Origin of the sequence: Microcoleus sp. PH2017_12_PCY_D_A (genome assembly GCF_020738565.1) — a bacterium.
Lineage (GTDB): Bacteria > Cyanobacteriota > Cyanobacteriia > Cyanobacteriales > Microcoleaceae > Microcoleus.
On sequence record NZ_JAEQCI010000012.1, the window covers coordinates 26263 to 127271 of the forward strand.

Sequence of the window (101009 nt, forward strand, 5' to 3'; positions counted from 1 at the left end):
TTTGTAGTCGGGACTTCAGTCCTTTGTTTTCTTACTTAGGAAGAAGGACTAAAGTCCTCACTACGAACAGGTTTTTTCGTAAAAGTAAGGGCGATCGCACTTTTAATTTACACGATCGCCCTTTGCTCAACTAACAAGGTTATTTAAAGCTTGTAAAGATTAATTCCAGCTTCCTTAGCCATAATTTCCAAACCCTTGTGCTCCAAGGTTTTAATCGCCTTCGTAGAAAGGTGTAACTTTACCCAACGCTTCTCCTGGGGCCACCAAATCCGTTTCCACTGCAAATTAGCGCCTTGCAACTTATGAGTGCGGTGGTGCGAGTGAGAAACCGCAAAACCGTTGTTCGCCTTCTTGCCCGTTAGCTGACATTTCCGTGACATATTGCCCTCCAGACTACTTGTTTTTGATGCAGCCTTTCATTATAGCTGAAGGAAGAAGGAAGAAGGAAGAAGGAAGAAGGAAGAGGGCTTGAGTTATTAGTCCAGGACGCAGAAACTGGGTTTTTTGGAAAAACCCGGTTTCTAAAACCCGGAAATCAACTCTGACTCCCCCCCTGGTTCAAGGGGGGGTTGGGGGGGGGTTCTTACATTGCACGCTCAGTCAATTTTGTCAAGACGTGGTTCGATCGCTCAACAAAATCCTTCATCCCTTCAGCATCGAAACCCTTCTGGGCCATCAAAGCCAAGTCATAAACGTGATGACAAATCATGCTGGCCAACTGCGCCGACGGAGACTCGCCACCGCCTTGAATAATCGCACCCTGACTCAAACTCGCCAGATTTTGAATCAGCGGGTGAGACGTATTCACCAGCAAAACGTGTTCTTCGGGGAATTCGGCCGCTTGCTGTTGCAATAGCGCCGTCATATCGCGCATCCGGCGCAAAGCTTCGGGTAACAGGACGATCGCAGGTGGCGCCCCCTCCGCAGAGTCAGATTTCAACGCTTCAGTGCGGATATTTACTTTCGGCTTATTGAGAGCAGTTTGGAACATTTCTTTAACTTGTTCGCTGCGAGTTTTGTTCGTCGCCGGATCGACAATTTCCGCTTCTTTTTCTTTGTCAATTAGCGTGTCGTCGATGTCGGAATCCACCCGCGAGAATTTGACATCTGAATATTCGCGTTCCAAGAAACTGATAAAGTGCGTGTCGATGAAAGAATCCATAAACAGCACTTCTAAACCCTGGCTTTTGTGCAGGGCGACATAAGTTGCTTGCGACGCTGGTTCAGTGCAGTAAAACACCCGATTTTCGTGGCGTTTTTGGTTGCGTTCCAAATACTCTTTCAGCGTCGTGTAAGGTTGCGTCGAAGTAGAACTGTCCGATTTCGGAGTTACATCTTGCCACAAATCTCCGTCCTCAGTTTGCACTTGCACTTCGGGCGTTGCACTTTCTGGCTTTTCTGCTGTTGGTTCGTAGGTGCTGCGGTAGATTAAGATATCTTCGACTTGCTTTTTGAACTTGTCATCGTTGAGAGTTCCAAACTTGACAAAAGTGCCGATATCTTGCCAGCAGCGGATGTACTCGTTGCGGTCATCGCGGTAGAGTTCTTTCAGGCGATCGCCCACTTTTTTCGCAATATAATCAGCGATTCTCCGCACGGTCCGATTGCTTTGCAAAGAACTGCGAGAAACGTTCAGCGGAATATCGGTACTGTCAATGACTCCCCGCAGCGGCATCAAGAATTTCGGGATGATTTCTTCGCAGTGATCGCTGACAAAAACCTGATTGCAGAACAGCTTAATATTGCCTTGGGTGACATCGACATCCGGCCGCAGTTTGGGAAAGAAAAGAATGCCGTTGACAATAAAAGGATAATCTGTATTCAGGTGTACCCACAGCAGCGGCTCATCTTGGAACGGGTAAAGATAGCGGTACAGTTCTAAGTAATCTTCTTTTTGCAAATTGCTGGCTGATTCCCGCCAAATTGCTTTGTGCTTGTTGAGTTGCTCTCCCTCAAATTTGATGGGAACCGGCATGAAATCGCAGTAGGTTTTAATTAACTGCTTGATGCGGCTGGGTTCTACATATTCCTGTTCTTCATCTTGAAGTGTCAGAGTAATTGTAGTTCCGCGTTCAGTCCGAGCGGATTCTGATAGTTCAAAAGCGGGGGAACCGTCGCAAGACCAATGTACTGCTTGGGAACCTTCTTTGTAAGAAAGGGTTTCAATATCTACTTGCTTTGCTACCATGAAAGATGAGTAGAAACCGAGACCGAAGTGACCGATAATTGCGTCGTCGCCGCTGCCTTGATATTTTTGAATAAATTCTTCGGCGCTGGAGAAAGCGACTTGGTTGATGTATTTTTTTACCTCGTCGGCGGTCATGCCGATGCCGTTATCGGAAATTGAGAGGGTTTTGTTTTCTTTGTCGATCGCAATGTTGATTTGGGGTTCGCCCATATCGCCGCTGTATTCGCCGGAACGGGAAACCATTTTGAGTTTGGCAATGGCATCGACGGCGTTAGAAATTAGTTCCCGCAAGAAAACTTCGTGGTCGGTGTATAGCGACTTCTTGATAATCGGGAAAATATTCTCGGTATGGATTGAGATTGTTCCCTGTTCTAAAACTGTCATAATTCTTCGGTGATAATTGTGAGAAATTAACTGTCAACTGTCAACTAAGAGGGCGGGCACGGGGGCACCGCCCCTACAATTGTCAACGGTCAACTGTCAACTGACTATTTAATGATTTTGGGCGATCGCGCTATCTTCTGCAAAAGGGATTACCCTAAAAAGACGATTCGGTTTCCCTCACATAGTAGCTCACAAAGGCAACCGCAGGAGAAATGTGCTACCAGAACCCAATTCGCTGCGGGCGCTGAGGCTGCCGCGGTGCGCCGTGGCGATCGCGCGGGCGATCGCCAATCCGAGTCCCGAACCGCCTGTATGGCGCGATCGATCGCTGTTGACTCGGTAAAATCGATCGAATATGCGCGCTAAATCAGCCGCCGCTATCCCAATCCCGGTATCTTGTACCTGAATTATCGCCTCTTGGTGAGTGCAATCTAAGATTACTGTGACTTTTCCAACCGCCGGAGTGTATTGAATGGCGTTGACAATTAAGTTAGTAACGAGGCGGTAAAGTCGATCGGCATCTCCGACAACATTCAATGGCTGCTGTACGCGGATTTCGGATGTTAGCGCTACCTGGGAGGCGATCGCCAAAGCCGCCAATTCCTCGACTAAATCGCCCACCAAGTCGTTCAAACAACAAAGCTGAGGGCGATCCTCTTCGAGGGCTTCGCTAACGGATTTTGCTTGATAGTCCATCCGCGCCAAGAGTAACAAATCAGTCACTAACTGAGTCAATCGTCGGTTTTGGCGATCGACAGTCCGCAAAATTTCCCGCGCTTCTTTCTCATCCAATTGTGGCATCAACAGCGCCGATTCTACAGTTGCTTGGGATGCCGCTAAAGGAGTCCGCAATTCGTGGGCAGCATCCGCTGTAAACTGTTGGATTTGTCGGTAAGAAGAATAAATCGGTTTCATCGCCAATCCTGCCAGCCACCAACTAGAAAAACCAACCAAAATTAATGCTGTCGGCAATCCCAATTTCAAAATTAATCTCACTGTACTGAGATAATTATTGAAGTCTTGCAAACTCCGCCCTACTTGAAAATATCCCCAATCTTCCAGGGTGTTAGTGTGCAGAGATACAGAGATTTGATGATAAATATTGCCTTTGCTGTCAGCGATTGTTTGCCAGTATTGAGAGTTAAATTTTGGAGGCAATGTTTCGGGATAAGCGCCTGCTGTTGCAATCAATTTCCCTGAATTGTTAAATAAACTAATATAGTAATAGCTTTGGTTGAGCGCGCTTAAACTATGGCGATCGGCTAACTGTTCTTTAACGCCGTTAACTCCAATTACGCGGAGGTTTGGCAAAAGTTCATTGACGATTGGTTCTAGGCGTCCGGGCTGCTGTAGCTTGATTTCGAGGCTATCGTGGAGTGTCCCCGCTACCGATTCTAGTTCGCGATCGATGGCGATCCAGTGCGCGTGGGCGATCGCCTTATATACTCCAAATCCCAGCAAGCTTAAAATCAAACCCATTACGGCCGCATAGGAAAGGGCTAATTGCCAGCGAGTTCGGTTAAATAGTTTATTTTGATTCATTTAAACTTACATTTTATCTAATTATCAAAAACAGGCAAGATGCCTGTTCCACAAAACTTTAACTTATTTATAGACAGAGTTTAAGAACCAGTCAAAGAACCAGTTAACTGGTTATTTCTTAGTCCGCGGAGGCGGACATTGTTTGTGTAGCGGTTTCAACCGCCGAGTCTAAAAGGAATTTTGAACGCAGAATTTAACTTCTCATCCGGTATCCGACGCCGTGGACAGTTTCAATTAAATTCGCGCAGCCAACGGATTCGAGTTTGCGCCGCAGCAAGCGCACTTGAGCGGCGACTACATTGCTAAAGGTATCTGCGCTGGCTTCCCATATCTGATTCCGAATTTGGTCGGTGGTGACAATTTGGTTCGGATGTTTCATCAAATATTCTAACAGTTGAAATTCTTTGTTAGTCAGCGAAATTGTTTGGTTTGTGCCGCTTTGATTGAGATGATAAGCCGTGCGACTACCGCAATCTAAGGCGAGATTGCGGATTTGTAGCTGTTGGGGCTGTATTTGGGGCGATCGCCTTTGCAACGCCCGCAACCTTGCTAACAGTTCCGCCATCCCGAAGGGCTTGACTAAATAATCGTCAGCCCCTGCATCCAATCCCGCCACTTTATCTTCCATCCTGTCTTTGGCTGTCAGCATCAAAACTGGCAAAAAACTGTGTTTGGCGCGCAATCTTCGCAGCAATTCTATTCCCGACAATCCTGGAAGCAACCAGTCAAAAATGGCTAGGGTGTATTGCGTCCAATGACTATCTAGATATTCCCAAGCTTCATTTCCGTCCTGGGCCCAGTCAACTATGTACTTTTCTTGCTTCAAAGTGCGATCGATCGCCTTTCCCAAATCTGGCTCATCTTCAACTAGCAAAATTCTCATAAAAAGTAACCTTATGCCGCGCTAGGTATGTAGTTGCGCTGTCTTCGCTCAAGCGCAACTACGTACCTTTTGAAAAGTACCAATTGCTCAGTAAGTTTGAATCCCAACTCTACCGAGGGGAATCTCTGCGTTTATTCCCACCATTTTACCAGATATTGCATAGGCCCAGTTGTACCTGTAACCGCGTGTCTGAATGCCGCGCATATAAATTGAGATTGTGGTGTCAGGCGCGACTGGTTGAGCAAAAACTACGGTGGCTTTCTGGTTGTTGAGAGATACTTGAGTCTCTATTTTTTGATTGGATTGATTTTTTACCTCGATTCCTCCACGGATGCTCAGAGCGTCTGGAAGGGCGATCGCAATTTCCGAAAGCGCTCTTCCCTCAACCTGAATATCAAAACGATGGGTAGCACCCTGAAAACCCGCTCTATTAGGAGTTGCAGCGCTACCAAGCAGGTGAGGAACATTAGCTTTTTGCATGGCTCCTCCCGCAATAGTAGCAGGGGCATTAGATGCAAGGATGAGGGTAAATGCAGCAGCATAAATTAACTTTTTCATCGCGGTAATCCCTGACAACTTAACTAATTGGTGTTCTTATTTATTAGTTTTGCTGTCAAAAATGAAATATAGATGAAATTCTAGATACTTAAAAGTTAATTATCAATACTTCGGACAGTTTTTTAACGGCCCTGTAAGCCTTGCGGAGGAAGCCCTGCCACTTTTTACGCATTTTTTGAAACGAGTGCGCGCTTGCTCAAACGAAAGAAAAAATAGTCCAGCATATAGCCAGTAAGGGTTTCGGAGACTTAACTATATCTAAAACTGTCCGAAGTATTGATTATTGGATTATAACTTAACAAGATTTAAGCAGGGGTGGCTAGAAACCCGGTTTCTACGAAAATCTTGCGTTTAGTAACGATAAATTTACGAAGAAACCGGGTTTCTGAGATCGTTGTGCGTCCAGGACTATTAACAAAAACCCGATGGAACAAACCGAGTATCCACAAATAAATTTAACTCAAATTACTGAGTGAATGTAAAACGACCGTCCACTTTTTCTCCGTTAATATCCGCATTCATTTTCACAGGATATTGTCCGGCCTCTTTAACTGGAAATACAACAGTATAATGTTTGCCTTCAGGATCGTATTTGAGAGCTAGGGTTTGCTGCTTTCCATTCGGCAACTGCACTTGAGCAGAAACTTTTGCGTTAGGGACTGGTGCGTGTGCGTCGCCTTTTTGCAGATAAAAATCTAAGTGAGTTCCAGTAGATTCTTTCTCAGCTACAAACTCTAAATGGTAAGCTCCAGACTCGACAACTTGACCCCCTTTACTTGCTTGAGGATGAGCCGTTTTATCAGTTGCACCAGGAGCAGCGGCGGGAGCGGAAGAGGCAGGTTTTGAAGCAGCAGGAGGGGGTGTTGAAGTGATTTTTGTATCGCTTGCTTCGTCGCCTTTACCGCAAGCTCCTAAAAACAGCAATCCGACACTGGCTAGAATAATTAAACTTGATTTTAGCGGTTTCATGTGGTTTATTATTTGCGAACAATGATTTGTAAATTATGGCACTTTTAGACAGCAAGTCAAGGAAAATCATCAGAAAATTATTCATAGATTAGCCAGAATCGTTGCTAAAAAGCAGTGAGACCAGCTTTTTCATCTTCAACAGGTTCAGGTTCTTGAGGTCGTAAAAATCTCCCAAATTGAGCATACAAAGCTGGCAAAACTAGCAGAGTTAACGCCGTAGAAGTAAACAATCCTCCTAAAACTACGATCGACAAAGGTTGCAAAATTTCTTTTCCGGGCCCGCCCTCTAAGACTAAAGGTGCTAAACCCAAAGCAGAAGTTGAAGCGGTCATCAGGATGGCGTTGAGCCGTTCCATCGAGCCTTTGACGATAGCTTCTTTAAACGGCATTCCTTCAGCAAATTTAGAGTTATAGTTGTCTACTAACAGCAAGCCGTTGCGGGTAGCTACGCCGAATAATGTGACGAAGCCAACCAGGGAAGCGACGGAAATTATACCGCCAGTCAAAGCTACAGCAATTACTCCTCCGACTAATCCGAGCGGTAAATTAATCATAATCATCGCAGTTGAAGGAATTGACTTAACAGAAATGTACATTAATACTGTAATTACCAAAAAGGCGATCGCACTAAACACCATAATATTCTGTGAAGCCCTTTCTTCCGCCTCAAATTGACCGCCGTACTGGATAAAATAGCCAAAAGGTAACTGCACCTCCCGTTTGACTTTAGCTTGAATTTCATTCACAACCGATCGCAAATCCCTACCTTTGGCATTAGCCGCCGCCACAATCAACCGAGAAACATTCTCGCGATTAATCGTATTTGGGCCCGTACCGTACTTAACAGTCGCAACTTGCGCCAGGGGAATTTTATTACCGCTGGGAGTATCAACCAACAAATTCTGAATAGTTGCGAGGTTGTTTCTGGCTGACGGCTGCAACCAAACAACTAAATCAAAAGTTTGCTGTAGTTCCAAAACTTGCGATACAACTTGGCCATTTAAAGCAGTCTCAATTAGTTCTGAAAGCTCACCAATTTTCAAACCGTATCTCCCCGCAGCTTGGCGGTTAAACTTAATTTGAATTTGTGGCACGGGTACCTGCGGTTCGAGTTGCAAATCCACAATTCCCTGAACAGTTTTCATTTGCGCTTCAACTTGAGCACCGATAGTGCGAAGTTGATCCAAATCCGGGCCGAAAATTTTGACAGCAATTTGACTCCTGACACCGGACAAAACCTCATCCATGCGGTGAGAAATAAAACCGCCGATATTTGGTGCAACTCCCGGTAATTTCCCAAATTCCTGCCGCAAAGACTCCAAAGTTTTCGACCGATTTTTCATTCCTTCTTCGCTCAAACCGATATCAATGTGAGCTAAATTCACACCCGCAGCATCAGCATCGCCCGGAGCTCTGCCCGATCGCACTTGCACGTATTCAAATCTGCGATCGTCCTTAAGTGCATCTTCCAAAGCAAAAGCCGCGCTATCCGTTGTCTCCAAAGACACCCCCGGATAAAGCTGAATAGTATTGACCAAAGTTTGCTCCTGAAACTCCGGCAAAAATACCCGCCCAAAGGAAGGCAAAATAACTAATGCAGCCACCATACTAGCAGCAGCAAAAGCTAAAATAATTGCCGAATAGCGCATTGACAATTCAATAAAAAAGTGATATATTTTCTTGCAAAATCTTGGCAGCCAAGGTTCTTTGGCACTCATCCGTTTGGTCGGCAACAAAATAGCACAAAGAGCCGGAGAAATGAACAGCGATTCTAGACTAGAAATCACTACAACTATCAAATAACTAATTCCCATCGGCGTAAAAATCCGACCTTCAATACCGGGCAAACTAAAAATTGGCGAAAACACCACAATCCCAATTACCGTCGCTCCAATTAACGAATCGCGCACTTCTTGACTGCCGTCAAAAATCACATCCATCACCGGGCGCGGATGTACAGAAGCCGTGTTTTCTCGCAAATTGCGGTAGGTATTTTCGGCATAGACGATCGCATCGTCGATCGCAGTTCCGATCGCCACCGACAACCCACCCAAAGTCATCGTATTCAATCCCAATCCCAGCCAATACATCGCCAGCAGCCCGAAGAGCCAAGTTAGGAAGAAATCGAGCAAAACCACCGTCAGAGTGCGCCAATTCATCAAAAATGGGATGAGAATGATGGTGACAATGATACTGCCTTCCACTAAAGCCGATCGCACATTCTCCACCGAAGAATTGATATACTCTCCCTGCCGGAAAGTCACAGTAACTTTAATATCCTTGGGCAGAGCTTGCTGTACCTCAGCCATTGCCGCCTCAATCGCTTTCGTTACCGTCGGAGTATCAGCAATCGGCTGTCTGTTTACCAACACAATCACAGCTTTTTTACCGTTAAAACTGCCGTCGCCCCGCTTGATTGCAGCCCCAATCTTGACATCGGCGACATCACCAATTCTGACGGGCGTTCCTTGGCGAGAGGCGATCGCAGATTGCTGCAAATCTGCCACAGACTCAATCCGCCCCACGCCCCGAATTAACGTTTCGCGATCGGGCGTAATTAAATAGCCTCCCGGCGCGTTAACATTCGCAGCCTTCGCCGCTTCTGCCACTTGCTGCAAGGACACATTAAAAGCTTTCAACTTTGCAGGTTCTACTAATACTTGATACTGCCTTTGTTCGCCGCCGTAAGCCACGACTTGAGCAACGCCGGTAACTGCTAAAAGGCGATTTGTGACTTGCCAATCAACCAGACGGCGCACTTCCATCAGCGGAGTAGTTTCTGATGTAAAAGCATAGGTAATTACCAGCCCAACCGGAGAAGTAGTCGGAGAAATTTGTGGTGTTTTTACGCCAGCCGGGAGTTTGCTTTGAGCTTGCTGCAACCTTTCGGTTATTAACTGGCGCGCTTTATAAATTTCCGTTTCCCAATCGAAGATAACTTTAACAGCAGAAATGCCTACAGCCGAAGCCGATCGCACTGCTGTTACTCCGGGAGTTCCGTTAATTGCACTTTCGATCGGGAGTGTTACTAAAGACTCGATTTCTTCAGGTGCGAGGCCCGGTGCTTCCGTCTGAATTTCGACTTGCGGGGGTGCAAAAGGCGGGAAGACATCAAGGGACATTTTGGGGATGATATATAATGTCCAAAGACTAATAATAATGGTGGCGAGAACGACTAGCCAGCGGCGGTTGATTACCCATCTCAGAATTGTGCTGAACATTTTATTAGCCTAGAGTTTAGATATTTTTTAAGCAACCGCAAATAAAGATAAAAATTCGGTTTGTAGTGAGGACTTCAGTCCTCTAATAAAGGTTTTAGGGAATAAGGACTAAAGTCCTTACTACAAACCTGATTATGGTAATTAACCAGAAAAAACTCAAGCTCTTATTACAAATCTGATTGTGGGTAATTAACTACATCCGATATTGTTGCGATATCCAAGCATTTTTTTACTTCAAACTCTTGACTTCTGCCTCCTGAGTTTTAACGTGATGGTTGTCATTATGTAACAGCAATTTATCGTTCAACACTGGTTCAGATGTGGAAAAACCATTATTTGCAGAATCTGCTGTTATTGCTGGCAATTTGCGCCGTTTTCCCCAAAATACCCCTGCTGCAAAAAAAGTCACGGAGGCGATCGCAATTCCTCCCCCAATTCCCGCCCACAAAGACACGGGCAAATTATTCAAATTCACCTCTGTTACCTTGGGAGTTGCCTCTTTCTTTTCCTCGCTTGTTGATTGTTTGCTACCGCCCCGCAGAGATTGGGCGTAAAGTTGAGGCGCGCGCTGGGTTACAATCAAATCTCCATCGAATAAACCGCTCTTAACTTCAACTAAATCCCCAGCAGTTTGACCGACTTCAATGTCAACAGCTTGATAAGCATCGCCATTTTGGACGTAAACAGTCTTTTTACCGCTAACATCCACTACCGCCGCACTCGGAATTGCTAAAACATTTGTGGCAGTTTTGTCGGTTAAAATTTCCAACTCAGCAAACAGTCCGGGCTTTAATTCGCCGTTACTATTATCTAGTTCTGCTTTCACCGGTACAACTCGCGTTTCTCCTTCGACGGATGAGCCAATTAAGGTGATTTTTCCTTTGAAAATCCGATCGCCCAAATGAGCAACTTTTACCCTAACTTCCTGGCCTTGTTTTACCTGATTCAAGTCTTTTTCGTAGATGTTAGCGGTGGCAAAAACGCGGCTGTCATTTAAGAGGCTCATCAACGGTTTTTCAGCGCTTACAGACTCTCCTGGAGTGATGGCGCGATCGGCTACCGTGCCAGAAATCGGAGCAATTACGGTGACAAGTCCTCGATCGTTCGCAACAGTCCCTAATTGTTGCAGCCGCGCTTGATAGGCTGCGTCGGCTAAGCGAATGCGCGATCGAGCGACTTGCACGGCAGTTTTGCCGCGTTTGACCTGATTCTGGGCTTCCAACACTTCCCGGCGGCTCTGAGCCTTGGTGAGTTGAGCTTTTGCCTCTGCCACCTTGCCTTGGGAATCGCGCAATTCCCGCATCGGGAGGTCTACTTCAGCTTGTTTAATTTCGGTTTCGGCTCTGATAACTTCGGGACGGCTTTTTGCCTTCGCAACACTGGCTTTGGCTTCGGCGAAGCGGGCTTGCGACTCTAGCATTGTACGCCGCGCGATCGCACCTGATGCAACTAACTCTCGATCGCGATCGAACTGTTCTTTAGCCACAGTCAGTTCAGTTTCCGCCCGCGCTATTTCTGCTTGCGCTATTGCAACTTGACGCTGATAATTTTCCTTAGCAACTTTCACAACAGAGCGCTTATTTACTAATTCTTTCTCTCGCTGGTACTGTTGAGTTGTTGCTGCTAATTGAGTTCGGGCTTGTATTATTTCTGCTGCTGATATTTGCAATTGGCGATCGTAATTTTCGGTAGCTAGTTTCAAATCGCCTTGTGCTTGCTGCAAATCTGCCTCAGCTTCCGCTCGTTTCGAGAGAGATTCAACCCGCCACTGTCCTAATTCAGAACTCGACAAAACTGCAACGGATTGACCTTTTGATACTCGATCCCCAGGCTTAACTAACAACTCTACCACTTTACCAGCCACCGGAGCCGTCACTTCCACTTTTTGGTTGGGCAAAGTTTCAATTTGTCCTGTGGTTTTGATGCCGATATCTAATTGCTGGCGGGTAGCCGGGGAGACTTTAATTCCCAACCGTTTTGCTGTTTCGGCACCGACAGAAATAGCCGCCGGAGTTTGAGTTGTTTCGCCGCTTTGGTGAAATTCATTGCCGTGTCCCGCGTGGGCGAAAACTGCCACAGGAGAACTCAATAAAATTAGGCTAATAAAAGTTACCGAAAAGCTGCTAATAATTGCCGGAAATTGAGAATATTTGTGAAATATCATCCTTGGCATTTTCCTGGAAATGAGGTTGAGTGCCACAGGCTTAGCGGTTGGTATTTTGCCCAAATAAGTAAGTTAACCGAATTAACCGCAGTTACTTATGAGCATTTTTCAAGAAACGACTGCTAAGCAATGACCAAGAGCTAAAATTTATCTCCTCAACCTAGTCTTTCACTGCCAAATGAAATTAGGATGAAATTTCGGCTCAGCAGCCCAGATGCCCTCCGGCTTCTAAAATACGAATATAAGTTCTGCCTAATGCCAAGGGATTGCCCTGTAGATTTTTTGCTCGTTTCGCGAGTTCTTTCGCTTCAATTTCCTTTGTCAAAACGCTCACTAGCTCGTCCCGGGCTACATTTGATTGATAAGTTGTGTTTGATTCCAAGCTGTTCAACATCATTGACTACCCCTGTATCTAGCTGTGTTGTGATTCTCCTACTTTAGAGGTAGTGCTTCTAATTTGTCTACAGTATTTTTACGTAAAAACTGAAATGATGTGAATTCAGACAACTGCTGATAGCCGTGTTCGAGCTGGATGACTGTTATACCAAGGTTTTTGCCACTCTTTTATTAGCAGCAATATTTCTAGCTTGTGTGAAGCAAGTATTTCCTGAATAAGTGACACTCTGTGATTAATATCACTCATTTTGTGCCTTTGTGTCACAGCTTGCTTTGTAGAGCTAATACCATTTAGATAAAAGATTGCTAGACAATCCATCATGTTGTGTTTGTTGATAAAACCATTGCCATCGGGTGCGGATCTGTTAAATTGTCGATATGGAATGACAATTAAATAACTTACAATTTTAATTATTGTGGGATGGGCGTCTCGCCCGTCCTTTATAGACGGGCGGGACGCCCATCCCACAAGCTTGTGTAAATTATTTACAGGAGCGATCCTATGTATCTAGGGATTGTTGGTAGCGACACACCCTACGACTACTACCAATTACTAATTGCCAAACACACATCATCTTTTTGACGAAGGCTATAATTTTTTTATTTCCTGCTGTTTCGACTTTTGAAAAGTATCTTCAGCCATCACTAAAGTTCGTTCGTGCTGGGGAATTATCGCACTATTTCAAGATACAAGGGGCGGGTTAAGCAAGTCAACTTCCAGACAACAGATAATTCCTGTACAAAACCCGCCTTCCTAAATTAGCCTCCCCAAACTTTCTTCAAAACCTCTTGCGGAGAAATGTCAGCCATTTTACCAGTAGGAGATTTAATTCCCAAAAAGCGATCGCTCTTTGGAAGCAATTTTGCAGGTTCAGTCGGGCCGAACAAAGCTATTGTATAAGTTTGAACCGCTACAGCCAAGTGCATCGGCGCGCTGTCGGTACACATCATCAAATTAGCAGCAGCAATGGTGGCCGCCAACTTGCCTACATCATCGGGCGAGATAACTTTTACACTCGGACAGAGTTCGACTAACTTTTTCACGAAGGCTCCATCTTCGGGCCCTTTCACCACCACAACGGGTAAATTCGGCTGCCGCTGCTGGCAGTCTTGGATGATTTGCTGCCAGTTGTCTATCGGGTAAATTTTGTCAATACCTTTAGACAGCGCTAGCTGACTCGAACCGCCGTGAATTAGAATGTAACCGCTTTCTTTGATTCCCAACCGCTGCTGTTCGGCTTCCGCCCACTGAATGTCCTGTTTTGGTACACTAATTGCGATCGCAGGACTTGGATTGTTAATGTTGAATCCTTGCAGCAAATCGTGGTACATTGAAGCCGCGTACTGGTCTGTTTTCAGAGGTACCGAATCGGTGAGAAATCGAGCGCCGTTGGTTCCAGAATACCCAACTCTCTGGGGAATGCCGGTCAGCCACAGCAGAAGTCCTACAGTCCAGCGCTGGCCTAGGGAAACAACTGCTTCGTATTCGCGATCGCGAATTACGCCCAGTAAATTTCCCAAATCAGCCATCGCATTGCGGTCTTTGAAATTGTACGTCAAGACTTCTTTGACGGACTTGCAGACTCGGTAAGCGCCCTTCGCCCTCGGTTCCACGATGACATCAATTTGAGCCTCTGGATAAGACTGCTTGAGGTCATCAAGGGTAGGGAAAAATAAAATTTGGTCGCCAATCCCGCCTGGGACAAGTGCTAGTATTCGCATCATAAACGATCGGGCTATTATCTATCGAGGTAGCTCTCAGCGATCGGCATTCAGATATCAGCTTATAGTATTTTTAGACATTAAAAGCTACGGGCTGACAGCTAAACAACTGACTGAAAAGTACAGAACGCTTTTAATATATACCTAGTTGGGTGAAGAAGGGTTAGTGAATGCACTTATTAATTCCTGCGGCGGGTTCGGGGCGACGGATGGGTAGTCAGCGGAACAAACTGCTGCTGACTTTGCTCTCAAAACCTTTGCTGAGTTGGACTTTGGCCGCCGCTGAAGCTTCGCAGCAGATTAGCTGGATCGGCATTATGGGCCAGCCTGAAGATTTTCCTGATTTTAAGGCAATTATCAGCGATTTAGCTTTGGTCAAGCCCGTGGAACTGATTCAAGGAGGCGCTACCAGGCAAGAGTCAGTTTACAACGGTTTGCAGGCTTTACCGCCAAATGCCGATCGAGTGTTGATTCACGACGGCGCCAGGTGTTTGGCAACTCCTGAATTGTTCGATCGATCTTCAGCAGCTCTCTTAAGCTGTCCGGGCTTGATTGTCGCCGTCCCGGTCAAGGATACGATTAAGGTGGTGGACGAGTCTAGAATCGTGCGAGACACGCCGGACAGAAGCAATTTATGGGCAGCCCAGACTCCCCAAGGATTTGAAGTGAAATTGTTAAAGCAGTGTCACCAACAAGGGCGGGAGAAAGGTTGGGAAGTTACAGACGATGCAGCTTTGTTTGAAAAATGCGGTTTACCAGTGCAAATTGTGGAGGGAGAAGAAACGAATTTGAAAGTTACAACGCCCGTTGATTTGAGTGTAGCTGAATTCATTTTGCGGCAGAGAACAGATAAGAGCAAATAGAATTTGTTGACTCTTTTTAAGAACGGCAAGATCCCCGTTCCACCATCAATAATTTGTTAGTTGTGGAACAGGCATCTTGCCTGTTCCTTATGTTATCTTAGAAATATCATAGCTGGAAGTAAAAAATATGATTTCTGTTGCGCCGATCGCACCACCGTTACTCATAGGCGAAAAGCGAGTAGTGTTGAGAAATATTACTTGGCAGGGCTACCAACAACTGCTCCAGATTTTGGGCGATAAACGAGCGGCTACATTGATATTCGATCGAGGGACTTTAGAAATTACCATGCCTTTAGAAGAACACGAATTTTCAGCACGCTTAATCGAGCTTTTGATTCGGATTTTTGCTGTAGAGCTAGGTTTGAAGATTAAAACAATGGGTTCGACAACCCTCGATCGATCGGACTTAGAGCGCGGTGCAGAACCAGATAATGCCTATTACATCCAAAATCAGCCCCTCGTAGCCGGTCGTACAGTAGATTTAGCCACAGATCCACCACCCGATTTAGTCGTAGAAATAGATATCACCCATACCGATATTAACAAGCCTGCTCTCTATGCCAGTATGGGAGTACCGGAGTTTTGGCGTTACAATGGTAGAGAATGGCGAATTTATAAGCTAGAGAATGATGAATATTTGGAAGTATCTGTCAGCCCCACTTTTTCGATACTACCAAAGTCCAAGCTCTACGAATTTTTGGCAGCAGCACAGCTAGATGAGGTAGAAGCGGAGGTAAATTTACGGAACTGGGTGAGAGAGAATACTGACCGTTGATTGATATTATTAGTTCTTCGTAATTATGGAGCGAGATTTTTTGAAACCGCAGATATCAGCGGTTGCCAAAATCGTACTCTAACCAATAACCAATAGACATCTCCCATAATTTTTGTGGAACAGGCATCCTGTCTGTTCAAAATCTGCTTTTTAGGAGATATCTAATAACAACTGACTTAGGTTTCTCAAGAAGGATTAATCGGAAACTCGCCGTCACTATCAATCTCTGTCGCAGTTTTAACTAAATCCAAAAACGCAAACACGGCCGGAATTAACAGCGCATCCCTCAAAACAGCCACCCCAATTACCCTCTCAAAATCTGCGGGTAAACTGCAAACTTTCACCTCAGCAGGTATCGGTTCCGCCGCCAAACGCGGCATAATTGCTGCACCCAAACCTTGCATTACCATACTGACAATAGTTGAATCTTCGCTGAGTTCGTAAGCGATATTTAAGGGAAAATCCGAAGTTGCTAAATATTTACGTAGCGGTATAGAACAAGCTGTTTCCGGCGGCTGCAAAATCAGCGGATGATTTGCTAACTCTTCCCAGGTAATCTTAGCACTTGATAATTTGGCAGTTGGCGGCAACAACACAACGTATTTATCTCGCAAAATTTCTCTAGTTTCAAATTCGTCGGAGATGGGAAGAGAGACAAAGCCGATATCTGCTTTGCCCGATCGCAAAGCTTCCTCCACAGCCTGGGTATAATACACTTCGGTAATGCTGACGGCAATCTTGGGAAAGCGATCGCGAAATTGAGCAATAATACCCGGTAGGATATGGGTTGCGACACTGCGAAAACTCACTATCCGCACCTGGCCTCCCTGCAAACCCTTGTCTAAATCAGCTTCTTTGACCATCATTTCTAACGATCGCACAATTTGACGCCCGTGAAGCACCACTCTTTCCCCCACCGGCGTCAGTTGAGCACCGTGTCGCCCCCGGTGGAACAATTGCACGCCCAATTCTGCTTCTAAAGAGGCGATGGCGTGGCTGACTGCGGATTGCGACAGTTCCATTTGTAAAGCCGCTTCGCTAAAGTTTGCATACTCTGCTACTGCTATCAAAGCCTGAATCTGAGAGAGTTTCATCCGCCGCGTGTTGATGAAGTTCATAGAAGAAGGAAGAAGGAAGAAGGAAGAAGGAAGAGGGAAGAGGGAAGAATGGAGAGGGAAGAGGGAAGAGGGAAGAAGGAATCCAACGCAATGGTTTCAGCAATTAATAACATCCTACTAACTGTTGGGTGCGGTTGGTATATTTATCTATCGATTTTATTCATACAACCTATGCAAGTAATGACTTGATTGTTGTTTTGCCCAGAGTTAGGGTTGATTTATCAGGTAACAGATTTAGTTTTACAGGAATTGCAGAGACATCAAAAGTGCTGTAATTGCGAGCAAGTTATTGCTTCCTTTTAGTTGCGATTTTTGATTGTGCAATTTGTGTTTAATTGAGGATTTGAAGGTGTTTGTTATGTCTACTTACGAAAATCGGCGGTATCCCGAAAAAACAAGCGTTGTTTCGATGGGCGATCGAGCTAAATATACCAAAAAGCCAAAAAGGCGATCGCTCTTTTCAGCTATGAATCAACTTTGGCAAGGTTTGCTCGCCGCCGCTGCTGGCGAAAACGAGGTCAGAATTTGGCAAACGCGCGATCGCAATGGTAACACTTGCTGGCACGGTTGCGATCGGGCGACAGGTCGCTCTATCAGCGCGGCGACGGATGACGAAATGCGCGCGATTATCGATCGGCGTTATTGTCAATAGTAAATTGTTGGTTGTGTGGGGGCGGGTTTTTAGAGATTATTTGAGGTTTCCAAAGATTTTTGGTTAACCCGCCCCTAGGATATTTGGGGACAATTTGTGGATTTTTGATTCTTAATTTCCAAGGAGATGCTATGCTTCAAAGATATTCCGAATGTGCAGCGCCCGAACGCATAATTATCATGAAAAATGAGGTGTACAAATTGCCTCAAACTAATCGAGAAATTCAAGTTTTGTCAGGAATTGCTTGGATTACGCTTGACAAACAGGACATCATCTTGCACAGCCCAGAAAAAGCATCGCTTTCACCCAGCAAAAACTTTGCAGTCATATCCGCTCTCAGCAATATGCCGCTGATTGTGGCAGTCTGGTAAGACAAAAGCGCGCGCCAGAACCTAGCAATTAAAAAAAATCGGCAGGAACACCCCAAAGAGCTCTATCTTAATAGTTATAACTTGGCTCTTGGAGGACTCGATCGGTGTACTGCCGCTCTTACCACTTTAGCTATCTCGCAGCTATAAGTATTTTGTTATCGCCCGCACTCAGCTTGCTAGCAATTTCAGATGCTCGGGCATTTGCCCCTATGATAAATGCCAGAACGGCCCGATCGAGCGATCGCGCCCAAGCAACAGATCCCAAAACCGAAGCAGACAAACTCTTTGAAACAGGAGTCAAACAGCACCGCGAGGGTTTGTTTCGAGAAGCAATCCAGACTTTCGAGCAAGTTTTGGCAATTCGCAAGCAACTAGGCGACAAACAGGGAATCGGAGAAACACTCAACAATATCGGGGAAGTTTACGCCGAAATGGGTTCGCGGCCCAAAGCTTTGGAAGTTTTGCGGCAAGCTTTAGCCATTCACCGAGAAATCGGCGAAGGGCCCCGCATCGCGCGCACTCTCAATCTCATCGGTTTCGTCAACCGGCTTGCGGACAATTTTGACGAAGCGATGAAACTGCACCAAGAAGCTTTGGAACTTGCCAAAACTGCCAACGACCAAATTGAAATAGCAGAATCTTTTCACAACATCGCGGCAGTGTACGCAGAACAGGTAAATTACGCAAAGGCGATCGAATTTTACCAACAAGCGCGGACGATTCGCACCACAGAGGGCGATCGGCGCGATTTAGGCCGTACCCTCAATAACATGGGCGGCGTCTATTACAACATCGGCGACTTTAACAGAGCGATGGAATTTTACCATCAAGCCTTAGCAATTCGCCGGGAAATCGGAGACAGAGCTGGCGTCGCCCGCCTCCTCAACAACATGGCACTTACCTGTCGCAAACAAGGCAAAGATACTCAAGCGCTGATCTATTTTCAGCAAGCAATACCGATGTTTGAAGCCATCGGCGACAATACAAGCATCGGACGCTTGTTCAATAATATGGGCGCGATTTATGAAAGTCTCCGTCAATATCCTAAAGCTCTCAATTCCTACGAGCGAGCTTTAAAAATTGCCCGCGAGGGCAGCGATAAAGCTGGAGAAACTACGGCGATGGAAGGCATTAAACGATTGTCATCCGGTCAGTCTTTGCCACAATAATCGCTGGATATAATTATCACAGCTATAAGCTGTTGAGCATTTAAATTGTATATTCGGGACGCTGCTGGGAGCAACATCCCACTCATTGTTTAATTGATTGTTGACACACAAGTTAAATGCCGCAACAGCTTATCTCAATACAGTTCAGTTAGCGCTGTTTATTCCCCGGAGATCCTGGCAGCATATCCCCGATAGCCGGAGGACTTTGAGAATACTCTTGTCCCCCCCTTTTTAAGGGGGGTTAGGGGGGATCTAGCTTAACAATCGCCTATTGAATTATAACCTAACCAACCAGCCCGATCGCCCTTTTCGTCAAAGCATCAGCAGTCAACCCATTAAACGCCATCAACTCACCAGCACTAGCAGTCGTTTCCCCCCGCTTCCAAGCAAAAGTATCGCGCGGGCAATTGCTGCGGAGCATCACCGGCTCCAACATCCCAGAAGCACCGCCTGTCACGCCAATCAAGGCATCACCACCAAACATTTCGGCAAATTTCTCATCGCTCAAAAAGCCGCCGTCAGCTTCCGAACAAGTATTCCAAGCGACATCGCTGGAACGGTACAAACGTCGGGGATTGACAATAGAAACAATCCGCACTCCCAAGCCTGCTTTTTCCAAAGATGCCGCCGCTTCAAACACCGGCATTAAAGTCATATCGCCCACAATAGCAAACACAACTTTCTTACTTCCCGTTGTTTCGTGCAGCACAATTCCACCATCTTCTAAACCTTGGCGAGTCTGTGCAAAAGTAGTGCGAATTGGCAGCGGCGACTTGCTCGCAGTAATCACAACTCCCTTATTTCTGGCATTCAAAGCCCACTCGTAACAAGCTTGAATGCTGTTAGCATCCGGTGGAAACAAAGGAAACACATTGCCGTTACGCATCATCGCCGCAAAATAAGCCTCAATTTCCGGCCGCTGGTGCGTCCAACCGTTGCGGCCTTGCTCCAATGCACCCGCTGTAAATAAGGTGACAGTTGCCGGAGTTGCACGGCGCAATTCTGCCATTGCTTGCGTTACAGTTTGCCAAATTGGTAAACCGTTGATGGCAAAAGATTCGTAGGAACACCACAAACTCCGCGCTCCAAATAGCGACAATCCTACTGCCAAACCCGCGCAAGCATCTTCGCTCAAAGGTTCGTAAACTTGACCGTTGGGCGATTGATTGTACAAGTCATCCGTCGTCGGGTGAATGATTTTCAGAGCTTGGTTGATATTGGCAATTGCTGATGCTTCGTTGCCGTCTGCATTGGTGACAAGAAAAGTGCGATCGCGCTCGCCGACACTTCCCACCATACGTCCCATTGCAGTTGTCGAAATCTTCGCTTCTCCACCAACCGCAAATTCTTCTAAAGGCAACTCGCCCAAATCTGCCAGCGGCAATGTAAACTCAGTAACAACGGTTTTTGCCGCAGGCCCGCCGCCCGCGCGCTCGCAATTTGTCCGCACCAACTGCCAAGCCTCAGCAGTCAAAGCGCGTTCTTTTAAAGCGCTAACAATGTGCGGAGCATCGAGGGTATCTTTGGGATAAAGGTTGTGAGATTTTGCGCCGCGCGCGTGGACGCCCGCACCTTTCAACTGTTTGATAATAAACGCAGTTAATTTGCCGCCGAGAGCAGATTTTGCCGCTTTGTCAACTCCTTGTAAAACAGCTTTGGTAAATGCCATCCGCTGTTCGAGGGAAAAAGCCGTGCTGTCAACATAAGCTTCCGGTTGATTTTTGTCGTCAAATTCCTTAGCGTCAACTAAAATGACTTCTTCAAAACCGTTTCCTTGCCAATAAGCAATCATTTCAGCATTAGTTTTAGTCGAAACCATACTGTGATGTTCTTGGGAATATCCGTTCCAAACTAACACGGGTAAAAAGTTAGTAGCCTTCGGATAAGCAGTATGGAAATGCGCCATGCTGCTCATCGGATAGGGTTCGCCCATCCCACCGTCGCCCATGGTGAAAGGAAACAGTTTGTCGGGGTGCAAAAGCGCGCCCGCCATTGCGAAATGCTGTCCTTGTCCGAGGGGGCCTGCTGGTGCTAAAAGCCCGGGAATGAAGCCGGAAAGATGTCCTAATAAACCGTCTTTTTCGCGGAATTTATCGCGCGCTTCCTGCACTTTGGTAATTCCCATGTCTTCCAAAGATCGATCGAGAAACATGGCACTATAAAATCCTGGCGCGTGGTGCCCGACTTCGGTAACAATGTTCTTGTGTCCCAACATCACCAACGCAGCGTAGGCCTCAGCTTGGCTGGCAAAACCCCCCGGATGTCCCGATGCCTTGCTGGCTGTGATTTGCAGCGTCAGGTAGCGCAGGGCGTCTGCTCCGAGCATCGTTTGAAAGACGGCGGCTGGATCTGCTGGATCGGCGATCGAATTGCTTCCTTGGGCGATCGCAGGTGTTTTCCCGTAAGTCTCAAAACCCGGCACATTCTCCGAGAAATACTGGATTCCTTCACAAAAACTAGGAATTGCTGACGTTGCCTTCGGCGTAGTTGCAGTCATGCTTCTTTATACCTGAAAAATTTGACTTGGATTAAGTAACAGTAATTTTATAGCTTTTGTGTTGCAAAAAATCATCACTTCTGCTAAGTCGAATCATAAATCAGTCAAATCTTTCAAATTTTTATAGGAATCCCCAAAGCGGTGACAACATTGTTGATTGCTGAAACCATTAATTTTATTCCCTCTTCCTTCTTCCGTCTTCCTTCTTTTTACCTTAAGCGAAGCCGAAAGGCCCTCTTCTTTTTTTCCCCTGAGCGTAACCTTTTATATCATGTCCGATCGATTGACCCCAATAAGTAAGGTTTGTAGTGCGGACTTCAGTCCGCAGCATAAAGCGGACTGAAGTCCGCACTACAAACTGTTTCTTTAGGGCTCGGCAATATCTACATCTAGTCGTTCCCCAAGATTAATATAAATCGGAGCGCCACTTTCAAAAAGAGACGGTCTAGCCTTTTGATTCGCCAGCCAAACAAAGAAAGTGCTAAGTGCAGGAGCCGGATCTTGATCGCGGCGCAACGTGTAGATCAAACCTTCGCACGGCCCGTTAATCCGGCTGGTCGTGCAAATCGCTTTTTGATTGTTTACCAGACCGACAGTGACATAATTAAGCTGTTTGTTGCGGTTATAATTATCGAGGCGTTGAGTCACTTGTTGACAGCGAGTCAGAGGATCGTAGCCAGCACTAGAAAAGAAATTAGAATTCCAGCGAATCCAAGGTTCCCTAAACCCTTGGGGATTTTGATATACAGTCACTGGTTCTCCCGTGGAGGTATCGCACACAAATCCCCCCCGCTGGAGATTCGGTTGGCTTGGGCGAGAGCTGCGGCTGATGGCAATATTGCTGAGAATATCAAACCCGTTAGGTAAGGTTTGCGATCGCAACGCCGTAAAAGAGTCGATCGGGATTGCCGCATTCAACCCGGTTTTAATCTCCTCAGTCTGACCGTTCCACTGGCTCTGCACCGTACCAACAGTATCACCCTGGCCGTGAATTCCCACAACCCTGCCATCAGCATCAAATACAGGCCCGCCACTCATCCCGCGCCTTGTCACAGCTTGATAGCGCAATCCGTACCCGGATGATGCGCGACCGACGCGAGAAGAGATAATACCAGCAGTAAATTCGAGTTTTCTTTCAGATCCAGAGGCGACTGGTAGCGGATAGCCAGCAACGTAAATAGTAGAACCGACAACAGCACGTTGCGATTCGCCGATCGGTGCTACTGGATACCGATCTCGGCTCTGAAACTGGATCAAAGCTAAGTCTATATCGCGATCGTTCTTCGGGAGTCGCTGTATTCTGATTGCTGTATAGCTTTTTTCCAAATGAGTGCGAATGCTGTATTCTTGGGCGAGACTTGCCACTACGTGATTCGCCGTCAGAACAGTGTAAATATTTCCCTGTTTTGCAATAATTACTCCTGAGCCACCAGCCGCCAAACCCAGCGTGTTGTTCACTTCTACAGTTGTGAACATCGCTAGCTCGGCAATTTCTTGGGCTGTTTTAGCACAAGCAGCATATTGTGGACCGACAATTGCTGCCGCCGTTACTGCACCGGTCAAGATGACGGTCAACACATCAAACCGCAAACCCCACGAATTCATCGCTAACTCCCTGGATGAGACGAGACGAACTGCAAATATGTACTGATAGGAATTCCCCAACTAGATTTAACCATCTTTTCCAATAATTCCGGCGTCGGTTCACTTCCATCTTCAAAAGCATAGACGCCAAAACCGGGATCTCGATACTTACCTCGACCGTTAATTCCCACCAAGAAACCTTTGGCATTAAAAATCGGGCCACCGCTCATGCCAATTTTAACCTCATTGGTATAGCCCAAGCTATAGCCTTGAGGTAAAGATTTTGGCAGCAACAATTCTACGAACCCCTGGGCTACGGCCAACGCCCCAGTCTCCGCAGGGAATCCGGCAGCCAGCAGCGGCTCTCCCACCGCTGGCTGCTGCGCGCCAATCGGCGCTACTTTATACTCGATCGCGCTGCGAAATTTGGCGATCGCCAGATCCGCATCGCCCAGCCGCTGCGGAACTCCCAACAGTTGGTGGATCAGGCCGTCACTCGTAACGATGGTGCGATCGCCCTTGTCGAAAGCCACAACGTGCCAGCTAGTCAGCACTGTATAGGTTTGTCCCTGGCGCTGGACGATCGCCCCAGAACCAGAGGATTTCGAGGTTTTGATGCGTATCGTCGCCTGTCGCGCCAAGTTTTCCACGTCACCCCCGGGAATTGGCAATGAGATTGGCAATTTTCCAGTCTTTACGGCAGTTCCGAGGGCCGAGAAAAAGGGGGCAGTTGCGCTCGATCGCCCATCTTTGCCCCTGGTTTTTCCCCTAGCTTTTCACTCACATCAATGTAAGGAATTTGGCTGCTTTCCTCCGTAGAGGGCATCCCCACCTGTCCTTGACGCCAAGCTAACAAATTATACAAAGAGCCGATCGGGTCTTGGCCGGGTCTGAGGGTATAAATCAAATTTTGACAGATGCCATTGACTTGATTCGCCGTGCAGATGACGTTCTGCCCGTTCATCTGGCCAACGGTAATGTACCTGAGCATTCGGTTGCGGCGATAGCTTTCGAGGCGCTTGCTGACCAATTGACAGCGAGTTGCCGGATCGTAGCCCGAACCGGAAAAATAATCAGAAGTCCACTCAATCCAAGGCTCTACGGCACCTTGAGGGTTTTGATACAACGTCACCGGCGCACCTGTCGAGGTGCTGCACCAAAATCCGCTTTCCCCGACGTTTGGCCGGGCATAACTGGGCGCAGAAGCCACCGTCAGAGCGCATAGGGCGATCGCGGTTGTTGCCAAAACTTTCGTTAATTGCTGTTCGATCATGTTTTTGCTCGATTTTTAGTAGATTTGTTACAAAAAGCACCTAATTCTGCGATAATACTCTTGATACGCAAGTTAATTAGAGATCCGGATCACAGCAAATTTCAGCTCGATCGACTGCACACCAGAAACTCGGAATCATGACCGAATCTCACAGGTGCAGCCCTAGGGAAACCAGTTTTTTTTGTACTTCAGTTTGCTGAAATCTTCTGTATGTTGTTCGCTACTTGCATATTCCTTATCGCGGTGCTTTCGGCGCGGTTGTTAAACCATGCCGCAATACGTGCCCAAGTCTAAATTCAGTCGTCATTACTACTATCAAACTCAAGCTTTCGCAACCGGAAAGAGGCTGTTACCTCAGACCTTGGAATAGCTAAATTTGCATGGGGTACATCACACCACTGACAAGGTATTTGATCTAACTTGCGATTTAAATCGCAAGGTTTATCTGCGGAGATACGGAAACGGCAGGGTTGCACCAGTGAGGGGAGACACCCCTCTTATGTTATTTAACACTAAAACACAGGTATTAGCAAGCAACATTTCGGACTTTTTTGATAGCTCACCGTAGAATCAGGGTTTCATGGCGATCCTCTGCGAGGGCTATGCTAACGAGGCACGCGATATGCTTTCGGGTAAATCAAGGGTTTCAGGCTGCGATCCAAAAATAGTCCGGACGATTAAACAATAACTCTGAACTTATTTTCGTCTTCGTAATGCGGAAATATTTCTAAGTGAGTGTAATTAGGGATTAAGTGCTTGCTACCACCAAAATTCTGCCCGACCTACACTGACGTTTAGTTGAGTATTAAAAAGTTATGAACCTTATCTGCAAACAGTTCGGGTATTTAGCGACTGGATTAATTTTGATCGGGAGTAGCAGTTGTTCTAGCTACGATGCAGCAGCTAAATCAGCCGAAAACCAGAGCCAACCCTCAGCAAGCACCCATCAGTTCCCACACCTACAGCTAACCGGCAATCAACTTGATAGTCGATCGGCTCCAGCACCGCAGCCCTCTAACTCTGGGAACTCAGTTTTAGCGAGTACCAAAGTACCAAACAGTACAGCGAAAGTGACGGTTTATGAGGTAGACAATCTTTGTCAAAGTCTCAAGCCGGCAACAGTTACAGGCCCAGACAACCAGTTAATGCCATCGGCCGTTAATGAAGTATTAAAGCAGGAGATTTTCGCTAGTCTGGGTTTAGTTGGTTATCGGGTTACGATCGATCGCGAACTCGGAATCGCTACCGTAGATTTACGGGCCTCGGGGAATTCGCGCCAGAAATTGCAAAATCTGTCAAGTTGTCAGATGTTAGGTTTGTTTGGGGGCGTGCGCCAAACCTTAACCAGTTATGCTCCTTGGCAAATTAAAACTGTGCGTTTTACAGAGCTCGGACAGGACATTGTGAGTACCGTTCGAGAATAAGGTCTTAAAATTATGGGAGAGCGTACAACCAGTTTCTGCGTAATTCCTATGGATGTTGCCCGAGTCCTGTAACACCAACACAATTTTTATGACCCTACCTGACGGCCCCAAAACCCCCCGCTTCTTGCAGCTAATTCAATGGATTGGCGATCCGCTGACATACATGGACGCCAACGCCAAAAAGTACGGGGAGATTTTCACGACTCGATGGGGCAATCTTGAACCCTTCGTGATGATCCACAACCCGCAAGCGATCCAGGAAATGCTCAACAGCAAGGCGCTTGATGCTCCAGGGGATATCAACGGTATTCTCAAACCACTCCTGGGCGAACAATCAATGATTGTAATCTCCGGAGAAAAACACAAACGGCAGCGTCAATTATTGATGCCACCCTTTCACGGGGAACGGATGCGGAATTACGGCCAACAAATTTGCGATATTACCCAAGATATTGCTAGCAAGTGGAATGTCGATCGACCTTTTGTCGCCCGCACCGCCATGCAGGAAATCACCATGCGAGTAATTTTGCAAGTAGTCTTCGGATTGAATGAAGGGCCGCGGTTGCAGCAACTTTCCCCCCTGCTGGCTTCAATTATCGATATGACAGGTTCTCCGCTGCGATCGAGCATTTTATTTCTGCCCTGGTTGCAGCAAGATTGGGGCCATTGGAGTCCTTGGGGACGCATGAAACAGCAGCGCCAAAAAATTCAGGAACTGATGGACGCGGAAATAGCCGATCGCAAACAGCAACCAGACGCCGATCGCACCGACATTCTCAGCTTAATGATGGCCGCCCGCGACGAAAACGGCGAACCAATGAGCAATGAAGAATTGCGCGACGAATTAATGACGCTGTTGTTTGCCGGCCACGAAACCACAGCAACAGCCCTAGCTTGGGCTTGTTACTGGATTCACAGTTTGCCCTCGGTACGCCAGAAACTGCTGCAAGAATTGGACAGTCTGGGCGAAAATCCAGACCCCATGGAGATTTCCCGCTTGCCTTACCTGAGTGCAGTTTGTCAAGAGACACTGCGAATTTACCCAGTGGGAATGCTGACATTTCCGCGAGTAGTGCGGGAACCCCTGGAACTAATGGGGCATCAACTCGAACCGGGTACGGTGGTTTTCGGCTCAATTTATTTAACCCACCGCCGGGAAGATTTGTATCCAGAACCGCTGCAATTTAAGCCAGAACGGTTTTTGGAGAGACAATTCTCGCCTTACGAGTATTTGCCCTTTGGGGGCGGTAGTCGCCGCTGTATCGGCTTAGCGCTGGCGCAGTTAGAAATGAAGCTGGTGCTGGCAACCATTTTGCGCGATTTCGACTTAACCTTGGCCGAGAAAGGGCCCGTACAAGCGAAACGCCGAGGGGTGACTTTAGGGCCAGCGGGCGGTGTGCGGATGGCCTTGGTGGGGCGGCGGATGCGGCAGCAGATGCCTGAAGCGGTTGCTAGTGGGGTTTGATGTTGTAGCACCCAGGCCGTAGGCCGGGGCCGGGGCGCAGCCATCGCACTTTTGCCCTTTGAATGCAAACAATTTAGGCAGGATGCGCGATCGACCCGCCCCATTTTTGGTAGCACAGGCTACAGAAAAATAGCTAGAATCCTTCACCTGCAACCATCACCCGCCCTCAAATTTCAAAATTCCAGTCTAAAATAGTAGAAGCCTTGCAAACATACCCAAAAAGCAAAAGTGGGTGATTGCAATAGTCCTCTTGATATTTAGAAGACTTGCCTGCCATACTTTAAAAACATATGCATACCCTGTTATTCAGCAAAGGTCGGAAGCGTGTTGGCAATCCCAGCAATCTTTCGGCCTCTTTATTTTTTGGGGTAGTCAAAACCTTCGGCACAACACGCACAAGGCAAGTCAAAAGTATAAATTCTCGCTATCTTCTCATCTGGCATCTCCTCAATTAGAGTGGTTTTGCCTCCAATTGAAAAAGCATCAGGCAGCAAGTTTAAGGAATTACTGTGGGTGATTGCAATAGTCCTCTTGATATTTAGAAGACTTGCCTGCCATACTTTAGAAACATATGCATACCCTGTTATTCAGCAAAGGTCGGAAGCGTGTTGGCAATCCCAGCAATCTTCCGGCCTCTTTATTTTTTGGGGTACTCAAAACCTTCGGCTACAGATGCACAAGGCAAGGCAAAAGTATAAATTCTCCCCCTCTCCTCAATTAGAGTGATTTTGCCTCCAATTGAAAAAGCATCCGGCAGCAAGTTTAAGGAATTACTAAGGAATGATTAATAACTTGTTAAACAATCTCCTTCTGCACCCGATCTCAATCTTCTGTCTTCAGAAATTCCGATACCGAGACAGACTTGGGGAGGCTCTCGATATCTTGAATTTCGCTTTCGTGGGCAAAAAACTCGACTTCTTTGTCGTCAATCTGGATCTGATAGCTAGCGGTAGCAGTCACAATCCGCCGCTTTTTTTTATCCTCTATTAAAACCCAACACACCACAGGTCTTACCCACCTCTCAACGTGCTGGCTTTGCTTCGTACTCCCAAAGGCATACCAGCCTTTAGCTTCAATAATTTGAAGCACCTTAAAATCGTTATTTGCCATAAATATCTCGATCGCGTTAACTTGACTATTATTCTGAGATCGAAGGGCACACTTCCTAAGCGGAGCAAAGCTTTGGACATTATAAGCTGGACTGGACAACCAGATTTTTCGTCGGGAATCAGCCAGTTAGCAGAGCATAGTCTGCCTTGTTACTCGCTAAAGTTAGTTCGATATTTTGCTACTCTCCCGCAATTACGGGGAAGTATGGATATCGCATCCTTAAAAATTAGTCTTGTCGTCAGCTCAACACCAGCCAACTCAATCTTCGCTAGCTACATTTAAGTGAATGCCAACTGCTTATAACGCCTGGTTGGTGAGACCGCTCGGCATACAAGGCTGTTCGGATTTTATGCTGCAATCAACTCTCATGTTTACTAGATAGGGTAAAACTTAACTAAAGATTGCCGCTTTCAATTCTAAGCCTCGGCGCGCGCAATTCTCAATTAATTGTATGGTGTAGTTGATAATTGCCAAACTGTCGATCGCACAAAACAGCCGTGTCTAACTCTTCGATTACCATCACCGTTAAACTATTCGCCGCCTTCAGTGAAGCCTACGGCGTTTCGGAACTTACACTAGAACTTCCTCCCGAAACCCCAGTATCTGAAGTGCTAGAAAGATCGATCGCCCAATACCCTCAATTAGAACAGTGGCGCGATCGTACCCGCTTCGGCGTCAACCTAGAATTCGTCTCCCCCGACACCATCCTCACTGACGGCGACGAAGTTGTACTCATCCCTCCCGTCAGCGGTGGATAATACGATTTTGGATTTGCGATTGCAGAATTGAAAAATTGGGAACGATCGCGCCCAAGGTGAGTTCAGAAACCGGGTTTCTTGCTATATTCTGGTGAATCAACCCAAAATCTCCTAGAAACCCGGTTTCTCGCCCCCAAGGTGAGATTCAGAAACCGGGTTTCTTGCTATATTCTGGTGAATCAACCCAAAATCTCCTAGAAACCCGGTTTCTCGCCCCCAAGGTGAGTTCAGAAACCGGGTTTCTTGCTATATTCTCGCGAATCCACCCAAAATCTCGTAGAAACCCGGTTTCTCGCCCCCTGTGTCAACCCTGTAGTTTTGACTGTTGAGTTACCCAGCAAAAAAAATTTTATAAAGTTTTGAAATTAGTTTTGCCACCAAATGATTCTTGAGTTCGGTTGATCGAGATAATTTTCCTCTCAACCAGCATTCTCTGACAGAGATTGAAACCCATTCTGAGAAAGAGATTGAGGGCGATCGAGCTACCGCCGGTTTTTGGCCAGATCTTGCCCCACAATCAATCCCGACTAAAAAAATCGGGTATGGTTGACGGGGTAGATCGAGCGTGCTAATCTTGCACAAGAATTAGAAAACATCGCAAAACTAGAGAGTTGAGCTATGACCCAGGCAACCAGAACACAATCCACAGCAGCAACCTTCACAGCCCTCAAGTGTAAAGAATGCGGCGAAGAGTACGAACTCCAAGCCAAGCACGTCTGCGATTGCTGTTTTGGCCCGCTAGAAGTCAAGTACGACTACGAAGCTATCCGCCGCCGCGTCACTCGCCAAACCATCCAAGCCGGCCCCAACTCAATCTGGCGCTACCGCGAATTTTTACCAGTCGCTACAGAAAACGTCATCGATGTCGGCACGGGGATGACTCCTTTAGTAAAATCCCACCGCTTGGCGCGCCGCCTCGGTCTCAAAAATCTTTATATTAAAAACGATGCCGTCAATATGCCCACTCTGAGCTTTAAGGACAGAGTGGTGTCAGTCGCCCTCAGCCGAGCGAGAGAATTGGGTTTCACCACGGTATCCTGTGCCAGCACTGGCAACTTAGCTAACTCCACCGCTGCGATCGCAGCCCACGCCGGACTCGACTGCGTAGTCTTCATCCCTTCAGACTTAGAAGCTGGCAAAGTCCTCGGCACTCTGATTTACAATCCAACTGTCATGGCAGTTCACGGCAACTACGACCAAGTTAACCGCCTCTGCTGCGAAGTCGCCAATACACACGGCTGGGGATTTGTCAACATCAACTTGCGCCCCTACTACTCCGAAGGCTCGAAAACCCTCGGCTACGAAGTTGCCGAACAGCTAGGCTGGCAATTGCCCGATCATATCGTCGCCCCGCTTGCCTCCGGCTCTCTGTTCACAAAAATCTACAAAGGATTTAATGAATTCATCGAAGTCGGTTTAGTTGATGAGAAGAAAGTTCGATTCAGCGGCGCTCAAGCTGACGGTTGTTCCCCGATCGCCAGCGCATACCGCGAAGGCCGCGATTTCGTGACACCGGTCAAACCGAATACCATTGCTAAGTCGATCGCGATCGGCAATCCAGCAGACGGTATGTACGCCTTAGAAATCGCCCGCAAAACCAACGGAAACATCGAATCCGTCAGCGATACCGAAATCATCGAAGGCATGAAACTGCTAGCAGAAACTGAAGGCATCTTCACCGAAACCGCAGGCGGCACGACGATCGCAGTCTTGAAGAAACTCGTAGAAGCAGGTAAAATCAATCCCGACGAAACCACCGTCGCCTACATCACCGGCAACGGCTTGAAAACACAGGAAGCAGTTCAAGGCTACATCGGCGAACCCATCACCCTCGAACCAAAACTGGAAGCCTTCGAGCGTGCCCTCGAACGCGCCCGCACCCTCGAACGCTTAGAATGGCAACAAGCTTCGGTTTAATAGTTATTCGTCATCAGTCATTAGTTGTTAATCTATTGACTAATGACTGCTGACTAATGACTGCTGACCAATGACTGCTGACCAATGACTGCTGACTAATGACTGCTGACTAATGACTAAGGACTAAAAAAATGACCGTCAAAGTTTTAATTCCCACTCCGCTGCAAAAATTCACCAAAAATCAAGCAACGATCGAATGCGGCGGCGCCAATATTTCCGAACTGATTGAATCCCTAGAAACAAATTGTCCCGGCATTAAAAAAAGCCTGTGCGACGACAAAGGAGAACCCCGCAGATTTCTCAACTTCTACGTCAACAGCGAAGACATCCGCTTTTTGGATGGTACAGGAACAGTCCTCAACGATGGTGATGAAGTTAGCATTGTTCCAGCAGTTGCTGGCGGCTGATGAGAGCAACCGCAGATGGTGGCAGATAAACACAGACAAACGCAGATAGAATTAATTACTATCTGCGTTTATTGGCGTTTTGCGGTCGATCGACTTTATTCTACGAAACGACGGAAGCAACTTTGGCTGCTGTCCGGGGGCGACGACGACCTGTTACTTTATTAGCAGGAACGGGTGCTGGTGTTGGAGCCGGTGTGGATGATTGGCCGCCTAATAGCTTAGGTGCTTCCAGGGAACCAGGAGTCACTGCTGGTGTTTCCCATTTCACAAATGATGCTCCTTCGGGAATTTGCATCAGGAATACTAGCATGGGATTGCTTTGAAGTTCCCGGCGCAGCACCCGCCCAATTGCTCGTTCTATCTGGGTTTGTACTCCTACCCAGTCTACGTCAACTCCTGATTCGGAAGTTGAAGAAGGTCTGACAAACTCCGACCAACGATCGCTCAACACGGTGTCAATTGTTTGAGCGATCGATTGTTGTAACAGCGCGCGATCGGCTGATGTTACCACACCTTTCAAGTGAATTTGCGGCGCAGCAACCAATTTGCCTTCTGCATTCAACGCCGCAGCTACTGTCACCGCGCCGTCTCCAGCTAACTGCTGGCGTTCTTTGAGGACGTTTGCTTTGACAACGCCCGATCGAGAAGCATCTACTAATTCAATTCCTGAAGGTACTTTAGTACCGAGTCGCATCGAATTTTCCGTCAATTCTACGACATCGCCGTTGTCAATAATTACCATATTGCTCGCGGGAATGCCCATGCTTTGAGCCGTCTTGGAGTGCTGAACCAGCATTCGGTGTTCCCCGTGTACGGGTAAGAAGAACTTGGGACGAGTCATGTTAATCATTAACTTTTGGTCTTCCTGACAGCCGTGCCCGGAAACGTGAATGCCTTTATCGCGGCCGTAAACCACGTTTGCTCCCAACATCATCAGTTTATCGATCGTATTTACCACTGCGATCGTATTTCCAGGAATCGGATTAGCCGAGAAAATGACTGTATCGCCGTTTCTAATTTTCACTTCGTGATGTTCGCCGTTAGCAATGCGAGTCATCGCCGCCATCGGTTCGCCTTGGGAACCCGTAGTTAAAATCAAAACCTTGTCATCTGCCAAATTGCGGATTTCTTTGAGCGGTTTGAAAAGACTGTCTTCGCATTTAATGTAGCCGAGATTGCGACAGTGAGCGATGACGTTCAGCATTGAGCGGCCCACCACTCCGACATACCGATTGTTTTTCTTAGCCAACTCCAAAACAATTTGCAATCGGTGTACCGACGAAGCAAAAGTCGTCACCATCACTCTTCCCGTTGCTTGAGCGATAATTCTGTCTAAATTCGGAGCGACAGAACGTTCTGAAGCGGTAAAACCGGGAACTTCCGAGTTAGTAGAATCGCTGATCAAGCACAGCACGCCTCTTTCGCCGTACTCCGCCAGCTTTTGCAAATCAAAATGCTCGCCGTCTACGGGAGTGTGGTCAATTTTAAAGTCTCCAGTGTGAATAATAATTCCAACGGGAGTGTGAATTGCCACAGTGAAACTGTCGGCCATCGAGTGAGTGTTGCGAATGTATTCGACTAAGAAATTCTTGCCAATTCTTACCGTATCCCGGGGGCGAACAGTTCTCAATTCAGTGCGGTGAGACACTCCGGCTTCTTCCAATTTTCCGGCGAGCAAAGCCATCGCCAAACGCGGGCCGTAGATGACGGGAATTTCAAATTGTTTGAGGTGATAGGGGATGCCACCGATGTGATCTTCGTGACCGTGAGTTACGATCATACCTTTAATTTTGTGGCTGTTTTCCCGCAGGTAAGTCATGTCTGGGAGGACAATATTTACACCGTGCATTCCATCTGTGGGGAAAGCTAAACCTGCATCTAAAAGAATTATTTCGTCGCCGTACTCGAACACGCAAGTGTTTTTACCGATTTCGTGCAGCCCGCCGAGGGGAATAACTTTTAGAGCTGATGCAGTTGTATTTTTGATCATGCGTATCCTTTGTTAGTTATTTTGTTATGAGTCTGTTGACTGTTGTCTGTTGACTGTTGTCTGTTGACTGTTGTCTGTTGACTGTTGACTGTCGCCTACTGTCTACTGTCTACTGTCTACTGTCTGTTGTTCGTTGATGGGGGCGATTTTTTCCAAGATATTTGTGGAAAAATCCCCTACGGGGTTTTACTCTCCCGTACAGTCAGTTGTCTCCAATCCTCAAGCAGCAATTCTTAATTATCAGCTAATAACTCATAGCTCATAACTAATGACTGATGACTGATGATTGATGACAACCAATATTCAGTTGTCTGAAAACTCGTTCTCGCCTATCTAGCTAGCAGATACTGCGGCTAGCTGACTCAGTACGTCCTTTAACTTTTGAGTTACCTCAACGGGCGGAGCGCACAGGGGCCCACGGGTGGAACCTACATCCCAGCCTTGAAGATTAAGAGCTGCCTTAACGGGAATGGGATTTGTGGTGAGAAAAAGAGCTTTAAACAGGTCAAAAAGTTGCAAGTGAATCTGGGTAGCGACTTGAACTTGACCGGCCTCGAAAGCTTTAATCATCTGTTGCAGTTGCTCTCCTACCAGATGGCTGGCTACGCTAACTACGCCAGATCCTCCTACCGCCAACATTGGCAAAGTTAGGGAATCATCTCCAGAATAGATCGCAAATTCCGGTGATGTCAAGCACCGAATTTGACTTGCTTGATCTAGGTTGCCGCTTGCTTCTTTGACTGCCACAATGTTGGGGATTTCTGCCAATCGAGCTACTGTTTCGGGCAACATATTTTGGCCTGTGCGACCGGGGATGTTATATAACATTATAGGCAATTCTGGAGTAGATTGCGCGATCGCCCGAAAATGATTGTACAAACCTTCTTGCGGCGGCTTGTTGTAATAAGGAACCACCTGCAAACAGCCGTCTAACCCGAGTTTAGCTGCTTTTTGCGTAGCTTCGATGGCTTCTGAAGTTGAATTCGATCCGGCTCCTGCGAGTACCAAAGCTTTACCGGCTACTGCCTTTTGTACCACCTGAAATAATTGGTACTCTTCATCCCAGCTCATAGTAGGAGATTCGCCCGTAGTTCCGCACAATACTAAGCTATCTGTGCCGCGATCGGCTAAATGAATTGCCAATTGTTCTGCTACCGCATAGTTAACGCTGCCGTCTTCCTTAAACGGCGTAATCATTGCAGTCAGAACCCGTCCAAACTTTACCACACTTTCTCCGATTTTAGACTGTTGATTTTTGATTTTAAATTTTTGATTTCAGATGAAAGGTTTATCTAAAATCTTCATTTTCCTTACTGACTTGCCAACTTCAGTCGATTTTAGATTGCAGAATTTTAGATTTGAGATTTACTCCACAGATGCAATCTGGGATTTGGAACTCTTCGTCTAAAATTTTGGGTTCTCCACTCCTGGCGTTGGGGACTTGTCTCCGTTTTTTGGGTAGAGTCACCCCTAAATAGAAGCAGCCGCTGCTGGGACTCGCAGCAAATCTTTATCGGCGAGCAACTCGGCTATTTGCACCGCATTTAAAGCAGCCCCTTTGCGAATTTGATCGCCGCTCAGCCACATCTCCAACCCGCAGGGGTGAGAAATATCTTGGCGAATCCTGCCGACTAGCACTTCATCCTTACCGCTGGCCTCGACGGGCATCGGGAAATAATTAGCTTGCCAGTCTTCTACTAGCTTAACGCCGATCGCCTCCTTTAAGATTTCCCTAGCGTCGATCGGGCTAAAAGGCTCTGCAAACTCCAGATTAATCGCCTCCGAATGGGCGCGGAGTACGGGAACCCGGACGCAAGTCGCACTAATTCTAATCTCGTCAGTACCAAAAATCTTCCGAGTTTCGTTGACCATTTTCATCTCTTCCTCACAATACCCTAAATCGTTAATTGGTGTATTGTGCGGAAACAAGTTAAAAGCCAAGGGGTAGGGAAAAATATCGGTTTTGGGAATTTCCCCTGCCAAAATTGCTCTGGCTTGATCTTTCATTTCCTCCATTGCCCTGGCGCCCGCGCCGCTGGCAGACTGGTAAGTCGCTACAACTATGCGCTTGACTGGTTTAACTTTGTGCAGCGGCCAAACGGCAACTGCCATCAAAATCGTGGTGCAGTTGGGATTAGCAATGATACCTCGGTGAGTTGCCGCAGCTTGGGGATTGACTTCGGGAACAACTAGAGGTGCCGTCGCATCCATACGGAAAGCGCTGGAATTGTCGATTACCACGGCTCCGGCTGCCACTGCTTTCGGAGCCCACAGTTTAGAGATAGAACCGCCGGCGGAGGCGAGCACTAGATCTACATTATCGAACGATCGCTCGGATACAGCTTCGACCGCCAACATCTCGCCGCCAAAGGACAAAGTTGTGCCGGCTGAACGTTCCGAAGCCAGCAGCTTCAAGTCTGAAATGGGAAAACTCCGGCTGTGCAGGAGTTCTAGTAACTCGGCACCGACTGCGCCGGTGGCTCCTAAAATGGCAACTCGATAGGATTGAGACAAATTAGTTTCCTCCACAAATTAGAGTCTAAACGATCGAAATCTAAAATTTTAATAACTGCAATACTGAACAAGCTTTTGTGCGTCTAGCTAGATTGTTTATAGTGATTGAGGGGGAGAGGGGGGAGAGGATTTTTGAGCCGCCTGGGAAATATACAATTTATTAAATGCACAATAGCCGATCGAACTCAATTAATTTTATGCGACATCAGGGCGCGAGCAGATGACAAGGGTGCAAGTAACCGAGGTGGTCGATCTTACTCAATCTTAGTTTAGCATCTTTTGCCATCTGCTCGCGCCCAATCCACATCAAGTTGGTTTTGGGATACCTGCATTTGAGCAAACGCATCCATTCAATCCGATCGCCCGCTCATGCCGGTCGGATTGACATCCGAGGGCGATATATGCTATGGTGCATCGGCTATTAGCTCGACAGACGGAAATCCCCACAGTATAGTAATACTCCACTTACTGTGGGATGAAAGGCGAGCGAGATGACGATTCCACCCGCCTGCCAACAAGCGCAGGTCTTGGGAGTGGGCGGGTGAATCAGGAGACGAGCAAATAGAACCAAAACTTTCCCCAGTAAGGGTTTGAGTGCTACGATTGTAGTTATTGGGCAGCCGAAAATGCTACCAATATACTGAACCTTGACAACTGAAGATAGGGGGTTTCGTAGGGAAGTGACACATTTAATTGTGGCGGCCTCCTGCGAGTAAAATTTTCAAGGCACGAAGGTGCTTGGAATTTCATTTTTGAAACCAAGAGTGGGGCGGGACGTGTTCCTCACTATAAAATGCCGTAGAGGGAAACAATAGGAGTACCTTGAAGGAAGATCTGGATATCCTTAACAGGACTCAGATGCCTACACCATAACGCTTGCAATTGGTGTAGGAGCGTCACTGGACTTAACCTCCACATTCCTAGCAGCAAAACCTAGTATCCTCAAACCAAAACTATTTGGCAAGAGCGAAAAAAGTAGCCGGAAACGACTTACAGTCTCATCCGGTAGAGGTGTTGGTAGTTATGTCGCTACAAGTCAAAGCGTACAAACTTAAAATGCAAGCAAAGTCAGATTTGTATGTATTTTATCAAAATTGTTAAATATCACAAAAGCCGATGAAAGTAACCCAGGAAAAACTTCCAGCCAGTCAAATTGGTTTGGAAATCGAAGTGCCATCAGAAAAATCAAAACAAGCTTACGAGCAGGTAATTAAACAATTCGCTCGCGAGGTCAATATTCCTGGGTTCCGCAAAGGCAAAGTTCCCCGCCAAGTTTTGCTACAGCGCCTGGGCCAGACTCGCTTGAAAGCTACAGCTTTGGAAAATTTGATTAATGATTCACTGCAAAAAGCTCTCGAACAAGAAAAAATTCCGGCAATTGGCAGTTTTGAACTCCGCACTGAGTTTGAAGAATTGCTAGGAAAGTTCGATCCAGAACAGCCTCTGACTTTTTCGGCTAAGGTTGATGTAGAACCCGAAGTAAAAATGGGTCAGTACACCGGCTTGCAGCTTCAAGCAGAAGAAGTTAAGTATGATGAGGCTCAGGTAGATGAGGTACTGGCAAAATATCGATCGGACAAAGCGACTTTAATCCCCGTAGAAGGCCGGCCAGCTCAATTGGGAGACATGGCTTTGGTTGATTTCGCAGGTAGATTTGCCGAAGCAGCCGAAGGTGAAACTCCCGCAGAAATTCCAGGTGGCGATGCCGAAGACTTTCAAGTAGAATTGTCGGAAAATCAGTTTGTACCGGGCTTTATCCAAGGCATGATCGGGATGAACCCGGGAGAAACTAGAGAAGTTTCCGTCCAGTTCCCTGATGAATATAGCAGTGAAGAATTGGCGGGAAAACCAGCAGTATTTACGATTACTCTGAAAGAACTGAAGGAAAAGGAATTGCCGGAGTTGGACGACGACTTTGCCCAAGAAGTTAGCGAGTTTGAAACTTTAGCACAACTGCGCGAATCCCTCGAAACTCGGTTTAAAACAGAGCAAGAAAACAAGTTATTAGTTAATAAGGAAAAAGCCATATCAGCAGCACTGGTTCAGCTCATAGATGTGGAAATTCCCGCAACAATGGTCGATCGCGAAATCGATTATTTGCTCAACCAACAAGCCATGCAGTTGAAAAATTATGGCATAGATATCAACCAACTGTTTACCGAACAAAATATCGGCCCGATGCGGGAACGCTCTCGTCCGGAAGCAGTAGAAAGGCTCAAACAAACTCTAGCTCTGGCAGAAGTAGCCAAGCTGGAATCCTTATCTGTTGAACCAGCAGAAGTATTAGCAGAAGTAGCAAAAGTCAGAAAGCAGTTTCCCAAAGGGAATTTTGACCCTGAAAAGTTGCGGGAATTTGTAGCAGAAGACTTGCTCAAACAAAAAACCTTGAAATGGTTGGAAGAAAAAGGGACAATTGAACTCGTACCTGAAGGCTCTCTCAATCCCATAGAAGAATCAGACGCTGAAGAGTCTGGGGAAGCAGCCACGAGCGCGATCGACGTGGAAGTCGTAGGCGAAGAGTAAAAGCTTCTAGTTGGGCTTCGAGAAACTACAAGTAGAAGGGTGCGCGGTGTGCACCCTTCTGCTTGCTAAAACAGAACTGAATGCACGGGGGCTAGAAACCCGGTTTCTATTTAGATGTCTCGCGGCCCAACCAAGATTTTGCGAGGAAACCGGGTTTCTGTTGCTAAGCTCTGTACAAGCTTGGCGCGCGGACTAGAAACAGCGTTGATTTGTAACTAGGTGTTTTAACTCATTCACCCTCCGAGCGTTGCGAGTCAAGCCAGCTTTGCGCCAAAAAAGCAATTTGAAGACTCAAAACTCCCCATTCCCCACATCAGGGTTCATTCGAGGCATAATAGTTAAAAGCTGGCGGCTTAATTTCAAGCTTTCATCAGCAGCAAATTGTCTAGAATCCTTGACTGGTGTCTTATGGTGGTATCTCAATCTTCCAATTACCTAATTACAAGCTATAACGATTTTGATGTCAGCTCTAGCCCCAGCAATGTAGTACCGATGGTACTAGAACAGTCGGGGATGGGCGAGCGGGCATTTGACATTTACTCGCGCTTGCTGCGGGAGCGCATTGTGTTTTTAGGAACTCCCGTAACCGACGAAGTGGCTGACTCGATCGTAGCTCAGCTATTGTATCTAGATGCCGAAGATCCAGAAAAAGATGTTCAAATGTACATCAATTCCCCCGGCGGCTCGGTAACGGCGGGTATGGCAATTTATGACACAATGCAGCAAATTCGCCCGGATGTGGTGACGATTTGTTACGGTTTGGCTGCGAGTATGGGCGCATTTCTGCTGACAGCGGGAGCCCACGGGAAACGGATGTCTCTTCCGAGTTCCCGGATTATGATCCACCAGCCATTGGGAGGCGCTCAAGGTCAAGCAGTAGATATTGAGATTCAAGCTAAAGAAATCCTCTATCATAAGCGTAAGCTGAATCAACTGCTAGCACATCACACGGGTCAACCGATCGACAAATTAGAGGCAGATACAGAACGCGACTTTTTTATGTCAGCCGATGAAGCCAAAGATTACGGATTGGTCGATCGAGTGATCGAAAAAGAAAACCTTCCGGCTGCGGGAGAAAACGTCACTGCACTGAATTAAGAGGCTGTTATGTCTAAGTACGACTCCCATCTAAAATGTTCGTTTTGCGGCAAGTCTCAAGAGCAAGTGCGAAAGTTAATCGCAGGCCCCGGGGTTTATATCTGCGATGAATGCGTTGATTTGTGCAATGAAATTTTAGATGAGGAGTTGTTTGATTCGAGTGCTGTGCCCGCAGCAGCAGCGGTTCCGAAGCAGGAAACAACGCAAAAACGGCGCGCTACCTCGGGCAAAAGTATGTCGATGAGCCAAATTCCCAAGCCGAGGGAAATTAAAAATTATCTCGACGAAAATGCGATCGGTCAAGAGGAGGCGAAAAAAGTCCTCTCGGTGGCAGTTTACAACCACTACAAGCGCCTCAGCTTTATCCATGCCAAAAATAGCGGCAAGCACCCCCCGGAAGAAGTAGAACTGCAAAAATCAAATATTTTGTTAATCGGGCCGACGGGCTGCGGCAAAACTCTCCTGGCTCAGACTTTGGCTGATATGCTGGACGTGCCGTTTGCGGTGGCTGACGCGACGACGCTGACGGAAGCGGGCTATGTCGGGGAAGATGTGGAAAATATTTTGCTGCGGCTGCTGCAAGTGGCAGATATGGACGTGGAAGAGGCGCAGCGCGGAATTATTTATATTGATGAAATCGACAAAATAGCCCGCAAGAGCGAAAATCCTTCGATTACGCGGGATGTGTCTGGGGAAGGAGTGCAGCAGGCTTTGCTGAAAATGCTGGAGGGGACGATCGCCAATGTACCACCTCAAGGCGGCCGCAAGCACCCGTATCAAGACTGCATCCAAATTGATACCAGCAATATCATGTTTATTTGCGGTGGCGCTTTTGTCGGTTTGGACAAAGTGATCGATCAGAGAACTGGTAAAAAGTCAATGGGTTTTATTCAGCCGGGAGAAGCTCAACCGAAGGAAAAGCGGGCCGCTGATGTGCTCAGGCAACTGGAACCAGACGATTTGGTAAAATTTGGGATGATTCCGGAGTTTATCGGGCGGGTGCCGGTGGCGGCGGTGTTAGATCCGCTGGATGAGGAAACGCTGATGGCGATTTTGACTGAGCCGCGCAATGCTTTGGTGAAGCAGTATCAAAAGCTGCTAAAAATGGATAATGTACAGTTGGATTTTCAGTCGGATGCGATTCGGGCGATCGCCCAGGAAGCATACCGCCGCAAAACAGGAGCGCGAGCGCTGCGGGGAATTGTCGAAGAATTGATGTTGGATGTGATGTACGAGTTGCCGTCGCGCAAGGATGTGACGCGGTGTACGATTACTAAGGAAATGGTTGAGAAGCGATCGACTGCCGAATTGTTAGTGCTTCCGTCTTCGCTACCAAAACCAGAATCAGCTTAAAAGCTCAATTGGTTCGTAGTGAGGACTTTAGTCCTTCTTCCTGAGGACTAAAGTCCTCACTACAAACGTGCAGCTTAAAAGCTCAATTGGTTCGTAGTGAGGACTTTAGTCCTTCTTCCTGAGGACTAAAGTCCTCACTACAAACGTGCCAATAGGTTCGATCGTGAGGACTTTAGTCCGCTAATTTAGATGCGGACTAAAGTCCTCACGATCAAACATCTTGATTGAACTCCCAAAATCAATCGATTACCAATCGATGAAATCATCCCCATCAACCTCAGAAGATAACTCAGGAAAATCTTCCTCAGTTTCCAAGCTGAAACTCCCCGACTCCCAAATCTCTAAATCATCCGACAAATCGACAACTTGTCCTTCAAACATATCAGCCCATTGCCTGCTAGTATTCGCTACAGATCGAGCATCAGCCCGCACCGCTACAGCCTGAGCATTTAACTCATTCTGAGAGTCTGTAGAACTGTTTATCTGCCGCAGCGGTTCAGAAACATTTGGCACATTGGTGGCAGTATTTTCATCCGCCCAAGAGTGTTTTTGCTCTTCTCCCCCGTTCCCCAAAAAATCATCTGCTATCTCAGAATTCCCCGAGTCCTCAACCTGTTGATTATCATTACTCACAGCAGGTAAATTCCCAGGAATTTCGGCAACACGTCCGTTATAATTTTGTAAATCTTGGGCGCGGGAACTATTAGTTTCAGCGGGATTTGTCAGTCCCACTTTTACTGTTACTTGTCGGTTAAAAACTTGCAAAAAAGCTTCTTCAATATTAGCTACTTTGTCTTTAGCTGTATTGAGCAGCTTCGGCGCTCGAATCTTAACATAGGCAGTATTATTGGTAAAAATTACTAGATTTCCGTGTTGGCGAAGCAGGACTTGAGTGCTGAACGGTCGCACTTTGGCAAGTACCTGTTCCCACACTCTATTTAAATCCATTTCATCGGCTGAATTAGTCGGTGAATAATTTGTTTGATTCGTTTCAGGAGTTGGTATCGCTTCGGGAATCGGTGCAGGAGGCGTGCTTTCTGTGCGATTAACAATAGGTTGCGAAGTTGGGGGAGTATTTTGAGGTTTGGCAGCGGGAGGCTGTTCGATATGAGCTGTGGAACTCCCCCCCGAAGCCTGGGGGGGCTGGGGGGGGTGAATTTGGGATTGACCACTATTTTGACTTGCTTCGCCTGCTGGTTGTGGCTGAGTTCTAATGGCTGAAGGCAACAATCCCAACAGCGTTACTTCCAGCCACAAACGCGGCTGAGTGGTGTTTTTAATTTGCACTTCGTGGGTTTGCAAGTGTTTTTGACTTGCTAAAATTAACTCGGCATCCCAACTGCGGGCAAAATCGCAAAGTTTTTCCCAAGTCGCGGCGGTTAAAGCTACTAAATCAGACCGTTTTGGTGCAGATGAGGCTATGAGCAAATCTCGGTAAAAGCTGGCGAGGCTTTGCAGCACGATTAGCGGTTCCCGTCCGCGATCCATCAGGTGGCGGGTCATGTCTATTAATGCTGTAGCGTTATCGTTTGCGATCGCTTGCAGCAGTTCCATCAAGTCATTTTCGGGGACTGCGCCGACTAAATCCCAAACTTTTTCGACTGTTATTTGACCGGGAAATAAGCTGAGTTGGTCGAGCAAACTTTCTGCATCTCGCAGTCCTCCTTGGGCGATTTGAGCTACCATTTGTACTGCGTCGCTGGCAATATTTATATTTTCTAATTGGGCGATTTTGTGCAAGTGGGCGGTCATTGAATCGAGGGGAATCCGGCGGAAGTCGAATTTTTGGCAGCGAGATATGATGGTTGGTAAGACTCTTTGGGGGTCGGTTGTGGCGAGGACGAATACAACGCGATCGGGCGGTTCTTCTAAGGTTTTTAAAAGGGCGTTGAACGAGGCCACGGTTAACATATGGCAGTTATGTGTACAGAGTCCATTTGCCACAAAGTTGTGATTGTCTTCTACTTCAATATCATAAACCCTCTCGACTCCAGCGACTTTTACAGATGCGACTGTCTCCGAATTTGTAATCCATTGTAGGGATTGAATACTGTTTAAAGTTTGACACCCATTTTCTACTGGTTTCAGCGCCGGTGTGTATAGCGATTTAGAATCAATTGGATGATTTTTGTAGAGGTAATTTTTGGGTGTTAGACTCGTTAGCACCAGGGGGGATACGGGGATATCGGCGCTACATAATGCTGTCGTACCCACATTCACAGGGGATAGTATCTTCACTCCTTCTTTTACGTCTTTGGCTAGTATCCATCCCTGTTCTGTCCTGATTGGATGATTGGCAGTGCATCTAATTTCTCGGTTGGCGGTTTTAATCAACAGTGTTTGTTTTTTACCTTGGTCTAACCACCTCAAAACTTTTTTAAATTCCCAAGTTTCAGAAGTTTCGTTATAGCTGAGAACTTGTTTGCCTTTGATGTTGGGATTGTCGATCCGCATCAGACCTTCGCTAGTTTGTACGTGAGAATCACCGCTCAAACATTCGTCGATTACATATACTTTATAGCGGCACTGTACGGGGGCAAATTGCGCTCGTTCGATCAAGTCCCGAATGTTGTCTACTCCGGTGTTGCTGGCTGCGTCGATTTCGATGACATCCAGTGTGGAACCTCGGGCAATTTCTTGACAAACGTTACATTTGCCGCAGGGTGTCGGGGTAGGGGCGCCGGTAGAAATACAGTTGAGGGATTTGGCGAAAATTCTAGCACTAGAGGTTTTACCGGTGCCTCTGGGGCCGGTGAATAGATATGCTGGTGCTATGCGCTGTTGCAGGATGGCGCTGGTGAGGGTTTGGGCGATCGCCTCTTGGCCGACTAATTCGGCAAATGTCTGAGGGCGGTACTTGTGATGCAGGGGTTCGTAGGTCACGATCGAATATTTGTGGTATTAGCTGTAATCTTAGCTAAGGACACGTTGTTCGATCGCACCAGATATCTACTCTCACAGCCCGCCGCCCGGTGGGCCAGCAGGGCGAGAGCGATCGAACAGTAGTAATTAGCACCCGATAGGAGAGTCCGCTTCTCGATCGGTTGTTCTCCAGAAGTGTTTTTGGCGATCGCTGGAGAGAGTTAGTATTGATTTATGTGTACTTATTTTTCTTTTGCTAGAAACGGAGGCTTGGGAACCAATTTTTTTTTACCTATATTGGTATAATCTATTACAGACAATTCACCATTGCTTTTTGCCGGTGCCAGCGCGGGATTTTCCGATATTTCGGAAACCTGCTTGCAGTTAAAGATAAAGTATTAATTAGAGGGTGCCTGTTCGAGTTCTAGAAATCCAGTTATACCAAGATGGTGGTGGAATGATGTCAACGTTGGTCGATCGAGTTACACTGCCAGCTCTACTCTGGAATCCTGTATAAATATAGCGTCAAAATTTACCCTTTAAAAGCCCATGTCAACCCAAATCATCCTTGTAGAACCAAGGTTGGCAGTAGCCTCTCCCAAACCTAAACAGGCTAAACCCGGATCTCCGTCCCCCGACCAGATATTGATGGGATCGTCGGGATTGCTGTTATTATTGCTGATCGGTTTAGCGGTATTTACCAAGCTAAGACTAGATGATTTGAGTAAGAAGCTCAAATTTGAAGAGTTTAGAAATCGAGAACTCCAGAAAAAATACAAAATGGCTCTGGAAACCATATCAAAGATGGAAAAGAACCCCGACCTCATTCACTCGCGAGACTTTAATTTAGACTACCTGAGAATGCGGATGGCGGAAGAAGTCTTTCACTTTGCCATTGTGAACCAGATTAAAGTAAAAGTCAAAGACAAAATTAGTATTGCCCTGCGCCCGACTCAGAGTGCAGTAGGAGATAAAAATGGGAATGCTGGCAGCGGCAGGCAAGTAGATTCGATGTTTGATATCGAATACGAAACTGGCGATCCAGCCGTAAAAATAGAAAAGCGAGTGCTGTTTCGGATTCAAATTAAGCTGATGAAACTGCCGACTCAGGCAACATCGGCGACAATTAATCAAATCATTGACTGTTTGGAAACTTATCTGAGTCCTTCAGACGACCATGATAGTTGGCAGCCGACTATTCAAGGTCGCATCGTTCACATTGAATGGGATCAAAAAGCGAAGCCGACGCCGATGTTGGTGCTGGAACAGTCGAATGAAGGGGTGAATGTTACCTTTAGGACTACGAGAACGCCTACCGGCAGACCTGCAAATGAGAATGAGAGCCAGTTGGCAGGAGCTAAGGGTCAAAAAAGCGGCAAAAGTAGTTCTAAAAGTGCAGCCAAAGGTGGTACAAAAAGCCCTGCGAAGGTAGGAGCAAAACGTCCAGGCTCTCGGAAATAAGTTGAGGTAAGCAGATTTCAGCTATTTAGGGTAATCAAACAGCACCTCGGTCATGTAATGTTCTGCCCAATCTTGACCGAAAGCTTTTTCGAGTACGCGGCGGGTTTTGTCGTTTTGCTGCTGCTGGGTGCAGTAGTAAATTTGAGCGTCGAGAATTTTTGCTTCTTCGACGACAGAAACTGGTTCCGAAGCGACTGCGAGTTTGCAGTGAATTTCCACGTAGGATTCAACTATGTCGAGAAATCGGCTTTCTTCTTCCTGTGAATCGGGGCGCACAAACAGGCAAAACTCTGAGAATATATCGCCCCATTCGGGAATTTGGCGGGGACAAGAAAATTGGTTTACGGGCAAAGTTTGCAGTCGAGTGCGGTAGGTTTCCGACAAAGTTCGATCGGGATTGAGGGGAGAAAGGTCTGCGATCGCCGCGCTAATTTGACCTTTGCCTGCTACGATATCTGTGCCGAACATCGGCAAAGCATAATTCGGTCTGGGAAACATCACGCAGTGGAGGATATCCAGCAGCGGCCCGACTTTAGCCAGTTCCAGGTGTATTTTGCGGAATTGGGGAGTTTGATAGCAGCGATTTTCGATGATCAGTTTTTCTCCTTCCAGCCGCCCTTCCACGTATCCCAACTCAGCGGGGAGGTGGTAGGGTTCGAGGTCGAGGTACCGACGCCATACTGATTCTATCCGATCGGCTAATTCGCGGATAAGGTAGTGCTGTTGGTCGCGCAGGGAAGGCTTGGATGTTTCTAACATTCTTATTTATCGGGCGATCGCTTAATAAAACTTCATTCTACGGTTGCAGGATGCAATAAACAACGTAGATACTTTTAAGGATATCAGCAGTTCGACGCGCGATCGAGTAAGTTTTACAGAAAAATCTGTCCAAGATAGAAAGCCGTGTGACATTAGTCTAGGTATTGGCAGTCGCACAGAGCAATAAATTGCCATAAAAACCCGAGTAATGAGTAAGATTTGCGGAAACTCTCCGCTAAAATAAATGCACTAGCGGTAATTCGCAGGGAAAAAGCAAAGTAGGTAAGCGCGGAGATTTTGTATGTTTGGTCTGGGATTGCCCGAATTGGGCATTGTTGCGGTAGTCGCCATTCTAATTTTCGGCCCCAAGAAAATTCCTGAGTTGGGAAATGCTTTGGGCAAAACGCTGCGGAGTTTTAAGGAAGGGGTCGGTCAAGCTGATGATGAATCTACCCAGAAGGAGAAGGACAAAGAGGAAGAGCAAACCCTAGGAAAGTAATTTGCTGAACGAACTGCAAGTAGAAGCAGCAACGCTCTGTCATCGTATATGTAGAGAATGTTTCATTTGGCAATGTCTATATTTCCAAATAATAATGTGCTGGCAATCATCGCGATCGCTTTCAAAAATACCCCGATGTGAAATGTATTTCTAGCTAATTTTTGTTGTGTTTTTTTGCGGAAAGTTTGTCAGTTTTTGGCAATTAGTCCGTCTTTTTGGGCGAGGATTCGATAATATTTGGGGGCGTTTTTAGATGCTTGTATTCCTGATTGTCGGTTGCCTAACTGTTTGTTGCGAGGGATATACTGCAATTTCCCTAGCTTGATTTTCGCCTTTTTTAGGGAAACTGGCAGTTGTATTTTTTATCTTGGTAGCACAGGAATGGTGGCGATCGCCCTTGGCGATCGTCCGCGACGAGAGCGTGCGCGTCCGTGCCGATCGCCAAATGCCAATTAAACCGCTATCTAGTAGTGTCTCTGGGAAAAATAAGGAGCTATCGAGAGCGACAAAGCAGCAGAGTCCCTTTAGATGGTGGCTGTTTGAGCGATCGCGTCCGTCAAGTCCTGACGCTGCAAATCTATTCTGGCAAATGCCTCCCGCGAGGGATGCCGCCCGCGCCAAAATCTGCAATTGGATAAATGGCGTACAAGATAGATTTGGTGGTAAAATGAAATATGGTAACTCCCATCGGTGCCAAAGTTTCGGAAAACGTGAAACTGGCCAGTCCATAGGGCTGTGCCTTCCGATGTAAAACCCAAAGTACGTTACTGTAAACAGACCATATTTTAAGTAAGTTACACTGCGCAGGAGAACTGACAAATGCTACAGCGCAAAATCTATCAACTCTGTTGTGATGGTCGTGAGGTTTCTATTTTTCTTCGAGATCAGCAACGTTGGATAGAGCGCGCTCGTATCCTAGATATTGAAGGGGATCTAGTCACGCTGCGCTACGAAACCGACGAAGAAGACGAAATTAGCTCCTGGGAAGAAATGGTGCGTCTAGAAAGTATTGGAGCTGTGTCCCAGAAGTTGGCTTCGGTGTCGAGAACTAACTGCGAACCCCTAGTTTCTGACGATTGTCCCGAAGCCGAGCAAATTCGCAATCACTACCCGGACTCGAATTTAGAATAGTTTCGATCCTTAGCTTGAGGCACAAAGAATAGTTGGGGGAAAAGAAAACGACTTTTCTCCCTTTTTTGTCGATGAATTGGGGAAAAAACCCGGTTTTGCCGAAAAATCTTCTGGGTTGTGACCAAATAAGTTCAATCCTGGACGCATCGATCCCCCCAACCCCCCTTAAAAAGGGGGGCTTTCAGGTTCCCCCCTTTTTAAGGGGGGCTAGGAGTGGGATCGGCATTTGAGCCACTTCGTGCGTAAGTCCTAAAGTTGTTTTGCATTTAATTTTGAGTTCGATCGCGGGCAGGATGCGGGCGCCACAAGAAAGAGCAATCTTGGACGCAGTACCGATGAAAAACAGATGCTGCGATTGCTTCGATCGGAGATCGCGCTCATGCTGTCGCTCACAATGACAGAAATACGCGATCGATGCGTCCAGGAATGAAGAGCTTGCCGCTGCTTAAACCGGGTTTTTTGCCGGAGTGCGTCCACAAGTGTTCTGTTGTTTTGTTTGTCTGCGGGCTGGTTTCGAGGTACCTGACAGCTTATTCGCCCTCTATTTCCTCATCTAGGAAAAATTCAGACTCCGGTATCGCTTCAAACACCGGACAGAAACCGTCGGGAGTGACTTTAAAGCCAAACAAAGCACTGGACTGGTTCCAACAGCGCTGGCCGCGGTAGTGCTGGCAATTGCCACAGCATTCGAGGTTGGCTTGAACGGCGTTGCCTTGAAACAGCAGTTCCCGCTGGGAGATGCCGCGCAGTACGAGTTCTTCTCCTTGCCAGCGGGCTTCTACTAAGCCTGTATCGGCAAAATTTGCCCACCGAGGATCGGCTGTAATCGGATTCGGCAAGCTAATTGCTACCTCTGTCTCCAATTCGCTGAGTTCTCCCTCATAGTTAGTTTCCGGGATTGCGGGCTGCAAAAACATTTCCCCGATCGGCAATTCAACAACAGTCCCTACCGCCGGAGTGTGCAATTGGTAGCGGTTTCGCAGCTCGTCCAAGTTAGCCAAATCAGCCAAATATGCAGGGGAACCGTGCACCAAAATTATGTGCTGGGGACGCAAGTTGTGGATGAGCTGGGTAGTCCCAGGGCCGTCGCAGTGTTCGGCTAGCAGATAAGTTTCAATGAGCCGAACTCCAGATTCCCAACCGTTGGCAAGCCATTCCCTGACGGGATATCCGGGTTTTTGAGGTGCGAGTAATATCCAAGGATTTGTGCGATCGGCAACGTACAAACCCAAATCGGAAATTTGGTCAGTAATTACAATACACGGGGTTTTCCCCAATTCGGAGCGCTGTTCGGCAGACAGCCGGCGCACGCGAGGTTTCACCCTTTCGTCCCAAAACAAAGGTTGGTGGAGAGCAAAGTTTTGAACGGCGGTGGGAAAATGGGGCAGCAGTTCCAGATAAGCGTCGCACCCGTCGGCGACAGTGCCGTCTACCCAAATATCCAAGTCGCGCCCGGTGAAGTAGTGGTGGCTGCGGAGCAGCATCAGCAGTTCTTGACCCAAACCGAGGGCGGGTGCGGGTAGCAGTACCGAGTACCCGTCGGCGATCGCCCGGTGGATGCGATCGGCTAACTGATTCTCCAGTTGTCGGCGGTGAGGGTGGCGCGCCGTGCCGTAACTGCCTTCCAAAATTAACACGTCCGGCTTCATGCCCCGGAGTTCTCCCAGGGGCAAACCTTCCACCAAACGAGAGTTGGACAGAAAAAAGTCGCCGGTGTAAAGCAGGGTGTAGGTGCGGTGGGGGGCTTCATAAGTCAAGAGTACAGTCGCCGCTCCGGGCAAATGGCCCGACGGGAACAACTGCACGCTCAGTCCCCGCCGCAGTTCGACCGACGACTGCCAGGGCAGTGCCTGACAGAACCGGGATTCCGGCTGCTGAGCCTGTTCTGGCCAGTTGAGCGGTAGCAGTCGCGCTGTGACTTCGCTGGCGTAAATTGGCAATTGAGGGAAAGCCTGGTGGAGTGCTAGCAAACCTCTGGCATGATCGGAGTGGGCGTGGGTGCACACTACGAAATCGGCTGGGGGCGATCGATCTAGTGTCGCTGACAGGGGTGCGACATCCTCTATACCGCAGTCGAGTAAAATGCGGTACGGCCCCATTCGTACTAGCAGACAGACCCCTTCCTGGGCGTGGCCTGCGCCGTAAGGTAAACAATCGAGATCCATCACTGCGGTTAGCTCCCTGTACAAGCGCGCAACTTGCAGTATCGCAACATCTAACTAAATGTTTGCTGCGACTGCATTCATTCATTCATTGATTCGATCGAGTTGAGTCTTGGACGCAAAAACCAGGTTTGATGGAGGAAAAGACTGTGTTTCTGTCCTCGTTGTCGGTCAAAAAACCGTCGCTCAAAGTTCTGGTGCGTCAGCTTTGGACTTAAATTTTTCCTCTACACCTGCGGTTCCCGTCGTGCAAACAAAGTAATTGCACTTGAAATTTGATGCGATCGATCGACGAGGAAAGCCATTTTCCGAAGGCACGGACTGAAATTGGTCTGCGGCCTTCAACAAAGTTAATGCTAGTGGTTCTTGCATCAAAAGTTACATTTTTATTGCACCTTGTCAGAGCAGCGAATTCGATCTCACAAGCTGAGTTTTAAACCTTTTTTCATAATTTGCGCCTGCTAAAAGCTAGATCTTTTTTATGAGAAGATTTTAAGCCAGCAGCCCACAGATGTTGACAAAACATTACAAATCTTCATCTTTCGGGTTTTGAGGGCGGTGTAGAGTCCAATAATCCCAACTTAGAGAACCTGACTCATGCTGGCGAAGTGCTTTAGTCACGAAGATGGCGGCTTTATGAGTGCGATCGGTTTTTTTGTAAAAGTTTGATACATTTTTCTAAGCAAACCTTGTGGCGATCCAGGAGAGACATCTTGCAGTGTCGGGCTTTTTTCTTGGGCAAAATATCGAATTTTCAATCTAACTCGCCCCATTGGTGCGCCCTCAATCTTCCAAAATCTCAACTAAATCTTCCATCGTCACGTCGAAGGCGCGGGCAATTTTGTAGACAGCAGACAAATCGACTGTGTTCAAAGCGTCGCGTCTCCCGTAGCTTTTTACGGTGTTGTAGTTGACTCCCGAGCGATCGGCAACTTCTTTGAACGTCCAACCCTTTTGCTCAGCTAGTTCTCGAATCCGCAGCCTCACGTAGCCCATTAGCCCGATCGCCCTTACTATTCCAAAAACTCGACCAAATCTTCAATCATGACATCAAAAGCCATAGCGATTTTCTGAACGGCACTCAGGTCAACTGTATTCATGCCGTCATCCCGTCTAGCGTAACCCTTAACTGTATTGTAATTAACGCCAGAGCGATCGGCCACATCTTGCAGCGTCCAACCCTTTTCTTCTGCCAACTCTCGAATTTTTAGTCTAACTCGCCCCATTTCTGAGCCCTCAATCTTCCAATATCTCAACCAAATCTTCCATCGTCACGTCGAAGGCGCGGGCAATTTTGTAGACAGCAGACAAATCGACTGTGTTTAAGGTATCGCGCTGAACGTAGCTTCTGACAGTGTTGTAGTTGACTCCGGATCGATCGGCAACTTGCTTTAGCGTCCAACCCTTTTGTTCAGCTAGTTCTCGAATCCGCAGTCTAACGTATCCCATGTTTTAACTTGACATTGATGCGTATGCAACATATGATATCTATGTACACTGAAAACGATCGCCCTCCTAGCCTGGAAAACTTGAGGGCGATCGCTTTTCTACCCAACCCCGCAAACGCGGGGCACGATTTTCCTATGATACCAACATCAAAGCCTAAATCACACATTCATCCCTGGTGTATCGTGCGGCAACTGCCGAATATGCAGCGATTGGTTGTGGCGCGCTTCCACCGCCGCGGCGATGCTGAGGGCTATATCCAGATTTTACGGCGGTTAGTACCCGCGACTAAACACGCGATCGTCTTTGATACGACTGGGGCTGAAAAATTGCCAGATGCTCGGACATCTGAGATAGAGCGAATGCTTTAACGGATAAGTGCGATCGCCCTTTTGTGTTTGAATTGGCAAGCAGTAAATCGTGAAGGGCGATCTGCTTTGTTGTCTTAATGCTAACTGAAAAGGCGATCGATCGACCCAACTTAACTTCTGATATTAAAAGTAACTTCACCAATCCAACGAGCGAATTTATACTTGTACTGAAATTTTACAGTTATCATGAAGCTACCTAACGCCGATCGCGCTATAATTGACATCAGGAAGCTGTCAACTTACTGTCTAGATTTAGAGCATTCCGATGGACAACATAAAGCGCGCGTGTTCCGATCGGCTTTAGGCATAGGCTTAGAGGACGTAGACGAACTGCGAAGAGCTTTGTTGAAAGCAATTTTGACTTCAGAAGCAATTCCGACTCAACAAGACCGGCACGGTCAGAGATATGTAGTTGATTTTCTAATGACTCGACTCGACAAACAAGCTATAGTACGGAGTGCTTGGATTATCAGAACTACCGAGAATTTTCCCCGCTTAGTAACTTGTTATATTCCGTGAAAGAGGTATCTAAAAATGAATTTCACAATCAAACTGCTTGATGTCGTTGCATTACTAGAAGACTTACCACACCAGGGCTTGTATCGCGGTCAAGTGGGGACAGTAGTTGATGAATACGATGCAGAATTTGTTGAAGTTGAGTTTAGCGATTTGCACGGTTGTACCTACGCGCTAGAAGCTTTTAGCAAGTCGCAGTTAATGATTTTGCATCACAGTGCGCTTGTAGAAACCCAATGGCTAAAAAGTCAGCCATCAGTACAAAAACCAGTTTTAAAGTGCTAATAATCCCCGTGCAGCTAATAATTAGCCGTTACCAACTAAAAACATAAGCAATTTTTATATTGACTGTTGGCGACTTACTTATTATAATTACCAGGTCAAAAATAACAAAAATCTTACGCCTAACAGTTTTTCTCAAATAACAGGTAAACTATTCTAAGTTTGCGCGTACCAACGCCGCAGACACAACCTATATCTGTTAAGGATTCGTCCTAATTCTTAGGAGCGGGATTTTAAAATATGCATCTCAGCGAACTGACTCATCCAAACCAATTACACGGCCTCTCGATTCATCAACTCGAACAAATTGCCCGACAAATTCGAGAAAAGCATTTAGAAACTGTAGCAGCCAGCGGCGGACACCTCGGCCCGGGATTGGGTGTAGTCGAACTGACCTTAGCACTTTACCAAACACTCGACCTCGATCGCGACAAAGTTACCTGGGATGTCGGCCACCAAGCTTATCCGCACAAATTGATCACTGGCCGCTATAACGAATTCCACACCCTGCGCCAAAAAGACGGCGTTGCAGGCTATCTCAAGCGCTGCGAGAGCAAATTTGACCATTTCGGCGCCGGTCACGCTTCCACGAGCATCTCCGCAGCCTTAGGGATGGCGATGGCGCGCGACCTCAAGGGCGAAAACTTTAAAACCGTAGCAGTCATTGGCGACGGTGCGCTGACAGGGGGTATGGCACTCGAAGCGATCAACCACGCGGGCCATATGCCGAAAACCAATGTGATGGTAGTGCTTAACGACAACGAGATGTCAATCTCGCCCAACGTCGGCGCAATTACCCGCTATTTGAACAAGATGCGACTCTCGCAGCCGGTACAGTTTCTCAAAGATAACTTAGAGGAACAATTCAAACAAATTCCCTTTGTGGGCGAAACTTTTACCCCGGAAATGGAACGCCTCAAAGAAGGCATGAAACGTTTAGCCGTATCGAAAGTAGGGGCTGTAATTGAAGAATTGGGCTTTACCTACATGGGCCCGGTAGACGGACACAATTTGGAAGAGTTAATTGCTACTTTCAAACAAGGTCATACTATCCAAGGGCCTGTGTTGGTTCACGTGGTGACGGTGAAGGGCAAAGGATATGCGATCGCCGAAAAAGACCAAGTAGGATATCACGCCCAAAATCCCTTTAACTTAGCCACGGGCAAAGGTATTCCTTCCACCAAACCCAAACCACCAGCCTACGCAAAAGTATTTGCCCACGCCCTGGTCAAGCTAGCAGAAAATAATCCTAAAATTGTCGGCATTACCGCTGCAATGGCAACCGGAACTTGCCTTGACAAACTTCAGGAAAAACTGCCGAAACAGTACATTGATGTTGGCATTGCCGAACAGCACGCAGTGACTTTATCGGCAGGTTTAGCCTGCGAAGGAATGCGCCCGGTTGTCGCAATTTACTCGACATTTTTGCAGCGGGGATACGACCAAATAGTTCACGATGTCTGCATCCAAAACTTGCCTGTTTTCTTCTGTTTGGATCGCGCTGGAATTGTCGGCGCTGACGGCCCGACGCACCAAGGAATGTACGACATTTCCTACTTGCGCTGCTTGCCAAACATGACAATTATGGCGCCGAAAGACGAGGCGGAATTGCAGCGGATGGTAGTCACCGGCATCAACCACACCAGCGGCCCGATCGCCATGCGTTACCCGCGCGGCAACGGTTACGGCGTCCCTCTGATGGAAGAAGGTTGGGAAGAATTGGCGATCGGCAAAGCGGAAATTCTCCGCAACGGCGATGACGTGCTAATCTTAGGTTACGGTTCGATGGTGTATCCGGCAATGCAAACCGCCGAGATGTTGAGCGAACACGGCATCGAAGCAACTGTGATTAATGCGCGTTTTGTCAAGCCTTTGGATACGGAATTAATCTTACCTTTAGCACAGCGAATTGGCAAAGTTGTCACAATGGAAGAAGGCTGTTTGATGGGCGGTTTCGGTTCAGCAGTAGCCGAAGCTTTGATGGATAACAATATCCTGGTTCCATTAATGCGGCTGGGCGTACCTGATACATTGGTGGATCACGCTACACCAGAGCAGTCATTTGCCAGTTTGGGATTGAATCCGTCGCAAATGTGCGATCGCATCTTGGCAACATTCAGCCGCAAAGAGTCTCCAGTTAGCGTGTAAATAGCTAGAATTGTAGGGTGCGCACTGCGCACCTTACCATTCGAGACAGATCCTCAAAAATACCGCTCTATGAGAGTGTAATAAAACGACCCTGCAAATCAGATGGTGTCACACTCAGAACTCTACCTAAAATTTGACCTGTGGCAGCAATTTGAATCGTAGTACCGTCATAACGGCTATTTTTATCTACATCTGTATCGGCGGCTGAAATTTTGCCTTCTCGAGGAAACCTCCCTGAAATGAAAATAACATTCGATAGCGCGAAAGAAAAGGGAATAAGTGTAATATTTGCCTCAGTTAAACCGCCAGTCAAGCCAATGCGATCGACCGACCTTTCAAAGTCTAGAATAGCATCCCATGCCGAACCACTAAAACTACGGTTAGAGTTACGCCTGGGATCTTCTGCAACAACATCCGTTCTCAGCACAAACACATCGCTGCCCGTTCCGCCTCTGTAATTAGTGTAACCCCGATCGCCACTCAGAGTATCGTTACCCGCGCCTCCTTCTAATAAATCATCACCTCGGCCGCCATTCAAGACATCATCTCCGTCACCACCCACGATATAATCATCATCAGAACCACCAGTCAAAATGTCTCTGCCGCCTTCACCAGATAAATCATCTTCCCCTTTACCGCCTTGCAAGTTGTCATTGCCATCACCACCGAATAAAATATCTTTACCAGCATTTCCGTTAATGATTTCACTTTCAGACGAGCCTCTGATTGTATCATTGCCTTCCAAGCCAAGAACACCTCCAGGAAACTGAGCCATCAAACCAGGAGGGACTGTAAAATTATCAGAATTAGAAGTTAAGTTGAAAGTGTTTGCCATGATTGGTTTCAGGAAAATTCTCTTGAACTCATAAATATAGTACCATCTGACACAAAGGAGAATCAACTAGGATCAATGAAACCGGAGTTTGTGGCACGATATGATGGAGGGAAGATTTGGTGATGAGGACGAGCTAATATAGTACCATCTGACACAAAGGAGAATCAACAATGACTTATCTCAACCCAACTCGCACAGTACCCCGGAAAAGATTGCACCCAAAACGCACACGTTCTTCAGAAGAAATAGCCCAATGGTATGCTGAAAGAGAAGCATTTTATCAGCGCTGCAAACCAATTTTCGATCGCCTAAAACCAGAATTAATTCAAACCCACTACAACTGGTACATGGCAGTTGAACCCGACAGCGGGGAATATTTTATCGACAAGGATGATATGGTGGCTACCAAAATGTGCCACCAGAAACACCCAAATGCTATCCCGTTCATGTTCCGCATCAACCCTACAGGGGTTTGTGGCACGATATGATTCAAGGAACATTTGGTGATGAGGATGAGCTATTTTTTGAAATTGCATTGATTGCTGATAACGGCTTAGAATTACCTGTTGATGCTCTGCTAGATACAGGTTTTTCGGGCTGGCTAGCAATGGATATTCAGGATTTAGAAGGACTTGATTGGACTTATATTAGGCGGCAAAAAATGCGGACAGCAAAAGGAGAATTTAATTTCGATATTTATGCAGCAAAAATTAGAATTTACGAACAAGAATTCGATATTCCTGTTCATGTAGGTGACGGAGTACCGGAAATTTTAATCGGCCGGCAATGGCTGAAAAATCGGCGGTTAGTAGTTGATATTTCGGCGGGTATTTTGACATTGGAAGCGATTTAAAAGCAAGATGAATTTAAAAAGTTTTGATATAGTAATAGTAGGAGCCGGCCCAGCAGGAGGTCACTGTGCAAGAATCCTCGCCAAATCAGGCCGCACAGTCTTGCTTGCAGAACAAAACGACAATTTTAATAAAAATGACTTTTCCAGCGCCGCCACACCTTTAGAAACCCTCTCTCAATTCGATTTACCCGAATCAGTTATCGGCAGTTTTTGGCACAAACTGACTATTGAAACTAGCAAAGTTACTCAAACTTGGGAATCTCCCGAAAGTTTGGGAGTTGTACTCAACTTTGCAAAATTTAGAGCATTTTTAGCCGACGAAGTTGAGCGATTTGGCGGTGAAGTTTGGCTTGGTTGTCGCTACACCGGACATTCTCAAGCCAACGGCGAAACCGCAGTAGAATTTAAACAGTTATCTGACGGTCAACTTATCAAAGTTAGCACGAAAGTCTTGGTTGATGCTACTGGCTTTGCTAGGGCGATTATGTACGACAAAGAAAACGACAAGCCTAATTTTTTGTCGGGAACCGGCATCGAATATTTAATTGAAGTTGAACCGGAAGTTTACAATAAATATGCCAATGATTTAATCTTCTTTTTGGGTGACAAATGGATGCCTAAGGGTTATTCTTGGATATTTCCCATGGAACAAAATAGACTGAAAGTTGGTGCGGGACGCATTTTTTTAGATGCCAAAACGGTTAAGCATTTGTCACCGCTGAAACAGTATATTGATTTGCTGATTGATGAATATTTGAAGTCTAAAAATTATAAAATTATTGACAAGCACGGTTCAACGCTGAAATACAGTCGCGGTTTGCAGGATATTTATTGGAAGGATAACATAATTGCGATCGGCGATACTGTCTCGACAGTTAATTTTCTGGGCGGTGAGGGTATCAGACACGGGATGGATGGCGCTGAAATCGCTGGGAAATACATTGAAAAATATTTGGATGGGAAAATCTCAGATTTTCGGGATTATGAAACCCAAATGCACCGCAAGTTTGATGGGAAATGGAATATTTCGGAAAGGTTGGCGGTGAGAAAGTATATTGATGATGTGAATGATGAACTGACAGATAAAATGATTTCTTATTTAAAGTATATGAAAACTGAAGATATCATGGATATTTTATTTTATTATAAGTTTGAGAAGATTTCCAGAGGATTTGGCGGTTATTTGTGGCGTAAATTTCAGGGATTGATGCAGCGGCTGAGAAAAAGTTTCTAGCAATTATCTAAACAATCCTAAATTAGGTTCGTAGTGAGGATTTCATTCCTTTATGAATGCGGACTAAAGTCCTCACTACGAACCAATTTCCAGAAATTTTCTGGTATTTGTAGTGAGGATTTCATTCCTTTATGAATGCGGACTAAAGTCCTCACTACGAACCAATTCCCAGAAATTTTCTGCTGTGACTTGAATGCGCGGTAGCGACATTAAAGAATCGTTAAAATTGCTCGTACTCGATCTATATGATATACCGAAACTATACCCACTTGCTCCGATTAAATGTGCTACAATTTTATCGACATTCCCGTAAGGATAAGCAAAAACTCTCACAGATTTCCCTAATCCCCGTTCCAAGATAGCGCGGGATTTAGCCCCTTCGCGCACAATTTCTGTGGGTGACAATGCAGTCAGAGGCTGATAAGTGGCAGACATGGAACCAAATTCAATCCCTGCATCCTGCAATTGCCGAATTTCTGGCCATCCCATTAACTGCACTTGTTCAGTATCTGCTTTTTCCCAACTATTTGTCTTTCCTACTGACTCGGCTACTAGAAAAACAGTTGCTGTAAAATCAAAGCGTTTTAGCAAAGGGAAAGCATAGGTAAAAAAGTCGAGATAGCCACCGTCAAAAGTAAGTAATACAGCTTTACCTCGTAAAGGAGTTTTAGTTAGTTTTGCATTTTGCCAATCTTCCCAAGTTGCACTGTAATAACGATTCTCTTTGAGATAGTGCAACTGCTGTTCAAACACCTGCGGAGTAATTGCATTTAAACCATCGGGAGAAATACGACGGTAGGCGAGAATAGGAAGTTTTTTTGTAATGCTATCATTATCAAATATTTGAGGTTTCACTGAGTGAGAAACTTCTCGGTAAGGCGATTTTTGCCAAATGATTTCCGGTGCGTAAAATACTTGCTTTGGCAACTCGTTTTCTCTGGGAATTTGGATTATCGCTTCCCCTGCGATTGCTGCTGATTTCGTTAATTCCCGCAGCGCCTGGGCTGGAAGTGCGGCCCGACGGCTGACACTGGTTCCTGTTGCACCGCATCGCCGGCCAAACATCACCGCATCTTGGGGGTAAATGCCTCCAGAACTAGCTGCATTCAACCAGTCGGGCTGATTCGACCTTTGTTGGGCGGCAGAGGCTAAGCGCGATCGCAACGATGTCTCACTATCAAATGATTTGCCAAGCAAAGCTTCTCGCACGGTGGCGACGCACAACTCAAAACCGATATGTCGAATAATTGTCGATCGCACTTTTTGAGCAGAAACAAAATTATTTTCCACCGCAACGGTTACAATAGCGATCGCTACACCGCCTATTTTCACCAACACGTCTATTTCAGCAAGCTCAACTTTGATGTTAGGCAATTCTGCGCTAACTTCCACAGCAATCAAGTCTCCATCGAGAGTGATTGTGACTGCTTCATCGGCGGTTTCGGGATTGTAAAAATTAGCCTCAACCCAATGCGGACGATTCCAGATTTCTTGCAAAAATAGCGTCCATTCCAGTTGGGGAGTTTCGGGATTGTCTTGAAAGAAGCGTGAGAGAATTGGCCAAGCAAACTGGGCTGCGATCGCATCTGCCAACACCGCACCCGCCACAATCCCGTCACAGACTGGCAATTCAATAAGGGACTTGCGTAGAAATAAGAGCCCAGCCATGCTATTGTATTGTCGAAGGAGCAGCCAAAGGATTGGTATAGTATTAAGCTGCAAATCCCTAACTTCGAGTTCAACACCTGCTAACTTGATTGTACAGCAAACGCGATCGAATATTTGTGGAACCTTAATATCCGCAATGAATTCGCTCACCTCCACCGTAACCTTGTAGGCAATTCTCGAATTTACCCACTCGATATGAGTTAGAATATTTTTAATTTCACTATCTTTAAAAACTCCATGATATTTGTGAACCTTAGTGCTTTGAATATCCCTGGCAATTCCTTGATGCCAAGGTAAATTTAAACTCAACTTAGCTGCTTTTTCTTTATAATTAATCAGCATTCCAGCATCATACTCAATTCCAAGGAAATTACAAATATCCTCTAAGACTAACTTTTTATTGTCTACAAGCTCTTCATATTTAACCAAGATATGATTAGATTTATCAAGATATTTATGGCTAGTTAATACTGCATATTTCCATCCATCGATACAGCGAGCTAAATCCCAACCACCGCCCCACAATTCGTTAAAATCCCGAGTAGCCTCATGCATAGAAGCGATGCAATCCATACTGTTTCGCAAAATATGTATAAACTTAACATCCGGCAAAAAGCGCTCTATATCAGGAATAAAATAGATGTGTTCCGGCGTTTTTTCCAACCAAATGCTTTTGTGTTGTTCCGCAGCCAAACCATCCAAAACTCCCACAAACCAACTAACTTTAGCTTCCACACTTTGACTGTCATCAAAACCTTGCAAAAGTTCAGGGCGATTAATCTCATCCTTAAAAAAAGATTCCATCCTACTTGGCAACTTTGCCACAAACTTGTCGTACAATAAATAGTGAAAAAACTTAGATTCAGGAAAAGAAATAACTTCGGGATGAGCGGCCAATAAACTCTGAAGGATTGTAGTACCGCTTCTTGGAGAACCCACTAAAAATATTCGTTTTTTCATTGTTAGATTTTATATTGATAAATGGGCGATCTAATTTCTTTCGTTGGGTGGGGGCGGGTTTATCTAGATTGTTGGTAAAAATTAAATATGGTTGGCGAACCCGCCCCTACAGGAATTATGTTTTACCGTATTTATCCGCGTTCATCTGCGGTTTCACAAACATCCTAACTCCAACTAAAATCTTCCTTCAACAAATCAGAAAGCTGAAACCCTCATTCTCTCGTAAATTTTATTGAAGAAGAAGCTTTTTGCTGAAAATTCACAATCTGAAGCTGTGTCTAGAAGGCAGTTTCAGGGGAGGGGGGGTAGTTGAGCAATTACGATTTTTTTAACCGCAGAGAGCGCAGAGGACACAGAGGGAGAGAAGAAAGAGGGAGAGAAGAAAAAAGTATAATTCATGCTTCTCTCTGTGCTCTCTGCGCTCTCTGCGGTTAAAAACTATTCTCCTAACTCCAACTAAAATCTTCCTTCAACAAATCAGAAAGCTCCTGATTGTAAGGCTTAAAATAATTGGTTAATTCTTGTTCGATTTCCGCAGGCATATTACTGTAATCCTCAGTATTATTCCCCTGATATTCTTTGACAGCACTCACCTTGATGTCTAAGAAATCTAACACCCTAGAAAACACGTTACCCGGATTTTTGTTAAAGTCTTCGCTTTTGAGGATTAGCAACTGTTCCCGGGGGAAATAATCGAGCCAATTCTTGATTTGTTCGACATAAATTCCCCGCGATAAGTAGGAATAATGCTGGTGATTGAAACTGTAATAGCCTTCATCGGCTTTGATTTTTTCGATCTCACCTTTGAGTCTGTCGGGTTCAGATGCGATCGCCTTTTCAAAATCCAGCTTTTCGCAGCCGATCGCCACTTCTAAATGATAGTGCATCCACGCCCTTTGTACCGGGTTGCGGAGCATCACGATCAGCTTAACATCCGGGAAGCACTTGTAAACTCGCTCGGCCACCAAGGGATGGTAAATATAGTAAGCAGTCATCTCCCACAGCAGCACCTTGTCACCCGCGACACTCCGCGTCAACTGCTTGCTGTACCACTCAACACCGCGCTCGAAATTCAATTCAAAAAAGTGTACTTGCTTAGCACCTTCTTTGATATTTTGCAAGTGATTGTCGAGATAGCCGTATAAAGCCTCGGTGCTGCACTTTTGAGCGCCAATCATTAAAAAGTCTGGTGACTGCTTATTTTTCAACTGAGTGGAAATCTTGGCGTAGCTGGGATTATTTTTGTTCAAAGCGTGAACTTTGTCAGTTGTTTCTGGCAAATCTGCAACCTGCATTTTGCCGTCAAATTCCCAGCGGTAGGGCGGACAAAGGATGGTTTTTTGGTGTACAGTCGATCGCACGTACAGCGGATAAACGTGCCACTGATAATCGTAAGCGTAGGCCCAACTCTTCTCGTATACCCCAGGATTCACGTAATACTGCCCGTTTCCTAAATCCAACCTGTCTACGTGCAGCCGGATTTTGCCTTTACCTTTCGCCAGCGGTATCAACCGGCCCATTTGATTAGTATTAGTCTCAAAACAACTTTGACCGTCTTCCCGGCTGATTGTTACGCCAAAAATCGCAGCAGAAATTGGTTTTGGAACATCGTAATGAATTTCAATAGTAATTGTGTCACCGCTGTCTATTTCCTCATCCGGTAACACTTTGACATCCGTAATTTCTACTTCCAAAGAACCGAAACGGTTTTCGTTAACTCGCAATTCCGATCCCGTACTTGTAACTTGAGGAGGACGCATGGGAGTGCGCTTGTCAGTTTCCGATCGCATTTCCGACAAATACTGACCGACTACGACTTCCGTCTCGCCGTAAGCCATGATTTTACCTTCCCGCAGCCACATACCGCGATCGCAAGTTTTTTGAATTTGCGCCGCACTGTGAGAAATTAAAACAATCGCGGCACCTTGATTCTTAAACTCGTCGATTTTTTTCAAACATTTAGTTTGAAAAGCCACATCCCCAACCGACAAATATTCATCAATTAACAGCACCTCTGGATTGGTATGAATTGCCACCGAAAATGCCAACCGCATTCGCATCCCCGTGCTGTAAGTCCGCAGCGGGCTGTCGATAAACTGTTCTAATTCCGCAAATTCAACAATAGCGTCAAACCGCCGCGCCGCTTCCCGGCGAGTCAAACCTGCTACCACCGCACCCACAAACACATTTTCTCTACCAGTTAAATCTGAGTGAAAACCAGCACCCAAATCCAACAAACCGCCAATTCTACCGTTAACTTTAATCGTGCCTTCTTCAGCGCGGCCGATACCGCCGATAAGTTGCAGCAGTGTCGATTTTCCCGCCCCATTCTTGCCGAGAATTCCCAGCATTTCCCCGGGAGAAACTGTAAAGCTGACATCCCGCAGCGCCCAAAAATTTGCCTGGGGTTTCATCCGCCACCAACCCCACAATGCGGCCTCCATAATTGTCAGAGGTCGATCGGCACTGTAGCGGTTGAAACGTTTCCCCAAACCGTTGACAACAATAGCTTGACGCATTTATAATTCCTCCACAAATCGATCGCTTTGTCGTCTAAAAATTCCTAGTCCGAGCGGCAAAAGAGCAGCCACAACCAAGCTCAGAATTAGCAGGGTTGGCCAGTCCGGCTGAATACCTTTGAGCAGTATTGTTCGGTAAGCTTCAATCAGCGGCACCATCGGATTTAACTGATATAAAGGCTGAAATTCTTTGGGCACGCTTTTGAGGTCGTAGAAAATTGGAGTTAGGTAAAAAAGCATCTGCAACAACACGCCCAAAGTGTGCTGGGTGTCGCGGAAAGTCACGTTAATGGCAGCGAGGGGATAGGCCAAACTCACGGTCAAAATGAATTGAATAATCATCAAAAGTGGCAGGGAAAACAGCGCCGAACTTGGCTGAATTCCGTCCATTGCCAAAAAGATAATTAGCACCGGCAGCGCCAGTAAAAAGTGAATCAATCCGGTGGTAGTTGTCACTACAGGTAAAATAGCTGTCGGAAAATTTGGTTGTCTGATTAAAGGCAGGTTGCCAGTAATTAGTCCGGTTGCTTGAAACAGCGCCGTCTGACTCCAAGTCCAAATTAATAAACCGCTGAAGGCAAAGGAAGAAAACTGGGGAATATTTACCGGAATTACCGATCGAAATACAAAGGAAAAAACCGCCAACTGCAACAGCGGATTGATCAGAGTCCAAGCAATCCCCAGGGTCGATCGCTTGTAGAGTAGTTTCATGTCGCGATCGACCAACTCCCGCAGCAAATCGAAAAAATGAGCAATTTTGCGCCGATTTACCAGTTTTACTGCATTGATCACTGTACACCCCCAACAATTACCGGCCCTTCAACTTCCTGCAATTCTGGATCCGGGAGAGCGGCCAACCGCTGCGCTTGCAACTGCGCTTCCCTGTAAGCAAAAGGACTTTGCAGAGCTCCCAGCAACTCGCTCGCTACCAATTTGCGGGGGAACCAGCCCGGACGTATCAAACGGCGCAGCAGCCACCAGTTCAGCCACTGAGACCAAGCAAAATGCAAAATTTCTAGGCGGCTGACTGTGCGGTTGCGATCGCACGTCAGCAAATAAGCCCCAAAACCGCGCCCGTTATCCCTTAACTGCCGGCTCAAAGCCTCGCCGCTGCGCCTGTGTACGTGCCACACAAAAGCTCTGGGCTCGTAGAAAGTCGAGTATCCCTTCGCCAAAATCCGGTGAAACATCTCGATATCCCCAGCCCCCCGAGTCGGAGTCCCCACATCCAAAGCCGGGTCAAAAGTCCCAACTTCGGCGAACACTTGCCGCCGGAAAGCCATATTGGCGCCGACTCCGTAAGCGCTGGCCCACAGCAAGCTCTTCGTCGAAAGCTTGCTACCATCAACCTTAAAACTGTGGAGATATTGCAGCATCCCCCCATAGCCGAATTCAAATTGAGTTTGAGCCTCTGTTTCGAGTTCCGCCGGCGCCACTAAACCGCTAACTGCCATAATTTCCGGATCGGCAAAACCCGCAGCCATTCCCCGCAGCCAACCGACATCGGGCCGCACGTCGTCGTCTGTAAAAACAACAATCTCGTGGCTGGCTTCAGCGATGCCGCGATTGCGCGCCCAATCCAATCCTGGCCGTTCTTCCTTGACGTAGCGTACAGGCAATCGCGCGACCAATTCAGCGGTGCTGGTGTTGGAAGGAGCGTTGTCTATGACGATGATTTCGCGATCGGGATAGTCCACGGCAAGAATTGCTTCCAAAGCGCCTTTGAGCAAGTCCGTGCGATCGCGCGTGCAGATGACCACGCTAATCGGCGGCAGCGGATAATTTGGCTCTGTTTGCAGGCCCAACTGAAGAGGGAGAATTGCTTTTGCCAATTCCTTGCCTAATTGGGCCACAATTGTCGATCGCACGCGATCGGCCCCAATCATTGCCTGCCAAGGATCGTTCAATATTTCCACCCATTTGAGAGGCACTCCCCGGTAGCATACCAAGAGGCGGATTTTTTCATATTTCTCAAGTCCGCGAATCGGATTTATCGGTTCTGAAAACTCTAGTTTCAGCAGTTTTATGCCCATAAATTGCTCCTAAAAATAGTGGTAAGAAGAAGTCATTAGTCATTAGTCATTAGTCATTAGTCATTGGTCATCAGGAAGACTTTTATTCGTTATCAAGCACAGCCTTGGAACCAGTTATTCCCCATTACCCATTACCCATTACCCATTAGCAATTAATTATTTAACTGCCAACTCATAATTATTTTCCAAAGCAATTAGAGGGTTTTCGAGAGCAGTTTCAGTAGTTTTTGGCATACCGTTAACCGCGATCGCAATTAGCAATTCATCCGACACGAGATTTGCCAAAATTGAACGCAGGTGGACGCCCCGCAGCGGCTCGACACCGAATTTGGGAGGAACGTGGCCGACGGGAAGTTCGCCGTAAAACAGATAAATGCCATCGGGCCGTTCAGCGTCGATCGACCTTTCTGCTGCTTCCCAACCTTGCTGCAAATCGATCTCAATTTCGCGATCGCTCAAATCGGCGCGGGCCGGCCCACCTTGCATAAAACTCGAAATTGCCGATCGAGTTTTCAACTCATCAATCACCCCCCGGAAATACCAATAACCGCGCAATTTCCCCCGCAGCCACCGCCAAGTTGTCCGCATCCCCAAACTTTCGAGAACATCCAGAGATTTTCTCAGTACCGCCGCCAGCAAATCCACCCCCGCAGGCCAGACAAACGCCACGGCAGACAAAATTTTATCGGCTAAAGAATAAGGAATTTCGTAGTCTTTGATGTGCAGTAGGGGTCTGAGTTCCGGGTGTCTGTGACCGATCGAAACATCCGATCGCCCTTCTTGACGAGCTCGGCGAAAAGAGCGATCGAGATTGTTAGTTTCGTGTTCGTAATGATAGCCCACAGCGCCCGCAGCCATCGCAAAAGGTACATCAGCTTTCAACAAGCGCACCCCAAACTCGTAATCTTCCCCGCCGCAGTTTCCGAAAGCCGAATCGAAGCCATCGAGACGAGCAAACAGTTTTGCATCCAGAGAAAGATTGCCGCTGAGCAAATCTTGGTACTCAAACCTGTGATGGGGGCGGCTCATCTGGTAAAATTTTTCTTCCCACCAAGCCCGCACTTCCACATCAAAATATCTAGTGCTCCCTTGCAACTTGGGCGGGTAAGGGCCCATAACAGCAGAGCCAGGACGTTCTTGGTGAGTGCGAACGTGGCTTTCCACCAAGGGCGGCATTGCTTCGATATCGTCATCCAGAAACAGCAGCAATTCTCCGCTAGCCGAAGCCGCGCCCGTATTGCGAGCAATTGCTGCACTCCGGCAATTTACCTCGATCGCGTGCAGCTTAAACGGAGCTTTGTAGTCTTGTAGCATTGCCAAAGTATCGTCAATGCAGTTATCTGCGACTACTGTAACTTCCATGAGGTCGATCGGATAAGTCTGAGACTGCAAAGCATCAAGAGCGCGCCGCAGCGAAGAACTTCGATTGTGACTGGGAATAATTACGCTAACAGTTGGATTTTCTCTATTCATATTAGATTTGATTGGTAATTGGTAATTGGTAATTGGTAATTGGTAATTGGTAGTTGGTGATTTAACTTTAAAACACTTTTTCCTCTTACTTTGTCCCTCTTACTTTTTAATTTGCGCTCATCTCAGTTTGGCTGTTGTATTAGTGGTGTCCCCTGGCACTTATGTATCCGCAAGCGAGCGGGGACATCACTTATGTATCCGCAAGCGAGCGGGACAGCATTTATAAAAAATGGTTTTTAAATTCATTGAGATGCTCATCTTACTAATGACTACTGACTACTGACTAATGACTACTGACTACTGACTACTGACTACTGACTACTGACTGCTGACTTCTTCCTTAACTTCCTGCAACCCTTTGCGAGAAGCAAAATAAGCCATCGGGCCCTTAACACAGCCCCGCAATTGAGCTAACAGCAAATCGCTCGGAACCGACTCCGGCTGCTTTCGCAAAGAAGCAACTAATTCAGGAATTTGTTTTTGTCGCAGCCATCCCCAAGCTAATAGAGGCACACTAAATTCTCGGTTGATGACAAACATCCGAGTCCAAAAAGCATAGACTCCGATGCCGTAGCCGTGCAGCGTTTTTTCCAATTCTTCCCAGGTGCGCCGGTGGCGGTGCCAACTCAAGGCTCTCGGTTCGTAGACAATGCGGTAGCCCGATCGCAAAATGCGGGCAAACAATTCGCAGTCTTCGCCCCCGACAGTCGGCGTCCCCGCCCCCAAAGCTTCGTCAAACAGGCCGATCGAGTCGATCGCGCTTTTACGCAAAGCCATACTCGCCGAAACACCCACCGGAGCCACAACCAGAGGATTGCAGCGCGCCCCATCAAAAACTTGCCGATAAAAGCCGCGCCCGTGGGGGCTATAGCGCTCGAACCATTCTTGTGCTTTGGTTTCGAGTTCCAAGGGCATCACCAGCCCCGTCACGCACATCACGCGCGGATCGCTAAAATTTTGCAAGAGCGATCGCAACCAATTCGGATCTGGCACGGCATCGTCATCTGTAAACGCAACGAAATCGTGTTTAGCTTCGCGTAAAGCTCGGTTGCGGGCAGCGCTGGAGCCCGGTACGTCCTCGCGCACGTAGCGGACTTTTGGGTAATTTTCGACCAATTCCCTGCTCGCCTCCGTGGCGGGACAATTGTCAATTACCAAGTATTCCTGACCGTCATCGGGCAGCCGCATAAACGCTTCAAGAGCGCGCTGCAAATCTTCCGGGCGATCGCGCGTGCAAACCGCTACAGTGGCTGCGGGCATTGCCTGCACAGGGCCGCGTTCGTCCCATTCTAGGGCATCGTAGAGCCAATTTTTCCAAAGGTTATCGCCCACTGCATTCATGAGAGTTTCCCGCAATTGGGAGCCGTCTATGCGACCTCCGACTGCAGGCAATGTCGCTTGACCGATCGGTTTTCCGTGCAGTCTAATTAAAACCAAGGCTTTGCTGTAACGCTCCTCAACCGCTATTTCTGGCGGTAGTTGGGAGATTTCCAGGTCGAGAATAGCTGTTGCCATTTTAGATTTTAGATTTTAGATTTTAGATTCAAGAATTGCGAATTTTAGATTGCGGAACAAAGTTCAAAAAAAACATCTATTCTCCGTATTTTACCGGATGTCTTTTAGCCAAAATTGTTGTAGGAGATAGCAACTTATCAATGTCATACTTGTCGATCGCCGATCGCGAATCAAACATAAAGCCTCTTTTTAGTGATTGCTGTTATTTATTTTTACTTTCTATCGTTGGCTGATGTCAAGTTTTTTTTCTATACAATTTTTACCCTCGAAGGCGATCGCACGTCCGGGCTGTTGTCAATTGCAGGTGTTAATCGCCCATGCTGTCGGGGTGACGATAGAAGATTTAGTCAAGATTTTGGCAAATTGAGGGCTAACATTGAAAGGACTAAAGTCCTTACTACGAACCAGTTTGATCGTTCGGACTTCAGTCCTTCTGCTTCTCTAAAGGTTTGATCGTTCGGACTTCAGTCCTTCTCCTCTAAAGATTTGTAGTAAGGAGTTCAGTCTTTCTCCTCTAAAGGTTTGATCGTTCGGACTTCAGTCCTTCTCCTTCTATACCCGCGTTTGACTGTGCAGAATTTCTGCCAACAGCATCTCTAGATTTTTCGCAGGTTCTTTGCAAGTCAAACACTCACAAACTAACCCGATAACACCTTCAGGCAAATCAGTCTCAATCTGACAGACAGCAGTCGGAGAATACCGCGAAATCAACCCAGAAATCTGGTCTGGCGAAGTGCGAACCAGGGTAGAATGGTGATACCAATCCAAAGCCGAAAGCAGACTGGGACAAGCTTGGGGACTATCTCGGACAATACTGCTGAAAGCCTGCAAAGCTTGTTGGGCGCGATCGAGATATTCTAAATTTTGGCCCAGCAGCGCCAAACGAACCAAAGAGGCGATCGCAACTCCATTCGCCGCCGGAGTAGCATTGTCAGTATAACTGCGTTCCCGCACCAACAAATCCCCGCTAGCATCCTTAGCAGTATTGTAATACCCGCCCAATTCCACGCTCCACAAAAACTCATCAAACTCATCTTGTACCCGCACAGCTTTCTCCAACCAAAACTGAGAACTTGGTAACTGCTGTGCTGCTTCCGCGTTTCCTAACATCAAACTCCCTTGATGCAAATCCAACAAAGCTTTCACAAACAAAGCATAATCTTCCGACTGCGCCGCCACCGCCGATTGTCCGTCATAATTCAGCCGCTGAAACCGCCCGTCAATCCACTGATTGTCTAAAATAAAATTAGCAGCTTTCACAGCCAATTCCAAATACTCAAAATTTCCAAAAACAGCCGCCGCCCGCGCCAAACCCGAAATCATTAAGCTATTCCAAGCAGCAATCATTTTCGTGTCAGTAACTGCGGGAATTCTCCCCGGCCAACTGTCGTTTTTAGCTTCCTGATTGTTGCGGGCTGGCGGAAAGATTTCCACAGTATCTGGACTGCCGCCGTAGCGCACAGCAAAAAGTTTAGCTAAAGCCATTTCTACCGTTTCGCTGAGTTTTCCCGGATGCCGGCGCTGCAATACATTTTTGCCTTCAAAATTGCCGCTGCGACTCACGTCAAACTGTTCTTGGATTTCCGCAAATTCCTGGACAGTTAACAGCGTTTGTAGTTCGGTGTAAGTCCAAACATAAAACGCTCCTTCTTCCGGTTCAGACCCCCCCGTTGCCCCCCCTTGGTAAGGGGGGGTTGGGGGGGTAAAACTGTCGGCATCCTGTGCAGCGTAGAAATAACCACTCGGCGCGGTCATTTCTCGCTTCTACCATTCTACTGTCCGCGCGATCGCACTTGCAAAAGCAGGCTCTTCAATCCCCGCACTCCACAAATTCGCTAAATACTCAACAATTTGACCGTTATCGTAGAGCATTTTTTCAAAGTGCGGCACAGTCCAAGTCGCGTCAACCGTGTAGCGGTGAAATCCCCCCGCAACGTGGTCGTAAATGCCGCCCAAGGCTAAGTCTAAGCCGCGTTGAGTGCAGACTTGTTTGCTGTCATATTTTGCATCAAAATTAAAGCGCGTTCCCCGCAGTGCTAGCTCAGCATAGGGCATCATTGGAAAACTGGGCCCGGGGTTACTGCCGGCAATAATTCCGGTATTGAGTTCTAAGCCTTTTTGGAAGATTTCGCGATTTAATTCTGCGGTTGCTGCTGTCAGCAGTACCGACTGATGGAGGTTGTCTAAAATTTCTCCTTTGAAAGCTTGCAATTTGCGCTTTTCTGTGTAGTAAAAGCGGCGAATTGATTGCAACACTTCTAAAAATCCGGGGCGTCCGTAGCGCGGAGTTACGGGGAAATAAGTGCCGCCATAGAAGGGAATTCGCTCGTCGGGAGTGAGAAAAACGTTGAGCGGCCAACCGCCTTGGCCCGTCATCATTTGCAAAGCTTGCATATATATGCTGTCGATGTCCGGGCGTTCTTCGCGATCGACTTTTATCGGTACAAACTGCGAATTCATGTATTCGGCGATCGCGCGATCGGAAAACGCTTCCCCTTCCATCACGGTACACCAGTGGCAGCTAGAGTAGCCGATCGACAGGAAAATCGGTTTATTTTGGCTGCGGGCCGTTTCTAACGCTTCATCGCACCAGGGCCACCAGTCGATCGGATTTTCCGCGTGTTTCCGCAGGTAAAGGCTTTGGGATTGAGCAAGACGGTTGACCATAATCAAAGATAATTTAACTCGTGCTGACTGCGCTTGTTACTTCTCTAGCAGTTTAGCGCCAGATGTTTTACTTGCATCCTGGTCACTCGCCCTCTTTTTAAATTATAACTCAATATGCTTGGATTAACGGTTTTGCGTATCATTGCTGACCGGAGCGAACAGCGCAGCAATCTCCATATCTGTGTTTCACCGACTTTTACTTCCGCAGCGGTATTATCCCAAGGATATTGTCTGATAGCTAAGTTATCTGGGTTGAAAATGAGTCGAGCGTGTCGGATAACCTTCAATCAACATAGGTTACACTGTGTTTTTTGCTGATTGCAGCCGTTGCTGCTGTTAAAATCAAAATCTACGTGCGTAAGAGAAAACCCCTAAGTATGGCCATCGATACCGACAATCTGGGTAATTTTTCGGAGAATCTTCATCGCCAAAAACTTCATCAAAACTTTATCAAAAACTATTGCATTTACCTGTGCTTCGGTTTAGATTAAAGATGTGAAATAAACAAACATAAGTCCAGCAAAATTGCAAATCTAAGGTATTAATCATGAAATTCCCATTAACATTTGTTCAGTCCATTGTATCTGTTGCCAGTGTCGCTGCTCTTAGTGCTTTGTCCGCTGCACCTGCCTCCGCTTTCACGTTTGGTAATATCGTGGGTGGCGATACAGTGGGAGACGCCTATAAAGATAGCTTTACATTTGACGTAACAGGAGATGCCTCATCAGTTTTTTTTAAGATTGCCAACTCGGGCAATGCCGCAGCCTCTACTATGTTTATTAGTAAAGTTTTCTTTGATGATAATGGCTATCTGTCTGCTCCCTCGGCTAACGTTGGCAACACTGGTGACGTAGCCTTTACTGGTGGTGCTTCTGGCGATCGGCTCCCTCAAGGTGGTAATGGCTTCACCACAGACTATGCCTTCTCAAGTAACAATGGTGCTGGTAATAAATGGGGCGTCCAAGGTGGCGAAGCTCTGGGATTGAGCTTTAGCGGTAATTATAATAACGTAGTTGCCGCCTTAAATAGCGGTGCCTTAAAATTAGGTTTGCACGTTCAAGCGTTGCCAAATGGTGCAAGCGATAGTTTCATCAGCAGCAGCGGCAACACTGAAAATACTCCCGAACCTTTAACCATGCTTGCTGCAGGAGCCGCCGTTGGTTTTGGCGCCATGTTCAAAAAGCAACGCGCTCAGGCTCAAAAAGCTGAATAGACAACCATCATTTTCAGGGGTTTTGCATCAGGGCTTGACCCCAAAATAATTACTTTTAGATCTCTCTCAAAATCTGGTTTCATCAAGAAACCAGCTTTCCTATTATCTGGGTATTATTTAAATGACACCATCTAATCTCTCAACTAATAACTAATATCAAAATGTTCAACAGAAAACTTTTTTGGCTAATCGTTATCGCCACAGGTTTAATAACCCTGAACATGACACTCCTTTGGAAAATGGGGGATAGGGCACATTTTTATATGAGTCTAGTTTTTTGGTTGGCTGTGGGTTCCATACTTTGGGATAAGCAGAATATTCTCAAACAAAGCGGAGGAAAAAGAGATCTATTATCTCTAGTTGCCGGAACCATATTAATAGCTTTTATTTTATTTAAAAGTGCCATGGTTTCCAATAAATTAGATCCATTCTTAAGAGTTGCACCTTTTTTGTCTGGTTTAGGCTTGGGCATAATTGCGGTAGGTTTTCAGGATTTAAAAAAATATTGGCGTGAATTAGTAATACTATTTTTTCATGGCGTTCCCAGTGCAATTACAGCACCTTTGTCTGAGTTTATTGCCAGTTTTACTGCTAAGTCGGCTCATGTTATTTTGTGGTATTTAGGATTTGATGTAATGCGTGAGGGTAACTACGTTAGTTTACCAACAGGAAGAGTCTTGGTATATGGGGGATGTTCGGGTCTGGAGGCAATGAATTACTTATTAGGTTTATCCGTAGTTTGTTTGGTGATGTTTCCTACCAAGCAAAATAAAGCTTTGGCAATAGGTTTCGCTATCGCTTGCGGTTATATTGTCAATGCTTTTAGAGTGGCTGCAATGGCATTGTTAGTTGCACATAAGCGCCTAGATTTATTTAAATATTGGCATGATGGTGAAGGTTCTTTAGTTGTGGGAATGATAGGGGTAATTTTGTTTGGAATATTTTATCAATTCATGTTAAAAAAAGATAGCAAAATTAGTAAACCCTCTGTAAACTAATTAGTTTCCATTTGTACAAATATGACGCCAGCATTAGTTGAAATACCATCGATATCGTTGAGTATCCCAGAAGGTAAACCTGCTACTTGAGATAATTTTATCGCAGCTCTAGTTTTAATAATATTGTGATGATATTTTATATTCGGTTGGCCAAACAAGCAAATCCGAAATTTACTTTTTTTAGTAATGAGTTATGAGTTATTGCTTGTTAGTTATTTAACAATTATCTGCGGCTGAAAGACGGCATGGTAGACACGGGCAATACCCCCTAAAAAATTATTTAGACGCACTCTCGTTAAATTTATTCATGCCGACCTACTCAATCATGTTTTAATATGATGATTGATTATTGAGAGCCACAATGAGTTTATCATCTCGGAGAACCTTCAATCAACGGCTTGGACAATTTTTACTGACTGCGGCAGTTCCTCCCGCTATTCTCAAACAGTGCCAAGCTGAACCATCAAACCAAGCCGAACCATCAAACCAAGCGGTATTAAAAAGCAATAGTAAGAAAGTTCCGACTAAAAAAGTAGTCCAAGAAGTAGAATTATTCGTGCCGACTTTTTTGGGAAATGACCAGCGCAGGTTTTACGGTAGAGGTGTCCCCAAAGGCTTGAAGTTAATCAACAAATTTGAGCTAGGAAGCGGCCGGACTTTTCTGGGAAGGCAATCTCAAGTTTGGAGTGGTGCCGGTTGGACAGGACAGCCAACAATTACTAGAGACCGGGATAAAACTTATTTAATTATAGGTTCTTTCGACCACTATTTGCACAAAATAGACATGGCGACTAATAAAGAAGTTTGGCGCTATGAATTTGATGATATAATTAAAGGAACTTCAACAATTTATATCGACAAAACAGCCAGCGCTGAAAACAGAATTGTGATTTTGCAAGGCAGCCGCAGCGGTGGTGGTGGCAAAAATGTTGTCCCGAGTTTTCGGGCAATATCTTTTAGAACCGGCAAGGAACTGTGGAAGTTGGACATCAGGAGAACGCCCAGCTACAGCCAGGATAACGACAGCAGCGCTTTGTATCTGGGCGATGGCGTGTTGTTCAATGCGGGGGAAAATGCGATCGGCTATTTTATCAATAGTTCGGCCAGCAAAGCTAAAGTTAAACAAGGAATTAAGCAACCGCAAATCTTGTCGGAAGTGCAGCTTTATGCGTCGGGAGATATCAGCAAGCACGGCGGTAACTTGGTAGCAGAATCATCTCCGTCTCGGCTCAAAGATAGATTATTTATAGCTGCGGGTTCTGGACATATTTATGGTATCAGTATTAAAACCAAAAAGATAGTATGGGATTTCTATACTGGTTCAGATATTGATGGAAGTGCTGTAATTTCTAAATCGGGGAAACTGTTTTGTGCGATCGAAAAACAATACATTGCAGGTAACGGTGGAGTCCTCAAACTAAATCCCAACAAAGAACCGAATGCCAGCGTCGAATGGTTTTTACCTACCGGAAATCGCCGGCTTTCTGGCTGGGAAGGCGGGATAATCGGTTCGGTGGCGCTGAATGATGAGTACAATCCTGGGGGGTTTCCAGCGCTATTTGCCACAAATGCGATCGACGGCAATTTGTACATCGGTTCCCAAGATACGATTACAGGGAAAAAAAATGCTGTGCCTTGGCGAAATCAGTCTTACGATACTCCGGTAATCGTGTTTAAAAAGGAGATTGGTTCTTCGATTTCGACTCCGATTTTTACTGATGGGAATAAACTGATTAGTGCGGGATATAATGGTGTTTATTTGTTTGAGTTGAAGTGGGAACGGGCAAAATCGGGGGATAAGAATGCTTTGAAAAATGCTAAAGGCGAGTTTTACCGTTTGAAGGTAAAAGAATCGGGGAGATTTAAACCGGGTTTGTCGTTTGAGGCGACACCTGTAGTTTGGGAGGGGCTGGTGAAGATTTGCGCCAGGGACGGCTGGATGTATACTTTGGGTTAGAATAAAGGTTTGTAGTGAGGACTTTAGTCCGCATTTTCCGGGTGTTGAAATCCGCCACTGTCCCTACCTACCGTTTAACAGCGCTTGTCTCTATCATAGAAAGGATATCAGGAATTATAGGAAACTTGTTATGGCAACAAATGACAGCCAAATAAATCAAATTTACGGTGCTGAGGATGCCCAAGGTATTTTACAGCTTGCGATCGCCCGGCGACAAGATGACGGCGAACTTTCCCGAGTGCAGCTTTTCGAGATTGGGGCGGAATTGGGCATTTCCGAACAGGATATTATCGCGGCGGAACAGCAATGGTTGACCACTAGAGGCGAATCTCAAGAAAAACTGGTTTTTAACTCTTACCGTCGGGGTAAATTGCGGAAAAACTTGACAAAGTACGGCATTGTCAATACTTTTTTAGTTTTGTTTAATCTAGCAGGATCGCACGAGCTTTCTTGGTCGCTGTTCATTTTACTAACCTGGGGATTGGGATTGTCGCTGAATGCTTGGAATGTTTATCAAAATGAAGGGGAAGATTACGAACAAGCGTTTGGGCGGTGGCGTTTGAAGAAACAGGTGGGAGAGTCTATCGGTACTGCGACGGATAAGTTTATGAAGTGGTTGCAGTCTTGATATTCAGTCTCTTTTTTGTCAATAACAGATTTATCGCCTAATGTGTGCGATTGATTCACGAACTTCGCAATTACAGAGGAAACTAATCAATTTTAACATCAGTCTTCATCGCGCGGACTTCCGCTTTGAGATGAGGATTTAACCTCCAGGCGAGCTATTGCGAAGTACCAAAAATCAGTTGCAAATTTAATTATGTTCGATCGCCAAATCCCAACCTCAAGCAAAAAATGCTATAATACCAACTTTAACTGCTAAACTTAAGTCCGCGAGGCGGAAACACAGGAAAATCTTATGGTGATTATTACCTCACAAGAAATTGCCCAATTTCGATCGCAATTAGCGGAATATCCCGCAGCCCTCAAAGCCCTAGACGAAATCGAAGATTGTGAAGGCAACATCGAAGATGCAGCGATTTCTCTAGCAATTCAAGCTGGACAAGAGCCGAATATTTCTGAAAACTGGTTGGACGGATTGGCAAAAAGATGCCGCGTTGCTATTTGTAAATCTGAGGTAAAAGAAGACTTGATAAACGGACAATTGAATGCAGCATTTAGAGATTTAGTTGCTGCCAAAACTTGCCCGCAGATTTTGGTGACATCGGTGATTATTTATGTATTTAAAACTGGGGTAAATGATTTTTGCGAGCCTCTTGAATATCAATTGTAAAGCTATCGATGGAGTTAAGATCGCCCCGATTTCCCAAAATCATGATACAACGAGGCGACTCTCTCGGCATAGCTACGTCATGGGTACTTTTATCTACCGCTGTGGGCTGCTGTAGCTAGCAGGAACGACATCCGGCGACAAACCCAAAGATTTCCCAAGCAAGCGAGCAAGTTGCACTAAAAAATTAGCAGTATCTTCGTCACCTTCCCGGGCCATGGAAGCTGATATCTGGATTAGCATTTGCACAAATCCCGCATCTATTAAATCGGAACAGGAACTTAAAACCTCTGGTTCTTGGCCGTTGGGACAGGTAAGCACTCGCTCGATCAAGTTCAAATAAGCCTCTTGGCGTTCTGGATTCATTTTGGGGGGAAATGTACGGTAAATAATTTATTATTACGTTTAACTCTGTTCTGTCAATCAGGCGATCGCATATGCGATCCCCGTCTTTCCTCTAGAATCTCCATTCAGTCAGGAATAGATAGAAGCTTAAAGAAAATCTTAAGTTTTTTAATGCTAGTTTTGTCGAAGTAAGGTGTTATTTGGCACACTCTAATGTTAGGTAAGGTGCGCAGTGCGCACCCTACAATTTAAGGGAATTAGAAGGTAAGGTGCGCAGTGCGCACCCTACAATTTAAGGGAATTAGAAGGTAAGGTGCTACGATTCAAGGGAATTAGAAGGTAAGGTGCGCAGTGCGCACCCTACGATTCAAGGGAATTAGGAATATAAAACATGAAAATAGGAATATTTTTAGGAAATCTCGGAAATCCCGCCATCTACTATCCCACACTAGGCAAAATTACTGGCGGAGTCACTGCTAGCATTTTTCTGTGTCAATTATTGCAATGGCAAGCACAACAGTCGAAATCCGCCGAATGGGTAAAAACTAACAGCGGCGAAATTGAAAAAGCTACAGGTTTAAATCGCGAAGAACAGGAACTTGCGATCAAATTGCTGAAAGTGCGATCGCTCCTGAAGGAAAAATCCACAAATCCCAACACTCTCGAACTCTGGGCGGACATTGACGCTTTCGAGGAAAAACTTAATAACTTGTTTGCCACTAATCCGGCTGATATTATAACAGAAACAATCCGCGAAAACAACAATCCCCCTGTAGAAATAGTTGCGGCAACTTCCCCCCAAAATCATGAAGTTAAAACCGACAAATATTTCGGGCAACCGCGCCAGCAAATAGCGGTTGCAGTCAATCCAAATTACAGATTTAGCGGGCCTTGGAATTCCCAAGAAGAACTGCATAACTTTCAGCGAGCTTTAGAAGAATATGCCAGACAGCATAACTTATGGTTTGGCAATCCTTCGGGATGGGCTTTTAAAATTATTGACAGCATGACAAAGGGCTTAACTTCGACTTTTTGGGACGAGTTTATCGCCGGAATTCCTTTAGGAGAAAGTCAGAAAGTTAAGCGGGAGTGGGAAATTGAGCCGGAAGTGCCTTATCCGGCGTTTGAGGAGGAGCGAATTCAGTATTACGTGCACAAAGGCGAACCGCTGGAAGCAGCGGTATCTAAAGCCCGCGCTGATTTGAGAAATCCGGTTTTGGGTAAGGATTTGTGGGAGGGTTTTTTGCGAAAGTGCGATCGTATTGCGGACGATGCGCTCAAAGCCAAAAACCAAGGCGTGCAAAACGCATATTTGCCCTCTTCTTTCAATGAAAAACCGCAAATTACCAAAGAAAGCGTGATGCAGAAATTAGGGGCGATCGCGCCGCAATTAGCCCTGAATCAATCCACATCTGAACCAATCGCAGAACCGCCAAAGCTCGAACAACAACAGCCACCAACTACCGACGAAATCCCGAGTATTTCCTTTTTGCAAAAAGCTTACCAAACTTCTCTAGGTCGAAGTATCGTTGAAAAACAAATAGCTGCTAATCCAGAATGGGGCTATGAAATAGTTGACGGTGAAATCGTAGAATCTATCCCTTTTTAATGAGGCTAACATGAAACGAATTAGCGATATCAATCCGCTGGGAAGTGAGCGCCCAAATCCTTCAGATGCAGAAAGAGAAAAGCTGCGTCAGGAAAGATTGCAGCGGGAAAAAAGTTTAGGTTTTCAGCAGTTAACAGAACTTTGCACCTTGGGCGAATATGACATGGCGAAACAACTTGCAGCTAAGCATTCTAGTTGGGGTTACGAAATAGTTGACGGAGTTGTAATGGAGCAAATAGATTAGGTTCGTAGTAAGGACTTCAGTCCTTAAAATTGTGAAATAGTTGACGGAGTTGTAATGGAGCAAATAGATTAGGTTCGTAGTAAGGACTTCAGTCCTTAAAATTGTGAAATAGTTAACAGATTTTTAATAGAGCAAATAGATTAGGTTCGTAGTAAGGACTTCAGTCCTTAAAATTGTGAAATAGTTGACGGAGTTGTAATGGAGGAAATAGATTAGGTTCGTAGTAAGGACTTCAGTCCTTAAAATTGTGAAATAGTTGACAGATTTTTAATAGAGCAAATAGATTAGGTTCGTAGTAAGGACTTCAGTCCTTAAACTTATGAAATAGTTGACGGAGTTGTAATGGAGCAAATAGATTAGGTTCATAGTAAGGACTTTAGTCCTTAAAGTTTTGAAATAGTTGACAGATTTTTAATAGAGCAAATAGATGAGGTTCGCAGTCAATATTTTAGTCCTTAAAGCAGAAGATAGACGGACTGAAGTCCTTACTACGAACCTAGTTTTGTGCATATGTTATAATTTCAATAGAGACTTGATTGGTTTTAAAGTTATGACAGTTATTAATGCCAAAAACCTCACGCTCAATGAAGTTAGTGATTTTTTGAAGTTTCAACAACTCTTTAACAACGACACCTACCCAAGCTTTTTGTCCTTAGAACCACTCACCGAGTTTGAACAGCTAGAACTCGTGCAAATCCGCAACGATTTTCGCGAATACCTCTCTTTTGAAAGAGTCTCAGAAGGGTTGGTACAAGCTCTAACTACCTTTCCTTTGATGCGATTGGCTGGCTTTTACCGATCGCCTTTAAAGATGAGTCTGGAAGAAAATATTGCTAATATTACTATAGAAGATGAAGACACAACGATTACAGGCAGGCTTGACATCTTAGCAATCAATAAAGAGAAACAAATCGCGACTGATATACAATTTTGGATTTTAGTAATAGAATCTAAGAACAGTCTGATTGCTCCCCGTGCTGGTTTGCCCCAACTGCTAACTTATGCCTATAAAAGTTTAGAATATCAGGAGTCAGTCTGGGGACTTGCAACTAGCGGAGAGTTTTATCAGTTTGTCAATATCCGTCGTGGAAATCCGCCCACCTATCAATTAATGCCATTTCTGAGTTTGATGGAACCAGAATCTTCAGTTGTGTTACTGCAAGTGCTCAAAGCTATTTGCAAGCTCTAACAATCCAATCTTGAAACGGCGGAAGCGGCTTTTGTATGTATAGACGCGGTTTCAACCGCCGAGTCTTCTGCACAAAAAAATGAGGCGGGGAGAATTCCCTACCTCAATTTTTAGCTAACTTTTCTCTACAAAATAGAGCTGTTAAAGCTTAGTAGCCTCTGGTGTTAGGCTTGTGCACGATGAAGCTGAGCACTTGGCACTGCTTCACGTTGTCAAAACCCATGACGCGGATGTAGCAGGTGGGATTTTCAGAGCGGCAAGCTTGAACTTCAGCCATGATTTCTTGGACGCTGCGAGCACCAAACAAAGGCAACTTCCACAATGTCCAGTAGCGCATTTCAGCGGCAGAGGTTTCGTTGAATTCTACGCCGGGAATGTAGCCTTGATCCAAGATGTATTGCAGTTGCTTGGCAATTTGGGCATCTGTCAGCGGGGGCAAATATGACAGAGTTTCGTAACGACGCTCTTTAGCTAAAGTCTTCATTTTGTGTATCTCTAAGGTGTGTGTTCGATCGCGCTTTCGGGCGATCGATTAACTCGACAAATTATCCAGATTCGGTTCAGAATCTATTGATGCTTCAGGATTGCTGCTAGAAACAGACCAATTAAGTTGCGTAATTCGCTCTAAATGCTGGCGTCTGTGTTCCATATTCGCCTGTTGAATGCCAGTACAAACCATTTCTGGCAAAAATTCCGTCACATCGTGAGCCAGATACTCTCGCACAGTCATGATCCGAAATCCTAAGTCTTGATTTTCCCTCAGCAGTTCCTCAATGTAAGCTTCTCCATCTTGGATTTTGCCCTTAGTAGAAAAGTCATTCAGCCAGATTGCCAGAGGAGGATTGGTTTCGCTCAACTGAGCGACCACAATCCGCACGGATTGATAGGTTAGGTAACTTGCCAGCACCTTAGCGGTGTCTTTCGCAACTTGTTTGAGATCCATTTGACCCCAGCTCCCTCAAATTTTAGGTATTGGATTTTAGATTTTGGATGCAAACTTACTTGTAAATCTTCTTCAAAGATAAAGACTTAACAGCAAGTTTGCGACCTAAAACCTAAAATCTCCAACCAAAAATCCTTAAAGGGTATCCATTGCCTCGAACTCAAACTTGATTTCTTTCCAGAGTTCGCAAGCAACAGCCAGTTCAGGGCTCCATTTGCAAGCTTCGCGAATGATGTCTCCGCCTTCGCGCATCAAGTTGCGGCCTTCGTTGCGAGCTTGGACGCAAGCTTCCAAAGCAACGCGGTTAGCTGCTGCACCAGGTGCGTTACCCCAAGGGTGGCCCAAGGTGCCGCCGCCGAACTGCAAGCAGGAGTCGTCGCCGAAGATTTCCACCAAAGCTGGCATGTGCCAGATGTGGATACCGCCAGAAGCAACCGGCATGACACCGGGCATGGAGGCCCAATCTTGGGTGAAGTAAATACCGCGGCTGCGATCTTCTTCGATGTGGTCTTCGCGCATCAAGTCTACGAAGCCCATCGTGATGCCTTTTTCGCCTTCGAGTTTGCCCACAACTGTACCGGAGTGCAGGTGGTCGCCGCCGGACATCCGCAAGCACTTGGCAAGCACGCGGAAGTGGATACCGTGATTTTTTTGACGATCGATCACGGCGTGCATGGCGCGGTGAATGTGCAACAGAATACCGTTGCGGCGGCACCATTTGGCCAAGGTTGTGTTTGCAGTGAAACCACCGGTCAGGTAGTCGTGCATGATGATGGGGGTTTTGATTTCCTTAGCGAACTCAGCCCGCTCCATCATTTCTTCGCAGGTAGGGGCGGTTACGTTGAGGTAGTGACCCTTAACTTCGCCAGTTTCTGCTTGGGCTTTTTCAATAGCTTCTTGAACGAACAGGAAGCGATCGCGCCAGCGCATGAACGGTTGCGAGTTGATGTTTTCGTCGTCTTTGGTGAAGTCCAAACCGCCGCGTAGAACTTCGTAAACGGCGCGGCCGTAGTTCTTAGCAGACAGACCCAATTTGGGCTTAATTGTACAACCCAGCAAAGGACGGCCGTACTTGTTCAATTTGTCGCGCTCAACGGTAATACCGTGAGGAGGGCCTTGGAATGTTTTCAGGTAAGCAATGGGAATCCGCAAGTCTTCCAAACGGAGAGCGCGCAGAGCTTTGAAACCGAACACGTTACCGACCAAAGAGGTCAGCAGGTTGGTGACGGAACCTTCTTCAAACAAATCCAAAGGATAAGCGATGAAGCAGATGTATTGGTTGTCTTCGCCGGGAACTGGCTCGATGTCGTAGCAGCGACCTTTGTAGCGGTCGAGGTCGGTCAGGAGGTCAGTCCACACAGTTGTCCATGTACCGGTGGAAGATTCAGCGGCCACAGCAGCTCCAGCTTCTTCTGGGGGAACTCCTGGCTGAGGTGTGACGCGGAATGCTGCCAAAATATCTGTATCTTTCGGCGTGTAGTCCGGTGTGTAATACGTTAGTTTATAGTCTTGAACTCCGGCTTTATACCCAGCCTTTGATTGAGTTTGGGTTTGCGCGTAAGCCATATCTCGCTTCCTAGTATTCGCTTAATTTTTTTGCCCGATCGCAGGCTCTTAGAAATATATCAATAAAGTGGCGCGCTGAAATTTTAATATTCTTTTAATCATCATAAGTATTGTTTATTTATGTTTACATTAGGAAATTTTATGTAACATATCTTATAAAACAAAAGTAGCGAAGGATGCAGGGGTAAGGGCTGGGGATCGATGAGATTTTAGATTTTAGATTTTAGATTTTAGATTGGAGAAGGAGAAAAAATTAGTCATAAATACTTAAAATTATGGTGGAGATCGATTAAATTTTAGATATTAAATTTTGGGTTGGACGCAGGAAAAAATTAGTTATAAATACTTACAGAGATGGTGGGCGATCGATCTCAACTGCAATAGAGGATTGTAGCAATCTCAAATCTCAAATCCCAAATATCAAATCCCGTAAGGGGGCTAGAAACGGGGTTTCTACGAAAAATTGGCGTTTATTAACGAGAAATATACACAGAAACCGGGTTTCTGAGGTTGGAAGCGCGAAAGGTACGTAGTTGCGCTTGGGCACTCTTTCATATATGAAAGAGCGCCCAAGTGCAACTACGTACCTATAAGTCAAAAGTCGGCAGCATAGCACATAATATGGACAGGACTTGTGCCGCAAACCTGGTTTCTCAGACCAAATCCGTCGTTACAGCAATTTAACCTCGCTCAAAACCGGGTTTCTGCGTTAGCTGCACGTAAGTCTACTATGGATATCTAGCCCCATCTTTACTCTGGTTGTGCCTCACCCCCCTTCAAAAGCCGTCCACTGCATCAATCCAGATTGCCCAAGGCCTTACCCTCAGACTTGGGGCAACAATTTTTGTCAGAGTTGCGGGACTCCGCTGCGGCTAAAAAATCGCTACATACCTCTACAAGGCCTCGGTACCGGGGGTTTTGCAGCCATCTACACAGTTTGGGACGCAGAAACTGAAACCGAGCGCGTCCTGAAATTGTTGCTCGAAACTTCCCCGAAAGCGGTGAAACTGTTCGAGCAAGAAGCTTGGGTTTTGGCTATTTTGCGCCACCCGGGTGTCCCGAGAGTCGAGCCGGACGGTTATTTTCACGTGCAAACCCAAAATTTTGGAAACGGGGATAGAAATGCCACAGCGAGGCGCTTGCCTTGTTTGGTAATGGAAAAGATTCACGGCAAAACTTTAGAAGAAATTCTTGAAGATCACCCTCAGGGATGTCCGCAGGAATGGGTATTTAGTTGGCTGAGTCAAGCTGTAGATATTCTGGAGGAGTTGCACAGGTGTCAGATTATTCACCGCGACATTAAACCGAGCAATTTGATGCTGCGAGATCCAGAATCGCCACAAATTTTACTGAGCAAAGGTTTGGGCGGTTTGCAGTTGGTGGCGATCGACTTTGGGGGAGTTAAACAGATGGGCGGTGGCGAACCGGCGGGGAAAGATTCTCCGAGCTCGACGCGGTTGATTTCGCCTGGGTACAGCCCGCCGGAACAAATTGTGGGCGGCGGTGTGGTACCGGCGACGGATTTTTATGCTTTGGGGCGGACTTGCATTCATTTGCTGACGGGGAAGTATCCGGCCGAAATTGAAGATCCGATGACGGGGGAGTTGCGGTGGCGCCACATTGTGTCTGTGAGTCCGGCTTTTGCGAATTTGTTGGATGATATGGTGCGATCGAATATACAGCAGCGTCCGGCTTCGGCTGCGGATGTTCGATCGCGTTTGCAGGATATTTATGCTAGGAGTAACGGCAAAATCGCGTTAGCCCCGGCGAGTCAAGCTATTGTGGAATTTTGCCGGCAAGTAGTAGTGGCGACGGCGCAAAAAACCGCGAGTTTGACAGTTTTGGTGTTCGGCGCGATCGCCCAAATCGTGGTAGCTTCTCTGGATACGGGCTGGGAAATGGTGCTCGGTGGGGTTGGTGGATGCGCAGGGGCGATCGGCGGTTTGGTTTTGGCCTATGCTTCGCCTATTGGCCCGGAATTTGCGAATTTTTTGAATGAAGGTTTGCACCAATTAATTCCTCATATGAGTTTTGCCGTCGGGCCGGAAGTGCTATTGTTTGCTTTTGCGGGCTGGGGCACTGCGATAGGTTTGACGGATGCGGGGAGTTTTCGCCAGCAAAAACAGTATTGGCTGTCGGGATTGATGGGTGCTCAGGGCTATTTATTGGCAGGTTTGTGCTGGATGGAAGCGACTGCTTTTAGCGGCGTGCAGGGGATTATTTTGGGGGCTTTTGCGATCGCCTCTTTGACTGTGGGAATGGGTTTGCGCAGCCATCAGTTAGTTCATGCTTTGGTGGTGGCTGCTTGTTCGACGGGAATGTTTCTGTTTTTGAATGTTTTGAACATTTTTCCGGGGAGTTTTTTCGGGATTTTGTCACTGTCGTCTGGTGCTTCCTTCGGCTGGTTGCAGGTTTGGGGATCTATTGTGTTTTTTGGTTTGTTGGGAAGTGCGATCGGGCTTTGTTTGGGAGTGAGTCATTATTTAGTTGTGCCTTTGTTAAGGTGGTTGGGTTGGAAGTAGGAATTAACTATTAAATATTCAACATTTCACCTCAAATTCAGATCCCCCTAAATCCCCATTAAAAAGGGGGACTTTGAGTAATCTTGTCCCCCCCTTGTTAAGGGAGGCTAGGGGGGATCTCCGGGTCAAAAAACTCTTGTGGGATGGGCACGAGAACCAGCCCCAAAATCTACAATTTAGATGCTAGACAGTTTATAATCATGAATAACATTAAATAATAGCCTCAGAGTGCCATGTCAAAAATATTACTAGAATCTTTTCGGACAGCCTATGCAAATATGGAGTTATCGCCGCTGATAACTCCGAAAGAAGTGGCAAACTTCCGCGTAGAATACGGGACGGAAGTGATCGAAAACTTAGAGCAATTAGTTGAAGATGACCCTTCCGGTAGCGGTAAAATTATTTTCAGCGGACATCGCGGTTGCGGTAAGTCTACGCTGTTGGCTGAGTTTTGCCGCCAAATGGACGATCGCTATTTTACGGTCTTTTTCTCAATTTCCGACTTGATCGAAATGTCGGATGTCAATCATATCAATATCTTGTTTGCGATCGCAGTTCAGTTGATGGATGCCGCCGAAAAACAGGAAATTCCCATTAAACAATCAATTAAAGAATCATTTTATAACTGGTTTGCTACTAAAACTAAAACAAAAATTGATGAATTGGGCGCCAGCGGATCGGTGGGTTTTAACTTATTTAAGATGATTCAAGGCAAGTTAAAAGCTGATGCGACGATTCGCGAAGAAATTAAACAAGAGTTTATTCGCAAAGTTTCTGATTTGGTGGCGACAATTAACGAGATTGCAGCCGTAGTTGAAATTGGCGCTGACAAACCGATAATGGTGGTGATTGATGACCTGGATAAATTGGATTTAGGTGTCGTGCGCCAAATTTATCAAGAACATATTAAGGCGCTGTTTTTACCAAATTTTAGGATGATTTTAACAACTCCGATTTCGGCGCTGCGAGATGTCTCTTTGGCGGCTACTGTGGAAACAGAAACCAACGATCAAATCGTGTTCATGCCAGTCACAAAGCTATTCAAGCGCGGGGAAAGCCGGAATGCTGATGCTATTCCCATGACGGAACCGGCGGCGAGATTGAAAGAGATTTTAGCTAAACGTTTGGGAAGCGAATTGATTGAAATAGAAATACTCGATCGCCTTGTCGTTTACAGTGGTGGAGTATTGCGAGAATTGATTAGAATTGCTAACGAATGTTGTCGCATTTGTTTGCGGTTGGTGCGGCGGAATCCAGAAGCTGAGGTGAAAATTAATGCCGAGGTGTTTGAGGAAGCGATTAATAAATTGCGGATTGATTTTGATACTCGTTTGGGAACGACTGATTATGAGATGTTGATGGCAACTTATAGGGATTTTAAACCTGCCGATCCAAAAGCAAAAGAATTTTTGGACTTGCTTCATGGGTTGTATGTTTTGGAGTATCGCAATGCTGTTTTGTGGTATGATATTCATCCGATCGTGCTAGAATTGTTAAAGCAGCGAGATGATTTTCCGGGTTGATAATCTTTTTTGATAATCTGCGGTTGAAACGGCGGTTGAAACCGCGTCTACACAAACGAAGTCCGCGCAACGCGAGACTAAGATAATGTGTGAGTCCACAGTCGATCCCCCCTAGCCCCCCTTAAGAAGGGGGGGACAAGAGTGAGTACGATCAAAGTATGATCAAAGTCCCCCTTCTTAATAGGGGGACAAGAGTGAGTACGATCAAAGTCCCCCTCCTTAAGGGGGATTTAGGGGGATCGAGACTTCGATACAAATGACAATCAATTATGTCGAATCTCAACAGTCAAAACCAAGATAATTATGATGATTTACTCGTGTCAATTGAAGCGGGTAAAGATATTCTCAATTTGTTAATCGCTGTTTGCGATGATAGCGACTGTCGCGATCGCATTATCTCCGATTATGAAGCAGAACTCGAACCGGATATCCGCCGCTATCGCGTAGAATTGGCTAGAGGTGAACCGAGTTTGCGATCGGCTATTGCCAATTTAGTCGCACAAGAACCGTATTTGCAACAGGGGGGAAAAGCTGTAATCACCGTGACGGGTGTGGAGAAACTGCGGTTTTTTAAACAATTTGGCGAAAGTCGATCGGAACAAGAAGTGTTTTTTGGCTATTTGCAATGGACGCGCGAAGCATTGCGGGATTTTCCGTTTTCGATTGTGTTGTGGGTGACGCGACAAATTGAAGTTTTGATTAGCAATGAGTCTCCTGATTTTTGGAGTTGGCGGAAAGGTGTGTTTCGCTTCGATACTAAAAAAACTGCGGCTATTACGAAAGAGGAATTTGAACCGTTGCGATTGTTAGTTGAAGACGATCGTGAACTGCCAAGTTTGATTCCACTGGAAGATTTGCCGGATTTAATCGCGCGAACAGAACAGGAAAAAGGACTCCAAGACCCCTGTTTGGCAAGTATTTATGTTAGTATGGGGAAGATTCATAACAGAAGGATAGAGTTTGGGGAGTGCCAAAATTTTCAGAAAGAGTATGAATTGACGATCGATTATTTTAAAAAGGCGATATCGCTTCAACAAGATTTAGATATGGAAGCGGAATTATCAGTTAGTTTGAGTTACCTCGCGAAATTTTATAAATCTCAAGGAAGGTACTCGGAAGCCGAACCACTTTTTTTACAAGCATTACAAGTAGACAGGCTAGCGCTCCCTGAAGACCATCCAAGGTTAGGTGATCGCCTCACCACTCTAGCCAGATTTTATGAATTTCAAGGAAGATATTTGGAAGCGGAAAAACTATATTTGGAAGCATTAGAAATAGACAGGCGATCGCTCCCACAATACGATTTTAGCTTGGCAATTGCTCTCAATAATTTAGCCGGACTTTATCGTTCTCAAGGAAGGTACTCTGAAGCAGAATTGCTGTATTTACAAGCAGTAGAAATAGACAAGCGAGCGCTTGGAGAAGACCATCCCAGTTTGGCCACACGCCTCAATAATTTAGCTTTAGTTTATAAATCTCAAGGAAGGTACTCGGAAGCCGAAAGATTGTATTTGCAAGCGTTAAAAATAGGCAGGCGTTCACTTTTAGAAGATCATGCGAGTTGGGCTATTGCTATCAATAATTTAGCCGGACTTTATCGTTCCCAAGGACGGTACTCGGAAGCGGAATCCCTATATTTGGAAGCATTAGAAATACATAGGCGATCGTTGCTCCCTGAAGACAATCCTCGTTTAGCAACTGGTCTCAACAATTTAGCTTTTCTTTATAAATCTCAAGGAAGGTACTCCGAAGCGGAACCTCTGTATTTACAAGCATTAGAAATACACAGGCTATCGCTCCCTAAAGACCACCCCAGTTTAGCCATTGACCTCAACAATTTAGCCGAACTTTATAAATCCCAAGGAAGATACTCGGAAGCAGAACCGCTGTATTTGCAAGCAGTGAAAATTCTTCGCAGCAAATTGCCGGAAAATCATCCTAATCTTCTCCTATGTTGGAAAAATTATGTTGGGTTATGGCGGAAAGGAATCAGCAAAGGAATTTTTACATTTGAGCAATTGCAAAAACATCCTTTCGGGGAACAGTTATTAGCAGAAATTCAGGAATAAATCAAAATATCGCTTTCACTTATAAATATTGTTCAAATATACAATATCCACCCGGAATTGTATCTACATAAACTACGCACTCCGCCAAATAAACCGGGTTTTTACCGAATCTGCCGACGGTAAAAAAATATTTTTTTACCATAAAAACCCGGTTTCTGGACACCCTTTGTAAGTGCTGGTTAAGATGGTTGGGATAGAATCAGGAATGAATGCCAAATCACTATGCTAATCAAGTCGCTGTCAATTAAACTCGTCTCCAGATTTTCAATGGTTTGTGCTCTGACGATCGCCCTTCTCCTCCTCAACCCCAATCCAGCCAAAGCCGAATCGCGAGAACAAGCCGTCGATCGATTAACAGACTTTTTATTCTACAAGGTAAATCCTCAGTTAAACAATCGTAAACTGCAAACGGGCGATCGCAACTACATAACAGAATGGCAAAAATTGCGCGAGGCGATCGATCCGCGAGTTAAGCCCGCCCAAGAAGTCTGCAATAGTCCGGGCCCAGGAGATATCGGATGGGAATTCACCACAATTAACGGCGAAACCTACGAACAAACCTACGATCGCCTTGCAGATACAATTTTTTACAGTCGCCATCCTCAACGGACTGGACAGCCAATTCCCAAAAGCGATAAAATTAGCATCAGTGAATGGTCAGCAATTCGACAGTATATGTATATTTCTAATTGTGGATTATGAAAGGCGATCGCATCACTATGCTAATTAAATTACCGTCCATTAATTCAGTCTCGAAGTTTTCAGCGGTGTGTGCGTTGGCTTTTTCCCTTGTGCTAGGCGGCGCAAATATAGACACTGCTACAGCGCGGGATTTAGAATCACTAACTCAAGCCGTAGATAGGCTTACGGATTGGTTTTTCTACAAGGTTAATCCTCAATTGGGAGGTCGAAAATTGCGATCGGACGATTCTCCTGTCTACATCCGCGAATGGAATGCTATTCGCCGTACAGTCGATCGCGAAATGATTGCTACAGCAGGAGATTGCGTCGGTGATGCCTTCTGGGACTTCGATGCTGGTTCTCACGGGCGATCGCTCGTTAGCGGAGCCCTCGAAGAGGATCGCATTGCAGATACAATTTGGACTATCCGCGATCCATCGGGTAATAAAACTCGTGCAGATGTTTCTAAACAAGAATGGAAAAAGCTTCGACAATCAATATTTATAGAGCATTTTTGCTATTAACGTGCAAGATTTATCAGTAAAAAAAATTAGGAATGAATAAAAATATTGCGCTCAATTACAAATATTGTTAAAATATAGAATATGCACCCTAGGTTGTATCTTTTTCTCTCAAAAGTCAACGAAAACATTCTATAGCAAAACAAAAGGATAAAAAAATGGGCAGAGTTACCGCAACAATAACCGTCACCAATCACATTGATGAAATCCTGGGAGAAAGAGGGTTCATCCCCCCAGAGCAAATACGCTCTATCACCATCGATAACGTCTTAGTCGATACAGGAGCAACTCGACTCTGTTTGCCAGCAGATATTATCAGTCAGTTAGGTTTAACCCTAGTTGGTGAAATCCAAGGAAATACAGCAATAGGAGCCAGACAATTTCGTCTGTTCAAAGATGTCAGTATTGCCGTAGCTGGCCGGGAAGGCAGGTATGATTGTGTAGAACTTCCCGCAGGAGAAGAACCTTTACTAGGCTTAATTCCCCTCGAAGATTTGGGTTTAGAACCGGACTTGAGAAATCAACGGTTAAATATTTTATCAGCAGAGGGCAACCAAAGCTATATTCGAGTGTAGCATTCACAGGACTTATACCAATTTAAAACATCCTTGCTACAATAATTGATGTTGAGTTTGTTTTCTAAAATATTGTCGATGGTGCGTCGCTCGATAGATTTTTCGCCTCTTTCTTGGATACTCTCGATGAATCCACACCCTACCAATATCGTTGCATTGATTTGTCACTCTTGGTATTAGCTATGGATATCCGTACTGAAAAGCCAGAAGATGTAGCAACTGTTCGCAATGTCAATTTTGTGGCATTCGGGCGAGAAAATGAGGCAAACTTAGTCGATCGCCTGCGGGGAATTGCATCTACATTTTCCTTGGTTGCCGTACAATCGGATCGAGTAGTCGGACACATTTTCTTCAGTCCGGTTGTCATCGCAGGAAAATGTTCTAGCACTTTGTCAATTCTGGGTTTGGCGCCAGTCGCAGTTTTACCAAACTATCAGCGGCAAGGTATCGGCTCGCTGCTGATCCGCGAGGGTTTAAAACAGTGCGCCCGATCGCACTTTCAGGCAGTAGTTGTGCTGGGATCTCCTGATTTCTATTCGCGTTTCGGGTTCGTTCCTGCTAGTAGCAAAATGTTGGAAGGCGAATATGATGTACCTGATGAAGCTTTTATGGTGTTGGAGTTAGAAAGAGGAGCTTTGCAGGATTGCAGCGGAACGGTGAAATATCGATCGGAGTTTAGTCTGTGCGAGTAGCGAATAATATAACTTGCCTAGGTCTTAAAATTTATTTAAACGCTGCCTTTTCCCCTCTCCACCTTGGAACCGTGCAACACAAAAGCCGGAGTCAGTGCAGATTTGCCCTTCAGAGAAACAGCTCCCAAAGCCTCGCAATCGAAGTTTAGCCCGATCGACTCAAACACCCTTTCGCCAATCAAAATTTCATTTTCCCCCGCCTTGCTCATCAGCCTAGCAGCCGTATTCACCGTATCGCCGAGGACATTAAACTCCCTGCGCCCTCGCGGTTCCCCAACCTCAGCAGCAAACACAGGGCCCCGAGACAGCCCAATTTGACAGCTTACTTTCACATTTTCACCGCCGATCGCGATCGCAGGTAAACTGGCAATCAGATCCCGGATCGCGATCGCCGCACTCGCCGCCCGACTCGGATCGTCGGTATGAACGTCCGGGACGCCAAAATAAATCAGTATATCCGAACCATCCAAATGCGCCGTTACTTTTTGCAGCACGCCCCCTTTCGCGGACACCACAGCATCAATTAGCGCAAACACCCGAGAACAGCCCAGTACCAGATTAGCTTCCTCGGCTGGCGTTGCTTTGTCCACCAACTCCGGTAAACCGATCAAGTTGACAAACATCACCGTCGGTTCGGGAAAATCCGGCGGGATTTTCCGCCTGTCGGCATTTTCCACCAGCAGTCTCAAGATGCTTTTGGGAATATAACTAGCAAGGGGTTCAACCCGTTTCACGGCTTCCTCGATTTCGCTCACCAAACCCGATACCGTGCGATCGAGCAATATCGAACTTGGCATCCGCCGCCCAGTCAAAGTAATATCGTACTCTCCGAGCCGATCGTCCGTGAAATCGTCCGCCACCAACAAATAACCCGATTTCCCGGGTTCAAAACGAAATTGCTCCCCCAAAGACGAACTAGCAGTTTCAGTCAAACACACCCGCCCCACAGCCCCAGAACCCTCAGCCTGCTTGGCTTGCTGGACTGAATGCCCCAGCAGTACGTGAGCCATCCGCAGCGGCGTACCGATATCAGCACTAATGTAGCGCCCGCAATGGATACCCACCCGCATCCTCAAAGACAAAACACCCCGCGCCGTTTCAATATTGGCAAAATTAGCCATCGCCCGCTGCATCCGCAAACCCGCCCGCACCGCCCTAGCTGTATCCTCCTCTCGATCGATCCCTCCCAGAAACTGCACCAGCAGCGCATCTCCTGTAAACTCCAGCAAATCTCCCCCCGACTTGCTGACGATTTCAATCATTGAGGCAAAATAGTCGTTAATCACCCCCAAAAGCGTTTCAGCGCCCTTGCGCCCCTGGGCTGCGTTTGCTTCCAAAAGCGACGTAAACCCAGCTAAATCGGTGAATAGCAAAGTGCCTGTTTGCCATTGGTAGCGCACCTCTCCTGGGTTAGACGGAGATTCGGATACGGGCCTGGGCACGTAGTCGTGAAGGATGTAGCGGAGAGTTCGCAGGTGCTCGAAAACCCCCATTAACGTCGTGGGGGACGGATCTACCCACGCACCAGCGTAGAGTTCAGACGAAAGGAGATCTCGCAGTCGCAGTTCGATCGCAGCCAAGGGAGGATTGTAGGTTAACTGGGCAGACGGGAATTCCCCCGCTATAGGTGTACTCATCTTAGTGGTGGGACGGGCGGCTCGTGAGAAGACGATTGCGCCGCTTGCGCGTGATGTGAGGTGCAGCCAGCAGTAAATGAGTAGCGCATGAGTTCGCCGTACAAATTCCTTGTATTTTCTTGATATCCTTGATACAATATTATCACAAATGCCGATAACCGATAATGTACCAAGCTTACAAATTCCGAATCTATCCAACAGCCGAGCAGCAAACGTATTTTGCGGGTGCTTTCGGTTGTTGTCGTTGGTTCTGGAATTATAGCTTGAATCTGTGTCAGCAAACCTACAAAGATACTGGTAAAGGACTGAGCAGAAGTGCAATTCAAGGATTACTCCCAAATCTCAAAAAGGAATATCCCTGGTTGACCAATGCTTATTCTCAATCACTTCAAGTAGTCGCACTGAATCTATCAACTTCTTACAAAAACTTTTTTGATAAACGCGGTGGTTTTCCTAGCTTCAAATCGAAGCATGGCAGACAGTCTATTAGTTATCCTCAGAATGTCAAAGTAGGAGATAGCTTCATCAAATTACCAATCATTGGCGAGGTGCATTGCCGGATTCATCGAACACTAGAGGGCACTGTCAAAACCGTTACTATTTCCCAAAATACTGACGGAAAATACTATGTTTCAATCTTGATTGATGATGGACTAGAAACACCTAAAAGTGATGCTAATGGTAGAGCTATCGGTTTAGATGTTGGATTGATTGACTTTGTTGTAACCAGTGATGGTAGCAAGTATACAAATCCTAAACATCTCAAGAAACATCGCCGCAATCTGAAGCGAAAACAGCAGAAACTAAGCCGTAAAGAGAAAGGGAGTAATACCAGATATAAGGCTAAACGATTAGTTGCCAGAGTTCATTCGAGAATCAAAAGAGTACGTGAGGATTTTCTGCACAAACTATCCCGCAAGATAGTAGACAAAAACCAAGTCATTGCAGTAGAAAATCTCAAGGTCAAAGGCATGGTACGTAACCATTGTTTAGCAAAAGCTATTAGCGATGCTGGATGGGGTATGTTTGGAACAATGCTTAAGTACAAAGCCCAGATACTAGGAAAGACCTACATTGAGATAGATCGTTTTTTCCCCAGCTCTAAGACTTGCAATAATTGTCTTCACAAAGTATCGGAAATGCCCTTAAACGCGCGTCATTGGGATTGCCCTAAATGTCATAGTCGTAACGATAGAGACATCAATGCGGCAAAGAATATTAGGGATGAAGCCTTGCGGATTTTGGCATTAGGAACTAGTGCTGCTGCCAATGGACGGAATGTAAGTCAACCTGGTAAGGCTTCGGCCTTACTGGATGCTATTCCGGTTGAAGTTGGAAGCCCCCGTCATAGCATACTCGTTTGACGGTGGGTAGTTCACTCTATTAATTTCCACCTAAGTCTATTCTTAAAAATAAGGTAAGTTCGATCGATAACAGAGCCAAAACCAATAGCTAGACCTATACCATTATCATAAGTTTCCAGTGACCCGATACCAGCGTAACCCAGAACCCAGCATAGAAATTTGCGATCGTCACAGCTTGCTAGCTCCCAATTCGATCCGAGCTGCTCGATCGGCATATAGTATGTATCTGAAAGTGCATTCCGATCAGATGCAGCGCCCGGCCGGTGTAGTTGTCAGCCAAGGAAGCGATCGAGGTCAGCTAATTTTTGCTTTGCAGCCCGTTTTATTGCCCGGTGAACGTTTTGTTACTTTTGACGAAATTGAATCGCAAATGTATTAGTCAGTTGACAGTTGACAGTTGACAGTTGACAGTTGGTAATTGACAGTTGGTGATTAGTGATTGTAATTAGTAACAAATTCAAATTAAAACACATCGCACAATTGGAAAAAATGGTTCGTAGTGAGGACTTTAGTCCGCATAAAAATCAGGTTAGTAGTGAGGACTTTAGTCCGCATAAAAATCAGGTTAGTAGTGAGGACTTTAGTCCGCATAAAAGCATAAAAATCAGGTTAGTAGTGAGGACTTTAGTCCGCATAAAAATCAGGTTAGTAGTGAGGACTTTAGTCCGCATAAAAATCAGAAAATTTGGATTAATCACTACAAATATGATGGGTAATTTACAGGACAAAATCTAACAAATAACAACTAATAAATCCCGACTTTCAACAGTCGTACCGCCAACTTAATGGAAACAATCTTTAATACCCTAGTCACAGTCATCGTCTTTACGATCGGCTCAGCGATCGGCAGCTTTCTGAATGTGGTAATCTATCGGTTGCCTGCGAGTTTGTCGGTAATACATCCTCCTTCCCGCTGTCCCAAATGTTTAAATCAACTCAGAACTTACGAAAATATACCCGTATTCGGTTGGCTGTGGCTGCGGGGACGCTGCAATCACTGTCACAGCCCGATTTCTGCCCGCTATCCCCTGGTGGAAGCAGCTATGGGTTTGCTGTTTTTGCTGATCTATTGGCGGTTTGGAGTGAGCGTGCAAACTTTGGGGTTGTGGACTTTGTTTAGCTGGCTGTTGGCTTTGTCTTTGATTGACTGCGATACAATGACTTTGCCTAATTCTTTGACTCGATCGGGCTTGGTGCTCGGATTGGTTTTCCAAATCGCCAAAGGTTGGTGGCCAACATTTAGCCCGATCGACTCCGTGCACTATCTGGTACTAGACGGAATTTTGGGATCGGTTGTCGGATTGTGGTTGTTTGACGCGATCGGACTTGCAGGATCGATCGGCTTCGGGCAAACTGCTATGGGGATGGGAGATACCAAATTAGCCGCCTTGATGGGAGCTTGGCTGGGCTGGAAACTCTTGCTGCTAGCGGGCTTTATCGCTTGTTTAGCCGGGGCTTTGGCTGGTGGCGGAGCGATCGCGATCGGATTGCTCGATCGGCGTCAACCCATGCCCTTCGGCCCGTTTCTCGCTTTCGGTGCAGCCGTTACAGCTCTCTGGGGCGAACCGATCTTATCTATTTACTTGCAGTTGTTTTTCCCGAATTAGGGTTGGCGATGTGCCGTTACAAAGCGCGATCGAACATAAGATCAGTTCAACTAAATCAGCAGGAGTCCCGCGCTCTACTTCCAGGTGAGCGTCGGGATGAATGCGCGTGAGTGAAGAGATCCGCCCCAAACCAAATCGGTAGCTTTAGAAATCGGAGGGTTCGGGGCGGTCGACTCGCTGTACAAATTATTTCTGCCACACCACTTGCTTTTGCCGTATTCACGAGATACAATATTTTCAGAGTTAGTGAAAGTAATGCCTCAAATAATCACCGCCAAGTTAAAACTCAACCTGAATGCCGAGCAAAAAGCTTTGGTGTCTCAGATTGCTTTAGCCTACCGAGATGCTTTGAACTATACTTCACAAGTCGCTTTTGATACGGGTAAAACCAGTAACGGTTTGAAGTTGCAAAAAGCCGTCTACAACGAGTTGCGAGTTCGTTTTGGACTCGGTGCTCAGATGGCTTGCAACGTACCCAGACAAGTGTCTGGAACCTACAAAACTCTTTGGACTAAGGTAAAACAATCTAACGATGCTATTGCCAAAGGTTATACCAAGAGACGGTACAAAGGGTTGGACAAACCCCCTAAATACATTTCTCGAACCTGTACCTTAAATTATCAGCGGGACTACTCTTTTAAAGCCGAACAGCAAGTGAGTATTATCACGCTGCAAGGTAGAATAGTAGTCCCGTATGATGGCTACAACAAGCATCTAGATTTGATTGCCAATGGTGCCAAGATTGGGGCAGCTAAAATCGTCTATCAGCGTTCTTCTAAGACTTACTACTTAATGGTAAGTATTGAAGTAGAAGTACCTGAAATTAACCCACTAAAAATAACCAGAGTTTCTGGTATTGATGTGGGTATGCGCTACTTAGCAGTAGAAACAGACTTACAAAATAAGTCGAAATTCTACTCAGGAAAAGACCCGAGACACAAAGCCAACCGTTATCACAAAGCCAGACCAACTCTTCAGCGTAAAGGCACTCGTTCGGCCAAGCGCAGACTAATCGCTTTGTCAGGAAGAGAAAGACGGTTTATCGCTGACGTGAACCACCAAATTAGCAAGGAAATTGCCAAGCCTAACAGCCTGATTGGACTATAAAACTTGACCGGAATTAGGGATAGAACTAAGTCTAAATCTGGGAAAAAGGCTAGCAAGAAGCAGCGTAGAGCTAATAGAAATAAGGCGAAATGGTCTTTTGCCGAATTGCACGGCTATATTGACTACAAAGCCAATCTAAATGGTTCGTTAGCAACTAAAGTTCCGGCGCATTATACATCGAAGAGTTGTCCTAAATGTGGACATACTTCGGATGCTAATAGACCTAACAAAGGGCTATTGTTTCGCTGTGAATGCTGTGGTCATGAGTTACACGCTGATTTGGTTGGTGCACAAAACATTGCAATGAGAGCGTTGCTTGTCCGGCAAGACTGGATGAGTACGGGGAGCTTGTCAGCATCCCCTAATGTATCGGGCAGTGAAACTAAAGCTGAGATTCTATCTAGGTTTTCGGAATTGCGGTGGAGTTCAGATACAAGCCCACATCATAGCGGTACCCCGCTTGATGATGGGTAGTTGACAAATTGGTAAAATTATCCCGTGTCTTGGATTACACTCAAAACCACTAGCTTTCGTTGGGAAGCCGAATTAATGCAGCAGCTCCTGGCGGCTCATCAAATCCCGGCTCGAATTGTAGACTTGGGCATAGCATCTTATTTTGGGGCTGGAAGTGCAACAGCTTTGCAAGTTCTTCCCCAACACCAGCGCACTGCGTCGCTGCTCATCAGTCCTGTTGAAGATGAGCCAGAATAAGAGTTATTAGTCATTAGTCAATAGTCAATAGTCATTAGTCATTAGTCAATAGTCAATAGTCATTAGTCATTAGTCATCAGTTATTAGTCAGAAGTCCGAGCAAGCAACAACTCGCGAACATCAGTCAACAGTCATTAGTCCAACCTCAGAAGAGTCCGCGAGCGAAGTCGAAGGGTAGTCATTAGCGATCCCCCCGCGATCGAATATTAGTCAATAGTAGATAGTCAATAGTAGATAATTGATATCTTTGAGACGATCATCGGAATAATAACCTTCAGAGTGCAGCGCGAGTATCTCACCGAGCCGATCGAGGCGTTCGTAGTTATTCGGCGCGATCGGGCAGTTTATAGTATAATTCCCCTGTAGTGCGGACTTGATATTATGACAAATGGCAATTGACAACTAACCACTAACAATTACCAATTCCCAATTACCAATTCCCAATTACCAACTACCAATTACCAATTCCCAAGTTTTAATGTCTCTATTTGATTGGTTTGCAAATCGACGAAAATCAGTACCGAACTCCCAAGAACGGCCGGAACGAGAAATTGCGGACGGACTTTGGCATAAATGCGAAGCTTGCGATGCCCTGAGCTATACCAAAGACCTGCGAGCAAATCAAATGGTTTGCTTGGAATGCGGGCATCATATCAGAGTTTACAGCGACGATCGCATCGAGCAGTTGATTGACCCCAATACCTGGATGCCCATTAACGCAGGACTCCACGCCACAGATCCGCTGAAATTTCGCGATCGCAAAAAATATAGCGATCGACTCCGAGAATTTCAAGAAAAAACAGGCCACCTAGACGCCGTAGAAACAGGCACCGGCAAAATCGAAAATTTGCCAGTCGCCCTCGGAGTCATGGAATTTCAGTTCATCGGCGGCAGCATGGGCTCAGTTGTCGGAGAAAAACTGACTCGCCTCATCGAACACGCCACCCGGGAACGCTTACCCGTACTCATTGTTTGCGCTTCCGGCGGTGCGAGAATGCAGGAAGGAATGCTCAGCCTGATGCAAATGGCTAAAATTTCCGGGGCTCTAGAGCGCCACCGGGAAGCGAGACTGCTTTACATCCCAATTTTGACCCACCCGACCACCGGCGGCGTCACCGCTAGTTTTGCCATGTTAGGAGACATTATAATTGCAGAGCCAAAAGCTACTGTAGCCTTTACGGGCGGCAGGGTAATCGAGCAAACTCTGCGCGAAAAGCTGCCGGAAAATTATCAAACTTCCGAATACTCCTTCGCCCACGGTTTTGTAGACTTGATCGTACCCCGAACTCAATTAAAGAAAACTCTGGCTGGACTCATCAGCCTCCACCAGCCCCAGCCTTTCTTGGCAGACTCGGAATTCCCCGCCCACGATGCTACCGAAAGCCACCACGCTGTGGCGACACCGACTCACGCTTTCAAGCTTTCTCCCTAAGCTGCTGCGCCGGATGACTCCTGTGGCGAACCGATCAAAATTTTCGACCAAAGTTCAAGCCCCATAAGACACCTGTGGAGTAAATCTCAAATCGAAAAATGGAAAATCGCCCCGTCTGTTGGTGAGTCCGCCAAAGACGAAAATGTCAGAGGAATTCCCCAAAAACCGTGGTTTCTACGAAAAACATGAAGTTTGGTAGCGAGATATGCACGCAGATACGGGGTTTTTTGCCCCGCGCGCCCAAGTCCTATTGATAATAAAGACGCGGCAATGGGATGATATTGGTTGGAAGTTGATGGAGTGTGAAGCTTGGCTGAGCAAAAATGCTTAGTGTTAATTAGTGATTAGTTAGCTGGCGATCGCACAAAATCTCAGAACAAACTATCAGATGACAGCTAACAGCGCTTTGTTAAATTGTCCAGCTTTCATTCAACAGCCGTCAACTCAATTCTGATCCGTCAGCGACCTGAAAATTATGGGTTTTGCAGACCTGTCCATCGCAGAAATAGCAGAAGACTTCAACGTCCCTGTTGAAGACGTGCTCCGCTTGTGTGATGAGCTGGAAATTGCCTACAAACACCCTCAAACCCGTTTGGCTTTGGAAGATGTTAAGGCAATTATGTCCGCTCTCGAAAAAAGGCGCGACTCAAAACAAATTGCAGATTAGATCGATCGCAAAATTCCTCTACCTTTAAAGGTATGGCTGCACAAACTTTCGCCAGTTGGCGCCAAAGAAAGGAATTTTGAACAGAAATCTGTTTGCCAGCTATACTCTCTTAGCGTTCAATAATTTGCCGGATTTTTTTAAGGAGAACCATGCTTAAAAGATATTTCATTGCTCTGACCGCTGTCTTCTTGACATTTCAGTTATTTGTCAGCAGCGCGATGGCTGTCGAACTGAGTGCTGAACTTCGCACTGTACCTTTAAATGACAAAGGCACTCCCGTAGTGCTGAGCCTCAAACAAGTCCAGCAAGGCAAACGCCAGTTCCAAAACACTTGCGCTCAATGTCACGCTTCCGGCATGACAAAAACTGACCCGAACCTCAATTTGAGTCCCGAAACTCTGGCTTTGGCCAACCCGCCCCGCAATAATATTGAGTCGCTGGTGGACTATATGAAAAATCCCACGACTTATGACGGGTTTCAAGAAATTTCGGAACTGCATCCGAGCATGAAGAGTGCCGATATTTTCGCTGAGATGAGAAATCTCTCCGATGAAGATTTGTACGCGATTGCCGGTCACATTCTGTTGCAGCCGAAAATTATCTCCCGCCAGTGGGCTGGTGGCAAAGGCGCTCGCTAATCAATTTGAAATTTGAGATTTTGGATTTTGGATTGAGAGGGGCTGGGATTTGGCAAGGATTGCTGGCTCGCCGTTTTTCTATCGAAAATCTGAAATCTCAAATTTACCTCTGGTTGATTGATTCTCCCCAGTCGCACTCGCTGACTTGAGCTTGTGGACTGGTTGATGCTGACGAAAGTCAGAGCGCAAAAACAAAATTGGATTGTGCGAGCAAATGTTAGTAAATTATTGACTTTTCTACGCCCTTATGCTGCATCGTGGTGTTTTTCTCTGCTTTCTGTTGGGGATGTTAATTATTTTGCCGCTCGTGCTGCTGGCTCCCCAACCTGTTTTGGCTGCTGGCGATTCTTACGTGAATAGATATTTACAAGCCAGGGAACCTGTAGCACTGGAATTGGACGCTGAGGGAAACACTCGGTTGTTTTCAGCTCAAGATTTGTCTGTCGGCAAGGTGTTGTTCGAGCAAAATTGCATGAATTGCCACGTCGGAGGAGCAACTTTGCCCGATCCGATGATATCTCTGTCTTTGGCAGATCTCCAGGGGGCAACGCCTCCCCGCAGCAACATCAATGGTTTGGTGTCGTATCTGAGAGAGCCGATGACTTATGACGGCAGTGAGGAAACTTTTTGGTGCCGCCAAGTACCCGAAAGCTGGATGCCGCAGGCTGAGGTTGAAAATTTGGCTGCTTTTGTGATCCGGGCGGCTCAGAAAGCTCCGGGCTGGGGCGTGGATAATTTTGAGAGTTGAACTGCCACTGCCAAAAAGTGGTAAATTACTCGGGAGAAAGCAATCGTGGGTGTAATCGCGATCGCACCTGTTAAAACAGGTAAAATAACTAAAGAATCACCCTTTGTGTCCATTAGAGGAGAACTGCGTTGAAAAGACTCTTATCGATCGCCCTGTTAGCGTTCACAATTTTCACCTTCGGCTTCGGCAGCCCTGCTCTGGCTGGAGATGCTGTTAAAGGATCTAAAATCTTCAGTAACAACTGTTCTGCTTGTCACATCGGTGGCGGCAACGTCGTTATGGCAATGAAAACCTTGAAAAAGGGCGCTCTTGAGAAGTATGGCATGAATTCTATCGAAGCTATTACGACTCAGGTAACTAAGGGCAAAAATGCTATGCCTGCTTTCGGCGGCCGCTTGAAGCCCGACCAAATCGAGGATGTAGCAACCTACGTGCTCGAACAATCTGAGAAAGACTGGAAAGGCTAAACTGCCTCTTTGAAGTCGGACAACTTGGGCGGACTTGATTTAATTTAAAACTTGTCTTCCCGATCGCACCCTCTCTCTCCCTTTGGTAAATAAATCTCGGTTTGCAGCGATCTTAGCCTATTTGGGAAAGCCCGCCAGAAATCAGATTTTTATTAGCCCAAGGGCGGGGGAGGGAATTTTATTTTAGATTTTAGATTTTAGATTTTAGATTTTTTAGATTTTTTAGATTTTTTAGATTTTTTAGATTGAAGATTGAAGATTGAAGATTTTGTATAAATTGTCAAGCACATGACATTAACATTTCTTACGAAGGGGGACAAGAAACCCGGTTTCTGAGCAAAATTTGCGACTAAAAACCAGAAATATATCAAGAAACCGGGTTTCTGAGGGCGCAAGTAACATCACCTCCCT

General features: G+C 46.2%; 91 protein-coding genes and 1 pseudogene. 52 read left to right on the forward strand and 40 right to left on the reverse strand.

Translation table 11 applies throughout. From position 1 onward, the window contains the following. Nucleotides 1-143 precede the first annotated feature (143 nt). From rpmB to JGK39_RS01645, 10 genes are all read right to left on the reverse strand, one after another. Nucleotides 144-380, reverse strand: coding sequence for a 50S ribosomal protein L28 (gene rpmB, locus JGK39_RS01600; protein WP_293150949.1), 237 nt, complete (start codon nt 378-380; stop codon nt 144-146). A 203-nt stretch (nt 381-583) separates the two neighbouring features. Further along, nucleotides 584-2572 (reverse strand): molecular chaperone HtpG, encoded by a 1989-nt coding sequence (gene htpG, locus JGK39_RS01605; protein ID WP_293246983.1) that lies wholly within the window; start codon nt 2570-2572, stop codon nt 584-586. Between the two features lie 189 nt (nt 2573-2761). After that, entirely contained in the window at nt 2762-4114 is a 1353-nt protein-coding gene (gene rppB, locus JGK39_RS01610) for a two-component system sensor histidine kinase RppB (RefSeq protein WP_293246986.1), read from the reverse strand. Between the two features lie 193 nt (nt 4115-4307). Then, the gene (gene rppA / locus JGK39_RS01615; RefSeq protein WP_293295552.1) at nt 4308-4997 is read right to left on the reverse strand and encodes a two-component system response regulator RppA; all 690 of its coding nucleotides are present in this window, start codon (nt 4995-4997) and stop codon (nt 4308-4310) included. An 87-nt stretch (nt 4998-5084) separates the two neighbouring features. Further along, complete coding sequence (locus JGK39_RS01620; RefSeq protein ID WP_293246992.1) at nt 5085-5555, reverse strand: DUF2808 domain-containing protein; 471 nt, start codon at nt 5553-5555, stop codon at nt 5085-5087. 465 nt (nt 5556-6020) lie between these two features. Next, a complete protein-coding gene (locus JGK39_RS01625) occupies nt 6021-6524 on the reverse strand; it encodes a hypothetical protein (protein WP_293246995.1) in 504 nt (167 codons plus the stop codon). Between the two features lie 104 nt (nt 6525-6628). Further along, nucleotides 6629-9745, reverse strand: a complete 3117-nt coding sequence (locus tag JGK39_RS01630) for an efflux RND transporter permease subunit (RefSeq protein ID WP_293295554.1) — start codon at nt 9743-9745, stop codon at nt 6629-6631. Between the two features lie 229 nt (nt 9746-9974). After that, nucleotides 9975-11909, reverse strand: coding sequence for an efflux RND transporter periplasmic adaptor subunit (locus JGK39_RS01635; RefSeq protein WP_293247001.1), 1935 nt, complete (start codon nt 11907-11909; stop codon nt 9975-9977). Nucleotides 11910-12111: 202 nt separating this feature from the next. Next, a complete protein-coding gene (locus tag JGK39_RS01640) occupies nt 12112-12306 on the reverse strand; it encodes a hypothetical protein (RefSeq protein WP_293295556.1) in 195 nt (64 codons plus the stop codon). A 758-nt stretch (nt 12307-13064) separates the two neighbouring features. Beyond that, nucleotides 13065-14027, reverse strand: coding sequence for a glycosyltransferase family 9 protein (locus tag JGK39_RS01645; protein WP_293247403.1), 963 nt, complete (start codon nt 14025-14027; stop codon nt 13065-13067). 170 nt (nt 14028-14197) lie between these two features. Between JGK39_RS01645 and ispD the strand changes: the two genes are divergently transcribed. Beyond that, a complete protein-coding gene (gene ispD / locus JGK39_RS01650) occupies nt 14198-14890 on the forward strand; it encodes a 2-C-methyl-D-erythritol 4-phosphate cytidylyltransferase (RefSeq protein WP_293247004.1) in 693 nt (230 codons plus the stop codon). A 127-nt stretch (nt 14891-15017) separates the two neighbouring features. After that, nucleotides 15018-15665: a Uma2 family endonuclease gene (locus JGK39_RS01655; protein WP_293247007.1), complete on the forward strand. Its 648-nt coding sequence runs from the start codon at nt 15018-15020 to the stop codon at nt 15663-15665. A 185-nt stretch (nt 15666-15850) separates the two neighbouring features. On the opposite strand, the gene JGK39_RS01660 is transcribed toward JGK39_RS01655, so the two are convergent. After that, nucleotides 15851-16759 (reverse strand): LysR family transcriptional regulator, encoded by a 909-nt coding sequence (locus JGK39_RS01660; protein ID WP_293295558.1) that lies wholly within the window; start codon nt 16757-16759, stop codon nt 15851-15853. Nucleotides 16760-17141: 382 nt separating this feature from the next. Between JGK39_RS01660 and JGK39_RS01665 the strand changes: the two genes are divergently transcribed. The 3 genes from JGK39_RS01665 (at nt 17142) to JGK39_RS01675 (ending at nt 18975) form a co-directional block, all read left to right on the forward strand. After that, nucleotides 17142-17435 (forward strand): hypothetical protein, encoded by a 294-nt coding sequence (locus JGK39_RS01665; RefSeq protein WP_293247017.1) that lies wholly within the window; start codon nt 17142-17144, stop codon nt 17433-17435. A gap of 131 nt (nt 17436-17566) precedes the next feature. Then, nucleotides 17567-17806: a hypothetical protein gene (locus tag JGK39_RS01670; RefSeq protein WP_293247020.1), complete on the forward strand. Its 240-nt coding sequence runs from the start codon at nt 17567-17569 to the stop codon at nt 17804-17806. Between the two features lie 209 nt (nt 17807-18015). After that, entirely contained in the window at nt 18016-18975 is a 960-nt protein-coding gene (locus tag JGK39_RS01675; RefSeq protein WP_293247023.1) for a tetratricopeptide repeat protein, read from the forward strand. Nucleotides 18976-19258: 283 nt separating this feature from the next. Here the strand turns inward: JGK39_RS01675 and JGK39_RS01680 are convergent, their stop codons facing one another. The 4 genes from JGK39_RS01680 to JGK39_RS01695 all read right to left on the reverse strand — a co-directional run bounded on the left by JGK39_RS01680 (nt 19259) and on the right by JGK39_RS01695 (nt 24329). Beyond that, nucleotides 19259-21472, reverse strand: coding sequence for a phosphoketolase (locus JGK39_RS01680; RefSeq protein ID WP_293247026.1), 2214 nt, complete (start codon nt 21470-21472; stop codon nt 19259-19261). Nucleotides 21473-21838: 366 nt separating this feature from the next. Next, nucleotides 21839-23077, reverse strand: a complete 1239-nt coding sequence (locus JGK39_RS01685) for a COP23 domain-containing protein (RefSeq protein WP_293247029.1) — start codon at nt 23075-23077, stop codon at nt 21839-21841. Nucleotides 23078-23079: 2 nt separating this feature from the next. After that, the gene (locus JGK39_RS01690) at nt 23080-23727 is read right to left on the reverse strand and encodes a serine protease (RefSeq protein WP_293247032.1); all 648 of its coding nucleotides are present in this window, start codon (nt 23725-23727) and stop codon (nt 23080-23082) included. A gap of 23 nt (nt 23728-23750) precedes the next feature. Next, on the reverse strand, nt 23751-24329 hold the full coding sequence (locus JGK39_RS01695; protein WP_293247035.1) for a COP23 domain-containing protein: 579 nt from the start codon (nt 24327-24329) through the stop codon (nt 23751-23753). A gap of 815 nt (nt 24330-25144) precedes the next feature. On the opposite strand from JGK39_RS01695, the gene JGK39_RS01700 reads away from it, so the two are divergent. After that, the gene (locus JGK39_RS01700) at nt 25145-25753 is read left to right on the forward strand and encodes a hypothetical protein (RefSeq protein WP_293247038.1); all 609 of its coding nucleotides are present in this window, start codon (nt 25145-25147) and stop codon (nt 25751-25753) included. 88 nt (nt 25754-25841) lie between these two features. After that, a complete protein-coding gene (locus JGK39_RS01705; RefSeq protein WP_293247041.1) occupies nt 25842-27218 on the forward strand; it encodes a cytochrome P450 in 1377 nt (458 codons plus the stop codon). 822 nt (nt 27219-28040) lie between these two features. Here JGK39_RS01705 and JGK39_RS01710 read toward each other — a convergent pair. Continuing rightward, a complete protein-coding gene (locus tag JGK39_RS01710; RefSeq protein ID WP_293129162.1) occupies nt 28041-28328 on the reverse strand; it encodes a hypothetical protein in 288 nt (95 codons plus the stop codon). Between the two features lie 497 nt (nt 28329-28825). Here JGK39_RS01710 and JGK39_RS01715 point away from each other — a divergent pair, with 497 nt between their 5' ends. Continuing rightward, the gene (locus JGK39_RS01715) at nt 28826-29086 is read left to right on the forward strand and encodes a MoaD/ThiS family protein (RefSeq protein WP_293247044.1); all 261 of its coding nucleotides are present in this window, start codon (nt 28826-28828) and stop codon (nt 29084-29086) included. 349 nt (nt 29087-29435) lie between these two features. Here the strand turns inward: JGK39_RS01715 and JGK39_RS01720 are convergent, their stop codons facing one another. Further along, nucleotides 29436-29603, reverse strand: a complete 168-nt coding sequence (locus JGK39_RS01720; RefSeq protein WP_293295562.1) for a hypothetical protein — start codon at nt 29601-29603, stop codon at nt 29436-29438. 101 nt (nt 29604-29704) lie between these two features. On the opposite strand from JGK39_RS01720, the gene thrC reads away from it, so the two are divergent. Together thrC and JGK39_RS01730 are read left to right on the forward strand one after the other, a co-directional pair. Beyond that, a complete protein-coding gene (gene thrC, locus JGK39_RS01725) occupies nt 29705-31003 on the forward strand; it encodes a threonine synthase (RefSeq protein ID WP_293247047.1) in 1299 nt (432 codons plus the stop codon). A 131-nt stretch (nt 31004-31134) separates the two neighbouring features. After that, nucleotides 31135-31410: a MoaD/ThiS family protein gene (locus JGK39_RS01730; RefSeq protein WP_293247050.1), complete on the forward strand. Its 276-nt coding sequence runs from the start codon at nt 31135-31137 to the stop codon at nt 31408-31410. Nucleotides 31411-31510: 100 nt separating this feature from the next. Here JGK39_RS01730 and JGK39_RS01735 read toward each other — a convergent pair whose 3' ends face one another. The 3 genes from JGK39_RS01735 to JGK39_RS01745 all read right to left on the reverse strand — a co-directional run bounded on the left by JGK39_RS01735 (nt 31511) and on the right by JGK39_RS01745 (nt 35914). After that, nucleotides 31511-33400: a ribonuclease J gene (locus tag JGK39_RS01735; protein ID WP_293247054.1), complete on the reverse strand. Its 1890-nt coding sequence runs from the start codon at nt 33398-33400 to the stop codon at nt 31511-31513. A 333-nt stretch (nt 33401-33733) separates the two neighbouring features. Continuing rightward, nucleotides 33734-34627, reverse strand: a complete 894-nt coding sequence (gene dapA, locus JGK39_RS01740; protein WP_293247057.1) for a 4-hydroxy-tetrahydrodipicolinate synthase — start codon at nt 34625-34627, stop codon at nt 33734-33736. Between the two features lie 243 nt (nt 34628-34870). Next, on the reverse strand, nt 34871-35914 hold the full coding sequence (locus JGK39_RS01745) for an aspartate-semialdehyde dehydrogenase (RefSeq protein WP_293247060.1): 1044 nt from the start codon (nt 35912-35914) through the stop codon (nt 34871-34873). 1116 nt (nt 35915-37030) lie between these two features. Here JGK39_RS01745 and tig point away from each other — a divergent pair. The 3 genes from tig (at nt 37031) to clpX (ending at nt 40888) form a co-directional block, all read left to right on the forward strand. Further along, complete coding sequence (tig, locus tag JGK39_RS01750) at nt 37031-38437, forward strand: trigger factor (RefSeq protein WP_293247063.1); 1407 nt, start codon at nt 37031-37033, stop codon at nt 38435-38437. Between the two features lie 408 nt (nt 38438-38845). Further along, a complete protein-coding gene (gene clpP, locus JGK39_RS01755) occupies nt 38846-39535 on the forward strand; it encodes an ATP-dependent Clp endopeptidase proteolytic subunit ClpP (RefSeq protein WP_293247068.1) in 690 nt (229 codons plus the stop codon). Nucleotides 39536-39544: 9 nt separating this feature from the next. Then, nucleotides 39545-40888 (forward strand): ATP-dependent protease ATP-binding subunit ClpX, encoded by a 1344-nt coding sequence (clpX, locus tag JGK39_RS01760; RefSeq protein WP_293247071.1) that lies wholly within the window; start codon nt 39545-39547, stop codon nt 40886-40888. 246 nt (nt 40889-41134) lie between these two features. Here the strand turns inward: clpX and dnaX are convergent, their stop codons facing one another. Continuing rightward, a complete protein-coding gene (gene dnaX / locus JGK39_RS01765; RefSeq protein WP_293247074.1) occupies nt 41135-43771 on the reverse strand; it encodes a DNA polymerase III subunit gamma/tau in 2637 nt (878 codons plus the stop codon). Between dnaX and JGK39_RS01770 the strand changes: the two genes are divergently transcribed. Beyond that, nucleotides 43751-43894 carry a hypothetical protein gene (locus JGK39_RS01770; protein ID WP_293247077.1) on the forward strand — a complete coding sequence of 48 codons (144 nt, stop codon included), beginning with the start codon at nt 43751-43753 and terminating at the stop codon, nt 43892-43894. The two genes, dnaX and JGK39_RS01770, sit on opposite strands and share 21 nt — an antisense overlap. A 405-nt stretch (nt 43895-44299) precedes the next feature. Then, a complete protein-coding gene (locus tag JGK39_RS01775; protein ID WP_293247080.1) occupies nt 44300-45211 on the forward strand; it encodes a hypothetical protein in 912 nt (303 codons plus the stop codon). Between the two features lie 21 nt (nt 45212-45232). Here JGK39_RS01775 and JGK39_RS01780 read toward each other — a convergent pair whose 3' ends face one another. Continuing rightward, nucleotides 45233-45970: a phycocyanobilin:ferredoxin oxidoreductase gene (locus tag JGK39_RS01780; protein WP_293247083.1), complete on the reverse strand. Its 738-nt coding sequence runs from the start codon at nt 45968-45970 to the stop codon at nt 45233-45235. A gap of 301 nt (nt 45971-46271) precedes the next feature. Between JGK39_RS01780 and tatA the strand changes: the two genes are divergently transcribed. The 3 genes from tatA to JGK39_RS01795 all read left to right on the forward strand — a co-directional run bounded on the left by tatA (nt 46272) and on the right by JGK39_RS01795 (nt 47600). Further along, nucleotides 46272-46469 carry a twin-arginine translocase TatA/TatE family subunit gene (gene tatA / locus JGK39_RS01785; RefSeq protein ID WP_293247086.1) on the forward strand — a complete coding sequence of 66 codons (198 nt, stop codon included), beginning with the start codon at nt 46272-46274 and terminating at the stop codon, nt 46467-46469. 367 nt (nt 46470-46836) lie between these two features. After that, nucleotides 46837-47220, forward strand: coding sequence for a hypothetical protein (locus JGK39_RS01790; protein WP_293247089.1), 384 nt, complete (start codon nt 46837-46839; stop codon nt 47218-47220). Nucleotides 47221-47288: 68 nt separating this feature from the next. After that, nucleotides 47289-47600 (forward strand): DUF6679 family protein, encoded by a 312-nt coding sequence (locus JGK39_RS01795; RefSeq protein WP_006633466.1) that lies wholly within the window; start codon nt 47289-47291, stop codon nt 47598-47600. Nucleotides 47601-48130: 530 nt separating this feature from the next. Here the strand turns inward: JGK39_RS01795 and JGK39_RS01800 are convergent. The 5 genes from JGK39_RS01800 to JGK39_RS01820 form a co-directional block, all read right to left on the reverse strand. Further along, on the reverse strand, nt 48131-49765 hold the full coding sequence (locus JGK39_RS01800; RefSeq protein WP_293247092.1) for an MBL fold metallo-hydrolase: 1635 nt from the start codon (nt 49763-49765) through the stop codon (nt 48131-48133). Nucleotides 49766-49948: 183 nt separating this feature from the next. Next, nucleotides 49949-50134: a hypothetical protein gene (locus JGK39_RS01805; protein WP_293295565.1), complete on the reverse strand. Its 186-nt coding sequence runs from the start codon at nt 50132-50134 to the stop codon at nt 49949-49951. A 411-nt stretch (nt 50135-50545) separates the two neighbouring features. Further along, nucleotides 50546-50758, reverse strand: coding sequence for a helix-turn-helix transcriptional regulator (locus tag JGK39_RS01810; RefSeq protein WP_293247095.1), 213 nt, complete (start codon nt 50756-50758; stop codon nt 50546-50548). Between the two features lie 17 nt (nt 50759-50775). After that, nucleotides 50776-50988: a helix-turn-helix transcriptional regulator gene (locus JGK39_RS01815; RefSeq protein ID WP_293247098.1), complete on the reverse strand. Its 213-nt coding sequence runs from the start codon at nt 50986-50988 to the stop codon at nt 50776-50778. Between the two features lie 10 nt (nt 50989-50998). Then, a complete protein-coding gene (locus JGK39_RS01820; protein WP_236502947.1) occupies nt 50999-51211 on the reverse strand; it encodes a helix-turn-helix transcriptional regulator in 213 nt (70 codons plus the stop codon). A gap of 41 nt (nt 51212-51252) precedes the next feature. Here JGK39_RS01820 and JGK39_RS01825 point away from each other — a divergent pair, with 41 nt between their 5' ends. From JGK39_RS01825 to dxs, 4 genes are all read left to right on the forward strand, one after another. Continuing rightward, entirely contained in the window at nt 51253-51579 is a 327-nt protein-coding gene (locus JGK39_RS01825; protein ID WP_293247107.1) for a hypothetical protein, read from the forward strand. A 186-nt stretch (nt 51580-51765) separates the two neighbouring features. Beyond that, a complete protein-coding gene (locus JGK39_RS01830; protein ID WP_293247110.1) occupies nt 51766-52098 on the forward strand; it encodes a DUF6883 domain-containing protein in 333 nt (110 codons plus the stop codon). A gap of 15 nt (nt 52099-52113) precedes the next feature. Then, nucleotides 52114-52380, forward strand: a complete 267-nt coding sequence (locus tag JGK39_RS01835; RefSeq protein ID WP_293247113.1) for a DUF4926 domain-containing protein — start codon at nt 52114-52116, stop codon at nt 52378-52380. A 237-nt stretch (nt 52381-52617) separates the two neighbouring features. Further along, nucleotides 52618-54525: a 1-deoxy-D-xylulose-5-phosphate synthase gene (dxs, locus tag JGK39_RS01840; protein WP_293247116.1), complete on the forward strand. Its 1908-nt coding sequence runs from the start codon at nt 52618-52620 to the stop codon at nt 54523-54525. Nucleotides 54526-54592: 67 nt separating this feature from the next. Here dxs and JGK39_RS01845 read toward each other — a convergent pair whose 3' ends face one another. Beyond that, on the reverse strand, nt 54593-55360 hold the full coding sequence (locus JGK39_RS01845; protein WP_293247119.1) for a calcium-binding protein: 768 nt from the start codon (nt 55358-55360) through the stop codon (nt 54593-54595). 170 nt (nt 55361-55530) lie between these two features. Between JGK39_RS01845 and JGK39_RS01850 the strand changes: the two genes are divergently transcribed. Genes JGK39_RS01850 through JGK39_RS01860 form a run of 3 tightly spaced genes read left to right on the forward strand, consistent with a single transcriptional unit; the run spans nt 55531 to nt 57447 of the window. Then, a complete protein-coding gene (locus JGK39_RS01850; RefSeq protein ID WP_293247122.1) occupies nt 55531-55848 on the forward strand; it encodes a hypothetical protein in 318 nt (105 codons plus the stop codon). Then, nucleotides 55845-56213 carry an aspartyl protease gene (locus tag JGK39_RS01855; protein ID WP_293247125.1) on the forward strand — a complete coding sequence of 123 codons (369 nt, stop codon included), beginning with the start codon at nt 55845-55847 and terminating at the stop codon, nt 56211-56213. The genes JGK39_RS01850 and JGK39_RS01855 overlap by 4 nt, the downstream gene beginning before the upstream one ends. A 7-nt stretch (nt 56214-56220) precedes the next feature. Next, complete coding sequence (locus JGK39_RS01860; protein WP_293247128.1) at nt 56221-57447, forward strand: NAD(P)/FAD-dependent oxidoreductase; 1227 nt, start codon at nt 56221-56223, stop codon at nt 57445-57447. A gap of 129 nt (nt 57448-57576) precedes the next feature. Here the strand turns inward: JGK39_RS01860 and JGK39_RS01865 are convergent, their stop codons facing one another. The 6 genes from JGK39_RS01865 to JGK39_RS01890 form a co-directional block, all read right to left on the reverse strand. Then, nucleotides 57577-60075: a sulfotransferase gene (locus JGK39_RS01865; RefSeq protein ID WP_293295566.1), complete on the reverse strand. Its 2499-nt coding sequence runs from the start codon at nt 60073-60075 to the stop codon at nt 57577-57579. 446 nt (nt 60076-60521) lie between these two features. Then, entirely contained in the window at nt 60522-62594 is a 2073-nt protein-coding gene (locus JGK39_RS01870; RefSeq protein ID WP_293247134.1) for an ATP-binding cassette domain-containing protein, read from the reverse strand. Then, nucleotides 62595-63386 carry an ABC transporter permease gene (locus JGK39_RS01875; protein WP_293247138.1) on the reverse strand — a complete coding sequence of 264 codons (792 nt, stop codon included), beginning with the start codon at nt 63384-63386 and terminating at the stop codon, nt 62595-62597. It lies immediately after the preceding gene. Beyond that, nucleotides 63383-64627: a glycosyltransferase gene (locus tag JGK39_RS01880; RefSeq protein WP_293247141.1), complete on the reverse strand. Its 1245-nt coding sequence runs from the start codon at nt 64625-64627 to the stop codon at nt 63383-63385. The genes JGK39_RS01875 and JGK39_RS01880 overlap by 4 nt, the downstream gene beginning before the upstream one ends. A gap of 156 nt (nt 64628-64783) precedes the next feature. Beyond that, nucleotides 64784-66100: a glycosyltransferase gene (locus tag JGK39_RS01885; protein WP_293247144.1), complete on the reverse strand. Its 1317-nt coding sequence runs from the start codon at nt 66098-66100 to the stop codon at nt 64784-64786. 318 nt (nt 66101-66418) lie between these two features. Then, entirely contained in the window at nt 66419-67615 is a 1197-nt protein-coding gene (locus JGK39_RS01890) for a glycosyltransferase (protein ID WP_293247147.1), read from the reverse strand. A gap of 232 nt (nt 67616-67847) precedes the next feature. Between JGK39_RS01890 and JGK39_RS01895 the strand changes: the two genes are divergently transcribed. Further along, on the forward strand, nt 67848-67982 hold the full coding sequence (locus JGK39_RS01895) for a hypothetical protein (RefSeq protein WP_293247150.1): 135 nt from the start codon (nt 67848-67850) through the stop codon (nt 67980-67982). A gap of 185 nt (nt 67983-68167) precedes the next feature. On the opposite strand, the pseudogene JGK39_RS01900 reads toward JGK39_RS01895, so the two are convergent. Further along, a pseudogene (locus JGK39_RS01900) lies at nt 68168-70282 on the reverse strand (thioredoxin domain-containing protein). A gap of 547 nt (nt 70283-70829) precedes the next feature. Between JGK39_RS01900 and JGK39_RS01905 the strand changes: the two are divergent. The 5 genes from JGK39_RS01905 to JGK39_RS01925 all read left to right on the forward strand — a co-directional run bounded on the left by JGK39_RS01905 (nt 70830) and on the right by JGK39_RS01925 (nt 75744). Then, nucleotides 70830-71495 (forward strand): PEP-CTERM sorting domain-containing protein, encoded by a 666-nt coding sequence (locus JGK39_RS01905; RefSeq protein WP_293247156.1) that lies wholly within the window; start codon nt 70830-70832, stop codon nt 71493-71495. Between the two features lie 161 nt (nt 71496-71656). After that, nucleotides 71657-72493, forward strand: a complete 837-nt coding sequence (gene crtA / locus JGK39_RS01910) for a cyanoexosortase A (protein WP_293247159.1) — start codon at nt 71657-71659, stop codon at nt 72491-72493. 361 nt (nt 72494-72854) lie between these two features. Beyond that, nucleotides 72855-74450: a PQQ-binding-like beta-propeller repeat protein gene (locus JGK39_RS01915; RefSeq protein ID WP_293295568.1), complete on the forward strand. Its 1596-nt coding sequence runs from the start codon at nt 72855-72857 to the stop codon at nt 74448-74450. Between the two features lie 130 nt (nt 74451-74580). Continuing rightward, nucleotides 74581-75078 carry a 2TM domain-containing protein gene (locus JGK39_RS01920; protein ID WP_293295570.1) on the forward strand — a complete coding sequence of 166 codons (498 nt, stop codon included), beginning with the start codon at nt 74581-74583 and terminating at the stop codon, nt 75076-75078. Between the two features lie 291 nt (nt 75079-75369). Further along, a complete protein-coding gene (locus tag JGK39_RS01925) occupies nt 75370-75744 on the forward strand; it encodes a hypothetical protein (protein ID WP_293295571.1) in 375 nt (124 codons plus the stop codon). A gap of 93 nt (nt 75745-75837) precedes the next feature. Here the strand turns inward: JGK39_RS01925 and JGK39_RS01930 are convergent, their stop codons facing one another. Beyond that, complete coding sequence (locus JGK39_RS01930) at nt 75838-76107, reverse strand: hypothetical protein (protein ID WP_293295573.1); 270 nt, start codon at nt 76105-76107, stop codon at nt 75838-75840. Nucleotides 76108-76477: 370 nt separating this feature from the next. Here JGK39_RS01930 and JGK39_RS01935 point away from each other — a divergent pair, with 370 nt between their 5' ends. From JGK39_RS01935 to JGK39_RS01945, 3 genes are all read left to right on the forward strand, one after another. After that, nucleotides 76478-77695, forward strand: coding sequence for a hypothetical protein (locus tag JGK39_RS01935; protein WP_293295575.1), 1218 nt, complete (start codon nt 76478-76480; stop codon nt 77693-77695). 10 nt (nt 77696-77705) lie between these two features. Then, entirely contained in the window at nt 77706-77939 is a 234-nt protein-coding gene (locus tag JGK39_RS01940; protein WP_293295577.1) for a hypothetical protein, read from the forward strand. A 550-nt stretch (nt 77940-78489) separates the two neighbouring features. Then, on the forward strand, nt 78490-79128 hold the full coding sequence (locus JGK39_RS01945; protein WP_293295579.1) for a restriction endonuclease subunit R: 639 nt from the start codon (nt 78490-78492) through the stop codon (nt 79126-79128). A gap of 148 nt (nt 79129-79276) precedes the next feature. On the opposite strand, the gene JGK39_RS01950 is transcribed toward JGK39_RS01945, so the two are convergent. The 3 genes from JGK39_RS01950 to JGK39_RS01960 form a co-directional block, all read right to left on the reverse strand. Further along, nucleotides 79277-79612, reverse strand: a complete 336-nt coding sequence (locus JGK39_RS01950) for a ribulose bisphosphate carboxylase small subunit (RefSeq protein ID WP_293295580.1) — start codon at nt 79610-79612, stop codon at nt 79277-79279. A 48-nt stretch (nt 79613-79660) separates the two neighbouring features. Then, a complete protein-coding gene (locus JGK39_RS01955) occupies nt 79661-80071 on the reverse strand; it encodes a chaperonin family protein RbcX (protein ID WP_293295582.1) in 411 nt (136 codons plus the stop codon). Between the two features lie 135 nt (nt 80072-80206). Next, entirely contained in the window at nt 80207-81637 is a 1431-nt protein-coding gene (locus JGK39_RS01960; RefSeq protein ID WP_293295583.1) for a form I ribulose bisphosphate carboxylase large subunit, read from the reverse strand. A gap of 761 nt (nt 81638-82398) precedes the next feature. On the opposite strand from JGK39_RS01960, the gene JGK39_RS01965 reads away from it, so the two are divergent. The 7 genes from JGK39_RS01965 (at nt 82399) to JGK39_RS01995 (ending at nt 90220) form a co-directional block, all read left to right on the forward strand. Continuing rightward, nucleotides 82399-84159 carry a serine/threonine-protein kinase gene (locus tag JGK39_RS01965; RefSeq protein WP_293295584.1) on the forward strand — a complete coding sequence of 587 codons (1761 nt, stop codon included), beginning with the start codon at nt 82399-82401 and terminating at the stop codon, nt 84157-84159. Between the two features lie 233 nt (nt 84160-84392). Continuing rightward, entirely contained in the window at nt 84393-85682 is a 1290-nt protein-coding gene (locus JGK39_RS01970) for an ATP-binding protein (protein ID WP_293295586.1), read from the forward strand. A gap of 269 nt (nt 85683-85951) precedes the next feature. Beyond that, nucleotides 85952-87751, forward strand: coding sequence for a tetratricopeptide repeat protein (locus JGK39_RS01975; protein WP_293295588.1), 1800 nt, complete (start codon nt 85952-85954; stop codon nt 87749-87751). A 222-nt stretch (nt 87752-87973) separates the two neighbouring features. Continuing rightward, nucleotides 87974-88453, forward strand: coding sequence for a hypothetical protein (locus tag JGK39_RS01980; protein ID WP_293302395.1), 480 nt, complete (start codon nt 87974-87976; stop codon nt 88451-88453). 17 nt (nt 88454-88470) lie between these two features. After that, nucleotides 88471-88956: a hypothetical protein gene (locus tag JGK39_RS01985; RefSeq protein ID WP_293295591.1), complete on the forward strand. Its 486-nt coding sequence runs from the start codon at nt 88471-88473 to the stop codon at nt 88954-88956. Nucleotides 88957-89111: 155 nt separating this feature from the next. Continuing rightward, nucleotides 89112-89528, forward strand: a complete 417-nt coding sequence (locus JGK39_RS01990) for an aspartyl protease family protein (RefSeq protein WP_293295592.1) — start codon at nt 89112-89114, stop codon at nt 89526-89528. A gap of 182 nt (nt 89529-89710) precedes the next feature. Further along, nucleotides 89711-90220: an N-acetyltransferase gene (locus JGK39_RS01995; protein ID WP_293295594.1), complete on the forward strand. Its 510-nt coding sequence runs from the start codon at nt 89711-89713 to the stop codon at nt 90218-90220. A 35-nt stretch (nt 90221-90255) separates the two neighbouring features. On the opposite strand, the gene JGK39_RS02000 is transcribed toward JGK39_RS01995, so the two are convergent. Then, nucleotides 90256-91857, reverse strand: coding sequence for an adenylate/guanylate cyclase domain-containing protein (locus tag JGK39_RS02000; protein WP_293247208.1), 1602 nt, complete (start codon nt 91855-91857; stop codon nt 90256-90258). Between the two features lie 164 nt (nt 91858-92021). Here JGK39_RS02000 and JGK39_RS02005 point away from each other — a divergent pair, with 164 nt between their 5' ends. The 11 genes from JGK39_RS02005 (at nt 92022) to petJ (ending at nt 100598) form a co-directional block, all read left to right on the forward strand. Continuing rightward, entirely contained in the window at nt 92022-93221 is a 1200-nt protein-coding gene (locus JGK39_RS02005; protein WP_293247211.1) for an RNA-guided endonuclease TnpB family protein, read from the forward strand. A 118-nt stretch (nt 93222-93339) separates the two neighbouring features. Beyond that, nucleotides 93340-93600 (forward strand): hypothetical protein, encoded by a 261-nt coding sequence (locus JGK39_RS02010; RefSeq protein ID WP_293247214.1) that lies wholly within the window; start codon nt 93340-93342, stop codon nt 93598-93600. A gap of 406 nt (nt 93601-94006) precedes the next feature. Then, nucleotides 94007-94828, forward strand: coding sequence for an A24 family peptidase (locus JGK39_RS02015; RefSeq protein ID WP_293247217.1), 822 nt, complete (start codon nt 94007-94009; stop codon nt 94826-94828). Between the two features lie 255 nt (nt 94829-95083). Next, on the forward strand, nt 95084-95935 hold the full coding sequence (locus JGK39_RS02020) for a transposase (RefSeq protein ID WP_293295596.1): 852 nt from the start codon (nt 95084-95086) through the stop codon (nt 95933-95935). Nucleotides 95936-96040: 105 nt separating this feature from the next. Next, a complete protein-coding gene (locus JGK39_RS02025) occupies nt 96041-96409 on the forward strand; it encodes a zinc ribbon domain-containing protein (RefSeq protein ID WP_293295598.1) in 369 nt (122 codons plus the stop codon). A 24-nt stretch (nt 96410-96433) separates the two neighbouring features. Further along, nucleotides 96434-96646 carry a hypothetical protein gene (locus JGK39_RS02030; protein WP_293186213.1) on the forward strand — a complete coding sequence of 71 codons (213 nt, stop codon included), beginning with the start codon at nt 96434-96436 and terminating at the stop codon, nt 96644-96646. Between the two features lie 478 nt (nt 96647-97124). Continuing rightward, nucleotides 97125-98078: an acetyl-CoA carboxylase, carboxyltransferase subunit beta gene (gene accD / locus JGK39_RS02035; RefSeq protein WP_293247223.1), complete on the forward strand. Its 954-nt coding sequence runs from the start codon at nt 97125-97127 to the stop codon at nt 98076-98078. Between the two features lie 475 nt (nt 98079-98553). After that, a complete protein-coding gene (locus tag JGK39_RS02040; protein ID WP_293247226.1) occupies nt 98554-98745 on the forward strand; it encodes a translation initiation factor IF-2 in 192 nt (63 codons plus the stop codon). Between the two features lie 149 nt (nt 98746-98894). Continuing rightward, nucleotides 98895-99383 (forward strand): photosystem II cytochrome c-550, encoded by a 489-nt coding sequence (gene psbV, locus JGK39_RS02045; RefSeq protein WP_293247229.1) that lies wholly within the window; start codon nt 98895-98897, stop codon nt 99381-99383. Nucleotides 99384-99630: 247 nt separating this feature from the next. Next, a complete protein-coding gene (gene psbV2, locus JGK39_RS02050) occupies nt 99631-100131 on the forward strand; it encodes a photosystem II cytochrome PsbV2 (RefSeq protein WP_293247232.1) in 501 nt (166 codons plus the stop codon). A gap of 128 nt (nt 100132-100259) precedes the next feature. Further along, nucleotides 100260-100598 carry a cytochrome c6 PetJ gene (gene petJ / locus JGK39_RS02055; RefSeq protein ID WP_293186205.1) on the forward strand — a complete coding sequence of 113 codons (339 nt, stop codon included), beginning with the start codon at nt 100260-100262 and terminating at the stop codon, nt 100596-100598. Nucleotides 100599-101009: the final 411 nt, after the last annotated feature.

Coding starts and splice junctions, on each gene's coding strand:
- clpP (WP_293247068.1), top strand. CDS start 38,846: ATGGTGGTATCTCAATCTTCCAATTACCTAATTACAAGCTATAACGAT.
- JGK39_RS01735 (WP_293247054.1), bottom strand. CDS start 33,400: ATGATCAAAAATACAACTGCATCAGCTCTAAAAGTTATTCCCCTCGGC.
- JGK39_RS02040 (WP_293247226.1), top strand. CDS start 98,554: ATGGGTTTTGCAGACCTGTCCATCGCAGAAATAGCAGAAGACTTCAAC.
- JGK39_RS01795 (WP_006633466.1), top strand. CDS start 47,289: ATGCTACAGCGCAAAATCTATCAACTCTGTTGTGATGGTCGTGAGGTT.
- accD (WP_293247223.1), top strand. CDS start 97,125: ATGTCTCTATTTGATTGGTTTGCAAATCGACGAAAATCAGTACCGAAC.
- JGK39_RS01920 (WP_293295570.1), top strand. CDS start 74,581: ATGGCAACAAATGACAGCCAAATAAATCAAATTTACGGTGCTGAGGAT.
- JGK39_RS01825 (WP_293247107.1), top strand. CDS start 51,253: ATGTACACTGAAAACGATCGCCCTCCTAGCCTGGAAAACTTGAGGGCG.
- JGK39_RS01800 (WP_293247092.1), bottom strand. CDS start 49,765: ATGGATCTCGATTGTTTACCTTACGGCGCAGGCCACGCCCAGGAAGGG.
- JGK39_RS01625 (WP_293246995.1), bottom strand. CDS start 6,524: ATGAAACCGCTAAAATCAAGTTTAATTATTCTAGCCAGTGTCGGATTG.
- rppB (WP_293246986.1), bottom strand. CDS start 4,114: ATGAATCAAAATAAACTATTTAACCGAACTCGCTGGCAATTAGCCCTT.
- JGK39_RS01845 (WP_293247119.1), bottom strand. CDS start 55,360: ATGGCAAACACTTTCAACTTAACTTCTAATTCTGATAATTTTACAGTC.
- JGK39_RS01890 (WP_293247147.1), bottom strand. CDS start 67,615: ATGGCAACAGCTATTCTCGACCTGGAAATCTCCCAACTACCGCCAGAA.
- JGK39_RS01810 (WP_293247095.1), bottom strand. CDS start 50,758: ATGGGCTACGTGAGGCTGCGGATTCGAGAACTAGCTGAGCAAAAGGGT.
- JGK39_RS01685 (WP_293247029.1), bottom strand. CDS start 23,077: ATGAATTCGTGGGGTTTGCGGTTTGATGTGTTGACCGTCATCTTGACC.
- JGK39_RS01870 (WP_293247134.1), bottom strand. CDS start 62,594: ATGCGTCAAGCTATTGTTGTCAACGGTTTGGGGAAACGTTTCAACCGC.
- JGK39_RS01640 (WP_293295556.1), bottom strand. CDS start 12,306: ATGATGTTGAACAGCTTGGAATCAAACACAACTTATCAATCAAATGTA.
- thrC (WP_293247047.1), top strand. CDS start 29,705: ATGACCCAGGCAACCAGAACACAATCCACAGCAGCAACCTTCACAGCC.
- JGK39_RS01980 (WP_293302395.1), top strand. CDS start 87,974: ATGCTAATCAAGTCGCTGTCAATTAAACTCGTCTCCAGATTTTCAATG.
- rpmB (WP_293150949.1), bottom strand. CDS start 380: ATGTCACGGAAATGTCAGCTAACGGGCAAGAAGGCGAACAACGGTTTT.
- JGK39_RS01660 (WP_293295558.1), bottom strand. CDS start 16,759: ATGAAACTCTCTCAGATTCAGGCTTTGATAGCAGTAGCAGAGTATGCA.
- JGK39_RS01730 (WP_293247050.1), top strand. CDS start 31,135: ATGACCGTCAAAGTTTTAATTCCCACTCCGCTGCAAAAATTCACCAAA.
- JGK39_RS01935 (WP_293295575.1), top strand. CDS start 76,478: ATGAAAATAGGAATATTTTTAGGAAATCTCGGAAATCCCGCCATCTAC.
- JGK39_RS01770 (WP_293247077.1), top strand. CDS start 43,751: ATGCAGGGGTTCGTAGGTCACGATCGAATATTTGTGGTATTAGCTGTA.
- JGK39_RS01675 (WP_293247023.1), top strand. CDS start 18,016: ATGATAAATGCCAGAACGGCCCGATCGAGCGATCGCGCCCAAGCAACA.
- dxs (WP_293247116.1), top strand. CDS start 52,618: ATGCATCTCAGCGAACTGACTCATCCAAACCAATTACACGGCCTCTCG.
- JGK39_RS01940 (WP_293295577.1), top strand. CDS start 77,706: ATGAAACGAATTAGCGATATCAATCCGCTGGGAAGTGAGCGCCCAAAT.
- JGK39_RS01945 (WP_293295579.1), top strand. CDS start 78,490: ATGACAGTTATTAATGCCAAAAACCTCACGCTCAATGAAGTTAGTGAT.
- JGK39_RS01970 (WP_293295586.1), top strand. CDS start 84,393: ATGTCAAAAATATTACTAGAATCTTTTCGGACAGCCTATGCAAATATG.
- JGK39_RS01905 (WP_293247156.1), top strand. CDS start 70,830: ATGAAATTCCCATTAACATTTGTTCAGTCCATTGTATCTGTTGCCAGT.
- JGK39_RS01805 (WP_293295565.1), bottom strand. CDS start 50,134: ATGCAAGAACCACTAGCATTAACTTTGTTGAAGGCCGCAGACCAATTT.
- psbV (WP_293247229.1), top strand. CDS start 98,895: ATGCTTAAAAGATATTTCATTGCTCTGACCGCTGTCTTCTTGACATTT.
- JGK39_RS01655 (WP_293247007.1), top strand. CDS start 15,018: ATGATTTCTGTTGCGCCGATCGCACCACCGTTACTCATAGGCGAAAAG.
- JGK39_RS01620 (WP_293246992.1), bottom strand. CDS start 5,555: ATGAAAAAGTTAATTTATGCTGCTGCATTTACCCTCATCCTTGCATCT.
- JGK39_RS01680 (WP_293247026.1), bottom strand. CDS start 21,472: ATGACTGCAACTACGCCGAAGGCAACGTCAGCAATTCCTAGTTTTTGT.
- JGK39_RS01885 (WP_293247144.1), bottom strand. CDS start 66,100: ATGAATAGAGAAAATCCAACTGTTAGCGTAATTATTCCCAGTCACAAT.
- JGK39_RS01880 (WP_293247141.1), bottom strand. CDS start 64,627: ATGGGCATAAAACTGCTGAAACTAGAGTTTTCAGAACCGATAAATCCG.
- JGK39_RS01635 (WP_293247001.1), bottom strand. CDS start 11,909: ATGATATTTCACAAATATTCTCAATTTCCGGCAATTATTAGCAGCTTT.
- JGK39_RS01860 (WP_293247128.1), top strand. CDS start 56,221: ATGAATTTAAAAAGTTTTGATATAGTAATAGTAGGAGCCGGCCCAGCA.
- JGK39_RS01975 (WP_293295588.1), top strand. CDS start 85,952: ATGTCGAATCTCAACAGTCAAAACCAAGATAATTATGATGATTTACTC.
- JGK39_RS01835 (WP_293247113.1), top strand. CDS start 52,114: ATGAATTTCACAATCAAACTGCTTGATGTCGTTGCATTACTAGAAGAC.
- JGK39_RS01995 (WP_293295594.1), top strand. CDS start 89,711: ATGGATATCCGTACTGAAAAGCCAGAAGATGTAGCAACTGTTCGCAAT.
- JGK39_RS01670 (WP_293247020.1), top strand. CDS start 17,567: ATGCTTCAAAGATATTCCGAATGTGCAGCGCCCGAACGCATAATTATC.
- JGK39_RS02005 (WP_293247211.1), top strand. CDS start 92,022: ATGTACCAAGCTTACAAATTCCGAATCTATCCAACAGCCGAGCAGCAA.
- JGK39_RS02020 (WP_293295596.1), top strand. CDS start 95,084: ATGCCTCAAATAATCACCGCCAAGTTAAAACTCAACCTGAATGCCGAG.
- JGK39_RS01645 (WP_293247403.1), bottom strand. CDS start 14,027: ATGCGAATACTAGCACTTGTCCCAGGCGGGATTGGCGACCAAATTTTA.
- JGK39_RS01695 (WP_293247035.1), bottom strand. CDS start 24,329: ATGATCGAACAGCAATTAACGAAAGTTTTGGCAACAACCGCGATCGCC.
- JGK39_RS01850 (WP_293247122.1), top strand. CDS start 55,531: ATGACTTATCTCAACCCAACTCGCACAGTACCCCGGAAAAGATTGCAC.
- JGK39_RS02000 (WP_293247208.1), bottom strand. CDS start 91,857: ATGAGTACACCTATAGCGGGGGAATTCCCGTCTGCCCAGTTAACCTAC.
- JGK39_RS01865 (WP_293295566.1), bottom strand. CDS start 60,075: ATGAAAAAACGAATATTTTTAGTGGGTTCTCCAAGAAGCGGTACTACA.
- JGK39_RS01930 (WP_293295573.1), bottom strand. CDS start 76,107: ATGAATCCAGAACGCCAAGAGGCTTATTTGAACTTGATCGAGCGAGTG.
- clpX (WP_293247071.1), top strand. CDS start 39,545: ATGTCTAAGTACGACTCCCATCTAAAATGTTCGTTTTGCGGCAAGTCT.
- JGK39_RS01665 (WP_293247017.1), top strand. CDS start 17,142: ATGTCTACTTACGAAAATCGGCGGTATCCCGAAAAAACAAGCGTTGTT.
- JGK39_RS01820 (WP_236502947.1), bottom strand. CDS start 51,211: ATGGGATACGTTAGACTGCGGATTCGAGAACTAGCTGAACAAAAGGGT.
- JGK39_RS01985 (WP_293295591.1), top strand. CDS start 88,471: ATGCTAATTAAATTACCGTCCATTAATTCAGTCTCGAAGTTTTCAGCG.
- tatA (WP_293247086.1), top strand. CDS start 46,272: ATGTTTGGTCTGGGATTGCCCGAATTGGGCATTGTTGCGGTAGTCGCC.
- rppA (WP_293295552.1), bottom strand. CDS start 4,997: ATGAGAATTTTGCTAGTTGAAGATGAGCCAGATTTGGGAAAGGCGATC.
- JGK39_RS01960 (WP_293295583.1), bottom strand. CDS start 81,637: ATGGCTTACGCGCAAACCCAAACTCAATCAAAGGCTGGGTATAAAGCC.
- JGK39_RS01895 (WP_293247150.1), top strand. CDS start 67,848: ATGTCAAGTTTTTTTTCTATACAATTTTTACCCTCGAAGGCGATCGCA.
- JGK39_RS01705 (WP_293247041.1), top strand. CDS start 25,842: ATGACCCTACCTGACGGCCCCAAAACCCCCCGCTTCTTGCAGCTAATT.
- psbV2 (WP_293247232.1), top strand. CDS start 99,631: ATGCTGCATCGTGGTGTTTTTCTCTGCTTTCTGTTGGGGATGTTAATT.
- ispD (WP_293247004.1), top strand. CDS start 14,198: ATGCACTTATTAATTCCTGCGGCGGGTTCGGGGCGACGGATGGGTAGT.
- JGK39_RS02015 (WP_293247217.1), top strand. CDS start 94,007: ATGGAAACAATCTTTAATACCCTAGTCACAGTCATCGTCTTTACGATC.
- JGK39_RS01700 (WP_293247038.1), top strand. CDS start 25,145: ATGAACCTTATCTGCAAACAGTTCGGGTATTTAGCGACTGGATTAATT.
- JGK39_RS01915 (WP_293295568.1), top strand. CDS start 72,855: ATGAGTTTATCATCTCGGAGAACCTTCAATCAACGGCTTGGACAATTT.
- JGK39_RS01830 (WP_293247110.1), top strand. CDS start 51,766: ATGAAGCTACCTAACGCCGATCGCGCTATAATTGACATCAGGAAGCTG.
- crtA (WP_293247159.1), top strand. CDS start 71,657: ATGTTCAACAGAAAACTTTTTTGGCTAATCGTTATCGCCACAGGTTTA.
- JGK39_RS01780 (WP_293247083.1), bottom strand. CDS start 45,970: ATGTTAGAAACATCCAAGCCTTCCCTGCGCGACCAACAGCACTACCTT.
- JGK39_RS01775 (WP_293247080.1), top strand. CDS start 44,300: ATGTCAACCCAAATCATCCTTGTAGAACCAAGGTTGGCAGTAGCCTCT.
- JGK39_RS01925 (WP_293295571.1), top strand. CDS start 75,370: ATGGTGATTATTACCTCACAAGAAATTGCCCAATTTCGATCGCAATTA.
- JGK39_RS01990 (WP_293295592.1), top strand. CDS start 89,112: ATGGGCAGAGTTACCGCAACAATAACCGTCACCAATCACATTGATGAA.
- JGK39_RS01855 (WP_293247125.1), top strand. CDS start 55,845: ATGATTCAAGGAACATTTGGTGATGAGGATGAGCTATTTTTTGAAATT.
- JGK39_RS01815 (WP_293247098.1), bottom strand. CDS start 50,988: ATGGGGCGAGTTAGACTAAAAATTCGAGAGTTGGCAGAAGAAAAGGGT.
- JGK39_RS01950 (WP_293295580.1), bottom strand. CDS start 79,612: ATGAAGACTTTAGCTAAAGAGCGTCGTTACGAAACTCTGTCATATTTG.
- JGK39_RS01630 (WP_293295554.1), bottom strand. CDS start 9,745: ATGTTCAGCACAATTCTGAGATGGGTAATCAACCGCCGCTGGCTAGTC.
- htpG (WP_293246983.1), bottom strand. CDS start 2,572: ATGACAGTTTTAGAACAGGGAACAATCTCAATCCATACCGAGAATATT.
- JGK39_RS01710 (WP_293129162.1), bottom strand. CDS start 28,328: ATGGCAAATAACGATTTTAAGGTGCTTCAAATTATTGAAGCTAAAGGC.
- JGK39_RS01955 (WP_293295582.1), bottom strand. CDS start 80,071: ATGGATCTCAAACAAGTTGCGAAAGACACCGCTAAGGTGCTGGCAAGT.
- tig (WP_293247063.1), top strand. CDS start 37,031: ATGAAAGTAACCCAGGAAAAACTTCCAGCCAGTCAAATTGGTTTGGAA.